The sequence below is a fragment of the Micromonospora phaseoli genome, assembly GCF_900109115.1.
Taxonomy (GTDB): Bacteria; Actinomycetota; Actinomycetes; order Mycobacteriales; family Micromonosporaceae; genus Micromonospora; species Micromonospora phaseoli.
On the sequence record NZ_FNYV01000014.1, the window covers coordinates 1 to 114,469 of the forward strand.

General features: G+C 72.4%; 105 protein-coding genes, 1 tRNA gene, 1 pseudogene and 1 riboswitch (1 of these 108 cut by a window edge). Of the genes and pseudogenes, 45 read left to right on the forward strand and 62 right to left on the reverse strand.

The features are described from left to right. Positions 1-329 (forward strand): alpha/beta fold hydrolase (locus BMY89_RS26105; RefSeq protein WP_232521556.1); only part of this gene is annotated, 329 nt, incomplete at its 5' end. 124 nt (positions 330-453) lie between these two features. Here the strand turns inward: BMY89_RS26105 and BMY89_RS26110 are convergent. From BMY89_RS26110 to BMY89_RS26125, 4 genes are all read right to left on the reverse strand, one after another. Continuing rightward, a complete protein-coding gene (locus BMY89_RS26110) occupies positions 454-1,434 on the reverse strand; it encodes an asparaginase (RefSeq protein WP_092382732.1) in 981 nt (326 codons plus the stop codon). Positions 1,435-1,508: 74 nt separating this feature from the next. Beyond that, positions 1,509-2,336: a beta-keto acid cleavage family enzyme gene (locus BMY89_RS26115; protein WP_092382733.1), complete on the reverse strand. Its 828-nt coding sequence runs from the start codon at positions 2,334-2,336 to the stop codon at positions 1,509-1,511. A gap of 86 nt (positions 2,337-2,422) precedes the next feature. Further along, complete coding sequence (gene ygfZ / locus BMY89_RS26120; RefSeq protein ID WP_092382734.1) at positions 2,423-3,535, reverse strand: CAF17-like 4Fe-4S cluster assembly/insertion protein YgfZ; 1,113 nt, start codon at positions 3,533-3,535, stop codon at positions 2,423-2,425. Then, complete coding sequence (locus BMY89_RS26125) at positions 3,532-3,960, reverse strand: Fur family transcriptional regulator (protein WP_092382735.1); 429 nt, start codon at positions 3,958-3,960, stop codon at positions 3,532-3,534. Before BMY89_RS26125 ends, ygfZ begins: the two co-directional genes overlap by 4 nt. Positions 3,961-4,026: 66 nt before the next feature. Between BMY89_RS26125 and BMY89_RS26130 the strand changes: the two genes are divergently transcribed. Then, positions 4,027-4,875, forward strand: a complete 849-nt coding sequence (locus BMY89_RS26130) for an aminotransferase class IV (RefSeq protein ID WP_092382736.1) — start codon at positions 4,027-4,029, stop codon at positions 4,873-4,875. Between the two features lie 18 nt (positions 4,876-4,893). Here the strand turns inward: BMY89_RS26130 and BMY89_RS26135 are convergent, their stop codons facing one another. Together BMY89_RS26135 and mtfM are read right to left on the reverse strand one after the other, a co-directional pair. Beyond that, positions 4,894-5,487, reverse strand: coding sequence for a heme-binding beta-barrel domain-containing protein (locus BMY89_RS26135; RefSeq protein WP_092382737.1), 594 nt, complete (start codon positions 5,485-5,487; stop codon positions 4,894-4,896). A 4-nt stretch (positions 5,488-5,491) separates the two neighbouring features. Beyond that, positions 5,492-5,596: a small membrane protein MtfM gene (gene mtfM, locus BMY89_RS31400; RefSeq protein ID WP_046570768.1), complete on the reverse strand. Its 105-nt coding sequence runs from the start codon at positions 5,594-5,596 to the stop codon at positions 5,492-5,494. A 23-nt stretch (positions 5,597-5,619) separates the two neighbouring features. Here mtfM and BMY89_RS26140 point away from each other — a divergent pair, with 23 nt between their 5' ends. The 3 genes from BMY89_RS26140 (at position 5,620) to BMY89_RS26150 (ending at position 8,481) form a co-directional block, all read left to right on the forward strand. Then, positions 5,620-5,982, forward strand: coding sequence for a DsrE family protein (locus BMY89_RS26140; RefSeq protein WP_092382738.1), 363 nt, complete (start codon positions 5,620-5,622; stop codon positions 5,980-5,982). Between the two features lie 70 nt (positions 5,983-6,052). Then, positions 6,053-6,433, forward strand: coding sequence for an SCP2 sterol-binding domain-containing protein (locus tag BMY89_RS26145; protein WP_092382739.1), 381 nt, complete (start codon positions 6,053-6,055; stop codon positions 6,431-6,433). Further along, positions 6,430-8,481, forward strand: coding sequence for an amylo-alpha-1,6-glucosidase (locus BMY89_RS26150; protein WP_092382851.1), 2,052 nt, complete (start codon positions 6,430-6,432; stop codon positions 8,479-8,481). Before BMY89_RS26145 ends, BMY89_RS26150 begins: the two co-directional genes overlap by 4 nt. A 9-nt stretch (positions 8,482-8,490) precedes the next feature. On the opposite strand, the gene BMY89_RS26155 is transcribed toward BMY89_RS26150, so the two are convergent. Together BMY89_RS26155 and BMY89_RS26160 are read right to left on the reverse strand one after the other, a co-directional pair. Next, positions 8,491-9,351 carry a hypothetical protein gene (locus BMY89_RS26155; protein WP_092382740.1) on the reverse strand — a complete coding sequence of 287 codons (861 nt, stop codon included), beginning with the start codon at positions 9,349-9,351 and terminating at the stop codon, positions 8,491-8,493. Between the two features lie 12 nt (positions 9,352-9,363). Further along, the gene (locus tag BMY89_RS26160) at positions 9,364-9,915 is read right to left on the reverse strand and encodes a winged helix-turn-helix domain-containing protein (protein ID WP_092382741.1); all 552 of its coding nucleotides are present in this window, start codon (positions 9,913-9,915) and stop codon (positions 9,364-9,366) included. 295 nt (positions 9,916-10,210) lie between these two features. Between BMY89_RS26160 and BMY89_RS26165 the strand changes: the two genes are divergently transcribed. After that, positions 10,211-14,581: a S8 family serine peptidase gene (locus BMY89_RS26165; protein ID WP_175510427.1), complete on the forward strand. Its 4,371-nt coding sequence runs from the start codon at positions 10,211-10,213 to the stop codon at positions 14,579-14,581. Positions 14,582-14,737: 156 nt separating this feature from the next. Here the strand turns inward: BMY89_RS26165 and BMY89_RS26170 are convergent, their stop codons facing one another. The 5 genes from BMY89_RS26170 to BMY89_RS26185 form a co-directional block, all read right to left on the reverse strand. After that, on the reverse strand, positions 14,738-15,061 hold the full coding sequence (locus tag BMY89_RS26170; protein WP_092382743.1) for a DUF1416 domain-containing protein: 324 nt from the start codon (positions 15,059-15,061) through the stop codon (positions 14,738-14,740). A 1-nt stretch (position 15,062) separates the two neighbouring features. Further along, complete coding sequence (locus BMY89_RS26175; RefSeq protein WP_092382744.1) at positions 15,063-15,911, reverse strand: sulfurtransferase; 849 nt, start codon at positions 15,909-15,911, stop codon at positions 15,063-15,065. 210 nt (positions 15,912-16,121) lie between these two features. Further along, a complete protein-coding gene (locus tag BMY89_RS31495) occupies positions 16,122-16,235 on the reverse strand; it encodes an Ms5788A family Cys-rich leader peptide (RefSeq protein WP_332455113.1) in 114 nt (37 codons plus the stop codon). 35 nt (positions 16,236-16,270) lie between these two features. Next, complete coding sequence (locus tag BMY89_RS26180) at positions 16,271-17,056, reverse strand: LmeA family phospholipid-binding protein (protein WP_092382745.1); 786 nt, start codon at positions 17,054-17,056, stop codon at positions 16,271-16,273. Between the two features lie 134 nt (positions 17,057-17,190). After that, positions 17,191-18,225 carry a hypothetical protein gene (locus BMY89_RS26185; RefSeq protein ID WP_092382746.1) on the reverse strand — a complete coding sequence of 345 codons (1,035 nt, stop codon included), beginning with the start codon at positions 18,223-18,225 and terminating at the stop codon, positions 17,191-17,193. A gap of 246 nt (positions 18,226-18,471) precedes the next feature. Here BMY89_RS26185 and BMY89_RS26190 point away from each other — a divergent pair, with 246 nt between their 5' ends. From BMY89_RS26190 to mshD, 3 genes are all read left to right on the forward strand, one after another. Continuing rightward, positions 18,472-19,215 (forward strand): winged helix-turn-helix transcriptional regulator, encoded by a 744-nt coding sequence (locus BMY89_RS26190; protein WP_198414133.1) that lies wholly within the window; start codon positions 18,472-18,474, stop codon positions 19,213-19,215. Positions 19,216-19,289: 74 nt separating this feature from the next. Next, entirely contained in the window at positions 19,290-20,156 is an 867-nt protein-coding gene (locus BMY89_RS26195; protein ID WP_092382747.1) for a polysaccharide deacetylase family protein, read from the forward strand. Positions 20,157-20,214: 58 nt separating this feature from the next. Then, complete coding sequence (gene mshD / locus BMY89_RS26200; protein ID WP_092382748.1) at positions 20,215-21,141, forward strand: mycothiol synthase; 927 nt, start codon at positions 20,215-20,217, stop codon at positions 21,139-21,141. Between the two features lie 24 nt (positions 21,142-21,165). Here mshD and BMY89_RS26205 read toward each other — a convergent pair whose 3' ends face one another. Then, positions 21,166-21,996, reverse strand: coding sequence for an NUDIX hydrolase (locus tag BMY89_RS26205; RefSeq protein ID WP_092382749.1), 831 nt, complete (start codon positions 21,994-21,996; stop codon positions 21,166-21,168). Between the two features lie 70 nt (positions 21,997-22,066). Between BMY89_RS26205 and BMY89_RS26210 the strand changes: the two genes are divergently transcribed. Continuing rightward, positions 22,067-23,035, forward strand: coding sequence for a Gfo/Idh/MocA family protein (locus BMY89_RS26210; protein WP_092382750.1), 969 nt, complete (start codon positions 22,067-22,069; stop codon positions 23,033-23,035). A gap of 143 nt (positions 23,036-23,178) precedes the next feature. Here the strand turns inward: BMY89_RS26210 and BMY89_RS26215 are convergent, their stop codons facing one another. The 4 genes from BMY89_RS26215 to BMY89_RS26230 form a co-directional block, all read right to left on the reverse strand. Beyond that, on the reverse strand, positions 23,179-24,183 hold the full coding sequence (locus tag BMY89_RS26215) for an inorganic phosphate transporter (protein WP_092382751.1): 1,005 nt from the start codon (positions 24,181-24,183) through the stop codon (positions 23,179-23,181). Between the two features lie 4 nt (positions 24,184-24,187). Further along, entirely contained in the window at positions 24,188-24,814 is a 627-nt protein-coding gene (locus BMY89_RS26220; protein ID WP_092382752.1) for a DUF47 domain-containing protein, read from the reverse strand. 130 nt (positions 24,815-24,944) lie between these two features. After that, positions 24,945-25,877 carry a PPK2 family polyphosphate kinase gene (locus BMY89_RS26225; RefSeq protein ID WP_092382753.1) on the reverse strand — a complete coding sequence of 311 codons (933 nt, stop codon included), beginning with the start codon at positions 25,875-25,877 and terminating at the stop codon, positions 24,945-24,947. Between the two features lie 79 nt (positions 25,878-25,956). Beyond that, a complete protein-coding gene (locus BMY89_RS26230; RefSeq protein ID WP_092382754.1) occupies positions 25,957-26,463 on the reverse strand; it encodes a DUF402 domain-containing protein in 507 nt (168 codons plus the stop codon). Between the two features lie 282 nt (positions 26,464-26,745). Between BMY89_RS26230 and BMY89_RS26235 the strand changes: the two genes are divergently transcribed. After that, positions 26,746-28,809, forward strand: coding sequence for an ATP-dependent DNA helicase (locus tag BMY89_RS26235; RefSeq protein WP_408631997.1), 2,064 nt, complete (start codon positions 26,746-26,748; stop codon positions 28,807-28,809). A gap of 62 nt (positions 28,810-28,871) precedes the next feature. On the opposite strand, the gene BMY89_RS26240 is transcribed toward BMY89_RS26235, so the two are convergent. Beyond that, positions 28,872-30,170 (reverse strand): AI-2E family transporter, encoded by a 1,299-nt coding sequence (locus BMY89_RS26240; RefSeq protein WP_092382853.1) that lies wholly within the window; start codon positions 30,168-30,170, stop codon positions 28,872-28,874. A gap of 162 nt (positions 30,171-30,332) precedes the next feature. Here BMY89_RS26240 and BMY89_RS26245 point away from each other — a divergent pair, with 162 nt between their 5' ends. Beyond that, positions 30,333-30,671: a GroES family chaperonin gene (locus tag BMY89_RS26245; protein ID WP_092382756.1), complete on the forward strand. Its 339-nt coding sequence runs from the start codon at positions 30,333-30,335 to the stop codon at positions 30,669-30,671. Between the two features lie 132 nt (positions 30,672-30,803). Then, positions 30,804-30,971, forward strand: coding sequence for a hypothetical protein (locus BMY89_RS30590; RefSeq protein ID WP_170147628.1), 168 nt, complete (start codon positions 30,804-30,806; stop codon positions 30,969-30,971). Between the two features lie 77 nt (positions 30,972-31,048). Here the strand turns inward: BMY89_RS30590 and BMY89_RS26250 are convergent, their stop codons facing one another. Next, the gene (locus BMY89_RS26250; protein ID WP_092382757.1) at positions 31,049-32,578 is read right to left on the reverse strand and encodes a PrsW family intramembrane metalloprotease; all 1,530 of its coding nucleotides are present in this window, start codon (positions 32,576-32,578) and stop codon (positions 31,049-31,051) included. Between the two features lie 14 nt (positions 32,579-32,592). After that, positions 32,593-33,807 carry an FUSC family protein gene (locus tag BMY89_RS26255; protein ID WP_232521557.1) on the reverse strand — a complete coding sequence of 405 codons (1,215 nt, stop codon included), beginning with the start codon at positions 33,805-33,807 and terminating at the stop codon, positions 32,593-32,595. 134 nt (positions 33,808-33,941) lie between these two features. Between BMY89_RS26255 and BMY89_RS26260 the strand changes: the two genes are divergently transcribed. Continuing rightward, positions 33,942-34,583, forward strand: coding sequence for an HD domain-containing protein (locus BMY89_RS26260; RefSeq protein ID WP_092382758.1), 642 nt, complete (start codon positions 33,942-33,944; stop codon positions 34,581-34,583). A 74-nt stretch (positions 34,584-34,657) separates the two neighbouring features. Here BMY89_RS26260 and BMY89_RS26265 read toward each other — a convergent pair whose 3' ends face one another. Then, complete coding sequence (locus tag BMY89_RS26265) at positions 34,658-34,987, reverse strand: DUF4031 domain-containing protein (RefSeq protein ID WP_092382855.1); 330 nt, start codon at positions 34,985-34,987, stop codon at positions 34,658-34,660. A 68-nt stretch (positions 34,988-35,055) separates the two neighbouring features. Here BMY89_RS26265 and BMY89_RS26270 point away from each other — a divergent pair, with 68 nt between their 5' ends. Continuing rightward, positions 35,056-36,456 (forward strand): FAD-binding oxidoreductase, encoded by a 1,401-nt coding sequence (locus tag BMY89_RS26270; protein WP_092382759.1) that lies wholly within the window; start codon positions 35,056-35,058, stop codon positions 36,454-36,456. An 83-nt stretch (positions 36,457-36,539) separates the two neighbouring features. On the opposite strand, the gene BMY89_RS26275 is transcribed toward BMY89_RS26270, so the two are convergent. Next, entirely contained in the window at positions 36,540-37,070 is a 531-nt protein-coding gene (locus BMY89_RS26275; RefSeq protein ID WP_092382760.1) for a hypothetical protein, read from the reverse strand. Between the two features lie 83 nt (positions 37,071-37,153). Then, positions 37,154-38,977: a glycerol-3-phosphate dehydrogenase/oxidase gene (locus tag BMY89_RS26280; RefSeq protein WP_092382761.1), complete on the reverse strand. Its 1,824-nt coding sequence runs from the start codon at positions 38,975-38,977 to the stop codon at positions 37,154-37,156. Positions 38,978-39,112: 135 nt separating this feature from the next. Here BMY89_RS26280 and BMY89_RS26285 point away from each other — a divergent pair, with 135 nt between their 5' ends. Next, complete coding sequence (locus BMY89_RS26285; protein WP_092382762.1) at positions 39,113-41,578, forward strand: S8 family serine peptidase; 2,466 nt, start codon at positions 39,113-39,115, stop codon at positions 41,576-41,578. Between the two features lie 62 nt (positions 41,579-41,640). Further along, complete coding sequence (locus BMY89_RS26290) at positions 41,641-42,576, forward strand: GNAT family N-acetyltransferase (RefSeq protein ID WP_092382763.1); 936 nt, start codon at positions 41,641-41,643, stop codon at positions 42,574-42,576. A 128-nt stretch (positions 42,577-42,704) separates the two neighbouring features. Here BMY89_RS26290 and groL read toward each other — a convergent pair whose 3' ends face one another. From groL to BMY89_RS26305, 3 genes are all read right to left on the reverse strand, one after another. After that, entirely contained in the window at positions 42,705-44,327 is a 1,623-nt protein-coding gene (gene groL, locus BMY89_RS26295) for a chaperonin GroEL (protein ID WP_092382764.1), read from the reverse strand. A gap of 275 nt (positions 44,328-44,602) precedes the next feature. Then, positions 44,603-45,631 carry a hypothetical protein gene (locus BMY89_RS26300; RefSeq protein ID WP_092382765.1) on the reverse strand — a complete coding sequence of 343 codons (1,029 nt, stop codon included), beginning with the start codon at positions 45,629-45,631 and terminating at the stop codon, positions 44,603-44,605. Positions 45,632-45,758: 127 nt separating this feature from the next. Continuing rightward, complete coding sequence (locus tag BMY89_RS26305; protein WP_092382766.1) at positions 45,759-45,962, reverse strand: cold-shock protein; 204 nt, start codon at positions 45,960-45,962, stop codon at positions 45,759-45,761. 213 nt (positions 45,963-46,175) lie between these two features. Between BMY89_RS26305 and BMY89_RS26310 the strand changes: the two genes are divergently transcribed. Continuing rightward, positions 46,176-46,718 carry a GNAT family N-acetyltransferase gene (locus BMY89_RS26310; protein ID WP_092382767.1) on the forward strand — a complete coding sequence of 181 codons (543 nt, stop codon included), beginning with the start codon at positions 46,176-46,178 and terminating at the stop codon, positions 46,716-46,718. 71 nt (positions 46,719-46,789) lie between these two features. Here BMY89_RS26310 and paaN read toward each other — a convergent pair whose 3' ends face one another. From paaN to BMY89_RS26335, 5 genes are all read right to left on the reverse strand, one after another. Beyond that, positions 46,790-48,463, reverse strand: coding sequence for a phenylacetic acid degradation protein PaaN (paaN, locus tag BMY89_RS26315; protein WP_175510428.1), 1,674 nt, complete (start codon positions 48,461-48,463; stop codon positions 46,790-46,792). Positions 48,464-48,515: 52 nt separating this feature from the next. Next, the gene (locus tag BMY89_RS26320) at positions 48,516-49,535 is read right to left on the reverse strand and encodes a GNAT family N-acetyltransferase (protein ID WP_092382769.1); all 1,020 of its coding nucleotides are present in this window, start codon (positions 49,533-49,535) and stop codon (positions 48,516-48,518) included. Between the two features lie 52 nt (positions 49,536-49,587). After that, positions 49,588-50,607, reverse strand: coding sequence for a GNAT family N-acetyltransferase (locus BMY89_RS26325; RefSeq protein WP_092382770.1), 1,020 nt, complete (start codon positions 50,605-50,607; stop codon positions 49,588-49,590). 248 nt (positions 50,608-50,855) lie between these two features. Continuing rightward, entirely contained in the window at positions 50,856-52,142 is a 1,287-nt protein-coding gene (thrC, locus tag BMY89_RS26330; RefSeq protein ID WP_092382771.1) for a threonine synthase, read from the reverse strand. A 10-nt stretch (positions 52,143-52,152) separates the two neighbouring features. After that, positions 52,153-52,288: riboswitch (SAM riboswitch) on the reverse strand. Positions 52,289-52,403: 115 nt separating this feature from the next. Continuing rightward, a complete protein-coding gene (locus tag BMY89_RS26335) occupies positions 52,404-52,853 on the reverse strand; it encodes a DoxX family protein (protein ID WP_092382772.1) in 450 nt (149 codons plus the stop codon). A 290-nt stretch (positions 52,854-53,143) separates the two neighbouring features. Here BMY89_RS26335 and BMY89_RS26340 point away from each other — a divergent pair, with 290 nt between their 5' ends. Then, positions 53,144-53,836 (forward strand): DUF4232 domain-containing protein, encoded by a 693-nt coding sequence (locus BMY89_RS26340; RefSeq protein ID WP_092382773.1) that lies wholly within the window; start codon positions 53,144-53,146, stop codon positions 53,834-53,836. 138 nt (positions 53,837-53,974) lie between these two features. Here the strand turns inward: BMY89_RS26340 and BMY89_RS26345 are convergent, their stop codons facing one another. After that, a complete protein-coding gene (locus BMY89_RS26345) occupies positions 53,975-54,874 on the reverse strand; it encodes an ABC transporter permease (RefSeq protein WP_092382774.1) in 900 nt (299 codons plus the stop codon). Then, positions 54,874-57,741: an alpha/beta fold hydrolase gene (locus BMY89_RS26350; protein WP_092382775.1), complete on the reverse strand. Its 2,868-nt coding sequence runs from the start codon at positions 57,739-57,741 to the stop codon at positions 54,874-54,876. The genes BMY89_RS26345 and BMY89_RS26350 overlap by 1 nt, the downstream gene beginning before the upstream one ends. 369 nt (positions 57,742-58,110) lie before the next feature. On the opposite strand from BMY89_RS26350, the gene BMY89_RS26355 reads away from it, so the two are divergent. The 7 genes from BMY89_RS26355 to BMY89_RS26385 are packed head-to-tail and all read left to right on the forward strand — an operon-like array spanning position 58,111 to position 66,441. After that, on the forward strand, positions 58,111-59,286 hold the full coding sequence (locus BMY89_RS26355) for a hypothetical protein (protein ID WP_092382776.1): 1,176 nt from the start codon (positions 58,111-58,113) through the stop codon (positions 59,284-59,286). After that, entirely contained in the window at positions 59,273-61,840 is a 2,568-nt protein-coding gene (locus BMY89_RS26360; protein ID WP_092382777.1) for a sensor histidine kinase, read from the forward strand. Before BMY89_RS26355 ends, BMY89_RS26360 begins: the two co-directional genes overlap by 14 nt. Beyond that, positions 61,837-62,307, forward strand: coding sequence for a roadblock/LC7 domain-containing protein (locus BMY89_RS26365; RefSeq protein WP_092382778.1), 471 nt, complete (start codon positions 61,837-61,839; stop codon positions 62,305-62,307). The genes BMY89_RS26360 and BMY89_RS26365 overlap by 4 nt, the downstream gene beginning before the upstream one ends. Continuing rightward, positions 62,304-62,786 carry a DUF742 domain-containing protein gene (locus BMY89_RS26370; RefSeq protein ID WP_092382779.1) on the forward strand — a complete coding sequence of 161 codons (483 nt, stop codon included), beginning with the start codon at positions 62,304-62,306 and terminating at the stop codon, positions 62,784-62,786. Before BMY89_RS26365 ends, BMY89_RS26370 begins: the two co-directional genes overlap by 4 nt. Further along, on the forward strand, positions 62,764-63,561 hold the full coding sequence (locus BMY89_RS26375; RefSeq protein ID WP_175510429.1) for a GTP-binding protein: 798 nt from the start codon (positions 62,764-62,766) through the stop codon (positions 63,559-63,561). Before BMY89_RS26370 ends, BMY89_RS26375 begins: the two co-directional genes overlap by 23 nt. Positions 63,562-63,602: 41 nt before the next feature. Continuing rightward, positions 63,603-64,118 (forward strand): hypothetical protein, encoded by a 516-nt coding sequence (locus tag BMY89_RS26380; RefSeq protein ID WP_092382780.1) that lies wholly within the window; start codon positions 63,603-63,605, stop codon positions 64,116-64,118. Positions 64,119-64,155: 37 nt separating this feature from the next. Then, complete coding sequence (locus tag BMY89_RS26385; protein WP_092382781.1) at positions 64,156-66,441, forward strand: AAA family ATPase; 2,286 nt, start codon at positions 64,156-64,158, stop codon at positions 66,439-66,441. A gap of 7 nt (positions 66,442-66,448) precedes the next feature. Here BMY89_RS26385 and BMY89_RS26390 read toward each other — a convergent pair whose 3' ends face one another. The 6 genes from BMY89_RS26390 to BMY89_RS26415 form a co-directional block, all read right to left on the reverse strand. Further along, positions 66,449-66,955, reverse strand: a complete 507-nt coding sequence (locus tag BMY89_RS26390) for a GNAT family N-acetyltransferase (protein WP_092382782.1) — start codon at positions 66,953-66,955, stop codon at positions 66,449-66,451. A 110-nt stretch (positions 66,956-67,065) separates the two neighbouring features. Then, on the reverse strand, positions 67,066-68,109 hold the full coding sequence (locus BMY89_RS26395) for a hypothetical protein (protein ID WP_170147629.1): 1,044 nt from the start codon (positions 68,107-68,109) through the stop codon (positions 67,066-67,068). 233 nt (positions 68,110-68,342) lie between these two features. After that, positions 68,343-68,771, reverse strand: coding sequence for a DUF3263 domain-containing protein (locus BMY89_RS26400; RefSeq protein WP_092382783.1), 429 nt, complete (start codon positions 68,769-68,771; stop codon positions 68,343-68,345). 132 nt (positions 68,772-68,903) lie between these two features. Then, complete coding sequence (locus BMY89_RS26405; protein WP_092382784.1) at positions 68,904-69,911, reverse strand: ABC transporter permease subunit; 1,008 nt, start codon at positions 69,909-69,911, stop codon at positions 68,904-68,906. Continuing rightward, positions 69,908-70,918, reverse strand: coding sequence for an ATP-binding cassette domain-containing protein (locus tag BMY89_RS26410; RefSeq protein ID WP_092382785.1), 1,011 nt, complete (start codon positions 70,916-70,918; stop codon positions 69,908-69,910). Before BMY89_RS26410 ends, BMY89_RS26405 begins: the two co-directional genes overlap by 4 nt. A 176-nt stretch (positions 70,919-71,094) precedes the next feature. Further along, complete coding sequence (locus BMY89_RS26415) at positions 71,095-71,880, reverse strand: DeoR/GlpR family DNA-binding transcription regulator (protein WP_092382786.1); 786 nt, start codon at positions 71,878-71,880, stop codon at positions 71,095-71,097. Between the two features lie 199 nt (positions 71,881-72,079). Between BMY89_RS26415 and BMY89_RS26420 the strand changes: the two genes are divergently transcribed. From BMY89_RS26420 to nagA, 3 genes are all read left to right on the forward strand, one after another. Beyond that, the gene (locus BMY89_RS26420) at positions 72,080-73,009 is read left to right on the forward strand and encodes an SIS domain-containing protein (RefSeq protein ID WP_092382787.1); all 930 of its coding nucleotides are present in this window, start codon (positions 72,080-72,082) and stop codon (positions 73,007-73,009) included. A gap of 144 nt (positions 73,010-73,153) precedes the next feature. Further along, on the forward strand, positions 73,154-74,104 hold the full coding sequence (locus BMY89_RS26425; RefSeq protein ID WP_408631998.1) for an ROK family protein: 951 nt from the start codon (positions 73,154-73,156) through the stop codon (positions 74,102-74,104). Continuing rightward, positions 74,101-75,210 carry an N-acetylglucosamine-6-phosphate deacetylase gene (nagA, locus tag BMY89_RS26430; protein WP_092382789.1) on the forward strand — a complete coding sequence of 370 codons (1,110 nt, stop codon included), beginning with the start codon at positions 74,101-74,103 and terminating at the stop codon, positions 75,208-75,210. The genes BMY89_RS26425 and nagA overlap by 4 nt, the downstream gene beginning before the upstream one ends. An 18-nt stretch (positions 75,211-75,228) precedes the next feature. Here the strand turns inward: nagA and BMY89_RS26435 are convergent, their stop codons facing one another. Beyond that, positions 75,229-76,440 (reverse strand): DUF4032 domain-containing protein, encoded by a 1,212-nt coding sequence (locus tag BMY89_RS26435; protein ID WP_092382790.1) that lies wholly within the window; start codon positions 76,438-76,440, stop codon positions 75,229-75,231. A gap of 113 nt (positions 76,441-76,553) precedes the next feature. Here BMY89_RS26435 and BMY89_RS26440 point away from each other — a divergent pair, with 113 nt between their 5' ends. From BMY89_RS26440 to BMY89_RS26465, 7 genes are all read left to right on the forward strand, one after another. Further along, positions 76,554-77,315, forward strand: a complete 762-nt coding sequence (locus BMY89_RS26440; RefSeq protein WP_092382858.1) for a phosphatase PAP2 family protein — start codon at positions 76,554-76,556, stop codon at positions 77,313-77,315. 9 nt (positions 77,316-77,324) lie between these two features. Further along, a complete protein-coding gene (locus tag BMY89_RS26445; protein WP_092382791.1) occupies positions 77,325-78,557 on the forward strand; it encodes an APC family permease in 1,233 nt (410 codons plus the stop codon). Between the two features lie 142 nt (positions 78,558-78,699). Beyond that, entirely contained in the window at positions 78,700-78,858 is a 159-nt protein-coding gene (locus tag BMY89_RS30070; RefSeq protein WP_111313802.1) for a lasso RiPP family leader peptide-containing protein, read from the forward strand. 28 nt (positions 78,859-78,886) lie between these two features. Continuing rightward, complete coding sequence (locus BMY89_RS26450; protein WP_092382792.1) at positions 78,887-79,501, forward strand: ABC transporter ATP-binding protein; 615 nt, start codon at positions 78,887-78,889, stop codon at positions 79,499-79,501. After that, on the forward strand, positions 79,498-80,370 hold the full coding sequence (locus BMY89_RS26455) for an ABC transporter permease (protein ID WP_092382793.1): 873 nt from the start codon (positions 79,498-79,500) through the stop codon (positions 80,368-80,370). Before BMY89_RS26450 ends, BMY89_RS26455 begins: the two co-directional genes overlap by 4 nt. Then, a complete protein-coding gene (locus BMY89_RS26460; RefSeq protein WP_092382794.1) occupies positions 80,363-81,499 on the forward strand; it encodes an asparagine synthase-related protein in 1,137 nt (378 codons plus the stop codon). The genes BMY89_RS26455 and BMY89_RS26460 overlap by 8 nt, the downstream gene beginning before the upstream one ends. Next, the gene (locus BMY89_RS26465; RefSeq protein WP_170147630.1) at positions 81,496-81,777 is read left to right on the forward strand and encodes a PqqD family protein; all 282 of its coding nucleotides are present in this window, start codon (positions 81,496-81,498) and stop codon (positions 81,775-81,777) included. The genes BMY89_RS26460 and BMY89_RS26465 overlap by 4 nt, the downstream gene beginning before the upstream one ends. A 33-nt stretch (positions 81,778-81,810) precedes the next feature. Here the strand turns inward: BMY89_RS26465 and BMY89_RS26470 are convergent, their stop codons facing one another. The 5 genes from BMY89_RS26470 to BMY89_RS26490 form a co-directional block, all read right to left on the reverse strand. Then, positions 81,811-82,230 carry a lasso peptide biosynthesis protein gene (locus BMY89_RS26470; protein ID WP_092382796.1) on the reverse strand — a complete coding sequence of 140 codons (420 nt, stop codon included), beginning with the start codon at positions 82,228-82,230 and terminating at the stop codon, positions 81,811-81,813. Beyond that, positions 82,223-83,149, reverse strand: coding sequence for a nucleotidyltransferase family protein (locus BMY89_RS26475; RefSeq protein ID WP_170147631.1), 927 nt, complete (start codon positions 83,147-83,149; stop codon positions 82,223-82,225). The genes BMY89_RS26470 and BMY89_RS26475 overlap by 8 nt, the downstream gene beginning before the upstream one ends. Next, entirely contained in the window at positions 83,146-83,979 is an 834-nt protein-coding gene (locus BMY89_RS26480; protein ID WP_092382798.1) for a hypothetical protein, read from the reverse strand. Before BMY89_RS26480 ends, BMY89_RS26475 begins: the two co-directional genes overlap by 4 nt. Positions 83,980-84,122: 143 nt before the next feature. Then, positions 84,123-86,888 (reverse strand): fibronectin type III domain-containing protein, encoded by a 2,766-nt coding sequence (locus BMY89_RS26485; protein ID WP_170147632.1) that lies wholly within the window; start codon positions 86,886-86,888, stop codon positions 84,123-84,125. A 235-nt stretch (positions 86,889-87,123) separates the two neighbouring features. Then, complete coding sequence (locus BMY89_RS26490) at positions 87,124-88,908, reverse strand: potassium channel family protein (RefSeq protein WP_092382800.1); 1,785 nt, start codon at positions 88,906-88,908, stop codon at positions 87,124-87,126. 102 nt (positions 88,909-89,010) lie between these two features. On the opposite strand from BMY89_RS26490, the gene BMY89_RS26495 reads away from it, so the two are divergent. Both BMY89_RS26495 and BMY89_RS26500 read left to right on the forward strand, forming a co-directional pair. Continuing rightward, the gene (locus BMY89_RS26495; protein ID WP_092382801.1) at positions 89,011-89,493 is read left to right on the forward strand and encodes an MSMEG_6728 family protein; all 483 of its coding nucleotides are present in this window, start codon (positions 89,011-89,013) and stop codon (positions 89,491-89,493) included. 122 nt (positions 89,494-89,615) lie between these two features. Continuing rightward, on the forward strand, positions 89,616-91,142 hold the full coding sequence (locus BMY89_RS26500; protein WP_092382802.1) for a hydroxysqualene dehydroxylase: 1,527 nt from the start codon (positions 89,616-89,618) through the stop codon (positions 91,140-91,142). 48 nt (positions 91,143-91,190) lie between these two features. On the opposite strand, the gene BMY89_RS26505 is transcribed toward BMY89_RS26500, so the two are convergent. Next, positions 91,191-91,808, reverse strand: coding sequence for a TetR/AcrR family transcriptional regulator (locus BMY89_RS26505; protein WP_092382803.1), 618 nt, complete (start codon positions 91,806-91,808; stop codon positions 91,191-91,193). A gap of 63 nt (positions 91,809-91,871) precedes the next feature. Between BMY89_RS26505 and BMY89_RS26510 the strand changes: the two genes are divergently transcribed. Next, entirely contained in the window at positions 91,872-92,453 is a 582-nt protein-coding gene (locus tag BMY89_RS26510; RefSeq protein ID WP_092382804.1) for a peroxiredoxin-like family protein, read from the forward strand. A 59-nt stretch (positions 92,454-92,512) separates the two neighbouring features. Here the strand turns inward: BMY89_RS26510 and BMY89_RS26515 are convergent, their stop codons facing one another. Next, complete coding sequence (locus BMY89_RS26515; protein ID WP_092382805.1) at positions 92,513-93,280, reverse strand: enoyl-CoA hydratase/isomerase family protein; 768 nt, start codon at positions 93,278-93,280, stop codon at positions 92,513-92,515. Next, the gene (locus BMY89_RS26520) at positions 93,277-93,702 is read right to left on the reverse strand and encodes an ASCH domain-containing protein (RefSeq protein WP_092382806.1); all 426 of its coding nucleotides are present in this window, start codon (positions 93,700-93,702) and stop codon (positions 93,277-93,279) included. Before BMY89_RS26520 ends, BMY89_RS26515 begins: the two co-directional genes overlap by 4 nt. Before the next feature lie 162 nt (positions 93,703-93,864). On the opposite strand from BMY89_RS26520, the gene BMY89_RS26525 reads away from it, so the two are divergent. Continuing rightward, entirely contained in the window at positions 93,865-94,893 is a 1,029-nt protein-coding gene (locus BMY89_RS26525; protein ID WP_092382859.1) for a glycosyltransferase family 2 protein, read from the forward strand. Next, positions 94,880-95,995 (forward strand): glycosyltransferase, encoded by a 1,116-nt coding sequence (locus BMY89_RS26530; RefSeq protein WP_092382807.1) that lies wholly within the window; start codon positions 94,880-94,882, stop codon positions 95,993-95,995. The genes BMY89_RS26525 and BMY89_RS26530 overlap by 14 nt, the downstream gene beginning before the upstream one ends. Before the next feature lies 1 nt (position 95,996). On the opposite strand, the gene BMY89_RS26535 is transcribed toward BMY89_RS26530, so the two are convergent. The 3 genes from BMY89_RS26535 to BMY89_RS26545 form a co-directional block, all read right to left on the reverse strand. Beyond that, a complete protein-coding gene (locus BMY89_RS26535; RefSeq protein WP_139218015.1) occupies positions 95,997-97,574 on the reverse strand; it encodes a hypothetical protein in 1,578 nt (525 codons plus the stop codon). Then, positions 97,571-98,497, reverse strand: coding sequence for a hypothetical protein (locus tag BMY89_RS26540; RefSeq protein WP_232521558.1), 927 nt, complete (start codon positions 98,495-98,497; stop codon positions 97,571-97,573). Before BMY89_RS26540 ends, BMY89_RS26535 begins: the two co-directional genes overlap by 4 nt. A 112-nt stretch (positions 98,498-98,609) precedes the next feature. Next, positions 98,610-98,683, reverse strand: a tRNA-Thr gene (locus tag BMY89_RS26545). A 317-nt stretch (positions 98,684-99,000) separates the two neighbouring features. On the opposite strand from BMY89_RS26545, the gene BMY89_RS26550 reads away from it, so the two are divergent. Continuing rightward, on the forward strand, positions 99,001-100,092 hold the full coding sequence (locus BMY89_RS26550; RefSeq protein WP_092382809.1) for an ABC transporter ATP-binding protein: 1,092 nt from the start codon (positions 99,001-99,003) through the stop codon (positions 100,090-100,092). 67 nt (positions 100,093-100,159) lie between these two features. Here the strand turns inward: BMY89_RS26550 and rlmB are convergent, their stop codons facing one another. Beyond that, a complete protein-coding gene (gene rlmB, locus BMY89_RS26555; protein WP_092382810.1) occupies positions 100,160-101,287 on the reverse strand; it encodes a 23S rRNA (guanosine(2251)-2'-O)-methyltransferase RlmB in 1,128 nt (375 codons plus the stop codon). Further along, complete coding sequence (cysS, locus tag BMY89_RS26560; RefSeq protein WP_092382811.1) at positions 101,287-102,702, reverse strand: cysteine--tRNA ligase; 1,416 nt, start codon at positions 102,700-102,702, stop codon at positions 101,287-101,289. Before cysS ends, rlmB begins: the two co-directional genes overlap by 1 nt. 77 nt (positions 102,703-102,779) lie before the next feature. On the opposite strand from cysS, the gene BMY89_RS26565 reads away from it, so the two are divergent. Both BMY89_RS26565 and BMY89_RS26570 read left to right on the forward strand, forming a co-directional pair. Then, positions 102,780-103,460 (forward strand): IclR family transcriptional regulator, encoded by a 681-nt coding sequence (locus BMY89_RS26565; RefSeq protein ID WP_232521559.1) that lies wholly within the window; start codon positions 102,780-102,782, stop codon positions 103,458-103,460. Positions 103,461-103,717: 257 nt separating this feature from the next. Further along, the gene (locus tag BMY89_RS26570; protein WP_092382813.1) at positions 103,718-104,743 is read left to right on the forward strand and encodes an endonuclease domain-containing protein; all 1,026 of its coding nucleotides are present in this window, start codon (positions 103,718-103,720) and stop codon (positions 104,741-104,743) included. 77 nt (positions 104,744-104,820) lie between these two features. Here BMY89_RS26570 and BMY89_RS26575 read toward each other — a convergent pair whose 3' ends face one another. Genes BMY89_RS26575 through BMY89_RS26585 form a run of 3 tightly spaced genes read right to left on the reverse strand, consistent with a single transcriptional unit; the run spans position 104,821 to position 108,270 of the window. Then, entirely contained in the window at positions 104,821-106,500 is a 1,680-nt protein-coding gene (locus BMY89_RS26575) for a S8 family serine peptidase (protein WP_092382860.1), read from the reverse strand. Between the two features lie 35 nt (positions 106,501-106,535). After that, positions 106,536-107,297, reverse strand: coding sequence for an HAD family hydrolase (locus tag BMY89_RS26580; RefSeq protein WP_092382814.1), 762 nt, complete (start codon positions 107,295-107,297; stop codon positions 106,536-106,538). 13 nt (positions 107,298-107,310) lie between these two features. Further along, positions 107,311-108,270, reverse strand: coding sequence for an EamA family transporter (locus tag BMY89_RS26585; RefSeq protein WP_092382815.1), 960 nt, complete (start codon positions 108,268-108,270; stop codon positions 107,311-107,313). An 86-nt stretch (positions 108,271-108,356) separates the two neighbouring features. Here BMY89_RS26585 and BMY89_RS26590 point away from each other — a divergent pair, with 86 nt between their 5' ends. Then, the gene (locus tag BMY89_RS26590; protein ID WP_170147638.1) at positions 108,357-108,902 is read left to right on the forward strand and encodes a CGNR zinc finger domain-containing protein; all 546 of its coding nucleotides are present in this window, start codon (positions 108,357-108,359) and stop codon (positions 108,900-108,902) included. Positions 108,903-108,919: 17 nt separating this feature from the next. Here BMY89_RS26590 and BMY89_RS26595 read toward each other — a convergent pair whose 3' ends face one another. The 5 genes and pseudogenes from BMY89_RS26595 to BMY89_RS26615 form a co-directional block, all read right to left on the reverse strand. Next, complete coding sequence (locus tag BMY89_RS26595; RefSeq protein WP_232521560.1) at positions 108,920-109,312, reverse strand: pyridoxamine 5'-phosphate oxidase family protein; 393 nt, start codon at positions 109,310-109,312, stop codon at positions 108,920-108,922. 106 nt (positions 109,313-109,418) lie between these two features. Beyond that, positions 109,419-109,571 (reverse strand): annotated as a pseudogene (locus BMY89_RS26600) (transcriptional regulator); the annotation flags it as partial. A 115-nt stretch (positions 109,572-109,686) separates the two neighbouring features. Beyond that, positions 109,687-111,087 (reverse strand): class II fumarate hydratase, encoded by a 1,401-nt coding sequence (locus BMY89_RS26605; protein WP_092382861.1) that lies wholly within the window; start codon positions 111,085-111,087, stop codon positions 109,687-109,689. Between the two features lie 54 nt (positions 111,088-111,141). Next, positions 111,142-114,123 (reverse strand): AfsR/SARP family transcriptional regulator, encoded by a 2,982-nt coding sequence (locus tag BMY89_RS26610; protein ID WP_092382818.1) that lies wholly within the window; start codon positions 114,121-114,123, stop codon positions 111,142-111,144. 226 nt (positions 114,124-114,349) lie between these two features. Beyond that, positions 114,350-114,469 carry the end of a fumarate hydratase gene (locus BMY89_RS26615; RefSeq protein WP_092382819.1) on the reverse strand. Its footprint extends 1,545 nt past the window's final position, so 120 of the gene's 1,665 nt are visible here — the last part of the coding sequence; the start codon falls outside the window, past its right edge; the stop codon is at positions 114,350-114,352.

The window sequence follows — 114,469 nt, forward strand, 5'->3', positions numbered from 1 at the left end:
AACGCGACCCGGCGGATGTCGACCCACAGCTGATCACCTTCGCCACCGAGATGGACGAACGTGCGCTCGCCGCCGAACTGGCACTCAGCGCGGTGGACGTCGCGGAGCTCGACCCGCCGGCCGTCGGTCGGCTCGGCGAGCTACGCATGCCCGTACTGGCCGGCGCGGGCGCCGCGGACCTACCCGACATCCGGCAGCTGGCCGACCGCATCGCGGCCGAGGCCCCGCAGGCGACCCGACTGCCCGACGTACCCGACGCCGCCCACCTGCTACCGCTGGAGCGTCCAGCCCCCGTCAACGCCGCCCTACTCGCCTTCCTGCCCCACTGACCCCCTCCCACCGGTCCGGCACCTCCGCCACGCCGCCACCTCCGCGCCGATCTAGGGCCAAGTGTCGTTAGTCGATCTCCAGCCACGACAAGAACCCCTAGATCGGCGCGGAGGTGGCGGACGGCTACCAGAGCGGGCGTACGGCGCCGACCGGTAGGCCGCCGCCGAAGAGCGGCAACTCCGCGAATTCCGCCAGCACCGGCGCGTCGACACCGAGCCGCCGCAGGGCGGAGACCAGCACCGGCATCCGGGCCCGACCCGCGCCGTCGTCGATCTTCAGGGCCACGGCACCGACGCCTGGCAGCGCCGCGGCGATGACACCCTCCGCGCCGACCTTCGCCAGCAGTCCGGGTACGCCACGCATCACCCGGGTGTCGTCGGCCTGCGTACCACCGACGACCTCCGGGTGGGCCCGCATCGCGTCGGCGACCGCGCTCGTCACCGGGTCGCCCTCGGCCCCGACCAGCCGCAGGTACGCGGCGGCCAACCCGGTCAACGACGCGGACAGCACCGGGGCGCCGCACCCGTCCACGCCGACCGCCACCGCCTCCTCGCCGGTGAACTCCTCGACCGTGTCGCGCAGCCACTGCTGGAGCGGGTGCTCCGGTCGCCAGTAGCCGTCCACCGGCCAGCCGGCGGACCGGCAGGTCAGCACCATGCCGGCGTGCTTGCCGGAACAGTTCATCTGGATCCGGGTCGGGCCACCGCCGGCCCGCAGCACCGCCACCCGCGCTTCCTCGCCGACCGGCAGGTCCGGCGGGCAGTGCAGGGCCTCCCCGTCGAGCCCGGCACCGGCGAGCAACCCGGCGACCCGGGCCAGATGAAACTCCTCCCCCGCGTGGCTGGCCGCGACGATGGCCAGGTCGGCGGGCTCGGTCAGCGGCAACCCGGCGCGAAGCATCCCGACGGCCTGCATCGGCTTGTTCGACGAACGGGGAAAGATGGGAGAGGTCACGTCACCCGCGGCGGCCAGCATCGCACCGGCGGCGTCGAGCACCACCACCGAACCGCGGTGCACGCCCTCCACGAAACCGGACCGGACCACCTCGGCGAGCGGTACGCCGCCCTCGTACGTCTTGTCCACGATGTGGACGGTACCGAGCAGCCGGACAGGCCAGACACCGGGGTGAGCAGGGACTCCACCTCGGGGTGTAGAGGGACGTGGGCCGGACCCGCGCCTTACACGCCGAGCAGCTCGCGGGCCTGCCCCGTGTTCAACGGTGGACGTTGGGCGAGCTGGGCGAAGCCGACCGCCCGGGCCACCAGTTGCATGTTCGACTCCACCGGACGGCCCTTGGCGTAGGTCACCGTGTCCTCCATCCCGACCCGCAGGTGACCGCCGGTGGAGAGGGCGGCGAGCAGCACCGGGATGGTGCTACGGCCGATGCCGGTCGCCGAGAAGGTGGTGCCCTCGGGCAGGTCCCGCAGCAGTTGCCGGGCCGCGACGAGCGTCGCCGTGGTGCCCGGCATACCCCCGGGCACCCCCATCACGAAGTCGACGTGCACGTGACCGCCGTGTGGCAGGCCGTACGTGCCCAGCAGGCGCTGCAACGCGGTCAGCTGGCCGAGGTCGAAGATCTCGTACTCCGGAACGATGCCCCGTTCCTGCATCCGGGTGTGCAGGTCGACGATGAACTCCCAGCGGTTGAGGAAGACGTCGTTGCCGAAGTTGACCGTACCCATCGTGCAGGAGGCCATGTCCGGCCCCGCGTCCAGCACGGCGAGACGGTCGGCCTCCGGGTCGGTGACCGCGCCTCCGGTGGAGAGCTGCACGATCAGGTCGGTGTTCTCCCGCAGCGCCGCCACGGTCGCCCGGAGCCGCCCCTGGTCGAGCGTGGGCCGCGCCTCGTCGTCCCGGACATGGACGTGGATCACGGAAGCGCCCAGCGCCTCGCACTCCTTGGCCGTGAGCACCAGCTCGTCGAGGGTCACCGGCAGCGCCGGCACCTCCGACTTGGCCGACTCCGCACCGGTGGGGGCAACCGTGATCAACGTCCCTGTCGTCATGCCGGCGATCCTAGAGCGCCCGGTCCGGCCACCGGTGTTAACGGGGGGCCCGTCCTCTACCTCAGGCGTTAACAGGGGGCCCTTCCTTACCTGGGGTCGATGGCGGCGGCGCTGTCGCCGACCCGGAGGGTGGCGTCGTCGGGCACCGAACGCTTGACCACGGCGAGCGCGATCTGGCCCAGTTCGTAGTGGTGCACGGCGGTGCCGACGAAGCCGACCGTCCGACCGTCCAGGGTGACCGGGGTACCGGCGGCCGGGAGCTGGTCGGTGGTGACGCCGTCGAGGTGCAGCAGGACCAGCCGGCGCGGCGGGCGGCCCATGTTGTGTACCCGGGCGACCGTCTCCTGTCCCCGGTAGCAGCCCTTGTCCAGGTGCACTGCCGCAGCGATCAGGTCCACCTCGGCGGGAATGGTCCGGTGGTCGGTGTCGACACCGACCCGGGCCCGACGGGCGGCCACCCGCATCGCCTCGTACGCCCACAATCCGACCGGTGGCACGCCGTTGGCGCGCAGCTGCGTGACCACCTGGTCCATCGCGGCCCGGGGTACCAGCAGGTCCACGCCCAGCGGGACGCGGCGGGCCCAGCCACCCACCGGCAGCGGCTGCACGTCGTAGCGGGCGGTCGGGCGCGACGGCACCTCACCCGACCGGAACTTGGGGCCGGGCAGCCCGACGACGTCGGGTTCGGCGAGCGCCGGCACGTCCAGCACGGCCACCGCCTCGGCCGCCTTCGGCCCGACCAGCGACAACAATGCGTGCTCGGCGGTGGCGTCGCGGGGGTCGACCTGGCTGAAGAAGCGCATCTTCTCCAGGTAGGTCAGCAGCCTCTCGGTTGCCCCCGGCTCGGTGTCCAGCCAGGTGGTGACGCCGTCCTCGGCGACCATGGCGTGCTGTTCGAGGTGGCCGTGCGGTGAGAGCACCAGCAGCTCGGTGCCCTGCCACGGGCTCAGCTCGGCCAGGTGCTGGGTGGTGAGGGTGTGCAGCCAGGAGATGCGCTCCGCGCCGGGCACCGCGACGACGCCCCGGTGCGAGCGGTCCACGAGACCGGCCTCGGTGTCCAGCTGACGCTGCTCGCGCATCGGGTCGCCGTAGTGCGCGGCCACGCCCCGCACCCCGGCGGCGGCGTGGGCCGGCTCCGGCTGGTCCCGGCTGGCCTCGTCGATGCTCTCCACGGCCACCGCGCCCGCGATGTCGATCATTTCTGGTCCCCGTCCCCGCAACGTTCACACACGCCGAAGAAGGAGACATGGCCGATGTCCACCCGGAAGCCCCGCTCGCCGGCCAGCTGGTCGGCCAGCGGGCGCAGCAGCTCGGGATCCATCTCGTCGATCGCGCCGCACTCCCGGCAGACCAGGTGTACGTGCTGGTCCTCACCAGCGGCGTGATAGGTCGGTGACCCGTGCGAGAGGTGGGTGTGGGTGACCAGGCCGAGCCGCTCCAGCAGCTCCAGCGTGCGATAGATGGTGGTGATGTTGACACCGGCGGCGACCTCGCGGACCGCCGTGTGTACCTGCTCAGGGGTGGCGTGCCCCAGGTCCAGCACCGCCTGGAGGATCAGCTGTCGCTGCGCCGTCAGCCGCAGGCCACGGGCGCGGAGCAGTTCCGCGAGGGAGGATTCGGACACCCTCCGATCATAGTTCGGAAATCCACGCGCCTACCGCGCGGCAGGAACGCACTATGCTCGGCCCTCATGGTGGCCTCGCGGATCGGCGTCCTGGGGCGGGGGCTGCTGCCGGCCGGCGAACCGGTGCTGCGCGGCGACGACCTCGGCGTACTGCGCGGCGACGGACTGTTCGAGACCATGCACCTCCGCGACGGACGCCCCTGGCTGTGCCGGGAACACCTGGCCCGGCTGCGGGCCGGCGCCGCGGCCGTGGAGCTGACCGTGCCGGCCGACGAGGCCCTGGTCGAGCTGCTCGACGAGGTCGCCGCCGGCTGGCCAGCCGAGGTGGAAGGTGCGCTGCGTCTGGTCTGCACCCGAGGGCCGGAAGGGGGCGGCCCGCCCACCGTCTACGCCACCCTGGCGGCGGTCCCCCCGGCGGCCCGACAGGCCCGACGCGACGGAGTGGGCGTGGCCACCCTGTCGTTGGGCGTGCCCGCCGAGGCCCGGCCGGAGCTGGACTGGCTCCCGGTGGGCATCAAATCCACGTCCTACGGGGCGAGCAGCGCGGCCCGGCGCTGGGCTGCCCGGGCGGGCGTGGACGACGTGCTGTGGGTCTCCTCTGACGGGTACGCCCTGGAGGGGCCGACCGCCAACCTGGTCTGGCTGGCCGGCGACACGCTGTGCACCGTGCCGGCCGGGCGCACCGGCATCCTGCCCGGCACCACCGTCGCCTGGCTGCTCGCCCATGCCGTCGAGGTCGGCTGGGCCGCCGCCGAACGCATGGTCACCACGACCGGGCTGCGCGACGCCGACGGCGTCTGGCTCACCTCGTCGGTACGCGGCCTGGTGCCGGTGCACACCCTCGACGGCGTGCCGCTGCGCCGCAACCCGCGCACCCGTGCGCTACAGGATCTGCTGGGCTTCCCGCATCCGTGACCTGCCCCGGTCGACGGGTCAGCCGGCGACCCGGGTCAGCCGGGCGGACAGGTGCGGAGACAGTGGTTGACCGACGGCAGCCATGTCCTGGGCGTAGAGCAGCGCCCCCTCGACGATGCCGAAGAGGCGGTGACCGGCGGTGACCTCCTTGGCGGTGGCGCTGCGCACCACGGCGTCGCTGACGAACTCCAGCTGGGTGCCCTTGCGCCGGCCGATGTGCAGCTCCATCACTCCCGTGGGGGTGGTGAACAGGGCTTCCAGTTCGTCGGTGGCCCGGTCGCCGTCCAGCACCGGCCGCCACCAGCCGACCTCCCGGCCCGCCGGCCGCACCGGCCGGCTCTGCTCGTCGAGGATCCACGCCCGCGACTCGTAGTGCAGGAACGGCCGGCCGTCGTGGCTGATCCGGATCTCCTGGGCGAAGTCGAAGTCCTCGATGGTGGGAAAGCCGCCCCGACCCCGGCCCCGCCACACCCCGATGTACGGCAGCAGGCCGTCCAGCGTGGGATGCAGCTTCGGGCCGACCCGCAGGTCGTGGCTCTCCTCGAAGGGATACGGCTCCACCGGCGGCGCGTTGAGCCAGGGCGGCGGCGCCAGCGGATTCTCGTCACTCACCGGATCACCATTTGCCTCTCGAGATGCGGACAGCCAGGTAGACCAGGCCACCGGCGAGGGCGCCCAGGCCGGCGACCAGCAGGCTGACGAACCCGATCTCGGTGACCATCCGGGTCATCCTATGCTGGCGACATGGCCCGTACTCTCGTCGTCAAGGCCACCGCTGGCGCCGACGCGCCGGAGCGGTGCGCCCAGGCCTTCACCGTGGCGGCCACCGCCGCCGCCGCCGGAGTGCCCGTATCACTCTGGCTGACCGGCGAATCGACCTGGTTCGCCCTGCCCGGCCGGGCACAGGACTTCGAGTTGCCGCACTCGGCGCCACTGGCCGAGCTGCTGCACGTGATCCTCACCACCGGCACCGTGACCGCCTGTACCCAGTGCGCCGCCCGCCGGGACATCGGCTCCGGCGACGTGCTCCCCGGCGTACGGATCGCCGGTGCTGCCGTCTTCGTCGAGGAGACGATGGCAGAAGGAGCCCAGGCGCTCGTCTACTGAGTCGCGGAACAGTGAACGGCAAGGCGGCGGAACCCGCCCGACAAGTCGGGCCAATGCCTACGATTCGGATGTGACCGAGGCGATCCAACAGTTCTTCGCGACCCTGCCGGCCCGCGCCCCGGAGGTCCTACGCGGCCCGGTCGGAGGAACCCTGCGGATCGACCTGTCCGACGGTCACCGCACCGAGCACTGGATCGTCCGGATGCGCCCAGGTACGGCCGAGGTCAGCCAGGGTCCGGAGCACGCCGACGCCGTCTGGTACTGCGGGGTGGACACGTTCGAGCGGCTGGTCACCGGCCGGACGCAAGCCATCGCGGCGTTGTTCCGCAACGAGAGCACCTACAGCGGGAACGTGGTCGTGTTCCTCGCCTTCCGACGCTTCCTGCCATCCCCACCCAGCACCCGGGACCCGCGCGAGGTGGCCCGTGAGCATGCCAGGTGGACGCGGTGAAGCAGCTGGTCAGCATTCTCGACGGCAACACCTTCGTGGTCAGCGACCGGCGCGGCGACATCGAACCGGCACTCGACTTCCCCACCGGCCTGTTCTCCTTCGACACCCGGTTCCTCTCCACCTGGCGGCTGCTGCTCGACGGCGAACGGCTGCACGCGCTCTCCATCGACGACACGGAGTCGTTCCGGACCCGCTACTTCCTGGTCCCCGGAGAGCCGAGCCACTACCTGGACGCCAAGGTCTCGGTGATCAGGAGCCGGGCGATCGGCGGCAGCCTGGAGGAGGAGCTGACCGTGCTCAACCACTCCGGGCAGGAGATGGCGTTCACCGTCCGGATGGAGATGGCCGCGGATTTCGCCGACCTCTTCGAGATCAAGGACACCCAGCGCAAGAACGGCCACAACACCGCCGCCCCCGGCGAGGACACGTTGCGGTTGAACTACCGGCGGGACGCGTTCCACCGCGAGACGGTGATCAACAGCAGCGCGCCCGCCCAGGTCGACCGGAAGGGGATGACCTTCCCTGTCCAGATCGGGCCACACGGCGAGTGGACCACCCGCCTGACGGTCACCACCATGATCTACGGTGCCCGTGGCGAGGACATCCGTACCCTGCTGCCGTACTCCGGCAACCGGACCGTCGCGGCCATCGAGGTCGAACACGCCGACTTCGTCGCCAGGGCGCCGAAGCTGGGCTGTGACTACCAGCCACTCGCCGGGGCCTACCAGCGCAGCCTCAGCGACCTGGCCGCGCTGCGGTACGAGTCGATCGCGCTCGGCGTCCGCCTGATGGCCGCCGGTCTGCCCTGGTTCATGACGCTGTTCGGCCGGGACAGCATCATCACCTCGCTCCAGGTGCTGCCGTTCCTGCCGGAGCTGATCCCGCCGACGTTGACCATGCTGGCCGGGCTTCAGGGTCACCGGTTGGACGACTTCCGCGACGAGGATCCGGGAAAGATCCTGCACGAGCTGCGCTACGGCGAGACCGCCGGCTTCGAGGAGCAGCCCCATTCGCCCTACTACGGCGCGGCCGACTCGACTCCGCTGTTCGTGGTCCTGCTCGACGAGTACGAGCGGTGGACCGGTGACGTCGAGATGGTCAAGAAGCTCGAGTTCCCCGTCCGGGCGGCCCTGGCCTGGATCGACACCTACGGCGACCTGCTTGGCACCGGATACCTCTGGTATCAGACCCGGAACCCGAAATCCGGCCTGGAGAACCAGTGCTGGAAGGACTCGTGGGACGCGATCTCCTACTCCGACGGCCGGCTACCGAGCTTCCCCCGGGCCACCTGCGAGTTGCAGGGCTACGCCTACGACGCCAAGCTGCGCGGCGCCCGGATGGCCCGCCTGTTCTGGAACGACCCGCAGTACGCCGAACAGTTGGAACGGGAGGCGGCCGAGCTCAAGGAGCGGTTCAACCGGGACTTCTGGCTGCCGGACAAGGAGTACTACGCGCTGGCCCTGGACTCCGACGGGACCCCGGTGGACGCGCTCAGCTCCAACATCGGACACCTGCTCTGGAGCGGCATCGTCGACGAGTCCCGAGCCAAGCGGATCGCCCAACACCTGCTCGGCCCCCGGCTCTTCTCCGGTTGGGGCGTCCGGACGCTCGCCGACGACCAGGGGCGCTACAACCCGATCGGCTACCACGTCGGCACCGTCTGGCCGTTCGACAACTCGATCATCGCCTGGGGATTGTGGAAGTACGGCTTCCGGGAGGAGGCGGGGCAGATCTGCGAGGCGGTGCTGGGGGCCTCCCGCTACTTCGAGGGCCGGCTGCCGGAGGTGTTCGCCGGCTACGAGCGCGACCTCACCGAGTACCCGGTGCAGTATCCGACGGCGTGCAGCCCGCAGGCCTGGTCGGCGGGAGCTCCGCTGTTGCTGCTGCGGGTCATCCTGGGGCTCGAACCGCAGGGCGAGCACCTGATCATCGACCCGTACGTGCCGTCCGGCATGGGTCGGGTGGAGCTGCTGGACATCCCCGGCCGGTGGGGCCGGGTGGACGCGCTGGGGCGCAGCCGCGAGGACCAGGCCAACCGGCAGGAGTGACGGGGAGGATCAGCCGGCGCAGCCGGTGGTCGCGGAGAGCAGGATCGGGTCCTGCTCCAGGTCGGCCAGCACCGCCACGCCGTCGCGTCGGTAGGCGTACAGCTCAGGGGTGGCCACCACCGGCGTGCCGACCGCCAGCGGCGCGAGCGCGGCCGGCGGCGACGTGCTGGCCGAGCCGGCGGCGGACCGGACGGTACGGGCGGCCCCGCCGTTGGGGCAGGGCGCGCTCACCACCGCTTGCCGGTCAGTGGCCGGGCTGCCGAGGGCACCCAACGCCTCGGCCAGTGCGCTGGCCTCCGGCCCATCGGGGCCGGTCGCGTCGCCCGGGTAACCGTCGCCGACCGGGCGGCACCCGGTGTCCACGGTCAACCGCAGCCGCCCGTCCGCCACCACCCGGCCCGCCACGGTGACGAACTCGCCCGCATCGGCGCGCAGCCGCGGACCGTCGGGGGTGAGCCGGACGCCGGCCCGCCACCGCGCCGGCAGCCGATCGGCGACCTGTTCCAGCAGGACCCGCTCCTCGCCCACCGGTACGGCCACCTCCACCGCGCGTACCAGCGTCGCGCCCTCGGCGAACGGGCTGATCCGGCAGCCCCGGTCGACCTCGGGCGGAGCCAGCGCAGGTACGCCCGCGTCGGAGGCCGCGACCAGTTCGCCGATCGCGCCGTCCACCAGCGGACCGGCCTGCGACAGGGTGCGTTGCTCACGGACGGTCGGCGGATCGTCCCGCGCCGAGACCCAGGTGAAGCCGGCGAGCAGCACCGTCCAGGCCACGGTCGCCACGATCAACCAACGCGGCCACCCGGAACCGGAAGCCGGTGGCCGGGGACCTGTCGGTGGGGCGTACCCCGTGTGGACCGTGCTGCTCACCCGGTCATGGTGTCACGCGTGCTCCGGCGTCCCGCCGGGACGCCCGTCCGGATGCCCGTCGGCTGCCTCCGGCGGCGCGGCCAGTCGGTAGCCGACGCCGCGGACGGTCTGCACCTGCGGCCCCCCGGGCAGCATCCGTAGCTTGCGGCGCAGCCGCTTGATCGCCGAGTGCAGGATCGCGGTGTCACCCAGATAGGCGCCACCCCAGACGGAGGCGAAGAGCCGCTCGTAGCTCCACAGCGTGATCGGCGCGCTGACCAACCGGGCGAGCAGGTCCCGCTCGGTACGCGTCAGCCCCAGTGGCACACCTCGCCAGGTGACCAGGTGCCCGGTTCCGTCGACCACCAACTCCCCCCAGCTGGCCGGCCGTTGCGCCGGACGCCCCGCCGGCTCACCGCCCGGAACACCGGCATCGACCGTCGGGGCCGGGAACATCGCCCGAAGCTGGGCGAGGTCGGCGCAGATCAACACCGGCCCCACCCCGTCGAGCCGCTGCACCACCCGCTGCCGGACGGTGGCGTCGGAGCTGACGCAGACCAGAATCGGGATCTCTCCACCGGACACGATGCCTCCCCGAGCGCACCGCACTGACCTGCGACTTCCCACCAATCGCCAAAGACGGTCACCGATGTCGCCTGGTTTTCAGCCTAACGGTCAGAATCGCGTCTCGTCACTGACCGAGTACTGACCGACGCCGTCCATTGATCACCGACTCTCGGGGCAAGAGCATGACTCTCAGCGGGCGGGCGCCACCACCACCGGCCACCCACATCGTCCCGACCGCTCCGCGACGTCGCAGCCCGGCGCGCGGATGTCCGGGCCCCGAACGGATCGGGACCGACGACGTGGGGGAGGAACATTGTTCACACGACCATCCAGCCGCTCGCCACGGTGGCGGGCGGTGGCGGTGCTGACCGCCGCTGTCCTGGGCCTGACCGCCCAGCCGGCGGTCGCCGCACCGGCCGCACAGCCGGCCACGCACCGGGCCACCGTCGACCCGCAACTGCTCGACCAGTTCGGTACCGCGTCCACCGCCACGTTCCTGGTCTACCTCGCCGAGACCGCACCGCTCGCGTCGGCCGGCAAGCTGCCCGAGCCCGACGCACGGGCCCGTGAGGTGCACCGGCTGCTCACCACCACGGCCACCCGCACCCAGCGCGACCTGCGGACGATGCTCGATGAGCGGAAGGTCCCGCACACCGCCTACTGGATCGCCAACGCGCTCCGGGTCGAGGGCGACAAGGCGCTGGTCGAGGAGATCGCCGGCCGGCCCGAGGTGGCCCGGATCGTGCCGAGCCGCAGCTACCCCCTGGTGCTGCCGACCGCCGCCGAGACGACCCGGGCACGCGCCGCCGCGATCGAGTGGGGACTGACCAACATCGGCGCACCCCAGGTGTGGGACGAATTCGGTGACCGGGGCGAAGGCGTCGTGGTGGCCAACATCGACAGCGGCGTGCGGTACGACCATGCCGCGCTGGTCGGTTCCTACCGTGGCAACCTCGGGGGCAGCTTCGACCACGCGTACAACTGGTTCGATCCGGCCGGCGTCTGCGCCGGCGTCGCGCCCTGCGACAACAACGACCACGGCACCCACACGATGGGCACCATGGTCGGCGACGACGGCGCCGGCAACCAGATCGGCGTCGCCCCGGGCGCGAAGTGGATCGCCGCCAAGGGTTGCGAGTCGAACAACTGCTCCGACGCCTCCCTGCTCGCCGCCGGCCAGTGGGTGCTCGCCCCCACCGACGCCAACGGCCAGAACCCACGGCCGGACCTGCGCCCCGACATCGTCAACAACTCCTGGGGCGGCGACGGGGACGACCCCTGGTACCAGCAGACCGTCGCCGCCTGGCGGGCCGCCGGCATGTTCCCGGTCTTCTCTTCCGGCAATGACGGCCCGGCCTGCGGCAGCGCCGGCTCGCCCGGCGACAACGCCAACGCGTACGCGGTCGGCGCGTACGACGTGAACAACAACATCGCCGGCTTCTCCGGCCGGGGCTCCGGCACCGACCTGATCAAGCCGAACATCGCCGCGCCCGGCAGCAGTGTCCGCTCCAGCGTCCGCAACGGGGGGTACGCCTCGTTCAGCGGCACCTCGATGGCGGCACCGCACGTGGCCGGCGCGGTGGCGCTGGTCTGGGCAGCGGCGCCGAGCCTGCGCGGGGACATCGCCGGCACGGAGGAGCTGCTGGACCGGACGGCCCGCGACGTCGACGCCACCACCTGCGGCGGCACCCCGGCCGACAACAACGTCTTCGGCGAAGGGCGGCTCGACGCGTACGCGGCGGTGCGGGACGCGCCCCGGGGCCCGGTCGGCCGGCTCACCGGCGTGGTCACCGACGCCGCCGACGGCGACCCGCTCGCCGGGGCGACCGTGACCGACGGTACCCGCAGCGCCAGCACCGGGGCCGACGGGCGGTACGCGCTGAGCGTGCCCGCCGGCGAGGCCACCCTGACGGCGAGCGCGTACGGCTACGCCGGCCAGTCGGCGACCGTCACGGTGCCCGAGGACGGCACCGTCACCCGGGACTTCGCCCTGGTGGAGACCCCGACGGTCACGGTGAAGGGCAAGATCACCGACGGCTCCGGGCATGGTTGGCCGCTGTACGCCAAGGTCGAGGTGTCCGGCCGGCCCGGCGATCCGGTCTTCACCGACCCGGTCACCGGCCGCTACTCCTTCGCCGTGCCGGGCAACACCTCGTACCAGCTCACCGTCACCGCCCGATACCCGGGCTACCGGACCGTCACCCGGGAGGTGGCGGTAGGCGGCGGCGACACCACGGCCAACGTGGCGGTACCCGTCGACGCGGCCTGCTCCGCCGCCGGCTACACCGGGCAGTTCGGCACGCCGCTGCTGACCCAGAGTTTCGACGGCACGAGCGCGCCGCCGGGCTGGACGGTGACGAACCGGACCACCTCCGGCGGGTGGGTCTTCAACGACCTCCGCAGCCGAGGGAACCTCACCGGCGGCTCCGGTGGCTTCGCCATCATCGACAGCGACGCCCTCGGCTCCGGCAACACCCAGGACACCGACCTGGTCGCCCCGCCGCTGGACCTGTCCGGGGCCGCCGCGCCGGTGCTGCGGTTCCGTAGCGACTGGCGGGCGGTCGGGATCACCGACACCGCCGACATCGACGTCTCCACCGACGCGGGCGCCACCTGGACCAACGTCTGGCACCAGACGGCCAGCCGGCGCGGTCCCCGGGTCGAGGAGGTGCCGTTGACCCCGGCCGCGAACGCCTCATCCGCGCTGGTCCGCTTCCGCTTCAAGGGCACCTTCGCCTGGTGGTGGCAGGTGGACGACGTCGAGGTGGTCAACCGTGACTGCTCGCCGGTGCCCGGCGGGCTGGTGGTCGGCACCACCACCGACCGCAACACCGACACCCCGCTGAACGGGGTGACGGTGGTCAGCGACGACCGGCCGGCGGACCGGGCGGTGTCGGCGGCCACGCCGGAGGACCCGGCCGAGCCGGACGGCTTCTACTGGCTCTTCTCCGGCCTGACCGGCGCTCACCCGTTCACCGCCAGCCGCACCCCGTACCAGCCGGCCACCAAGGACGTCGCGGTGGCAGCCGACGGGGTGAAGCGGGCCAACTTCGCGCTCGGTGCCGGGCGGCTGACCGTCAGCCCGACGACCATCGAGTCGCACCAGCCCTACGGCAGCACCCGCACCACCCGGGTGACCGTGCGCAACAGCGGCACCGCACCGGCCACCGTTGACCTGCTGGAACGCTCGGGCCAGTTCGAGCTGCTCAAGCAGGACGGCGCACCGCTGCGCGAGCAGAAGATGAAGGGGATCAGCAAGGAACGCACCGGCATCGCGTACGGCGGGGCGGCAGCGGACGCGGCCATCGCCGCCGACGACGCGTGGGCTCAGATCGCCCGGCTGCCCGCGTCGATCTACGACAACGCGGCAGCCTGGCTGGACGGCAAGGTCTACTCGGTCGGCGGTGGCGGTAGCACCGGCAACGAGCGCAAGGCCTGGGCGTACGACCCGGATGCCGACGCCTGGACGGCCCTGCCCGACCTGCCGACGGTCCGGTCGAAGCCGACCGCGGCGGCGATCGACGGCAAGCTCTACGTGATCGGCGGTTGGTCGAGCAGCGGCACCAACGCCACGGTCGACGTCTTCGACCCGGCCGCCGGAACGTGGAGCACCCTGCCGGGGGTGACCAACCCGACGCCGGTCGCCGCGGCCGGCGCGGCGGTGCTCGGCGGGAAGGTCTATCTGGTCGGCGGCTGCGCCGATTCGACCTGCACCGACACCGACCGGCTGGTGGTGTTCGACGCGGCGACGGGCGCGTTCAGCACCGGAGCCGCGTACCCGCACCCGGTGTCGTGGCTCTCCTGCGGTGGGATCGGCGCGGCGGTCTACTGCGCCGGCGGCTTGGGCAGCACCGAGTACACCGACGCCTACCGCTACGATCCGGCCTCCGACAGTTGGAGTCCACTGCCGGCGATGCCGCTGGATCTGTGGGGCTCCCAGTACACGGCGGCCGGCGGACTGCTGGTGCTGGCCGGCGGCGTGACCGCCGGGTCGACGGCGGTCACCAACCGCACCATCGGCTTCGACCCGGCCACCGGTGCGTGGCGTGACCTGCCCAACGCCCAGTTCGGCCGGTACCGGGGCGCCGCCGCCTGCGGTGCGTACAAGATCGGCGGTTCGCCCAGCTCCTTCGTGGGCTCGGCGGAGAGCGAGCGGCTCGGTGGCCTGGGGCTCTGCGCAGCCGAGGCGGATCTGCCATGGCTGGGTAGTTCACCGACCACCTTCACCCTCGCCCCGGGGGCGTCGCGGACGGTGACTGTCACTCTCACCGCCACCGCGGCGGCGGGGGTCGTCCAGCCGGGCCGGTACGCCGGCGAGCTGGCCATCGCCTCGGACAGCCCGTACCCGGTGACCCCGGTGTCGGTGGAGATGAACGTGTCTCCGCCGGCGAACTGGGGCAAGATCCAGGGCACCGTCACCGGCACCACCTGCGGCGGTGTGACGGTGGGCATTCCGGCGATCGTCCGGGTGAACCTGATCTCGGCCGGCACCGGCACCACGCTGACGGCCGAAGCCAACGGCAGGTACGCCTGGTGGCTGCCGAAGGGCCGCTACGAGGTGATCGTGGCCAAGGACGGCTGGGTGCCGCAGGTGCGGCGCCACCAGATCGAGGCGGGCATCGTCGGCACCCTCGACTTCGCCCTGGATCCGATCTCCACCTGCACCAGAGCAACCGGCATCTGACCCTCCAGAGCGAGTGGGGCGTCGGTCCTTCGTCGGACCGGCGCCCCACTTCACCGCTCGTCGCTTTCCGCTTGCCGGGTGGTCTTCGCCGGACACGGCTCGTGGCCCGGATCCCCCACAGAGGGACGCGGGCCACGAGGCCGATCAGGGCCTGGGTCAGTCGGTGACCGTGACGGTCGCCTCGGTGATGCCCCGGCCGGCGGTCACCGTGGTGTCCCCGTTGCCGTAGCGCGAGAGCGCCCGCAGCGTCCAGGTGCCCGGCGCGGCGAAGAACCGGAACTGGCCGGCCGGTGAGGTGACCACCTCGGCGGTGAACTCACCGGTCGAGTCGAGCAGCCGGACGTACGCGCCCGGCACCGCCTCGCCCTCCGTGGAGCGGACGACGCCGGTGATGACGGTCTCCTTCTCCAGGTCGAGACTGGCGGGCAGCGGGGCGGACTGGTCGGGGGCCGCGCAACCGGCGGCGGTGGGTGCCGTCATCTCAGGCCTCCCCCGGCTCATCGCCGAGCACCACCGGCACGCCGATCAGCGAGCCGTACTCGGTCCAGGATCCGTCGTAGTTCTTCACGTTGTCGTGGCCGAGCAGTTCCTGCAGCACGAACCAGGTGTGCGAGGAGCGCTCGCCGATCCGGCAGTAGGCGATGGTCTCCTTGCCGTCGTTCAGGCCGGCCTCGGCGTAGAGCTTGCGCAGCTCGTCGTCGGACTTGAAGGTGCCGTCCTCGTTGGCCGCCTTCGACCACGGGACGCTGATCGCGGTCGGGATGTGGCCGGCCCGCTGCGCCTGCTCCTGCGGCAGGTGGGCGGGGGCGAGCAGGCGACCGGCGTACTCGTCGGGGCTGCGCACGTCGACCAGGTTCTTGGTGCCGATCGCGGCGACCACCTCGTCGCGGAAGGCGCGGATCGAGGTGTCCTGCGGCTGGGCGACGTACTGGGTGGCGGGGCGGGACACCGCGTCGCGGACCAGCGGCCGGGCGTCCAGCTCCCACTTCTTGCGACCGCCGTCGAGCAGCTTGACGTCGCGGTGGCCGTAGAGCTTGAAGTACCAGTACGCGTACGCGGCGAACCAGTTGTTGTTGCCGCCGTAGAGGACGACGATGTCGTCGTTGCTGACGCCCCGCTCGGAGAGCAGCGCCTCGAACTGCTCCTTGTTGACGAAGTCCCGGCGGACCGGGTCCTGCAGGTCGGTCTTCCAGTCCAGCTTGATCGCGCCGGCGATGTGCCCGGTGTCGTAGGCCGAGGTGTCCTCGTCGACCTCGACGAAGACGACGCCCGGGGCGTCGAGGTTCTTCTCGGCCCAGTCGGCCGAGACGAGTGCGGTGTCGCGACTCATCAGATCACTCCCTGGTGAGGATGGTTGGTGAGCCTGCGCGGAGGTGGTTGTGTGGATGTGTCGCACCACGCGCGGGACCCATAGCTAGGAACGGATCACGGGTTTGTGCGACGGCGCCGCTGCCGGGCGATTTTGGTGGGGTGCACTGGGATGGAGGTACGCGAACCCCGAGTGCCGATGGCCGCTAGGCGGCCCGAGACAGCCCCGCCGTCAGATGACGGGGCGACACAGGCAGGTGGCCACGCGACACAGGTCGATCGCGCGCCGTTTGGTGAGGAGCGTCCCCATGAGCAGCGAGCCTACCAGCGATCCCAGCTTTCCCATCGGGCCGACCAGCATCCGGGACGCCGGCCCGGCGGTCAGCCCGCCGAGTTGATCGGTACGTCCCGTGCGTCGGCGGTCACTGTCAGCCCCTGCGGCTGCGGCCGGACCTCGCGCACGGTGAGCTGGAACGGCAACTCCGGCAGGGGTACGTCGACCGAGATGCTGCGGGCGAAATTGTTCACCAGGGTGCGGGCCAACGGCAGATTGGGCAGACCCTCGGCGTCCAGGTCGTCGAACTGCAACGCGACCTGCCCCTGCTCGCCGACGACGATGTCGGCGGTGCCGGTGACCGTCAACCGCTGGCCGAGGATGTCCACCGGGGCGGTGACGGCGAGCTGTCCGTCCCGCTCGCCGAGGGTCAGGCCCTCCCGGTCGAGCAGAGCGGTCAGGCTCTGGTAGCTGATGGTGCCGGTGCCGTTGACCGTCTCGGCCACGACGTCACCCTGGCCGGTGCGCAGGGTGTCCAGCGAGGCCCGCACGTTGCGGGCGTCCACGTCCAGGCTGGGCAGCGCGACCACGCCGCCCTGCACCGAACCCTGCACGTCCCGCAACCGGATCGAGATGCGCTCGTACCGGCCGTCTAGCACCTGGGTGAGAAACGGGAAGCCGCCCACCTCGACCTCGGGCGGCGAGGACTGCGCACCCTGCTGGGCCACCTGCTGACGAACCTCGTCGGCGATGGTCCGCTCGGCCACGTTGGCCGCCACCCGGTCGGCGATGGCGATCAGCCCGGCGAGGACGATGAGCAGGACGACGAACCCGATCAGCACCTTGCGTCCGCGTCGCCGCGGTCGCCGTCCGTACGTCTGCTCGTGCTCCACGCCGTCTCCTGTCTCGTCGTACCCGGGACGCCGCCCGGCGGCGAACTGTCTCGTCGTACCCGGACGCCGCCCAGCGGCGAACGGGTGGTACCCGCAGTCCCGATTTCTCAATCGCGCGCTGCCGGAGCAGCCGGTCAGAGCACCAGCCGGCACATCAGGTACGCGGCCGGCGCCGCCATCGCGAAGCCACCGAGCGGCCCCTGGACATGCCGCGCCGCCCAGACCGAAGGCTGCTCGCCCGCCATCATCCGGCCGGCCTCGGCGTAGCTGACGGCGAGATCGGCCAGCACGGCGACGACCGCCGCGGCCAGGCCCATCATCGCGGCCCGGGTGGGGGTGAACGGGGTGACCAGGTAACCGCCGAGGAGTGCGCTGACCAGCGTGCCGGCCATCGCGCCGACGACGACCCCGACCGCCCCTCGGGGCACCTGGGGCGCCAGTCGCGGCCAGGCGGCGATGGCGTCGGCCACCCGGGCGATGGTGAGGGCGACCCCGGCCGCGGTGAGACAGACGGCGATCGCCTGGGTCCCGGCGGGAATCCGATTCAGCACGATGAGCGTGGCGAGGGCCACCACCCCGAGCACGATGGTGGCGGTCGTCCGTAGCGAGTCGGTCACCCGCACCCGGTCCACCCGCCGGATCAGCTGGCCGAGCACCGCGGCGAGTACCCCGCCGATCGCCACGTAGAGCAGCGGTCCCAGGCGGGCGTCGACCGAACGGATCGCCACCGTGTCGGCCGCCAGCGCGGTCACCGCGCCGACACCGATCACCACCGCCAGGGCCGGCGGCCGGGTGGCCATCGTCCAGGCGAGCACGAACAACAGCTGCACGGTGAGCACCACGATGGTGAAGGGCACCCGATGTCCAGGTGCGGAGGCCTGTGCGCCGAGGACCAGACCGAGCCCGAGCAGCGCGGCGAAGCCGCCGATGGCGAGTGAGAGCTGCCGGCGTACCTCGACCGGCTCCGTCTGCGCCTCGTCGTCGGTGTCGGCGTCGAACCCGTCGTCGGCGCGGCGGGCCGCGCCGCCACGGCGCAGCCGTCGCGGTCCACCGGAGCGCCGCTCGTCGGTCTCCGTGGCCGGGCCGGTACGCGGCGCGGGGCCGCCCGCGGTGGGCGGGGCATCGGTCCACGGGTCGCGGCCGGTCTCGGGCGAGCTGGAGGCAAACACCTACCGATCGTGCCAGACCAATCGCAAATCGCGGGTGCCACGGTTTCCACGACGTTAAAACCTGAGCCGCGATCAGGGGCAGATAGGGCAAACAGGAAACCGCGTCGAGGCGCTAGGCGGGCAATCGGTTACGCTCAACCGCGAAACCCGCCCGTCAGCGACGCCGGGACCCACGGAAGTTCCCAGCGCTACACCCGCCAGGGTGCCGCTGGTCGCGCGCGGCCACAACGGGCCGCCGGGACGGAGGTGATCGTGGAGATCCTGCTGTTGGTGACTGCACGGGCAGGCGAACCATCCGCGGTGCTGCCGGCACTGGACCTGCTGCCGCACTCGGTCCGCACCGCACCACGTGACGTCCGCACGCTGGTCGCCGGACCGAGTCCGGACGCTGTGCTGGTCGACGCGCGCTCCGAGCTGAGCGAGGCCCGCGCCACCTGCCGGATGCTGCACGCGACCGGGCTCGGCGTACCACTCGTGGCGGTGGTCACCGAGGCCGGTCTGATCGCGCTCAACGCCGACTGGGGCGTCGACGACGTCATCCTCGCCTCCGCCGGCCCGGCCGAGGTGGAGGCCCGACTTCGGCTCGCGGTCGGCCGGCTGAGCAACGCTACTGCCGGCGCCGGCGGCTCGATCCGGGCCGGCGAGCTGATGATCGACCCGGACACCTACGCCGCGAAGCTCAAGGGCCGCCCGCTCGATCTCACCTACAAGGAGTTCGAGCTGCTGAAGTTTCTCGCCCAGCACCCGGGGCGGGTGTTCACCCGCGACCAGCTGCTGCGCGAGGTGTGGGGCTACGACTACTTCGGTGGCACCCGGACGGTGGACGTGCACGTGCGTCGCCTGCGGGCCAAGCTCGGCTCGGAGTACGAGTCGATGATCGGCACGGTTCGCCAGGTGGGTTACAAGTTCGTCGTACCCCCGTCGCGGACGCTGGCCGAGGCCACCGAGCACGCCCCGATGCCGGTGCGGGCACTTTCCGTCGAGGTCTAATTTCCCATATGCCCCTTTTGGGCAACTCGTCCGTCTTATGGTGACTGCCGAGTTGGCCAGCAGAAGGGGCAGCGGTGGGCGACAACCAGGCCGGGGCGGGACGCGCACTCGGGATCATCACGCTCGTGGTTTCGGCGGTACTCGGCTCGACGTACCTGCTCGGGCGGAGTCTGGTGCCCGACGGGCAGCGCACCGACTCCACGGTCACCGCGACCGGTGCCGACCATCCCGAGTACGCCGACCAGTCCGCGCCCGCCGACACCGATGTGGCGCAGGAACCCGGTGCCGAGACGCCCGCGCCACAAACCTCCGACGGACCGTCGGAGGACCCGAACATCGGCCCGATGGGCACCCGGGTGAGTACCGGCACCGCCGGGGTCGCGCTCACCTTCGACGACGGCCCCAACCCGGACTACACCCCGCAGGTTCTCGCGATCCTGCGGGAGTACCAGGTCACCGCCACGTTCTGCGTGGTCGGCAAGAACGCTCAGGCGTACCCGTGGCTGGTCCAGCAGATCGTGGCCGAGGGACACACACTCTGCAACCACAGCTGGGATCACGACGTCACCCTGGGCGCCCGGTCGACCGAATGGATCCGGGCCGACCTGCTACGGACCAGCGAGGCGATCCGCGCCGCGGCACCCGACGCGCCGATCGCCTGGTACCGGCAGCCCGGCGGCGCCTGGACCTACTCGGTCATCTCCGTCTCCCGCGACCTCGGCATGGCACCCCTGCACTGGAACCTGGACCCGTCCGACTGGCGTACGCCCGGCGCGAACCGGATCGCCTCGTCGGTGGTCAGCGGCGCACAGCCCGGGTCGATCGTCCTGTTGCACGACGCGGGCGGCGACCGGCAGGGCACGGTGAACGCCCTGTACCGCATCCTGGAGGAGCTGACCAGCAGGTTCGACCTCCAGGCGCTGCCGAGCCGGGGGCTGTGACGGGGCGCGGTGGCCGACTGCCCTCCGGCGTCCTGTCCGTCCCGGTTACGGTGGTGCGATGAGCAGCACCGAGGCGACCAGCGACCAGGTCAGCCGGGCCGACCGGCTCGGACCGGCAGAGATCGCCGAGGTGTTGGTGCTCGCCCGGACGGCGGGCGACGCCGACGGCGCTGACCCGTTCGACGAACACGTCCTGCTCCGACTGCGCGACGAGCACGCCCCGGCGACCCACCTGATCGCCCGCGGCGACGACGGCACCCTCACCGGCTACGCCCACCTCGACACGTCCGACCCGGGCACCGGCGTCGGGGTGGAACTGGTGGTGCATCCGGCGTACCGGCGCCGGGGCACCGGCCGGGCGCTGGCCCGCGGGGTGCTGGCGACCGCGACCGGTCCGCTGCGGGCCTGGGCGCACGGCGACCACCCATCGGCCGCCGCGCTCGCGGTGGATCTCGGCTTCGCCCGCGCGCGGGTCCTCTGGCAACTGCGCCGACCGCTCACCGCGCCGCTGGGCGAAGCGGGGCTGCCCGACGGGGTGACACTGCGGGCGTTCCGCCTCGGCACCGACGACGAGGCGTGGCTGACACTGAACGCGCGGGCCTTCGCCGACCACCCGGAACAAGGCCGGTGGACCGTCGATGACCTGCGCGTACGCCTCGGCGAACCGTGGTTCGACCCAGCCGGTTTCCTGCTCGCCGTCGACTCGGCGACCGGCCGGCTACTCGGCTACCACTGGACCAAGGTGCACGAACGACCCGGCTCGGCCCGGATCGGCGAGGTGTACGTGCTCGGGGTGGAGCCGTCCGCGCACGGCGGCGGGCTCGGCCGTGCGCTGACCACGGCGGGGCTGGCCTACCTACGCGACCGGCGCGGGCTGGACCGGGTGATGCTCTACGTGGACGAGTCGAACGCCGCGGCGCTGGCGCTCTACGAGCGGATCGGCTTCGCCCGCTGGTCCGCCCACGTCAACTATCAGCTCGGCTGAGCCGCCGCCGGGACCACCGCCAGATCAACGCAGGTAGAACCGGGGCTCGGCGTCATCGGACAGATCGAGGTGCGGGGTGATCGGAAAGGCCGCGTCGCGGGTGGCCGCCGTCCGCGCCACCTCCGCCAGGTCGACGCAGGCGGCCACCTCGCCGAGGGTGACCAGGGTCGGTGGCAGCATGGTCAGTTCACCGGCGGCGGCGCGCCGGCCCGCCTCGGCGGGCCGGACCCAGAGGGTGTGGTCGGCCTCGCCGGAGACGTCCCGGGTCCGCTGCCCCTCGGGCAGCAGAGCCACGAAGAAGTACGTGTCGAACCGGCGTGGCTCGAACTCCGGGGTCACCCACCGGCTCCACGGCAGCAGCAGGTCCGAGCGGAGGGTGAGCTTCCGCCGGGCCAGCAGGTCAGCGAAGCCGGTGCGTCGCTGCTCCAGGCCGATCCGGGCGGCCTCCCATCCGTCGTCGCTGACGTCGCCGACGACCTGGCCCGGATCCGGCCCGGCGAGCAGCACCCCGGCCTCCTCGAAGACCTCACGAGCCGCCGCACAGACGACGGCCTGCGCCGCCGCAGGGGCCAGTCCGAGGCGTACGCCCCAGTCGGCCGGCGTCGGCCCCGCCCAGTCCAGGTGGGCCGTGGAATCCGAGGGGTCCACCCCACCGCCCGGGAAGGCGTACATGCCGCCGAACGCCATCGCCGCGACCCGGCGGATCAGGTAGACCTCGAAACCCTCGCCGGCCGGTCGCAGCAGCAGCACCGTGGCCGCCACCCGGGGTACCGCCGGTGCCTCGCCGGAGGTCCGGAACCGTCGGGCGTGCTCGACCAACGTGGGCGGTGCCGGGTAGCCACGGTCGATCGTCATACGCCCGAGCCTAGTCCCGACCCGTGGATCCCCAGTACAGCCCGGTGGTGATCTTCGGTAGCGTCGCGCCATGACTCGTTGGGGCATCCTGGCCACCGGCCACATCGCCGCCCGCTTCGCCGAGGACCTCCGGCTGGTGCCGGGGGCCGAGTTGGTGGCGGTCGGCTCACGGACCGCCGAGAGCGCCGAGCGCTTCGCGCAGCGGCACGGCATACCCCGGGCGTACGCCTCGTGGACCGGCCTGGCCACGGACGCCGACGTGGACGTGATCTACGTCGCCACCCCGCACGCCGCCCACCACGAGGCGGCGCTGACCTGCCTGACCGCCGGTCGGCCGGTGCTGCTGGAGAAGCCGTTCACCCTCGACCTGGCCACCAGCACCGAGGTCATCGACGCCGCCCGTGCCGCCGGGGTCTTCCTCATGGAGGCGATGTGGATGCGGTGCAACCCACTCGTCCTGCGGGTCTGCGAGTTGATCGCCGACGGTGCGATCGGCGAGCTGACCAGCGTCCAGGCCAGCTTCGGCGTCGCCGGGCCGTTCCCACCCGAGCACCGGATGCGGGCCCGGGCGCTCGGCGGTGGCGCCCTGCTGGACCTGGGCGTCTACCCGGTGAGCCTGGCCCACCTGCTGCTCGGCGCGCCACAACACCTACGGGCGTGGGCGAAGCTGGGCCCGGAGGGGACGGACGAGAACACCGGCCTGATCTTCGGGTACGACTCGGGGGCAGTCGCCACGCTGAGTTGCGGCATGGTCGGGCAGACCGGTCTGACCGCGTCGATCACCGGCACCACCGGGCGGATCGACCTGCCCGAGCCGTTCTTCCGGCCCGGCGGGTTCACTCTGCACCGGGCCGGCGCGGAGCCGGAGATGATCACGGAGGAGCTGGTCGGTTCCGGCTACCAGTACGAGGCCATCGAGGTGCAGCGCTGCCTCGCGGAAGGGCTGACCGAGAGCCCCCTGGTGCCGCACGCCGCCACCCTGGAGATCATGGCCTTGCTGGACGAGATCCGCGCGCAGATCGGCGTCTCCTACAGCTGACCACCGCCGCCCGACCGCCCGGCACCCGCCGCCCGACCGCCCGGCACCCGCCGCCCGGCACCCGGCACCCGGCACCCGGCGGTAAGCGTTAATAGGGGCCCCTGTACAACGCCAGGCGTTAACAGGGGGCCCCTCCTTACACCTCAGCTGAAGATGGGGCGGACCAGGAAGTACATCAGGGCACCGATCGAGCCGGCAGCCGGGAAGGTCAGGATCCAGGCGCCGATGATGTTGCCGGCCACCCCCCAGCGCACGGCCGAGAGGCGCTTGGTGGCGCCGACACCCATGATCGCCGAGGTGATCGTGTGGGTGGTCGAGATCGGGGCGCCGAGAACCAGCGCGTTGAAGTAGAGGACGCCGCTGGCCACGGTCTCGGCCGCGAAGCCCTCCGGCGGGCGCAGGTCGATGATCTTCCGGCCGAGGGTCCGGATGATCCGCCAGCCACCGGCGTACGTACCGGCGGCCAGCACGGCCGCCGAGGTCCAGAACGCCCACTCCGGAATGTAGGTCGCGTCGTCCTGATATCCGCCGACGAAGAGGGCGAGGACCACGATGCCGATGGTCTTGGCCGCGTCCTGCATGCCGTGACCGACCGACATGGCCGCCGCCGAGACGGTCTGGGCCCAGCGGAAGCCCCGGTTCAACTTGCCCGGGTGTCCCTTCCGAAAGATCCACTGAACGGCGATCATCACGATGTAGCCGAGGACGAAGCCGACCATCGGCGAGAGGATCATCGGGATGATCACGTTCTCGCCGATGCCCGACCAGAGCACCGTCCCGGAGGCCGCGACGGTCGAGCCGACCAGGCCACCGATCAGGGCGTGCGAGGAGGACGAGGGCAGCCCGAAGTACCAGGTGATGATGTTCCAGGTGATCGCGCCGATCACACCGGCGAAGACGATGCCGAGGCTGGACACGCCGGTGGGCAGGGCCACCAGCCCGCTGCCGACGGTCTTGGCCACCTCGGCGCCGAAGTGGGCGCCGATGAAGTTGCCGACCGCCGCCATGGCCAGGGCTACCCGGGGTGTCAGCGCCCGGGTGGAGATGCTTGTCGCGATCGCGTTGGCGGCATCGTGGAAGCCGTTGGTGTAGTCGAACACCAGGGCCACCCCGATCACCGCCAGCACCGCGATGAGCTCGGGACTCACAGGATCAGGACTCCTTGACCGCGATGGTCTCGACGGTGTTGGCCACGTGCTCGAAGGCGTCGCAGGCGGCCTCCAACTCGTCGGCCACCTCCTTCATCTTCAGCACGGTCAACGCGTCGTACTCGCCGGAGAAGAGCCGGACCAGCAGCATCCGGTACGCCTGGTCACCGTCGTTCTCCAGCCGGTTGATCTCGATCCAGTAGTCCTCGAGGTCCTTCATCGACTTCAGCCGGGGCATCGCGTCGGCGGTCAGCTTCGCCTGCTGATCGAGGACGTGCACCAGCTCGTGCATCTCCCGGGGCAACGACGGCAGCTTGGTCAGCCCGTAGAGGTAGAGCAGGTTGCCCACCGCCTCCAGGTGGTCCATCACGTCGTCGAGCAGTGAACCGAGGCGGTAGATGTCCTCACGGTCGAACGGGGTGATGAAGGTAGAGTTGATCTTCTTGAACAGGTCGTGGGTGATCTGGTCGCTGTCGTGCTCCACCTCGGTGAGCCGCTCGCTGACCGACTGCACCTCGACGTCGGGCAGAGCCAGCTCGTTGAGCAGCTCCGTACCCCGGACCAAGTTCTGCGCGGCCCTGGTGAAGAGCTCGTAGAAAGCGCCCTCGTTGGGGCGAAATGAAAACCTCACAGCTCGGACCTCGTCGTGTCGGTGGAAGGGGTGGCAGCGCCGCTCCGGCGTCCTGCTGAGGGAATGCTAGGGAATCGTCAGATCGGCTGTCCGGCGGCCCACCCCTGGCCAAGTGCCATTCACCGCTCGTTCAACTTCTGTTCACCTTCAGCGGCCCCGCAGTCCCCAACAGCCGCTCTCGTTCCCGCCCGATGTCGAAGTCCGCTGGCGGATACCCCAGATCGAGAGTGTCGAACGTCTCACGCAGCAGGTGCGCCACCGCCCAGTCCCGGTACCACTTCCGGTCCGCCGGCACCACGTGCCACGGCGCGACGTCCGTGCCGCATCGGCCGAGCAGATCGGCGTACGCGGCCTGGTAGTCGTCCCAGCGGGCCCGGGCGTCGACGTCGGAGGGGTGGTACTTCCAGTGCCGGGTCGGGTCGTCGAGGCGGGCCAGCAGCCGCCGAGCCTGCTCGACCTTGGAGATGTGCAGGAAGACCTTGACCACGACCACCCCGGCGGCGGTCAACTCCCGCTCGAAGTCGTCGATCTCGGCGTACCTCGGTCGCCAGACGTGCTCCGGCGCCCGCTCCTGGACCCGGGGCACCAGCACGTCCTCGTAGTGCGAGCGGTTGAAGACACCCAGCTGACCCGGCGGGGGTAGGGCGCGGCGGATCCGCCAGAGGAAGTGGTGCCGCAGCTCCTCGGCGGTCGGCGGGCCGAACGCCCGGATGTGCACGCCCAGCGGGTTCATCGCGCCGACCACCCGCTTGATCGTGCCGTCCTTGCCGCCGCAGTCCATCGCCTGGAGCACCAGCAGCACCCGCCGCCCAGCGTCCGGGTCGACCTTCGCGCCGGCGAAGAGCATCTCCTGCTGGCGGGCCAGATCCCGGCCCACCAGCTCGACCTGCCGACGGGCCCAGCCCTTGCGCTCCGCCCCGGTCAGCTGCTCGTCGGGGAGCCCGGGCGTCGAGCGGGGATCGATCGCCCCGAGGTCCACTGATGCACCGGGCGCGGCCCGGAGCAGGTCACGTACCGCGCCACCGATGGGCGCCACCACGTCGAGTCCACCGTCATCCACCATCGGAGCATCATCACCCGCGGACCGCCGGCCCGCGCGACAGTGGCGGCGCCGGCCAGCCGCCGGGCCGCGCGAAAGTGGCTCAGACCACCAGGGCCAGCCACTTGCGGTACGACGTGGCGAACGGCTCGGTGCCGTCGCCGAGCGCGCCGAACAGCCACTCGGCCGCAGCCTCGGCCGCCGCCACCAGCTCGTCGGGATAGCCGAAGCGGGTCCGGTGCTCGGCGAACTCGTCCTCGTCGCGCAGCTCCACCAGGCCGGTCTCGCGGCGACGGACCACGTCCAGGTCAAGGTCGATCAGGTGCACGGTGTCGTCACCCTCCCACCGCGCCGGGCTGGCGATGTCGCAGTAGACCTCACTGGTGCGCGGGGGCGGGTTGAACATGCCGGTCCACCAGGCGTGGTGCGGCACCAACAGCACGAAGGGAATCTGCTCCACGGAGGGTCGGCCGTGATAGACCGAGCTGGTGCCGGCCGGTACGCCGAGCCAGACGCCGAGGTCGTCCTCGGCCAGGCGGCGGGCCGGGTAGTCGCGGTGGGCGCTGCCGTCGTACTTGCGGTAGACCACACGGACCACGTCGCTCGGCATGAGTCGCACCCTAGCCGATTCCGCCCACGCCTCGCCGTCGGGAAGTTACCGGACTCCGGAGGAGGTATTCCGTTCCGTGACGTCGCAACACGGCCCTTCGGTACGGACGGCGTCAGGGTCGGCGGGTACCGTGCCACGGTGACCCCGCCCCGCACCGCCACCGGCTCCGGCGCCACCCGTGACAAGGCCCGGCGGCGGGGCGACCGGCCGGGCGGCACCGAGCTGCTGGCCGCTGCGGTCGGCGCGGTGCCCGGCGGCGCGGCCCGCCCCGGCCAGCAGCAGATGACCGCGGCGATCGAGGAGTGCGTCGCCGCCCGCGAACACCTGCTGGTGCAGGCCGGCACCGGCACCGGCAAGTCCCTGGCGTACCTCGCCCCGGCGTTGACCGTCGACGGCACGGTGGTGGTCTCCACCGCCACCCTGGCGCTGCAGTCCCAGCTGATCGAGCACGACCTGCCCCGGCTGGCCGACGCCGTCGAGCCGGTGCTCGGGCGGCGGCCGACGTTCGCGGTGCTCAAGGGACGACACCACTACCTCTGCCTGGCCCGGCTGGAGAACTCCTCGGAGGACGAGCCGGAGGACACCCTCTTCGACGCCCCGGTCCAGCGTCCCGGGGGCGGCACCCGCTGGCTCGGGGAGGCCGGCCGGCTCGGCAAGCAGATCCAACGGCTGCGGGACTGGGCCCTGGACACCGACACCGGTGATCGCGACGAGTTGGACCCAGGCGTCGACGACCAGGCCTGGCGTCTGGTCTCCATGCCCGCCCGGGAGTGCGTCGGCGCGAACCGCTGCCCGTACGGCCAGGAGTGCTTCGCGGAGGCGTCCCGGGCCCGGGCGCGGGAGGCCGACATCGTGGTCACCAACCACAGCCTGCTCGCGGTCGACATGCTCGCCGGGCGACACATCGTCCCGCCGCACCGGCTACTCGTCGTCGACGAGGCGCACGAGCTGGCCGACCGGGTCTCCTCGGCGGCCCAGGCGGAGCTGACCCCGGAGCTGATCGACCGGTCCGCCCGCCGGGCCCGCCCGCTGCTGCGGCCGGAGGCGGCCGAGGCGCTGACCGCGTCCGGCGACGCCCTCGCGGTCGGGCTGGCCGAAGCGCCGGCCGGGCGGATCACCGACGGCCTGCCGGCCCCGTTGCGGGAGGCCTGCACACTGCTGGACGCCGCGACCCGCGCCGCCCTGGACAGCATCGGGGACATCAAGGCCGATGACCCGGATCCGGTACGCAAGCAGCAGGCCAAGGCCGTTCTCGACGAGCTTTCCACCACCGCGCAGCGATTGCTGGAGGAGGCGGAGCACGACGTGGCGTGGGTGGAGCGCAACGACACCAGCGGCCGGCGGGCGCTGGTGGTGGCGCCGCTCTCCGTCGCCGGCACCCTCGCCACCCACCTCTTCGACGAGCGGACCGTGGTGGCCACGTCGGCCACGCTCGCGCTGGGCGGCCGGTTCGACACGGTGGCCCGGGCCCTCGGCCTCGATGCGCCCCCGCCCACCCCGCCTACGCCGGCCGCCGCCGCCCTCGCTGACGCGACCCGGCGCCCCACCCGGGCGGGCGACCTGGCGACCCGGGCCGCCGGGACCGACCCGACCCGTTCGACGGGCGAAGCCCCGGCCACCCGGGCGACCGGCGATCGACCGGCGGGCGATGAGGGCGGGCTCGCCGACTCCGGCCTCGGGTGGCGGTCGTTGGATGTCGGATCGCCGTTCGACTACCCGCGCCAGGGAATCCTGTACGTGGCCGCGCACCTGCCCCGCCCCGGGGTTTCCGGGCTGCCCGACGCCGCCGGGGCGGAGCTGCTCAAGCTGGTCACCGCGCTGGGCGGCCGTACGCTCGGGCTCTTCTCCTCCCGGCGTGCCGCGCAGCAGGCTGCGGAGCTGGTCCGCGACCGAACGGATCTGCCGGTGCTGCTCCAGGGTGAGGAGTCGCTGCCGCTGCTGGTCCGGCGGTTTCGCGAGGAGCGGTCGAGCTGCCTCTTCGGCGTCATGTCGCTGTGGCAGGGGGTGGACGTGCCGGGCGACTCGTGCCAGCTGGTGGTGATCGACCGGCTGCCCTTCCCTCGGCCCGACGAGCCGCTCGCCGCGGCGCGGGCGGCGGCAGTGGACGCGCAGGGCGGCTCGGGTTTCGCCGCCGTCAGCGTGCCGATCGCGGCGGTACGCCTGGCCCAGGGGGTGGGCCGGTTGATTCGGGCCACCGGTGACCGGGGGGTGGTGGCGGTGCTCGACTCCCGGCTGGAGACGGCCCGGGGCTACGGCCCGTTCCTGCGCCGCTCGCTGCCCCCGTTCTGGTACACCACCCGTCCCGAGGTGGTTCAGGGCGCCCTGACCCGGCTCGCCACGGAGTGAGCCGCCGGCCGTAACGGGCCGGCGGCTCAGCACACTCGCTCAGGTCAGGCAGGGCTACCCGGTCAGGGTGCGCGGGAGGCGACGACGACGGCGTCGGGCGGGGTGTCCGGGACGCTGCGGGCGGCGAGCCGGCGTACCGCCGTGTTGAGCACCGCGATCAGCGGGACCGCGACCAGCGCGCCGGTGATCCCGGCGAGCACCACACCGGCGGCCAGACCGATGATCACCGCGAGCGGGTGGATGGCCACCGCCCTACCCATGATCAATGGCTGGAGGATGTGTCCCTCCACCTGCTGCACCCCGATCACCACGCCGAGGATGATCAACGCGGTAACCGGCCCACTGTCGACCAGCGCGACCAGTACCGCCACGCCACCCGAGAGCGTCGCACCGACGATCGGGATGAACGCGCCCAGGAAGACCAGGGCGGCCAGCGGGAAGGCGAACGGGATGTCGAAGATGACCAGGAAGGTGCCGATGCCGACGGCGTCGATGAAGGCGACCAGTACCGTCGCCCGGACGTAGGCGACCAGGGTCGCCCAGGAGGCCCGGCCGGCGTCGTCGACCTTCCACCGGGCGGCGACCGGCAGCAGCCGGACCAGGAACCGCCAGATCAGGTTGCCGTCACGCAGGAAGAAGAAGGTGGCGAAGAGCACCAGCACCGCGCCGGTCAGCACCTCGGCGAGGGTCGCCGCCGTGGACAGGGCGCCGCTGGTGAACCGCTCGGTGTTGTTGTTGACCCACTGCTGGGTCTCTTCCAGGTACCGGTCGAGGTCGTTGTCCGACAGGTGCAGCGGCCCGGTCTTGAGCCATTCCTGGATCTGCTGCAGACCCTGGGTGGACTTCGCGGTCAGCTCCGGGACGCCCTTGATGAACTCGTTGACCACCAGGGTCAGCGTGCCGATCACCGCGGCCAGTCCGGCGACCAGCACCACCGCGGTCGCCAGCGATCGCGGCAGGCGGGCCCGCAGCAGCCAGCCGACCGCGGGGGCCAGCAGCGCCGACAACAGCAGCGCCACGGCGACCGGGATGATCACGATGCTGATGGTGCCGACCAGTTTCAGTAACGCCCAGAAGACGATGCCGATGACGATGAGCCGCCACGACCAGGCGGCCGCGATCCGCAGCGCGTGTGGCACGTCGGCGTCATCGCGGCTGGAGGTGGAGTTGTGCAGGTCGGCCGGCGGCTCGGCGCCGACCACCGTCGCGGTCGGCGGCGCCGCCGGACCGGGTGCCGCCGGCGAGGCCACCTTGGCGGGTTCGGCGACGTCTGGTGGCGTCTCGCGGCCGGCGCGGACGGAGTCGCGCCCCGCCTCGTACGCGCGACGCAGGCGCCCGCGTATCCGCTCAAATCGGCTCAAGCGCACCTCCGGAAGATCGGCCCTGCGCACGGCGTCAGGTCGGACAGGATACGCCCGACCACTGCACGGTAGGGCTTGTCCACCACATTGCCCCGCCGGCCAGCGCGCCAACCCCGGCGACCACCGGCGGCGGGTCGGGAACGACACGGTAGCGTCTGCGGCGTGACAGCCGACCCGAATCTCGACTCCGGCCTGCCCATCCGGCTGCTGCACGACCGGGTGCTGGTGCGGATGGAGGGCAGCGACGGCGAGCGACGCTCCAGCGCCGGCATCGTGATCCCTGCCACCGCCGCCGTGGGCAAGCGCCTCGCCTGGGCCACCGCGGTGGGTGTCGGCCCGAACGTACGCTCCATCGTCTTCGGCGACCGGGTGCTCTTCGACCCCGACGATCGCTCCGAGGTCGAGTTGCACGGCCGCGGCTACGTGTTGCTGCGTGAGCGTGACGTGCACGCGGTGGCCGCCGAGCGGGTCGAGGAGAACGTCACCGGGCTCTACCTCTGAGCCCGGCACCGCTGAGCCCGCACCCCTGAGCACGTCGCGCCAGGCCGAAACGCCGGCGGGCGAATTCGAACGCGTCGTTTGCCGCGCTCCCCGGCGGGAAGCCAGCCGCACCACCGGCCCTGGGGAGGGGCGATGCCGGTATTCGTGAAGAAGGTACTGACCTGGGGAAGCCTCGCGTTCCTGATCTACTTCATGGCGTTCCGCCCGGACGGCGCCGCGCAGATGTTCAAGGCGATCGGGGCGGCCCTGATGATGATGGCTCAGGGGCTCGGCGACTTCCTCACCAGCCTGATGAGCTGACCTGGGCCGCCGTCCGGCCGGTCAGGATCGGCCGGTCAGGATCGGCCGGTCAGCGGTGACCGGTCAGCGGTGACCGGTCAGCGGTGACCGGGCGGCCAGGGTGCGGCGGGACGAGGACCGGGCGGGCCGTACCCGGGCGGGCCGTAGCCAGGTGGGCCGTACCCGGGCGGGCCGTAGCCAGCGGGCAACGGCGGCGGAGCCGGCGGACCGAGCACCACCGGGATCGGGACCACCGGCTCCTCCGGCGCCTCCACCGAACGCTGCGACCCGTCCGGGAAGCGCAGGTGGTAGCGGTGCCCGTCCCAGACTCCGACCGGGGACTGCGGGTCCCGGCCCACGAAGAACGACCGGTACGCCATGATCGAATCCAACAGCTCCTGTTCCTCCCGCGCCGTCCGTTCCCGGTCGGCGGGGCGACGGTCCAGTCCCCGCGTCGCACCGTCCCGCAGCAGGGCCAGTCGGGTCGCCGCGAACTGGTAGCCGCGCATCGCACGTAGGCCGGCGTCGCCAGCCACCCGCCGGGCCCACGCTCGGGCCGCGTGCCGCCGGCCGAGGCTGCTCAGCGCCGCCACCTCCGGCGGGGTGAGCCAGCCGGCCCGCACGTAGTCCGGCAGGGTCCGCTCGGTCAGTCGCCCCTCCCAGGCCCGCAGCCATATCGCCAGACCGACCATGCCGAAGAAGATCGGCACCATCACACCGACAATGCCGACGATCGAGATCAGCACCTCGCCGGTGGCCTGGGTCAGCGTCGGCAGCAGGTTCCACGCGCCGTGCAGCATCATCGCCAGCAGCAGACCGGCGACCGGGGCGAAGAACCGGACCCGCCGGTCGGCCGACCGCGCCGCGATACCCAGCCCGATACCGGCCATCGAGGTGAACAACGGATGAGCGAAGCCGAAGAGCAGGATCCGGCCGATGAAGATGGCGATGACCTGTTGCGCCCCGGTGGCCGGGCCGTACTGCTCGACGCCCGTGGCGTACCCGTACCCACCCAGGTAGAGGATGTTCTCCACCATTGCGAAGCCGATCGCGGAGAGCCCGCAGTAGACCAGGCCGTCGGTGATGCCGGACCACTCCCGCCGCCGGAAGATCAGCAGCAGGATCGGGCCGAGAGTCTTGGTCAACTCCTCGATGAACGGCGCGACCAGCACCGCGGTGAGCCCTACGGGCAGGCCCTCGCGCTCGAACCAGTTGGCCGCCGATTCGTTGACCAGCAGCGACGCGGCGGTAGAGACGAAGGCGCCCCAGGCGAAGCAGAAAACCAGATACTTCAGCGGCTCGGGTTCGTAACGGTCGAGCCAGAGGAAGCAGGCCACCAGCACCGGGACCGGCAGGACCGCGGCGGCGGTTCCGACCAGCAGCGCCTCCGGGCCGAGGCTGGTGCCCAGCGTGAAGAGCATGAAGATCGCGCACGCGGCGATCAGCAGGATCACCCCGACCAGCACCAGCGCCCGCCGCCAACTGAGCTGGCGACGTGGCATTCCTGGTACGCCGGAACCCGCGCCTGGTGCGGCGGGCACGGACGGCGACGGCGGCAGGGATCCGCCGGGCGGGGTGTCGACCATGCGGTCAGCGTAGTCACCCGTGGCCCGTCGAGCCGGGCGCATCCGCCCCGCCCGCCTCAGCCCACCGGTGGCGCGGTGGGCGGCTTGACGGCCGGTTCCGGCCCGGCCGGTACGCCCGGCCGGTCGAGTTCACCGAAAGACTGCCGCACCAGCCGATTCGCCTCCTCCTGGCTGATCCCCGAGGCCACCAGCAGGTCACTGGCGGTGGTACGCACCTGGGCGACCACCACACTCCCGGAGAAGCCGACTCCCTCGCCGTACGCCCGGCCGGCCTCGCTGACCGCGCGCAGCGACCGCTCACGGGCCTGCTCGGGCTCCTCACCCTGGGCGAACTCCTTCTTCAGCAGCCGTACCGACTCGGCAAGGTGGCAGACCGCAGCGGGCATCGGCTCCGGGACCGGCTCGGAATCCTCGACGAGGGTGACCGCCCGGCGGATCAACGTGCCGCTGTTGCGCATCGCCCGGTCGATCGGGTCGGCCGCCTCCGCGTAGTGGGTGAGTTCATTGCGCCGGTGCCAGCGCGCCGGGGAGAGCAGCGCGGTCTCCTTGGCCCCCTCGATCGCCTCGATGAGAGTGGTCAGCTCCTGCTTGTTGTTCCGCAACCGGTCCAGCGCCTGCTGGATCTTCTCCCGGTCCCGGTCCCGCAGCCCGTCGGCGGCGTCGTCGAGCTGCTCGGCGAGCAGGTCCAACGCCGGCCGGGCGGCCCGGTTGAGCACCCGGAGCGGGTTGAGCGGCAGCAGTAGCGCGGTGACCAGCAGCGCGATGCTGCCGCCGACGAGCGCGTCGATGAACCGGGGTATCTCCAGGTCCTCGACAGACGGGCTGAGCGTCACGATCAACACCGCGGTCGCCGCGGCCTGGATGACGATGGCGACGCTGCCCCCGGCGAAGACGGTCAACACGATGGCGGCGGTGACGACGAGCGCGAGCTGCCACGGCCCGGTGCCGAGGAAATAGACCAGCACGTCGCCGACGAACACCCCGACGCCCACGCCGAGGATCAGCTCGATGGTCCGACGGAACCGTTGACCGACGGAGACGGCCAGGGTGCCGACGGCGGAGATCGGGGCGAAGACCGGTTGCGGGTTGCCCAGCAACTCGTGCGCGGCCACCCAGGCCAGCCCGGCGGCGAGACCCGCCTGCGCGGCCAGGCCGAGCGACAGCCGTACCCGGTGCAGCCGGTCGCGCAGGGTGGCCTTGCCGCGGTCATGCAGCTGCGCCACGGTCCCGGCGATCCGGGCCGTGTCCACGTCCGACCGGCCTTCGCGCATTCCGTTTCGGCGTAGCAACGGAAATCGTCGGTTCCGGGCCTCCGCCATGGCGGCGACTACCCGCCGCACGTCGGGGCATTCCTCGCCGAGCGGCACATCCTTCCGGCTACGGCCGATGAGGCAGACTCAGTCCGGTGAGAGGGCTGATCGAACGGTGGCGAACGGCCGCCCTGGCGGCCGGGGCGACCAGGCCGACGGCGGTGGACACCGCCGGCCACGAACTCGTCGAGCGATGGCGGGAACCGCACCGGTACTACCACACGATCGGGCACCTGACCGCCGTGCTCGACGTCATCGACCGGTACGCCTCGGCGGCCCCACTTCCCGACCTGGTCCGACTCGCCGCCTGGTGCCACGACGCGGTGTACGACCCCCGGGCACCGGGTGACCGCAACGAACGCGACAGTGCGACGCTCGCCCGCACTCTGCTCACCCGGGCCGGGCTGCCCACGCCGGCGGTGGCCGAGGTGAGCCGGCTGGTCCTGCTCACCGCCGGTCACCTGGTGGACCCGGCGGACGCCGACGGCGCACTGCTCTGTGACGCCGATCTGGCTGTGCTGGCCACGCCGCCGCCGGAGTACGACCGGTACGCCGCCGCGATCCGCCGGGAGTACGCCCACGTACCCGAGCCGGACTACCGGGTCGGCCGGGCCAAGGTGCTCTCCGGACTGCTCGCCCTACCCACCCTGTACCGGCTCCCCGCTCCAACCACCGCCTGGACGGCCCCAGCCCGCACCAACCTCACCCGCGAACTCACCTCCCTAACCCGGCAGTAGCCCCCCACCCCCCCCACCCCCCACGCCCGCCCCGCCGCGCCGATCATGCAGTTGTGGCAGTCGTTCTGGGCGATTCACACCTCTTGTGAGGTGCCACAACTGCATGATCGACGAGGTGTGGGGCGGGGGTGGGGGTGGGGGTGGGGGGTTAGGTGTTTGGGGCGGCGCAGGCCCGAGTCGCGGAGCAGGCGGACCAGGTCGCGGCTGGGAAGCACGCGGGCACCGAGCCAGACCGCCATCTCGAAGCGCTCTGCGGGGATGTCGTAGTGGTCGCGGTCGAAGCCCCGTCGGGGCGCGCCCAGCGCCTCGGCGAAGGCGTGCAGTTCGGCGAGCGACACGTCACTGATCAGGTGCGACCAGAGCCGCCCCCGCGCCGGCCAGGCCGGCCGGTCCAGGTAGATCACGGCAGCCACCGTACCGGGCGGCGTCCCCAGGTTGATGATCACCGGCCGCCGGTCGTAGCCTCGGCCGCATGGCCACCTCCCCACTCCTCGACGACCTGCGTGCCGCCCTCGGGCCGGAGGCGGTCCTCACCGACCCGGATCTGCTCCGTGGGCACGAGCGGGACGAGGCCGACCTGTGCGCCGCCGGAACGCCACAGGTGGTGACCCGACCGCGCAGCACCGAGGAGGTGGTCGCGGTGATCCGGGCGGCCGGCCGGCACGGCGTACCGGTGGTGCCGCAAGGTGCCCGCACCGGCCTGGCGGGTGCGGCGAACGCCGTCGACGGTGCCGTGGTCATCAGCACCACGGCGATGGACGCGATCCTGGAGATCGATCCGGTGAGCCGCATCGCGGTGGTCCAGCCGGGGGTGGTCAACGCGGCACTCACCGCCGCGGTGGGCCGACAGGGCCTGTGGTACCCGCCGGACCCGGGCTCCTGGGAGTCGTCCACCATCGGCGGCAACGTCGCCACCAACGCGGGCGGCATGTGCTGCGTCAAGTACGGCGTCACCACCGAGTACGTGCTCGGCCTGGAGGCGGTGCTCGCCTCCGGCGAGGTGCTGCGCACCGGGCGGCGTACGGCCAAGGGGGTGGCCGGGTACGACCTGACCCGGCTCTTCGTCGGCTCCGAGGGCACCCTCGGAGTGATCACCGAGGTGACCGTGGCGCTGCGCCCGGCCCCGGCGGAGTCGCTGACCCTGGTGGCCGTCTTCGGTTCCACCGCCGAGGCCGGTGAGGCGGTCGCCCGGATCGCCGCCCAGGGCCTCTCCCCCAGCCTGCTCGAACTGCTCGACCGTACCCACCTGCTGGCGATCGAGGCGTACCGGCCGATGGGGCTGCGCACCGACGCCGAGGCGCTGCTGCTGGCCGCCGCGGACACCGGCGCACGGGCGGCGGCGGACCTGGCCGAGTTGGCCGCCGTCTGCGAGGCGGCCGGCGCCGAGGAGGTGTACGCGGCCACCGACGCGGTGGAGGCCGCCGCCCTGTTGCAGGCCCGACGGCTGGCCCACCCGGCCATGGAGAAGTACGCCGCCGACGCGTACCCGGGTGGCAACGGCGGCCTGATCATCGACGACCTGGCGGTGCCCCGGGGTGCGCTCGCCGCACTGCTCGACGGGGTCGCCCGGATCGCGACCGAGTGCGGGGTGCCGATCGGCGTCGTCGGTCACGCCGGTGACGGCAACATGCACCCCAACATCGTGGTTGACCGGGCCGACCCGGCCAGCCTGGAACGCGGCCGGCGAGCGTTCGACGAGATCATGCGGCTCGGTCTGGACCTCGGTGGCACCTGCACCGGCGAGCACGGCGTCGGAGTGCTGAAGCGAGACTGGCTGGCCCGGGAGATCGGCCCGGTAGGGGTACGCGTGCACCAGGCGATCAAGGCCGCGCTGGACCCGACCGGCCTGCTCAACCCCGGCAAGGTGCTCTGAGCCGCCCGGCGCCCGCCGGAGCGAGCTTCCCCGCCGCCCGGCGGCCCGACCTGGGCCGCCGCTCGCTGGCCCGACAGTCGACCTCAGCCGCTGACCAGCTCGGCGGGGGTGTTCTGGGTCAGGAGCAGCAGGATCTCCTCGGCCACCGGCGGTCGCTCCTCCCCGGGACAGTCCTGGGAAGTAATCAGACCGGTCGAGGTCAGCAGGCTGGAGGTGAGTGCGCCGATGCAGGTCACCCGGTAGCCGCGCACCTCGTCGGTCTCCTTGACCAGTGCCGGTTCGGCGAGCAGCGACTGCAGGCGGTCGCGCTGCTCATCGGTCAGCGCGCCGGTCGACGTGACCCCGTCGCCCGCGCAGTCGACGCACTCCCAACGGCCGTCCGGTTCCACGTTCAGGGTTCGCAGTGGGCCGTCCGTGCCGAGGTTCTGCAGCAGGCTGACCCGCCCCTTGCCGGCGGTCGCCGCACCGCCGGCACCGGGCGGAGCGTCGGCCGGTGGGCTCGCCGGCTGCTCCGGCTCGGCCTGACCACCGAACGGCGCGCAGCCACTGAGGACGACCGCAAGTAGGGCGGTGACGGACAGGGAGGCCAGCCGTGACTGGGAAAGCGCAATCACTTGCGGAACTTACCCCACCGTAGGTAGCGAGCGTAACCGTCCGGAAGGATATCCATGGGCAGCGATATCCAGAATGGATACCCTCAGCGGGCCAGACCGGCCGCTCCGTCGTCCGCGCCCCGGTCCGCGGCATAGCCCCGCACGTCCGGCGCACCCAGCCGCGCCGCGTCGGCGGTCGCGTCGTCCGGCATCAGCTGGGACTGCCGTTCGGCCTCGACCCGGGCCCGGTAGTGCGCCACCTCCCGAGCCCGCCGGGCAGCGTCCCAGCCCAGCACCGTACCCATCAACTCGGCCGTGTGTTCGGCCGAATCCAGGCCCCGGTGGGTCGTCTCGATCGAGATCCGGGTACGCCGGGTCAGCACGTCCTCCAGGTGCAGCGCACCCTCGGCCCGGGCGGCATAGGTCACCTCGGCCGCGAGGTACTCCGGCGCGCCGGCCAGCGGGGAGGCCAACAGCGGGTCCGCGTCGATCAGGGCGAGCAGGTCGAGCGTCAGGCTGCCGTAGCGCTCCAGCAGGTGCTCCACCACGCCCACCGGCACCCCGTGCCGGCGAGCCAGGTCAGCCCGGTCCCGCCACATGGCCGCGTACCCGTCCGCGCCGAGCAACGGCAGGTCGGCGGTGCGCGACGGCCGCTCACCGCCGAGCCGGCGCACCGCCCGGTCGACCACGTCAGCGGCCATCACCCGGTACGTCGTGTACTTCCCGCCGGCGACCAGCAGCAGTCCCAGCATCGGCTCGATGACGGCGTGTTCCCGGGAGAGCTTGGAGGTGGAGTCCGCCTCACCCGCCAGCAGCGGGCGCAGCCCGGCGTAGACGCCCTCGATGTCGGCGGTGGTCAGCGGCCGGTCCAGCACGGTGTTGACCTGCCGGAGGAGGTAGTCGATGTCGCTGGCGGAGGCCGCCGGGTGCGAACGGTCCAACCGCCAGTCCGTGTCCGTGGTGCCGATGATCCAGTGCCCGCCCCACGGGATGACGAACAGGACACTGCTGGCCGTACGCAGGATCAGCCCGGTCTCGCCGGTGATCGCCGAGCGGGGCACCACCAGGTGCACCCCCTTGGAGGCCCGGACCCGGATGCCGGGCCGCAGCCCGACGTCGTTGAGCATCCGGGACATGTCGTCGGTCCACACTCCGGTGGCGGCGATCACCGTGCGGGCGCGTACCTCGAACTCCGCGTCCGGGGAACCGGCCGGCGCCTCCAGGTCGCGGAGCCGGACCCCGGTGACCTCCCGCGCCTGCCGGATCAGCCCGACCGCCCGGGTGCTGCTCACCACCGTCGCCCCCAGGCTGGCGGCGGTGCGGGCCAGGGTGACCACCAGGCGGGCGTCGTCGACCTGCCCGTCGTGGTAACGGATCGCACCGGCCAGCCCGTCCGCACGCAGGCTGGGGAAGACCCGGCGGGCGCCCTCGCGGCTCAGGTGCCGGTGCAGCGGCATCCCCCGGCCGCCGCCGAATAGGCCGGCGATGGCGTCGTACCCGGCCACCCCGGCACCGTAGTAGGCGCGGCGGAACAGTCGGGCGGGCAGATCGCGCAGGCCCTGACCGGCGGGGAGCGGCACCAGGAACGGCACCGGGCGCACGAGGTGCGGCGCCAGTCGGGTGGCCAGCAGGCCCCGCTCGGTGAGTGCCTCGTGCACCAGGCCGAACTCCAGTTGCTCCAGGTAGCGCAGGCCGCCGTGGATCAGTTTGCTGGACCGGCTGGAGGTGCCGGCGGCGAAGTCGCGCGCCTCCACCAGGGCAACCTTCAGGCCCCGGGACGCGGCGTCGACGGCCGCTCCGGCACCGGTCACGCCACCACCGATGATCAGCACATCGAACCGCTCGGCCCGCAGCCGACGCAGGTCGGCGGCGCGGCGGGAGGGCGAGAGTTGCCCGGCGACCGAGCGGGAGACGTGGGGATCGCGCACCCGTCCACGTTAACCGCACCGGCCAACCCATGACATGCCACGCCCATCACAGCTGGTGCCCGGCGGGCTCTGGTCCGCGCCGGGTCGTGATGAGTGAACGCCTCCGGCCGACCACCGACCTCGTAGGGTGTGCGGATGCGGGCGGACCACTCCACATCCGGCAGTGCCGGCAGCCCTTGGGCGATCGTCGCGGCGGTGCTGGTCGGCTGCTGGGCAGTCGCGGTCGCGGTCGGGTCACAGACCGGCGGTTGGGCGGTCGACCAGGTGCTCCTGATCGGCGGCCTGGGCCGGCTGGTACCGCTCTGGCCGGTGATCTGCCTGCTCACCGTGCTGCTGGTCGGCACCGCGACCCTGCCGCTGGCCCTGATTCCCCGCTCGGCGACGGTCCGGGTCGCCGCCCGACGGTGGCTGGCCGGTGCGCTCGCGCTCGGCGCGCTCGGGCTGCTGCGCACGATCCCTGCGGTGCACCACGAGGCGTACCTCGCCGCGCTGGCCGCCACGGCCATGCTGCTCGCGGTGGTGACAGACCGGCTGCCGCGCCGCGCTCTCGATCCCGGCCGGCCCGTCGCAGGCCAGGAGGAACACGCGGAGGCTCCGCAGGAGCGCCGCGGCGTCCCGGACGAACGCGCCGCACGGCCCCGCGTACGTCCGTCGGTGGCCACCCTGCTCGGCGTGGCCGCGGGGCTTGCCCTGCTGCTGCCCTGGGTCTGGTTGGGCGCGCTCGGCGGGCTGCTGGAGACCGTCCTCGCCGGACTGGCCGCGGCGGCCGTCGGCGCGCTGGCCACGGCTCTGCTGGACGCCCGGTTCTGGGGCCGCTTCGAGGCCGGTGAACCGCCCCGGCCGGCCCGACTGGTGCTGGTGGGCGGCCTCGTCGCCGGGGTGGCGCTGCTGCTGGTGGGTGCCGGGGTCGGCCATTCCGGTGCCCAGTTGCCGCTGCTGTTTGCGCTACCGCCGGCCGGCTTCACGCTGGCCGCGCTGCATTCGCTGAGTCGCCGCACCGGTGGGACCATTGGCCGTGCGCCGACCGCCTCGCTGGTCGGGCTCGGGGTGTTCGGTCCGCTGGCCTTCACCGACCCTGAGGAGATCAGTCTGCTGCTGGTCGGCGCGCGGGACGTGCCGTTCTGGGTGGCGGTAGCCACCGGCGCCGGGCTCGCCGTCGGGGTCGTGCTGGCGGTCGCGTACGGCCTGCTGCTGGCCCGGCCGTCGGCCCGCCCGCCCCGCCGGACGGTCGCCGCGGCGACCGCGGTGGTGGTGCTGATCACGGTCGGGCTGGTCGGTGGCACCGTCGGCCAGCCGGGTCTGCACGGGGAGCGGCTCTTCGTGGTGCTGCGGGAACAGGCCGATCTGACCGGCCTGACCGGCGGGCCGGGCAAGGCCGGTCGAGACGCCCGCGCCACCGAGGTCTACCGGCGGCTGGTCGACACCGCCGAGCGCACCCAGGCCGACCTGCGGCGCGAACTACGCCGGCTGCGGCTGGAGCACACCGCCTACTACCTGGTCAACGCGGTCGAGGTGGATGGCGGACCGGCGGTGCGGGCCTGGTTGACCGGCCGGCCCGAGGTGGCCCGGGTGCTGGTCAGCCAGCGGCTGCGCCCATTGCCGGCACCCGCCGACGACGCCGGTGGCAGCGCTGTCGCCCCGACCGGTCCGCCGTGGAACATCGCGATGATCGGTGCTGACCGGGTCTGGTCCTCTCTCGGGGTCACCGGCGCCGGCGTGACGGTGGGCAGCTCCGACTCCGGCGTCGACGGGCGGCATCCGACCCTGGCCGAGGGCTTCCGGGGTGGCGACGATTCGTGGTTCGACCCCTGGAACGGCACCCGTACGCCGACGGACCGTAGCGGGCACGGCACCCACACCGCGGGCAGCGCGGTCGGGCGGGACGGCATCGGCGTGGCGCCCGGGGCGCAGTGGGTGGGCTGCGTCAACCTCGACCGTAATCTCGGCAACCCGGCGCACTACCTCGACTGCCTCCAGTTCATGCTGGCCCCCTTCCCGCCCGGAGGGGACCCGTTCACCCAGGGGCGGCCGGCCCGGGCACCGGAGATCCTGACCAACTCGTGGGGCTGCCCGCCGATCGAAGGGTGCGATCCACGGACGCTGCGGCCGGCCACGGAAGCGCTGGAGGCGGCCGGGATCCTCGTCGTCGCCGCGGCCGGCAACACCGGGCCGTTCTGCGGCTCGGTGCAGGACCCACCCGCGCCGTACCCGGACGTGCTGACCGTCGGCGCGGTGGACGACCAGCGCCGGGTCACCGCCTTCTCCTCCCGTGGCCCGGCCGCTGCCGGGGTGGCCAAGCCGGATCTGACGGCACCGGGGGCGGACATCCTCTCCGCGATGCCCGGCGGCGGGTACGCCGTACTCGACGGCACGTCCATGGCGACTCCGCAGGTGGCGGGTGTGGTGGCGTTGATGTGGTCGGCCGACCCGGGCCTCGTCGGTGACCTGGATCGGACCCGGCGGATCCTGCGCGAGACGGCCACCGCGGTCGAGGCCGACCCACGCTCCCGCGACCGGGCCGACGACTGTGGCGGCGTCGCGAACGTCGCCGGTGCTGGCCTGGTCGACGCGTACGCCGCTGTCTCAGCCGTCCGCCGCTGACCTTCGGCCGGACGGGCACCGGCACTGACATCGGCATCGGATGTGATCTAGGGTCGGCAGCCATGGATGCCGCGTTCGACATCGTCGAGTTGACCATCGAGCAGACGCCCGAGGTGGTGGCGCTCTGCCAGCGGGCGCTCGATCTACCCGAGGATGCGGCCGAGGCCGGGTCGCTGGTGGCGACGCTCTGGTCCCGGGCCGCCGCCGCGCGGCCGGTACGGGTCTTCGGCGCGTACCGGGAGGGGACGCTGGTCGGCGTGCTGATCAGCTCGATCTCCGCCGATGACGGCCGGGTCGGGCACGTGGATCTGCTGGCCGTGCAGCCCGGGCAGCGACGTCGGGGGGTCGGGCGGGCCCTGCTCGGGCGAGCCGAGCGGGCGCTCGCCGATCTCGGCGCGGCCGAGGTGCTGCTCGCCGGCAACCCGCCGCACTACGCCTGGCCGGGCATTGACGTGCGCTACACCCCGGCGATCTGCCTCGGGCTCGCTCTCGGGTACCGGCAGGACCGGACCGCCTGGAACATGACCGCCGACCTGTCGTACGACGGGTCGCCGGCGCTGCGGTCGACGGAGGCCGCCGAGTCCCGGCTGGCGGGGCAGGGAGTGACCGTACGCCGGGCGGAGTCGGCCGACCTGCCGGCGCTCGCCGCATTCGCCCGCAGCACGTTCGGCGGCTCGTGGGACGCCGAGTTGGCCGGCTCGCTCGACCGTCCGGAGGCCGGCTGCCACCTGGCCGAGCGCGACGGTGAGCTGCTCGGTTTCGCCGCCTACGGGTCGTCCCGGCCGAGTTGGTTCGGGCCGATGGGCACCGCGCCGGCCGCCGAGGGCTCCGGCATCGGCGGCGTGCTGCTGCGGCGCTGCCTACGTGACCAGCGGACCGCCGGCCTCGAGTCCGCCCAGATCGGTTGGGTCGGGCCGGTCCCGTTCTACTCAGGCAGCGCGGGCGCCCGGATCGAACGGGTCTTCTTCCTGTATCGCAGGACGCTCGACACCGCGTGAACGACAGGGGGCGGTCATCATCGACGCCCCTGCCGCGCGGAGCCGACGAAGCAGGCGCCCGCTGCCGAGATAGCGAAAGTGGGCGGACCGCTGACGCGGTCCGCCCACTTTCGGCGTTGGAGCTGGACTCAGAAGTCCATGTCCCCGCCACCCGGGCCAGCCGGGGCGGCCGGGGTCTTCTCCGGCTTGTCCGCCACGACGGCCTCGGTGGTGAGGAACAGCGCGGCGATCGACGCGGCGTTCTGCAGCGCCGAACGAGTCACCTTGGCCGGGTCGATGATGCCCGCGGCCAGCAGGTCGACGTACTCGCCGGACGCGGCGTTCAGGCCGTGACCCGAGTCGAGGTTGCGAACGCGCTCGACCACGACGCCGCCCTCAAGGCCGGCGTTGACGGCGATCTGCCGCAGCGGGGCGTCGAGCGCGATCTTGACGATCTGCGCACCGGTCGCCTCGTCACCGGTCAGGTCCAGCTTGTCGAAGGCGGTCTTGCCGGCCTGGACCAGCGCGACACCACCACCCGGGACGATGCCCTCTTCGACGGCGGCCTTGGCGTTGCGGACCGCGTCCTCGATGCGGTGCTTGCGCTCCTTGAGCTCGACCTCGGTGGCCGCGCCGACCTTGATCACCGCAACGCCGCCGGCCAGCTTGGCCAGCCGCTCCTGCAGCTTCTCCCGGTCGTAGTCGGAGTCGCTCTTGTCGATCTCGGCCCGGATCTGGTTGACCCGGCCCTGGATCTGCTCGGCGTCGCCGGCACCGTCGACGATGGTGGTCTCGTCCTTGGTCACCACGACCTTGCGGGCACGGCCCAGCATGTCGAGACCGGCGGCGTCCAGCTTGAGGCCGACCTCCTCGCTGATGACCTGGCCACCGGTGAGGATGGCGATGTCGGTCAGCATGGCCTTGCGGCGGTCACCGAAGCCCGGCGCCTTGACGGCGACCGACTTGAAGGTGCCCCGGACCTTGTTGACGACCAGGGTGGCCAGGGCCTCGCCCTCGAGGTCCTCGGCGATGATCAGCAGCGGCTTGCCGCCCTGCATGACCTTCTCCAGGATCGGGAGCAGGTCCTTGACCGACGAGATCTTGCTGTTCGCGATCAGGATGTACGGGTCGTCGAAGACGGCCTCCATACGCTCCGGGTCGGTCATGAAGTAGGCCGAGATGTAGCCCTTGTCGAAGCGCATGCCCTCGGTGAGCTCAAGCTCCAGACCGAAGGTGTTGCTCTCCTCGACGGTGATGACGCCTTCCTTGCCGACCTTGTCCATCGCCTCGGCGATGATCTCGCCGACGGTGTTGTCACCGGCGGAGATGGAGGCGGTGGAGGCGATCTGCTCCTTGGTCTCAACGTCCTTGGCGAGCTTCAGCAGCTCCTCCGAGACGCTGGCCACGGCGGCCTCGATGCCCCGCTTCAGGGCCATCGGGTTGGCACCGGCGGCCACGTTGCGCAGGCCCTCGCGAACGAGAGCCTGAGCCAGGACGGTCGCCGTCGTCGTGCCGTCACCGGCCACGTCGTCGGTCTTCTTGGCGACCTCCTTGACCAGCTCGGCGCCGATCTTCTCGTACGGGTCCTCGAGCTCGATCTCCTTGGCGATGCTCACACCATCGTTGGTGATGGTGGGGGCACCCCACTTCTTCTCGAGCACGACGTTGCGGCCCTTGGGGCCGAGCGTCACCTTTACGGCGTCGGCGAGCTGGTTCATGCCCCGCTCGAGGCCGCGGCGCGCCTCTTCGTCGAACGCGATCATCTTGGCCATACGGCGTTGTCCTCCTGGACACTCACGGGCCACCCGAGTGTGTGCCCCGGATGGGCCGTCTGGTGTACGCACCTTGGGACGTCGCCACCTGGCGACGGCGACGTCTCCTCGGCCGGGCCGGATAGCCCGCGACGACTGACCGCGTGCCCCACCCGTGGTTATGTCACGAGTGCGACCGCAGCCCCACCGTCCCGACCAACTGGCACTCACGCCATGCGAGTGCCAATGACTTGTTTAGCACTCTCCCCTGCCGAGTGCAAGCACGATCGCCCGGGTCAGCCGAGTTCGGCGGCTAGTTGCCCGGCGTTCACCGGGCCCTCGTGGGCGCGCTGCTCGGCGTACGTGACGACGAGTCCGACCAGTTGGGCGAGGTGCGCGGGCAACGCCAACAGCGCAGCCACCGAGATCGTCAGGACGACACCCACCGCCGTACCGGCCGAGGTCAGCGGGGTGCTGCCGAAGGGCATGATCGCCACCGACTCGATCACGCCCGCGACCAGCGAGACACCGATCGCCGCCGCGGCCACCAGCGCCACCCGGCCGAGCAGCAGCCCCAGCCGAGCGCGGAGCATCCGGTGCGAGCGACCGATCGGGTCCTGCCGCTCGAACAGGTAGACCGGGCCGGCCATGGCGAGCGCGAACCCCGCGTAGATGCCGGGCAGGAAGCAGAGACAGAACCCGATCGCGACGATCAACGTGAAGATCAGCATCCAGCCCCAGAGGCCGAGCGCCCGGCGCAGGCCGTAGCGCAGGGCGGCGCCGAAGCTGGCCGGCTCGCCGACCGCCTGCCGGGCGATCACCCAGGTACCGGCCGCCCAGCCGAGGCACTGCACCAGACCGAAGATCAGGCTTCCGCCCACCACGACGAGCAGCAGTACGGACAGGTCCGTCCAGAAGGTTGCGGGCAGCGTGGAGTCGCTGGCGATCTCGGCGTCCCAGCGGGCCGACGGGTCCACGGCCAGCGTCAGCACCGACAGCATCGCCAGCGGCAGCACCTGGGTGAGGACGAGAATCGGCAGCAGCAGTCGCCAGCTCCGGCTGGCCGCGCCCACGCAGCGCGCGAACCAGCCACCGAGCCCCGTTCCGGGCGGCGTGACCAGCGGGTCGGCCGGATTCAGCCCGTACCCGGCCGGCTGATACCAGCCGTACGGCGGCTGGCCGGGATACAGCACCTGACCGGGGTACGGCGCCTGACCGGGGTACGGCGCCTGACCGGGGTACGGCGCCTGACCCGGATGCGGCGCCGGATGCGGTGGCTGGTCGGGATGCGGTGGCTGGTCGGGATATGGCGGCTGGTCGGACATGAACTCTCCTCAGCGAGGGCTGGGCCAGTTCACGATCTTCCCTTGCGCGACAAGCGCACCGCAGCCCCCTCCGGCCACGATCACGTCACCCTGGCCGACGACCGGACGGCGGGGTGGGTGGACGCGCTCAGGCGAGGAGACGTACCTGCTCGGCCTGCGGACCCTTCTGACCCTGGGCGATCTCGAACTCCACCCGCTGACCGTCGTCCAGCGCCTTGTAGCCGTCCATCTCGATCGCGGAGAAGTGGACGAAGACGTCCTGCCCGCCGTCGACGGCAATGAAGCCGTAGCCCTTTTCGGCGTTGAACCACTTCACGGTGCCCTGTGCCACGGTGTTGTCCTCACTCTGCGCGGCGTTCCACTACCTCGGGTCGAGGGCGCGCCGACGACCCGAAAACCACCGGTTTCGCCAGATCGGCGACGACCACTGAAACGGGTGACCGAAATCGCACGGTACACGAGGAGTGACGGCCGCGCACGACCACAAATCGGGCACATTGCGACTGCTTCGCATCGTCGCACGTCATTGTGATAGGGATGCGGCATGACGAGCGTCATCGACGGCACCGACGTGCGGCGGGCCGACATCCGCCGGGTCGGGCTGGCGGATGCCGCCCGGATGCGCGCGCTGCGCCTGGAGATGCTCGCCGACGCGCCGCTGGCCTTCCTGGAGACGATCGCCGAGGCGGCAGCCCGCCCACACGCCGAGTACGCCGCGCGGATCGCCCAGGTCTCGACCGGCACCGAAAACGCGCAGTTCGTGGCGGACCCGGGCGGCCGGCTGGTCGGGCACGCCGGCGGGATCACCCACCCGGCGGAGCCGGCGGTAACGGTGCTCTACGCGGTCTACATCACCCCGCCCTGGCGGGGCACCGGCCTGCTCGCGGAGTTGGTGGATGCGGTCAGCGCCTGGTCGCGGGCCTGCGGGCGGCACGAGCTGATGCTGGAGGTGGTGGTGGGCAACGACCGCGCCTACCGGGCCTACCAGCGGTTGGGATTCGTCGACACCGGTGTCCGCGTGCCGCACCCGCACATCCCCGCCCTCCGCGAGCTCCAGATGCGCCGCCCCGCCTCCGCGCCGATCTAGGGATTTTGGTCGTCGCCGGAGATCGACTGACGACATTTGTCCCTAGATCGGCGCGGCAGAGCGGATACCACTTACCCGTGCCGGCGGGTCTGCACGATGCGGAACCGGTTGGCGACGAAGGCGCCGTCGGTCAGTGCCGCGTTCGCCGCCGCGTTGGCCCCGCTGCCGTGGAAGTCGGAGAAGGCCGCCGACTGGTTCACGAAGACGCCGCCGGTGAGGTTGCCCGACAGGTGCACACCGACCTCGATCGCGGCGTTCTCGGTGGCGTCCAGCACGGCGGAGTCGGTGGAGTAGACCGCGGCCGTCAACGCGCCCTTCTCCCCCACCGTCGAGCGGAGGATCTCCAGGCTGTGCGCGGTGGAGTCGGTGGCGATGGCGAAGGAGATCGGCCCGAACCACTCCTGCGAGTAGGTCGCGGTGTCGCTGGCGTCCAGCTTGACGACGGTCGGCGTACGCACGACCGCACCCGGGAAGGACGGGTGCTCGACGGTACGGGACTCCAGCACCGGGTCGCCGACCTTGGTGACCTCGGCCAGGCGCTCCAGCACGCCGTCGTTGACGATCGCGCCGGTCAGCTCGACGCCCCGGGCCGGGTCGGCGGTGAGCTTGTCGACTGCGGCGGCGATCCCGGCGGCCACCTCGTCGAAGCTCTTGCGCCCCTGGTCGGTGTCGATCCCGTCGCGGGGGATGAGGATGTTCTGCGAGGTGGTGCACATCTGGCCGCTGTAGAGCGTCAGCGTGAAGCCCAGGTTGCGGCACATGCCGGTGAAGTCGTCGGTGGAGTCGATCACCACCGTGTTGAGCCCGGCCTTCTCGGTGTAGACGGTCGCCTGCCGGGCGTTGGCCTCCAGCCAGTCGCCGTACTCGGTGGAGCCGGTGAAGTCGACGATCCGCACGGCCGGGTGCAGGGCGAGGGTCGAGGCCAGCTTCTCGCCGGGGGCCTCGGGGGCGAGCAGCACCAGGTTCGGGTCGAAGCCGGCCTCGGTGAGCACCTCGCGGGCGTAACGCACCGTGACGGCCAGCGGCAGCACGGCGCGCGGGTGCGGCTTTACCACCACCGGGTTGCCGGTGACGAGTGAGGCGAACAGGCCCGGGTACGAGTTCCAGGTCGGGAAGGTGTTACACCCGATGACCAGGGCGACGCCCCGGGGCACCACGTGGAAGGTCTTGGTCATCCGCAGTGGGTCGCCCTTGCCGGCGGGCTTCTCCCAGCCGGCGGTGCCCGGGTGCCGGGTCATCTCCGCGTACGCGTAGGCGAGCGCCTCCAGGGCCCGGTCGAGCGCGTGCGCTCCGCCGGCCTGGAAGGCCATCACGAACGCCTGGCCGCTGGTGAACTGCACCGCGTTGGCCAGCTCGAAGATGTTCTTGTGCAGCCGGTCGAGGATCTCCAGGCAGACACCGACCCGGGTCTGCGGGCCGGCGTCGCGCCAGGCGGGCAGCGCGGCGGACGCCGCGGCGACGAGCTGGTCGGCGGTGGCGTGCGGATAGCTCACATTCAGCTCGACGCCGAACGGGCTGGTCTCGGTGGTGACCCGGTCGCCGTCACCCGGCTGGTCGAGCGGGAAGTTCCCACCCAGGTACGCCTCGAAGGCGACCTTACCGTCGGCGGCGGCCGTCTCGCCGTACACCCGGGGGCTGGGTGATTCCGGGTAGGCGGACCAGTACCCCCGCTCCGTGATCGCGGTCAGCGCACGGTTCAGGGTCTCGGCGTGCCTGTCGTGAAGGGGGTGCGGGGTGTCCGTCATGCCCGCCATCATGCAACACAAAGCCCTCAGATCAGTAGGGGCGTGTCACAACTCAGATCGCCAGCTGCCAGTCCGTCCAGGCGTCGACCGGCCGGAAGCCGAGCTGCTCGTTGATAATGATCATGTGATCGTTGACCGCCGCGTTCCAGGTATCGATCGCGGTCAGCTCTGGTTCGTGCGCCAGGGCGAACCGCAGATTCTCGATCTTGACGAGCAGACCGAGGCGGTGACCTCGGTGCGGCGGGTCGACGATGGTGATCTCCTGCCAGGCGTGCCAGGGCGTTGACGGCCCCCTGTCGATCATCGTCCAGGCGACCAGCCGGCCGGTCTCCTCGTAGACCGCGCCCACGTGGTAACGCCGCCGGCCGCGCAACTCCTGGAACCGCTCGATCTCCCGGATCCGCGCCGCGTCCACGTTCTCCGCCTCGATAGCGAGGTCACCGGTCGGCGCGTCGGTGAGCAGTCGCCCCTCCAACCGGGCCACGTCGGCGACGTACTCCTCGGGGACCGGCCCCCGCCACCGCACCGTCCGGTAGCCGCCGGCCCGGGAGCGGGCGGCGTCGTGCAGCTCCGCCAGGGCCACGTGGTCGAGCCGGGTGGTGTCCAGCCGGCGACGCACCTCGGCCAGCGCGGCCTGCCCTCCGGCCGCCGCCGCGAAGGCCGCGCCGGGCGCCTCCCGCGCCGGCCCGCCGGGCAGCGCGCCGACTGTCTCCGCGATCAGCCGGATCCGGCCGTGGCCGGCAGCCACCTTCCGGGCGTACGCCAGCAGCGCCTGGCCCACCCCGTGCCGCCGATGGGCCGGGTCGACGATCAGCTCCACGGTGGCGTTGCCGGTGTTCTCCAGCTGCGGCAACCGCATCCGCAGGTACCCGGCCGCCGCGCCGTCCCGGCGGGCCAGCGCGTGGTGGATCACGTTGCCGAACGGCGGATGGGCGGCGACCAGGCCGAACTCGGCACGGTCGCCCACCGGCACGTCGGGCAGGTCGACGGCCTGCGCCGCCGAGACGATCCGGTACGCCGCGTCGAGCGCGGCCTCGTCGGCGGGTTCGTAGGGCGTGACGGCGATGGCCATGGGCGCGAGGATGCCCGCCGAACGGCGGCCGCCGCCATCGGTTTCTCACCCGTCACAGGTTGAGCTGCCAGTTGCTCCACCGGTCGATCGCCCGGAAACCGAGCTGCTCGTTGATCGTGATCATGTGATCGTTGCTGGCGGCGTTGAAGGTGTCGATCACCCGCACGGCGGGCTCGTGGCCGAGCAGGTGCCGCAGGTTTTCGATCTTGGAAAGCAGGCCGAGGCGGTGTCCCCGGTGCTCCGGGTCCACGATGGTGATCTGCTGGAACGCGTGCCAGCCCGCGGAGGCTCCGACGTCCAACAGCGTCCAGGCGACCAGCCGGCCGGACGCCTGGTGGCGTACGCCGACGTGGTAGAGCCGCCGGCCACGAGCCTCGAGCGCCAGGTCGGTGGCGCGCAGCCGCTCCGCGTCGACCTGCTCCGGCTCCCAGGCCAGGTCCCCCATCGGCGCGTCCGCCAGCAGCCGGCCGTCGAGGTACGCCACGTCGGCGGCGAACTCGTCCGGCGTGCGCCCACGCCAGAACAGCACCTCGTACCCGGCCGCCCGGGACCGGGCCCCGGCCAGCAGCGAGTCCAGTTTCACCTGGTCGAGGTCGGCGGTGTGCAGTCGCCGCCGCACGTCGGGCAGGGCGTCGACCGCGCCGACGGTGGCCGCGAACGCGATGGCCGGCGACGGGCGGTCAGGCTCGCCGGGCAGGTGCACCACGCTCATCGTGCTCAACACCTTCCGCCCCTGCTCGCGCAACACGGCCAGGCCGTGCTCGTGCAGCGCCCGACCCACACCTCGACGGCGGTACGCCGGATGCACGATCAGGTCGGCGGAGGCGTTCTCGGTGTTCTCCAGTTGCGGCAGTTCGAGCACGAGATAGCCGGCCGGCTCGCCGTCGAGGTGGGCCAGCAGGTTGATCGGCGCGATGCCCGGCATCGGGTGACAGACCCTCCCGGTGAACCGCTGCCGGCAGAGGGGCGGAAAATCGGGCAGATCGGCCGCGACGGACGCCGAGCCGATCCGCCAGGCCTGCTCGATCGCGGTCTCGTCGGCGGGCCCGAACGGGATGATGGTGATGCTCATGCTGGCAGCCTGCGCGGGAGACAGACGAGCGGGCCAGCGATTTTCACGCTGACCCGCTCGGACGTTGGTCGGGAGGGACGATCGCACAACGCCTCCGGCGCTGGGTCGTTATGACTTAAAGTCTACGGCGAAACGCCCTCCCGCACGGAGCATCTTGCGCCGTCCGGTTCCTGCCGTCAAGTCCCCGGCGGCGTGTTTTCCGCACTCCCTGCGAATTGCCAGTTACCCGGCGGATCGGTGCGGCCCCGTCAGCCGAGGAGGCCGGCGTCGCGGGCGGCCCGCAGCGAAGGCTTGATCCGGTGGGTCGGCCCGACCTCACCGGCGACCGCGTCGAGCGTCTTGAGGCCCTCGCCGGTGTTGAACACCACCGTCTCGGCGGTCGGGTCCAGCCGACCGGACTCGACCAACTTGCGCAGCACCGCCACCGTGACTCCGCCGGCGGTCTCCGCGAAGACCCCGGTGGTACGCGCCAGCAGCCGCACTCCGGCGCGGATCTCGTCGTCGTCGGCGTACTCCATCCAGCCATCGGTGCGGCGCACCGCTTCGAGGGCGTACAGACCGGCGGCCGGGTCGCCGATGTTGAGGGACTTCGCGATCCCGGTCGGCTTCACCGGGGTGATGGTGTCGCTGCCGGCGTGCAGGGCGGTGGCGATCGGGTTGCAGCCGGCCGACTGCGCCCCGAAGACCTTCCAGCCGCCGGCCGGTGCCTCGACCAGCCCGATCTCGACCAGCTCGGTGAACGCCTTGTCAATCTTGGTGAGCAGCTCACCGGAGGCCATCGGAATCACCACCTGGGCGGGGATGCGCCAGCCGAGCTGCTCGGCGACCTCGTACCCGAGAGTCTTGGAGCCCTCCGCGTAGTACGGCCGGACGTTGACGTTGACGAACGCGGTGTCCTCGAACTCGTCGGTCTCCACCAACTCGCCGCAGAGCCGGTTCACGTCGTCGTAGGAGCCGTCGATCGCGACCAGTTCGCCGCCGTAGACGGCGGTGGTGACGACCTTGCCCTGCTCCAGGTCGCTGGGGATGAACACCACCGACGGCACACCCACCCGGGCCGCGTGCGCCGCGACCGAGTTGGCCAGGTTGCCGGTGGAGGCGCAGGCGAACCGGGAGAAGCCCAGTGCCCGGGCCGCGGTCAGCGCCACCGAGACCACCCGGTCCTTGAACGAGTGGGTGGGGTTGGCGCTGTCGTCCTTGACCCACAGCGGGCCGGTGATGCCCACCTCCTCGGCGAGGCGGTCGGCGGCCACCAGCGGGGTGAAGCCGGGATCGACGGTCACCCGGGTGGCCGGGTCCTGGCCGGCGGGCAGCAGGGCGGCGTAGCGCCAGAGGTTGCGCGGACCTGCCTCGATCTGCTCCCGCGTCACGCGGGCGAGCGCGGCCGGGTCGTAGTCGACCTCCAGCGGGCCGAAGCACTCGTAACAGGCGTGCTGCGCGACCAGCGGGTAACGGGCCGAACAGGCACGACAGACCAGGGCACGGGCGGGGCTGGCGGCGGTGTCGATGCCGGACGGGGCAAGCGTCGACGTCATGTCGAGGGTCCTCTCATCTTCCCCCACATCGCACCTTGCGGCGGGGACGGAATTGGCACCTGCCCCGCGGAACGCTCAACGTCGAGCGCGCAGGGTGGTTGCCGGGGCGTCATCGGGCCGTATCCCTCAGCCCCTCTGGATGAGGTATGCAGTTGTGCCGTCGAGTCTAGGCAACTTCGCCGCGCTCGTCTCCCGCCAATCCCAGCCTGTGAGCGAGCTCAGCGGCACCGGCGCGTGCCCCGACGCCGCTGAGCGCCGCCGTCAGGCCGGCACGGATCGCCGTTCGTCCGAAGCGAGGGTGACCTCCGCCACACTGCGCGGTCGCCGCAGCGCGTCCAACGCCCAGTTGCCCGGGCCGAGCACCGCGATCAACAGGAACGACCAGCAGAAGAGCACGGACAACTCGCCGTGGTTGCGCAGCGGCAGCAGCGCCTCGGGTTGGTGCACCACGAAGTACGCGTAGGCCATCGAGCCCGACGCGAGCAGGGCCGCCGGCCGGGTGAAGAGCCCGACGAGGACCAGAGCCCCGCAGAGCGCCTGGATCAGGGCGGCCCACCAGCCGGGCCACTGGCCGAGCGGAACGGGTTCGCCGCTGCCGCGGTTACCGCCGAAAACGCCGAACAGCGACGCCAGCCCGTGGGTGAGAAAGAGCAGGCCGATCACCATGCGGAACAGGGACAGGGCCGGCCCGCCGAACCGGTCAGCACGCATTCCGGTACCTCCTTGCAGATGGGTGGTGGCACCAGAATGCTGAGTCCATTAATTGATGTCGATAATTTCCCTCTTGGTGGGAACGCTCCCAACCCCCTTCTACCGGGACGAAACTTACCAATCCGCCCACCTCCGAAGTCAACTCCGGCACCCGACTTCGACTCCGGCACCCGACGTCCCCCGCCCGGTCCGGTCCCGTCTTCGAACCTTGACGGGTATCCGCCGAATCCCCGGGCGTGCTCGGCCCCGGGTGGTGCCACCCGGGGTGCGGGCGATGCGATGATGCCCGCATGGGGGCAATGATCGTTTACCGCAACGGGACGCTGGCCAGACGACCGCTCGCGGTCGGGCTCGCCGGGATCACGCTGCTCGGTGGGTGCGCTGCTCCGGTCGCCGCGCCCGGCGGCTCGGTTAGCGCGCCGCCGGCACCGGCCGAGCCGTCCAGCACCTCCGACGCCACCCCACCGGTGGTGGGTGACCCGCTGGCTACCTGCCCCGACTCCGGGGTCCGGATCAGCTACCTCGGCGTAAACGCGGCCATGGGGTTGCGTGCCATGGGTTTGGAGCTCGTCAACTGCGGCGACCGGCCATACCGGCTGCACGGGTACCCGGCGCCACAGCTCCGGGACGCCGAGGGTCAGCCGATCGCGGTCCACGTGATCAACGGGGCGGAGGGGATCACCTCGGGCTTCGACGACCCGCCCCGGCCGCTGGTCCTGGCACCTGGCGAGGCGGCGGGCACCGCCCTGCTCTGGCGCAACCTGGTCGACAACCCGACCGTCGTCGCGACCAACGCCGAGCGCCTTGAGGTCGCCCCACTGCCGGGTCGCCCCGTCCAGGAGGTCGCCATGGAGGGCGGCATCGACCTGGGCAACACCGACCGCCTCGGGGTCAGTGCCTGGACGAAGCGGACGCCGACGACGCCGGAACCGAGCAGGCCGATGCCGAACCCGCCGCCCAGCACCGCGGTCCCGCTGCTCTGACCGGGGACGCCACGCCCTGCGGGTGACAGCACAGACGGTCCAGTTCGACAGGTCCCGACCACACGTGATGGTGGGACCCGGCCGCGTCGGGTCAGGCCGAAGCCCTCGGTCCGGCGATCGACCGAGATGGCAACGTCCTCAGCTGGTGATGTCCTTGCGGGTGAAGCGCCAGAAGGCCAGGCCCCAGAATCCGGTGGCGTAGCAGATCGCCGAGATGGTGCCCCGGACGATGTCGTCGGTCTGCACCGGTGTGGAGAGCAGCCCCAGCCACGCGGTGCTGTAGTGGGTGGGCAGGAAGGACCGGATCGCACCGAGCGCGGTGATCTGGTCCAGGATGCTGGAGAGGATCCACAGCAGCACCGCGCCGCCCACCGCACCCAGGGCCGCGTCCGTGATCACCGAGAGCAGGAACGCCAGGCCGGCGACCACCAGCAGGACGATCGCCAGGTAGCCGAGCACGGCGAGCAGCCGCAGCAGCCCCTCGCCCGGCTCCAACTGGGCGGCGACCGTGCTGCGCAGCGGCGACCAGCCGTAGCGCAGGGTGCCGATGGCCAGGGCGGTGCCGGCCAGCAGCACCAGGGCCAGCGCCGAGTAGGTGAGCGCGACCAGCAGCTTCACCGCGAGCAGCCGGGCCCGGGGTACCGGTATCGCCAGCAGGTAACGCAGGCTTCCCCAGCTCGCCTCGCTCGCCACCGTGTCACCACAGAAGAGCGCCACCACGACGACCAACAGGAACGAGGCCGACACGAAGATGGTGAAGAGGGTGAAGTTCAGTCCGCCGGAGGTGGCGAACTCGATCAGGCTGCCGAACTCGCCCCCGCCGTTGTCGTCGTCATCCGATTCGAACTGGAACGCGATCAGGATGATCAATGGCAGCAACACCATGAAACCGAGCGCCAGCTGGGTACGCCGCCGCGACGCCTGCCGGCGGAATTCCGCGCCGAACGGCAGCGTCCGCGACGGCCGGTAGCCGGCCGCCGCCCCCGAGGGCGCCACGTCGGCCGCGCTGCGCGTCGGCTCGACAGTCGATCCCGCCATCACCGGTCTCCACTTCCCCGAGAGTTCTCGCCCACCAGGGCAAGGAAGGCGTCCTCCAGGCGGCGCCGGGGCACCACCCGGTCCACTCCGATCCCGGCCCGGACCAGCTCGGCCACCACCTCGCTGCGGGCGGTTCCGTTGGTGTCCACCACCAGGTGCCCGTCGGCGTCGTCGAGCACGCGTACGCCATCGAGAGCGTCGAGCACCCCCCGGGCCGCCGACGGGTCGCTCACCTCGAACAGCACGCTCGGCGAGTCGCCGACGATCTCCTCGACCGGCCCGGAAGCCACGATCCGGCCCTTGTTGACCACCACGGCGTGGGTACAGGTCTGCTCCACCTCGGCGAGCAGATGGCTGGAGACCAGCACCGCCCGGCCGTCGGTGGCGTACCGCTGGAGCACCCGACGCATCTCGGCGATCTGCGGCGGGTCCAGCCCGTCGGTCGGCTCGTCGAGCACCAGCAGCTCCGGCAGGCCGAGCATCGCCTGGGCGATGGCCAGCCGCTGCCGCATGCCGTGGCTGTACTTGCCCACCCGCCGGTGCACCGACGAGCCCAGCCCGGCGATCTCCAACGCCTGCTCGAAGTGGGCGTCAGCCTCCGGCCGGCCGGTCGCCCGCCAGTACGCCTGCAGGTTCTTCAGGCCGGACAGGTGCGGCAGGAAACCCGGGCCCTCGACCAGCGAGCCGATCCGCGACAGCACGGGTGAGCCCGGCACCAGCCGGTGCCCGAAGACGTAGATCTCGCCCGCGGTCGGCTGGGTCAGTCCCATCAGCACCCGCAGGGTGGTGGTCTTGCCGGCGCCGTTGGGCCCGAGCAGACCGACCACCTGACCGGGGTGCACCTCGAAGTCCACCTCGGAGACCGCGACGAAGCCGTCGGCGTACTCCTTGCGCAGGTGGCGCACGGCCAGCGGGGTGTCCGCGTACTCCGGATGCACGGAGGTGTCCTGGCGGCGGTGCCGCAGCCGCAGCACGGCCACGAGCACGACGAGCCCGACCACGATCGTGGCGAGCAGCCCGACCAGCACCCAGCGCCAGAGCACCGCCTCGGTCGGGATGAGGTCGCTGTCGACCGTCGGCAGGCTCAGCGGTGTGTCGCCGATCGCGACCGTGTGCACGTTCGGCGCGATCGGGGTGGTGTACGCCTGGTCGGAGGTGGCGAGGACCAACCGGAGCCGGTGACCGGCCTCGACCCGGTGCACGATCGCCGGCAGGGTGACGGTGACCGGCTGGGCGGCGTCGATGCTCGCCGGCAGACCGGTCAGCCGGATCGGGGCGATCAGACCGCTGGGGAGGGTGGCGCCACCCTCCTGGTCGACGTCGTAGAGCTTGGCGAAGAGGACCACCTCGCCGACGGCCGACGCGGCGCGGATCTGCACGGTCGGCGATCCGACGATGTCGACGGCCGTGCCCAACGGCTCGGACTCGAACCGGGCATGCTGCCCGGGGATGTCACCGGCCACCCCGCTGAGCAGCGAACTCAACGAGCCGGCGAACGGCACGGACGAGATCGCGGCCGGGTTGCCGGCGGGCGGGTTCGCCACCCGCTGCACCGGCCCGGCCAGCGTCACCTCGCGCCGGGAGTCCCCGCCGAGGCCCGGGTAGTCGGCCGTGCGGTAGCCGGTCGCGACCAGCCCTCGGTCCATGGCGTCGAAGCCGGCGATCCGGGAGAAGGTGAAGGTGTCACCTGGCGCGTCGCCGTCACCCGCGACGTAGTGGTCGAGCCACTGGGCGGTCAGGAACTTCACCCGGTCGGAGTCGGTCAGTGGCCCCGCGCCGCCATCGTGGCCGCCGTTGAACCAGGCGACCCGGACCGGGGTGCCGTTCGCGGCGATGCCGCGGGCGTTGGCGTCGGCCTCGCCGAGCGGGAAGAGGGTGTCCGCCGCACCCTGCACCAGCAGGGTGGGCGCCTCGATCCGGCCCAGCACCCCGGCCGGGCTGGACCGGCGTAACAGATCGACGGCGTCCTGGTCGGCCCGGCCGGTGGCGGCGATCCGCAGGTACGCGGCGCAGACGTCGGCGGCGAACCGACCGCAGGCGGGATCCGCACCTCCGCCGCCGGTCGGGGCGCCAGGTGCGGTCCCCGGCCCCTGTCCCGGTGCCGGGCTGGGCGGTCCGGGGGCGGGAGCGCCCTCGGGTGCCTCCTCGGTGTTGCCGGAGATGCCGGCCGGGCCGGAGCCGACGCTGCCGCCCCCGCCGAAGAAGATGCCGGCCCAGCCGGACTTGAACACGCCCTCGGTCGGCTCGCCGCCGCTGCTCTCCGGCAGGAAGGAACGGGACAGGTCGTTCCAGGTGATCATCGGAACGATCGCGTCCACCCGCTGGTCCTGGGCGGCGAGCAGCAACGCCAGGGCCCCGCCGTAGGAGCCGCCGACCACGCCCACCCGGGGATCGCCGGCGGCGTCGGTACGGATCTCCGGACGATCCGCCAGCCAGTCGAGCAGTCGCTGCGCGTCACGGACCTCGTGGTCGGGGCTGTCCAGGTGGATCTGGCCACCGCTGCGGCCGAAGCCCCGGGCGGTCCAGGTCAGCACGGCGTACCCCCGGTCGGCCAGGTCCTCCGCGTCGGTGCGGACCGAGTTCTTGGTGCCGCCGAAACCGTGGGCGAGCAGCACCGCCGGAACCTTCCGACCGGACGAGGCGTCACGCGGGAGGTACAGAGTGGTGTCCAGGTCGACCGGTTCGGCACCGTCCGGTCCGGACCGGACGGTGAGCATCGCGGACTCGGTGCGGAAGCCCGGTCGGTCCGGCCAGACGGCCCAGACCGTGGCCGCCGCCAGCAGGGCGACGGCCACCGAGGCGGCGATGGCCCGGCGGCCGGTGGGCAGGGCACGACGGATCCGTGCGGCCGGGAACGGCGATCTCATTCGGCACACGGTACGGCTCGGAACCTGGGTACTCGCTGAGATCCGCCGTACGTCCGTTCTGGCCGCCCGATCGTCATCCCGGAAAGGTCAACCGAACACCATCCAGTGGGCGAACCTTTGAGATGACTTCGCATCATGGAAATTCATGCGTTTCATCGGAATCCATACTCAAGGGCACCTATCCCCTCCACCGGCCGCACCCAACGTAGTCAATTCGGTGACGTGGAGTCACTTCACTCGAAGTGACGCAAACCTGACCGTCGCAGACCAACCCCAAGCCATCCGCGTCGATTAGTTTTCCGGTCCGGCGCACGGGACCGGCTCGTCGACGCCGTCGGAGAACCCGCGCCATCGCCGGAGGAGACAACCATGACCGTTCCCGCTCCGCGGGTCCGTCGCCGGCCCCCGACACCGGGCCGGCTGTTGCCGCTGCTACTCGCCACCGCGCTGCTGCTGCCGGTGGCGTTCCTCGTCGTACAGTCCCACCGGCTCATCGACAGCGACCGAGAGGTCGTCGAGCGGGAACGACTCGGCGTCGAGTACCTCCGCGCCCTCGGCCCGGTGACCAATGCGCTGGTCGACGCACAGAGCGCCGCCGTGACCGGCCGGACGCTGCCCCGGGACACCCTCGACAAGGCGGTGGAGCAGGCCGCGGCGGTCGATGTCCGGGTCGGCGCCGAGTTGAACACCAGTGAGCGGTGGGCCGGGCTCCGCGCGAAGCTGGAGGCGCTGCCCGAACGTTCGCTGGCCGACCCCGAGGCCGCCTTCACCACCTACGGCGAGGTCACCGACCTGCTGCTGGCCCTGCACGGCAAGGTCCGGGAAACCTCCGGCCTGATCCGGGACTCCGGTGCCGACTCGTACTTCCTCCAGGACGGCGTCGGGGAGGAGATGCCCGAGGCGATGGTCAACGCCGGCCGGCTCACCGACCTGGCCGTACTGATCAACCGGCGGCCGGCCACCGACCGGATCCAGTCCCTCAGCCAGCTGGCCACCCTCCGCAGCGCCGCCGTCCAGCCCGCCAACGACCTGGCCAACAACCTTCGGGCGGTGGTGGACAGCACCGAGAGCGCCGACCTGGGCGCCAGCGTGCTCACCCCCTTCGACGCCTACCAGCGGGCCGTCGAGGCGATGGCGCTGTACGCCCAGCCGACCGACCGCGCCGGCACCGTCGACACGACCCGGCTCATCGCGGCCCGCAACGAGGCACAGACGGCCGCTCAGCTGCTCCAACCGGTTCTCCTCGACGAGATCGACCGGCTGCTGACGGAACGGATCGACCAGATGGACCGCGACGGCCTGCTGGTCCTCGGCGCGGGCAGCCTCGCCCTCCTGCTCCTGCTGGCCCTCGCGGCGAACATCTGGGTGTCCCGTCCGAGGGACACTTCCGCCGGGACCGAAGCGGACAGCGGCGAGCCCGTCGAAGCGCCTCGATCCACCGGCACGCGGTGGGAGCCCGTGACGACGCGCCCGGCGAGCGAGCTACAGCCGCTGGGACAGGCCCACGAGCCGGACCGGTGGAGGCCCTTCGATGCTGCTCGATAGCCTCCGGATCCGGGGCAAGCTGACCCTGCTGGTGATCATTCCCCTGCTCTGCATGCTGGGACTGACCCTCCCGGTGGTCTGGGAACGGACCGGCGTGGCCCAGCGGGCCGGCGAGATCGACAGCACCGTCCAGGTCGCCAGCCGGGTCGGCACCCTGCTTCAGCACCTCCAGCGGGAACGCATGCTCGCCATCGGTCTGCTTCTCGGGCAGGTCCAGCGCAGCGAACTGGTGCAGGAGATCGCCGAGGTGGACGACCGGGTGGTCGACCTGCGCATCGAGTTCGGCGACGAACTGCCCGCCGAGGTGGCCGGCGCCCTCGACGGTGTCAAACGGCTGGCCGAGGTCCGCACGGCGGTGCAGGCCGGACAGGCCCGCCCAGAGCAGGTCATCGGCGCGTACGGGCCGGTCCATGTCGCCCTGATCGACTCGTTGCGGCTGCCCTACGACGTGGACACCCGTACCCCGGCCGGCAAGCAGGTGCTGGCACTGGACGGCATCCTGCGCAAGAGCGAGGGGCTCAGTAGCGGCGGCGCCCTGATCGTGCTGATCGCCGCCTCCCCCGACCCGCAGCAGCTCGCCACCGCGTTCGTGGCCAACATGGCGACCCTGCAGGCGGACAGCAACAGAATGCTCGGCCTGCTCACCCCCGAGCAGCAGGAGCTGGTGAACATCGAGCAGACCGCGGTGGATGCTCGGACCAGTCCGGAATTCCTCGAGCAGAGCGCGCTGGACCCGGTGGCCGCGGTCGCCGGCAGGCCCCTGGAGGCGCTCTTCCCGACCGTCTCCTCACTGGTCACCCTCGGTCAGTTCGTGGAGAAGAAGCTGGTCGCCGACGTCACCGCCGAGGTGCGCGCGCAACGACAGGCGGCGCTGACCGCGGCGTACTGGGTGACGGCCCTGGTCGCGTCGACCCTGCTCGTCGTCGTGCTGCTCGCCCTGGCGATCGGTCGTACGGTCACCGGACCGCTGACCCGGCTCACCCGCTCCGCCGACCGGGTCGCCCGGGTGGCCGAGTCCGAGCTGGTCCGGGTCGCCGACGACGAGACCGACAACGCCCAGCCGGTTCGTCTCGACCCGGTCGACGTACGGGCCCGGGACGAGATCGGTGACCTGGCCCGCGCCTTCGAACGGGTGCAGAACACGGCCGCCCGGCTGGTGGAACGGCAGGCCGCCAGCCGCCGCAACGTCGCCCAGATGTTCGGCCACGTCGGTCGGCGTACCCAGAACCTGGTCGGTCGTCAGATCGCCCTGATCGACCGGCTGGAGCAGCAGGAGACCGAGCCGGGACGGCTGGAGAACCTGTACCGGCTCGACCACATCTCCAGCCGGCTACGACGCAACGCGGGCAACCTCGTGGTGCTCTCCGGTGCGGCCGGCGACGTCGCGCACGTCGCACCGGTTCCGCTGACCGACGTGGTCCGGCTGGCCCTCGGCGAGATCGAGGACTACACCCGGGTGGACCTGCAGATACCGACCGAGGTCGCGGCGGCGCCGGCGATCATCGGCGATCTGGTGCTGGCGCTCGCCGAGTTGATGGAGAACGCCACTGTCTTCTCGCCGCCGCACACGCGGGTCGTGGTCGGCGGCGAACTCAACGAGGACGGTGTGCAGCTGACCGTGGTCGACCACGGGATCGGCATGACGGAGGCACGGCTGACCGACGAGAACGCGCGGCTCACCCGACGGGAGCGACTCGACCTCGCCCCGACCGAGGTGCTCGGGCTGTTCGTGGTGGGCCGGTTGGCCCGCCGGCACGGCTGGCAGATCGCCCTCGTCGCGACCCCCGGCGGTGGCGTCACCGCCGTGCTGCGGATCCCCCGGTCGTCGCTGGTGGTCACGGCCCCCGAGCAGGCCGGTCTCCCGGCCGTCGCGGTCGGCCGGGCCGCCCCCGCGGCCACCCCGCCGGTCCGGTACCAGCCCGAGCCGGCAGTGGTACCCGGCGAGGGGGCGCTGGCGACGGCCGGCGCGGGCCGTTCGACGACCGACTCCTCGGCGGCGCCCGGCTTCGACCACAGGTTGCTCAGCCGCGCCACCGAGAGCATCGAGCTGGCCGAGTCCTGGGACGCCTTCGCCACCAGCCTGGAAGCCGCCCCGTCCACCGACGCGGAGCCGGCCACCGCCACCGGCTTCGAGCCGGTGTCGCAGGTGTCGACCGCCCCGCCCGCCCCGATGCCGGGCGTCCGGCAGCGGGTCCCGGGGGCCAGCCTGCCGAGGACGGCACCCCGGGTCGGTCCGGTGGACGCCACCGACGCCGACCCGGTCGCCGCCCGTACCGCCGTCGAGGAGTTCGAGTCGGGGGTACGCCGGGCCGAGCAGAGCCAGGCCGGCGGGCCCGAGCCGGTCGCGCCGCCCTCCCCGGCCGGCCTGTCACGGCTGTCCCGGCGGGTTCCGGGCGCGAACCTGATCGCTGCGCTACCCCAGCAACCGATCAGTCAGGACCCGGGCGACCCAGCCGAGGTCCGCGACCGCATCAACGCGTTCGAGACGGGCGTGGCCCGGGCTCTGCGCGATGTCCGTACCGACCGCAGCGACGAAGAAGGAACGCCACGGTGACCAGCCCCCACGTACACGAGAATCTCGACCACCCGAACCTTCCGGGCGGTGACCTCAGCCCTGAGGCGCGCACCTTCAACTGGCTCCTGGACTCCTTCACCACCGGCACGGCGGGAGTGCTGGAGGCGATCGCCGTGTCGTCGGACGGGCTGCTGATGGCCATGTCCGCGATCAAGGACCGGTCCAACGCGGAGCGTCTCGCCGCGGTCGTCTCCGGCATGACCAGCCTGGCTGGCGGTGCGGCCAGTTGGTACGCGCTGGGCGGGCTCAACCGGGTCGTGGTGGACATGGCCGAGGGTTACCTGCTGATCAGCGCGATCAGCAGTGGCTCGGTGCTCGGTGTGGTCGCCGACCGGTCGGCAAACCTGGGCACCGTCGCCTACGAGATGACCCTCTTCGCCGGACGGGCCGGTGGCGCGCTGACTCCGCGCCTCATCGCCGAACTCAAGAACTCCGTTCAGCAATGAATCCCGACGCCGCCGGTGCGGAGCAGGATCCGGTGGTCCGGATCCGGCCCTACCTGCGCGAGTGCTCCCCGGCCGGCTCCGCCGGGCCGGTGGGGGTACCGGCGGCGGTCGGATCGGAGCCCGAGGCGGCAGGGCCGGCCGGACCCCGCCCTTTTGTGCTCACCGCCGGCCGGGTGGCCGGAGCGGACCCCACGATCGGCCTGGAGACCCAGGTGACCGCCCGGTCGACCGCCGAACCGTGGAGTGCCACCGCCGCCCGGTTGGCCCCGGAACTCCAGGCGATCGTGGCACTCTGCGGCGAGCCGATCTCGATAGCCGAGATCTCCGCCAGGACCCGGTTGCACTTCGGCGTGACCCGGGTGCTGGTGGGCGACCTGCGGGCCGCCGGCCATCTGGACGTACACGTCACCGACGCCGACGAGGCCCTCGACCCCGACGTCATCCTGCGAGTGATTGATGGACTCCGTGCAATCTCCTGACTGGCCGGTCGCCCCGCAGGGCGCGCTCGCCGCCAACAGCGCCGCGGCCCGCTACGGCGGCCCCGCACCGACGACACCGCCGTCCATCGGACGGGCCACACCGCCGGCCCCACCGCCGGCCCATCCACCGGCCCCACCGCCGGCCCATCCACCGGCCCCACCGCCGTACCGGCCGCCGGCCACGACACCGACCGCGACCGGTACGCGGCGCGCCACGCCGCCGATCCCGGTCAAGATCCTGGTGGCGGGTGGTTTCGGGGTCGGCAAGACGACCACCGTGGGCTCGATCTCGGAGATCGCTCCGCTGACCACCGAGGCGGAGATGACCACGGCCGGGATCGGTATCGACGATCCGGGACAGCGCTCCGGCAAGACCACGACCACGGTGGCGATGGATTTCGGCTGCGTCACCATCGACCGGAGCCTGAAGCTCTACCTGTTCGGCACGCCGGGGCAGAGCCGCTTCGGCTTCATGTGGGACGACCTGGCTCGGGGGGCGCTCGGCGCACTGGTGGTGGTCGACAGCGCCCGGCTGGACGACTGCTACGCGGCGATCGACTTCTTCGAACGGGCCGGCCTGCCCTTCGTCATCGGGGTGAACGCCTTCGACGGGCGGCTGGCACACGATCTCGGCGCGATCCGGTGGGCCCTCGCGATCGGCGAACATGTGCCTCTGGTGCAGTTCGACGCCCGTGACCGACTATCGGTAAGGGACGCCCTGCTGGTCGTCCTGGATCGGGCACTGGAGCGGGCCACCCGGGAGAAACGGGCCTGAGCCGACCGGCTCGCGGCCTCTCGTGGGAAGGGGTGAGGCGGATGAGGGGCGGATTGGACGAGACCCTGGATCGGATGCGACGCCGCGAAGAGGCGCTGCGCCGACGGTCCACGGAACCGACCATCACGGGCGCAGATCAGCCCGGTCCGGAGCCGGGCTACGCACCCGGCTCCGACCTGAGCCGGGCCGAGCGTCGAAATGCGGAGATCGGTCGAGCCGGCGCCCACGAACCGGCCCACGAGGCACCGCCACGGCATGTGGTGGAGGATGTCGCCGAGGCGCTGCGCGAGGCCGTGGCGGCCCACCCGGGTGCGGCCGTCACCGCCCGCGTCGAGCACGACGGGCAGGCGTACGACCTGCGGGTGGCCTGGACCGACCAGGAGGTCACGGCCACCGCGCAGCCGGCCGCGCCGCCGCCGGCCTGGCCGCTGTCGGTGAACACCGTGCCCGGCTGGTCCACCGTCCAGGACGGGTTGAGTGCGGACCCGGCGGCCCGGCTGGCCGAGCTGATCCGTCGTGATCCGTCCCTGCTGGGCAGGGAGGAGCCTCCGGGCTGACCGGACGGAAGATGACCGGGCCGTCTAGGGTCGGGCGGTGGGCGAACCCGAGCTGACCTTGATCGCGAGTCTGCGGCCGGCCGCACTGGACGCCCGGCGGGGCATCGTCCGGGTGCATCCGGAGGCGCTGACCGCGCTCGCGCTGCGGCCGGGTGATCCGGTCCGGCTGAGCGGCCGACGGGTGACCGCCGGCATCGTCGCGGCGGCCGAGCCTACGGCGAGCGCCGGCCTGCTGCACGCCGATGACCTGATGCTGGGCAACCTCGGCGTACGCGACGGCGGGCAGGTGCGGTTGTCGCCCCTCCCGGTCACCGCAGCGCGGCGGGTGCTGCTCGCCGGGCCGGCGGAGATCGTCGCGGTGGTCTCCCCGGAGATGCTCCGGCTGGCGTTGCTCGGCAAGGTGGTCACCGCCGGGGACGACGTCTCGCTGCTTCCGCAGGACGTGCTGCCGGACGCCACGACCCGCACCCTGGTCGAGGCCGCCCGACGCAGCCTCTCCACGCGGGTCGGCTATGCCTGGACCAGCACCCTCCTGCGGGTCGTCACCGCCGAGCCCGACCCGGGCGCACTCGTCACCATGGACACCCTCGTCGGTTGGGAACACGGACCGGCCACCCACGGCGACGCCGGCACCCGGCCCGAACCAGGAACGCTGCGGGCCCCCGCCGCCACCCGCGCAGCGGACGCCCGAGCCGGCGCCGGGTCGAACGCCGGGAGCACCGAGCGGCCGGGCACCGACCCTGGCGAGGAGACCGCCCAGGACGTGCCGTCGGTCGACGAACTGCCCGGCCTGCGGTCCCAGGCCGAGGAGTTGACCGAGCTGCTCGACCTGGGCTTCCACCACCGGGAGGTGCTCGGCCGGTTGGGTACCACCGTGGCCCTCGGGGTGCTGGTCGGCGGGCCGGCCGGCTCGGGCAAGTCGGCGCTGGTCCGGGCGGTGGCCGCTCGGGTGCAGGCACGGGTGCACCAGATCTGGGCCCCCGAGATCGCCGCGCTCAGCAACTCCTCGGCCGCCGCACGGCTGCGTGCCGCGACGGCCGAGGTGCTGGCCGGCGGGCCGGCCGTGCTGCTGGTCACCGACGTGGAGGCGCTGGCCCCGGCGGACGCGCCGGGGCCGGTGACGACGGTGTTCCGCCAGTGCGCGGCGCAGATCGTCCGGGCCGGCGCGGCGGTGGTCTGCACCACCAGCCGATCGGAGGCGGTCGACCCGGCCCTGCGCGCCCCGGACATGCTCTCGCTGCGGATCGACGTGCCGTTGCCCGACGCCGCCCTGCGCCGCGAGCAGTTGACCGTGCTGACCCGCCCGGTGCCGCTCGCCGACGACGTACGGCTGGACGAGGTCGCCTCCCGTACTCCCGGTTTCGTCGCCGCGGATCTGGCCGCGCTGGTCCGCGAGGCCGGGGTACGCGCGGCCCTGCGGCAGAAGTCGGCGGAGAAACCGACGGTGCTGATGGCGGACTTCTCCGCCGCCCTGGAGGTGGTGCGGCCGACCACCATGGCCGCCTCCACCCTCGAACTGGCCCGGGTGACCCTGGACGACGTCGGTGACCTGGTGGAGGTCAAGCAGACGCTGACCGAGTCGGTGCTGTGGCCGCTGACCTACCCGGACACCTTCGCGCGGCTCGGCGTGCAACCGCCGCGCGGGGTGCTGCTCTACGGGCCTCCGGGCTGCGGCAAGACCTACCTGGTCACCGCGCTGGCCGGATCCGGTCGGGCGAACGTGCTGTCGGTCAAGGGCGCGGAGCTACTGTCGAAATGGGTCGGCGAGAGCGAACGCGCGGTACGCGAACTGTTCCGCCGTGCCCGGGAGGCCGCGCCGACGCTGATCTTCCTCGACGAGGTGGACGCCCTGGCCCCGGTACGCGGTCAGGCCACCGACGGTGGCACCACCGACCGGGTGGTCGCCGCGCTGCTGACCGAGTTGGACGGGGTCGAGGCGCTGCGCAACGTGGTGGTGGTCGGCGCAACGAACCGCCCCGACCTGGTCGACCCGGCGCTGCTGCGGCCCGGACGGCTGGAACGCCTGGTCTACGTGCCGCCGCCGGACACCGAGGCCCGGGCGGAGATCCTGCGGGCCGCCGCCCGGAACGTGCCGCTCGCCCCCGACGTCGACCTGGCCGCGCTGGGCGCGGAGTTGGACGGCTTCTCGGCCGCCGACTGCGCGGCCCTGGTCCGGGAGGCGGCGCTGGCCGCGATGCGCGAGTCGCTGACCGCCTCCACGGTCACTGCCGCGCACGTCGCCACCGCTCGGGCTCGGGTGCGGCCGTCGCTGGATCCGGCTCAGGTGGCCTGGCTGGCGGCGTACGCGGAGCAGCGCGGCTGAGCGACCCTCAGCACGGTGGTGCGACGTCCAGGGAGATCTCGGCGTACACCCGGTCGCCGTCGTCCCGCAGTTTCGCACCGCACCTTTCGAGTACGGAGAGGGCACCGCGATTCTCCGACGAGGTGTCCGCGGCCACAGTCCGGATGCCGGCCGCCGCCGCCAGGTTCAGCAGTTCGCGTAGCGCCGCCGGGCCGATGCCCTGGCCCCGGGCGGACTGGCCGAGCCACAACCCCACCTCGGCGACGTCGGGCTCGTCCCGCCGGCTCATCCGGATCATCCCGACCACCTCGCCACCGACCACGATCGCGTACATCGCGGTACGGGTGGCTGCGTCGAGGCCGCCGAAGCTGGCCCGGTGGAACTCCCGGAAGGCCTCCCGCCGCGCGTGTGACCAGCCGGCCGGGGCCGCCACGGGCGGCATCACGTCAGCCGGCTCAGCCTCCGCCACCGCTACCGAGAGCAACGGTTCGAGGTTCTGCTCGTCCACCGGCTCCAACCGGACCACACCCGTCACGTGCCGCAGTCTTCCGCGCCCGGCGGCCCACGTCCACCCGGTTCGCGACGACCGGCCCCTCCGGCGGGCGGGACCGGCCGGTCGGGCCGAATTCCCGTCGCCCCTCACGCTCAGTTCTCGTCCAGCCGGGTGAACTCGCAGTACACGGCTGACGCGTCGTCGGCCGGCTTGTGCCGGCGCAGCCGTTCGGGGTGGTCCCGCTCGGCGGCCCGCACCCGGTCGATGAGCACGCCCGGTCCGGCGATGGTCACCATGTCCAGCAGGCCGGTCCAGTCGAAGAGCCCGAACTCCTCGACTGCGGCGGACGCCCCGTCGGTGAGCAGCACCGCCCGGCGCAGCGCGTCCGGCCCGCGCAGCGGTAGCGTCCCGACGATCGCGTGGTAGGCGGCCTCGGGATCGGCGGCGGCGACCCAGTATCCGTTCGTACGGTTCATCTGCTCCCGTTGCCGGGTGACGGCGTGCCGGAACCGGTTGGCCCACTCCGCCGACCCCGCCGACTCCGGCGGGGCGGCGGCCGTGGTGATGGCCGTGGTGCCGGCCGTGGTGATGGCGGCGGTGATGGCCGTGGTGCCGGTGGTGCCGGTGGTGGCTCCCAGCCTGGCCATCGAGGCGGCCAGCCGGTCGTCGATGACCACGTCGACCCGGCCACCGGTGTCGAGCACCAGCGGGCTGTCGCAGAGCACGAGATAGTCGACCTGGTCACCGCCGTCGCGCAGCAGGCAGACGCTGCTCGCCGGGGTACCGGGATGGTCCAGGTCGCACTGCCCGCCGTGGTCGGCGCGGATCGCGAGAATCGCCGCGGCCAGGTTGCTCACCAGCGTCGCGGCCGGTCGGGCGGCCTCGGCCAGGCCCAGCCGGGCGGCGAGGTGCCGGACGTACCACTGCGGCCCGTGCACGCAACCGGTGTCGAAGCCCTCCGGCACGGTCGCGCCGTCCAGCACACCGACCAGCGGGCCGAAGCGGAACACCAGGTCCTCGTTGACGCCCCGGCCCGGCGGTGGAGCGGATGCGGAGCGTACCCGCATCATCGGTGCGGCCCCGACCGCAGCGCCCCGCCGACGTTCCTCGGAGAGCGCCTCGGGCAGCCCGGCATCTCCCGCTGGGTACGTCGCGTGCGCCGTCCGCCTCGGTTGCGCGGTGCCGCCTCCGGTCATCGCCGCCACCTCCGTGCCCCGGCTACCCACACCGCGGCTCAACATTCGCCCGTCGTGCGGAGCCGTATTCCGCCCGATGGTTCCGGCCGGTGGCTGCGGCCTGCCCGCACCACAACACATACCCACTCACCTGGCCAGCCGCCACGAGGCGGGCGGCCAGCGGCCAAAGGGCCAGCGGCCAGCGGGCCAGCGGGCCAGCGGCGAACGGCCAGCGCGAGATGCGGGAGTGACGCCTAGCGGCGACGGTTGCGGGCCCGGGAGGCGCGCAGCCGGATCAGCCGGCCGACCAGCACCGGATCGGCGGCCAGCGCCGCCGGATTGTCCAGCAGCGTGTTCAACACCTGGTAGTAGCGGGTCGCGGAGAGCCCGAAGCGGTCCCGGATGGCCTGTTCCTTGGCGCCGGCGTGCCGCCACCACTGCCGTTCGAAGGCGAGGATCGCCCGCTCCCGCTCACCGAGGCCGCCCGGGGTGGCGACTCCGGCAGGCCGGACGTGATCACCCGACGAGGTCTCCTCCGGCGCGGCCTCCTCGGCCGCGCGTTCCTGCGGGGCGGTGTCGCCGTACGCCGGATCCGACTCCACCTCGGGGGCGGACCTCGGTGGCGGCACGGTGACCGCGTCCGGGCCGGTCTGCGCGGCCGGGGTGGCGTCGGCGGGCTGCATGGGGCTCCTCACGGGGGCGGCCGGCACGGGCGACGCCAACCGGGCCTCCCAGCCTAACCAGGGCCTTCACCCGACGCACCCCGGCGCAACGTGGACCCGGTCGGCCGCCGGCCGGCCGGGTCCACGCAGCCCTCAGGTGATGTCCCGCCGGCGCATCGTCCAGAGCGCCGCACCAAGGAAAATCACGACTCCGACGCTGAACAGCACCGACGAGTGCTGCCAGGTGATGTCCAGGGTGGCCGGCAGGCATTCACCGGTGTACGTGGCTTCGCACGACCGCCAGTCCTGCAGCGTGATCGTCTTGGTCATCCAGGCCAGCGCGTACGTGGGCAGCAGCCACGCCTCGGCGAAGCGGACCCCGGCGAGCTCCAGCAGGATGCCGAGTCCGATCTGGCCGACCACCATGACCGCGATCGCACCGCCGAGCGCCATCGCGGTGTGCCGGCCGAGCGACGCCAGGGCGAAGCCCACCGTCGTCGCGACCAGCGCCAGCACGATGCCGCGCAACCCGGTGAGCAGGAACGACTGCCACGCACCGGAGGTCATCCCGTCAGTGGTCCCGCGCCAGTTGGCGATCAGCCACATGCTCCCGAACCAGGCGGCGGTGGCGGGCAGGGCCAGCGCGAGCAGCCCGGTGAGCAGGGCACCCAGCTTGGTCAGCAGGACCGTCAGCCGCTTGGGGCGCCAGAGCAGCAGGTTCATCATCCCGCCGGTGTTCCATTCGGCACCGACGAAGGAGGCACCGACCACGAAACCGACCATGCCCAGGATCGCGGCGAGCGGGATCAGCAGTTCACCGAAGGTCTTGCGGAACTCGAAGGTCGAGGGCAGGTACCACTGCGCCTCGAACGCCTCACGCGGCGGCGGGTTGATGCTCTCGCAGTCGGTGGTGTAGAACTCGCCGCCGGAGGTCTTGGCCCGCTCGCAGTTGGCGCGTTCCGCCTCGGCCCAGCGCACCTGCTCCTGGTACTGCTGCTCAGCGCTCCGCTCGGCCGCGGCCCACTGCTCGGGACCGACCTTCTGGTTGCTCAAGAACATGCCCACGGCCACCAGGACCAGCACCAGCAGGCCCCCCGCCGTCATCCAGCGGGCGAAGCGCCGCTTGGCGAGCCGGCGCAGCTCGGTACGGAAGAGACTCACGCGCCCCAACCTCCTCCGGCGGGCGCGGACGGTTCCGCCCCGTCGACTCGTACGGACTGGTCGACCTGCCGGTGCTGGCCGGGTACCGGCGCGGTGGCGGTCAGTTCGAGGAAGACGCTCTCCAGGTCGACCGCGATCGGCGCGAGTTCGCTGACGTAGAGGCCCTGCTCGGCCAGCAGTCGGGTGACCGTGGCCGGCTTGTCCACCCCGGCGAGCATCAGGTGGTCCGGGTTCGTGGTGACCCGTACCCCGGCGCGGGTCAGCGCGGTGGCGGCGACCGGAAGGTCGGCGACCGCCTCCAGGCGTACCCGGACCGCGCCGGACGAGTGCTGCGCCAGCACCTCCTCGACGGGGCCGAAGGCGACCCGCCGGCCCAGCGAGATGATGGTGACCGAGTCGCAGATCAGCTGGATCTCGCCGAGGATGTGGCTGGACAGCACCACCGTCATCCCGGATTCGGCGAGGTCGCGCATCAGCCCACGCATCTCCCGGATGCCGCCCGGGTCGAGACCGTTGGCCGGCTCGTCCAGGATCAACAGCCGCGGGTTCTTCAGCAGGGCGGACGCGACGGCGAGCCGCTGCTTCATGCCGAGCGAGTACGTCTTGACCCGCTCGCCGGCCCGGTCGCGCAGGCCGACCAACTCCAGCACCTCGTCGACCCGTTGCTGGGGCAGGTCGCCGGCGCTGGCCAGCAGCGACAGGGTGTCCCGCGCGCTGAAGTGCGGGAAGAACTGCGGGCTCTCCACGATCGCGCCGACCTGCCCGACGACCTGCGGCAGCATGTCGGGCACCTCGTGCCCGAGGATCGCCATCCGGCCGCCGTCGGGCCGGATCAGGCCGAGCAGCGTACGCAGCGTGGTGGTCTTGCCCGAGCCGTTGGGGCCGAGGAAGCCGTGCACCTGCCCCGCCTCGACCCGCATGTCGAAGCCGTCCAGGGCGTTGCGGGTGCCGCGGCGTCGACTTCGGTACGTCTTTCGTAGACCTTCAATTTCCAGGACAGCTGGCAAGCTGCACCTCCCCCGTTGGTGTGGGTGGACGACGACACCATACGCGGTATGCAGAGGAAGGCAATACCCGGTATGCAGCGCCACGCCGACCGACCTGCCGGAAGCACGCCGAACAAACCGTTAGTAGGGGGCCCCTCCTATACCGGAGGCGTTAACAAGGGGCCCTTCCTTGCACCTCAGGCGCAGATGACGTGGACGCCGGCGGCGCGGAACGCCTCGACCACCCCGGGTGCGGCGCCGGAGTCGGTGACCAGCGTCTCGACCCGGTCGACCGGGCAGATCCGGGCGAAGGCGTGACCACCCAACTTGGACGAGTCCGCGATGATCACCACTCGCTTGGCCCGGGCCACCATCAGGTTGTTCATCGCCGCCTCGCCCTCGTGGTGGGCGGCGGCACCGAGGTGCGGATCGATCGCGTCCACCCCGAGCAGCGCCACATCCAGGGTGACCTCCCGCAGCAACGCACCGCCCAGCGGACCGACCAGCTCGAAGGACTTCGGCCGGACCACCCCACCGGCCACCACGACCTTCATCCGGGAGCGGACCAGCAGTTCGTTGGCGATGTTCAGCGCGTTGGTGACCACTGTCAACTGAGCGCCCTCGGCGTTGGTGTTGAGGTCCGGCCGCACGGCCAACGCCCGGGCCACCTCGGTGCTGGTGGTGCCGCCGTTGAGACCGACCACCGTGCCCGGCGAGACGAGAGCCGCCGCGGCGGCACCGATGCGCTGCTTCTCGGCCGAGTGCTTGGCCGTCTTGTACCGCAGCGGCAGGTCGTACGAGACTCCGTTGGCTACCGCCCCGCCCCGGGTACGAGTGATCATCTGCTGCTGGGCGAGTTGGTCGAAGTCCCGGCGGATCGTGGCCTGGGAGACGTCCAGGCGCGCGGCGGCCTCCTCGACGGCGACCCGACCGGAGTCGGTCAGCATTTCGAGCAGGGCGTTCCATCTCGCGTAGCGGTCCACCCCGGAGCCTCCGTGCCTGCACGATCGGTGATTGGTTGCGTGCACACTAGTGCTCGAAACTACGATGAGGCAAAGCCCTCGGCTGCGCGATTACCCCTCCGGTTGCCTTCCCCGCCTAGTTTCGCGCAGAATGACGCGCGAAAGACGGGATTAACGAGCCGTATCGCGCATCGGTCCGCCCCTGCGAGGAGTGTTTCTCATGGCGTTCGTCCACGCGGAGATCGCGAGCCAGCCGGACTGCTGGCGCCAGGCTGCCGAACTCGCGCCGGAGATGCTCGACCGGCTGCCGCGCCCCGGCGAGCGGGTCGCCGTCGTCGGCTGCGGCACATCGTGGTTCATGGCAATGGCGTACGCCGCCCGTCGCGAGGCCGCCGGTCAGGGCGAGACCGACGCCTTCCAGGCCAGCGAATTCCCGATCAACCGCCGCTACGACCGCCTGCTGGCGATCAGCCGGTCCGGCACCACCACCGAGGTGCTGGACCTGCTCACCGCGCTACGCGGGCGGACGTCGACCACGGTGCTGGTCGGTGACCCCGACGCACCGGCGGCACAGGCCGCGGACGCCGCCGTCACCATGCCCTTCGCCGACGAACGTTCGGTGGTGCAGACCCGCTTCGCCACCACCGCACTGGCGCTGCTCCGCGCCCACCTCGGCGACAACATCACGGCCCTGGTCGCCGACGCGGAGGTCGCCGTCCGCGCCCCGCTGCCGATCGACCCGAGCCTGATCGAACAGGTCACCTTCCTCGGTCGCGGCTGGACCATCGGGCTCGCCCAGGAGGCCGCGCTGAAGTGCCGCGAGGCGGCCACCTTCTGGGCCGAGGCGTACCCGGCGATGGACTACCGGCACGGCCCCATCTCGGTGGCCGCCCCCGGCCGGCTGGTCTGGGCCTTCGGCGAGCTACCCGAGGGGCTACCCGAGGATGTCGCCGCCACCGGCGCGGCCTTCGCGCACAGCCGGACCCACGGCTACCACACGGTGCTCGGCCGGTGGGCGGCCGGACGCACCCCGGTCGACCCGATGGCCGACCTGATCCTGGCGCAGCGCTTCGCCGTCGCCCTCGCCACCAGTCGCGGGCTCGACCCGGATGCCCCCCGACACCTGAGCCGCTCCGTGGTGCTCACGTGAGTTCGTCGCCACGAGATCCTGGTACGAACCTGCCCTCAGTGGGGCGTTCCCGCACCAAAATCCGTTCGCGTCGAGGCGTCGGGTGATGCGGTGGGAATGAGTGGCGGGGAGGTTGCCGTCGCGCTGGACGTGGGTGGCACCGGGATGAAGTGCGCGCTGGTCGGCGCGGACGGTGCCGTGCGGCACTCCGAACGGCACCCCACCGACGCCGGGCGCGGTCCCGACGCAGTGGTCGAGACGATCCTGACGGTGGCCGACGGGCTGGCCGCCAAGGCGCGCGCGGACGGGCTCACTCCGACCGCGCTCGGCATCGTGGTGCCGGGCGTGGTGGACGAGGCGCGCGGGGTCGCGCTCTGGTCGGCGAACGTCGGCTTCCGCGACGTACCCCTGCGCGAGCTGGCGTCCCGGCGGCTCGGCCTGCCCACGGCGCTCGGCCACGACGTGCGCGCGGGTGGCCTCGCCGAGGCGCGGTTGGGCGCCGGCCGCAACGCCGGACACGTGCTCTTCGTGGCGATCGGCACCGGCATCGCCGCCGCGCACGTGGTGGCCGGCGCGGCCGCCACCGGGGCGCACGGCGCCGCCGGGGAACTCGGTCACATCCTGGTCCGCCCGGACGGGCCGGTCTGCGGTTGCGGGCGGCCGGGCTGCCTGGAGGCGATCGCGTCCGCCTCGGCCGTCGCCCACCGCTACGCCGAACTCGCCGCCACCGCCACCGGCACCGCCACCGGCACCGGCATCACGTCGGACGATGGGTCCGCCGCCAGACCGGATCCGGGGCGGACGATGGTGAGCGCCGCCGAGGTGGCCGCTCGGGCGGCGGCCGGTGAGCAGTTGGCCACCCGGGTCTGGCGGGAGGCAGTCGAGGCACTGGCCGACGGCCTCGCCACCGGCCAGGCCCTCTTCGACGTGGAAACCATCGTCCTGGGCGGCGGCCTCGCCCAGGCCGGCGCCGGGCTGTTCGACCCGCTGCGTGCCGCGCTGCGGGACCGACTGACCTTCCACCGGGAACCACGACTGGTCCCGGCCGCCCTCGGCGACGAGGCGGGCTGCCTCGGCGCCGCCCTGCTCGCTCTCGACCAACTGGAGAAGCGGTGACCATCCGGGTAAACGGCAAGGTGGTGACCCCGAGCGGGGTGATCTGGCAGGGCTGCGTCGAGGTCAAGGGCGATCGGATCAGCGCCGTCGCCGAGTACCCGTCGGCGCGGGACGGGCACTGGATCGTGCCCGGCTTCGTGGACATCCACACGCACGGCGGGGGCGGGCACACCTTCACCACCGGCGACGCCGGCCAGGCACGGGCCGCGGCCGCGTTCCACCTGGGGCACGGCACCACCAGCCTGCTGGCCAGCCTGGTCAGCGCACCGCTGGAACTGATGCGCTCGGCCACCACCGCCTTCGCGCCGCTGGTTCGCGACGGCGTGCTGGCCGGCATCCACTTCGAGGGGCCGTACCTCTCCGCCGCTCGCTGCGGCGCGCAGAACCCGGAGTTCCTTCGCGACCCGTCCGCCGAAGAGCTGACCGAGTTGATCAAGCTCGGTGACGGTGCGGTGCGGATGGTCACCATCGCCCCCGAGCGCGCGGGCGCGCTGGAGGCCATCGAACTGCTCACCCGGCACGGGGTGGTCGTGGCCGTCGGCCACACCGACGCGACGTACGAGCAGACCCGCGCCGCGCTGTCGGCCGGCGCGAGCGTCGGCACCCACCTGTTCAACGGGATGCGCCCGGTGCACCACCGGGAGCCCGGCCCGGTCGTGGCGTTGCTGTCCGCGCCCGGTGTGGTCTGCGAACTCGTCGCCGACGGGGTACACCTGCACGAGGGGACACTCACCTTCGCCACCTCGACCGCCGGACCGGAGCGCTGCGCGCTGATCACCGACGCGATGGCCGCCGCCGGCATGCCCGACGGCGAGTACGAGCTGGGCGGTCAGGAAGTGACCGTGGCCGACGGGGTGGCCCGGCTCTCCCGCGACGGCGCGATCGCCGGCAGCACGCTCACCATGGACGCGGCGCTGCGCAGCGCGGTGACCGCCGGCGTCGATGTCCCCGACGCGGTACGGATGGCGTCCACCACCCCGGCCCTGGCGGTCGGCATCGCTGATCAGGTCGGCGCCCTGCAGGTCGGGCTGCGCGCCGACCTGGTCGTGCTCGACGACGACCTGAACGTCGTCCGGGTGATGCGGGCCGGCGCCTGGGTGGAATGACCCGACAGCGGGCGCGGGTCAGCCCGGCGTCGGGATCTCCACGCCGAGGACGGCCTGCTCGTCCGGGCGGTGCACCAGCACGTCCGCCAGGAACGAGTGCACCGCGTGGCGCATCCCGACGTCCCGGCCGGCCTGCTCGGAGAGCAGCCACTTGTGCTCGATGATCTGCGCGAACAACTCCTGCGGCTCAAGCTTGCGTCGCAGTTGCGCGGGGACCGCCCGGACCACCGGCTCGAACACCTCGGTCAGCCAGCGGTGCGCGGCCTGCTGCTCGTCGATCAGGTCGCTCTCCGCCCGGTACGCGTCGAGGTCGTTGAGCAGCTTGCGGGCCTGGTTCTCTTCGGCGTCCAGGCCGGTGAGGCGAAGTAGCCGGCGATGGTGGTAGCCGGCGTCGACCACCTTCGGCCGGATCAGATAGCGGCCGTTGTCGATGGTCGACATGGCCACCTCGGCCACGTCGAACCCCATCTCGTTGAGCCGGCGGATGCGCCCCTCGATGTCGTGCCGGGCCTCCCGCTCGACCTGCTGCTCGTAGGTGATCTCGTGCCACAGCCGCTCGTACCGCTGCACCACCTCCTCGCAGACCACCTCGGGGTCGATCGAGTCGTGCAGCAGGCCGGCGGCCTGGAGATCCAGCGCCTCGCCGAAGATGTTGACCCGGGCGATCTCCAGGTCCTCGCCGCGCTGGCCGTTGGAGAGCATGCTCCGCAGCGCGCCGGTCTCGGCGTCGACCAGGTACGCGGCGAAGGCCCCCGCGTCCCGCCGGAACAGCGTGTTCGACAGCGAGCAGTCACCCCAGAAGAAGCCGGTCAGGTGCATCCGGACCAGCAGCGCGGCGAGTGCGTCGAGCAGCCGTCCCATCGTCTCGGGGCGCAGCGTGTGCGAGAACAGCGCCCGGTAGGGCAGGGAGAACTGCAGATGGCGGGTGATCAGCACGGGATCCAGCGGCTCACCGGCGTCGGACTCCCGGTCGGCCACGATCGCCACCGCCTTCACCGACGGGAAGTCGATCCGCTCCAGGGCGCGCAGCAGGTCGTACTCCCGCTCGGCGACCCGCTCGCCGGTCTCCTTGACCGCGTAGACGTGCCCGCCCAACTGGACGAAGCGCACCACGTGCCGAGAGATGCCCTGGGGCAGCGCGACCAGGTGTTCGGCCGGCCACTGCTCCAGCGGTGTCGACCAGGGGAGGTCGAGCAGCGCCGGGTCGACTAGGGCCGAGGTGATCCGCACGGCGTCAAGTCTGACGCTTTCCCCGCCGGAACGCTTCCCCGCGTGGCTGGGCCCACAGTCACCCCCGCACCGCGCGGGTCGGCGTCGGCACCGGGGCCGGTAGCGTGATCCGGGTGCGGGAAACGACACCGGTACGCCGGAGGATGCGCCTGGCACCGGTCCGCCCGGGCGGCTGGTGGTTCGACACACTGCTGCTGGCGGGGTTCGTCGCGCTGACCGGCGCCCTCGCCGCGGGCCACCTGCTCGGCCTCGACCTCGCCGTGAGCGAGTGGGCCTTCACGCACGACCCGACCCCGCTGTACTGGACCGCCCGGGTGTTCAACCTGCTCGGTCAGGGCGGCTGGCTGCTGCTGCCGGTCTCCGGCGCGCTCGCCGTGGCCGTGGCGTGGCGGCGGCACACCGTGCGGCCGTTGCTGCTGGTGGCGGGCGCCTTCCTGATCACCACCCTGACGATCGGTCCGCTCAAGCTCTGGACGGATCGGGCGGCGCCCACCGCGTCGGTGAAGGAGCCGTTCCTGGCACCCGAGGAGGCAGTGGAGATCTTCAACCAACTGCCGGTCGGCGCCTACTCGATGTCGTACCCGTCGGGGCACGTGGCCAACGCGATCGTCTGGTACGGCGTGATCGCCCTGCTGCTGGCCTGCCTGACCGCGGGGCGGCTGCCGGTCGGGCCCTACCGGCTGGTCCGGTACGCGCCGCCGGCGATCCTGCTGGTCACCACCACATACCTGAACTTTCACTGGCTCACCGACGGGCTGGCCGCCCTGCTGCTCGGGCTGCTGCTGGACCGGCTGCTGCACCGGGTGCCCTGGGACGACCTGCCGCTGCCCGGCCGGCTACGGCGGTGGGACCGGCCGTTCATCCAACACCCCTAGGGTGCTGCTGTGGATCGACTAGCGCGCCGGTTGGGCGTACCGGATGCCGTCGTCATCGGGCTGGGTTCGATGCTCGGCGCGGGCGTCTTCGTGGTCTTCGCCCCCGCCACGGCGGCGGCCGGCGGCAGCGGTCTGCTGGCCGCGCTGGTCCTGGCCGGGTTCATCGCGTTCTGCAACGCGACCAGTTCGGCCCGGCTGGCGGCCCGCTACCCGGAGTCCGGCGGCACGTACGTCTACGGCCGGGAACGGCTCGGCCCGTTCTCCGGCTTCCTGGCCGGCTGGGGTTTCGTGGTCGGCAAGACGGCGAGCTGCGCGGCGATGGCGCTGACCATCGGGGCGTACCTCTGGCCGGGGCAGGCCCGGCTCGTCGCGGTGCTGGCGGTGGTCGCGGTGACCGCGGTGAACCTGCGCGGCATCGGCAAGACCGCCGCCGCGACCCGGATCCTGGTGGTCCTGGTGCTCGCCGTGCTGGCCCTGGTCGCGGCCACCGGTGCCAGCCAGGTGCAGCTGGCCCGGCTCGCCGAGCCGCCGGACGGCGGGCGGGGCGTGCTCACCGCTGCCGGGCTGCTCTTCTTCGCCTTCGCCGGCTACGCCCGGGTCGCCACCCTCGGCGAGGAGGTACGCGATCCCCAGCGCACCATCCCCCGGGCGGTGCCGCTGGCGCTCGGCGTCGTGCTGACGATCTACCTGGCCCTGGCGGTGATCGCCGTCGGTGTGCTCGGTGCCGACCGGCTGGCCGCCTCCGCCGCGCCCCTGGCCGACGTGGTGACCGCCGCCGGACTGCCCGGCCTGGAGTGGGTGGTACGCGCCGGCGCGACGGTCGCGGTGACCGGCGTGCTGCTCTCCCTGCTCGCCGGGGTCGGCCGCACCACCCTGGCGATGGCCCGTCATCGGGACCTGCCCAACGCGCTGGCCGCGGTGCACCCCCGCTACCGGGTGCCGGCGCGGGCCGAACTCGCCGTGGCGGTCGCGGTGATCCTGGTGGTCGCCCTCGGTGACGTGCGGGGCGCGATCGGGTTCTCCAGCGTCACCGTGCTGGTGTACTACGCGATCACCAACGCGGCGGCACTGACGCTCGGCCGGGAACCGTCGCGGAAGCTACCGGTGCACGCCCTCGCCGTCGCGGGGCTGATCGGCTGCGTACTGCTCGCGGTCAACCTGCCGCTGTCCAGCGTGCTCGCCGGCTTCGGCGTGCTCGCCCTCGGCGCCGTCTGGTACGCCTTCCGGTCAGCCCGCCGCTAACGACCGCCGTCAGAGCCTGCTGGCCGGACACCCTACGCCACGCGAGACGGTAGAGGTCGGCTTTGGCCTGCTGGGTCCTGTCTGTAGCCGACGCTGCGGTGTAGCATGCTTATACCCGTTTTGTTCAATCAAAGGATGTTAGATGAGCATTATTCCCTCTCCCGTGTCGCCGCCCGAGATTCCGGAGGGCTACCAGCCGCCGCAGTTGTGGCGACTCGGCACGTTGGCCGAGCTGACCCAGGGCGGCTTCCCCGGGATCGCGGACGTCGACGGCCAGTCCGGTGTCGAGGGTTCGATCTGACCCTCCCGGTCGACCACTCGCCCCCGACATGCTGCGACTCGACGGTGCCGGGCGGGCCTTCGGGCGGCGCCCGGTCTTCTCGGGGCTCGACCTGGAGGTCCCGCCCGGCACCCGGTTGTTGCTCACCGGCGGCAACGGCACCGGCAAGACCACCCTGCTGCGCTGCCTGGCCGGCACCCTCGCACTGAGCAGCGGCCGGGCGACCATCGCGGGCCGACCAGCCGGAACACCGGCGGCCCGCCGCCTGGTCGGCATCGCTCTCGCCCCGGAGCAGACTCTCTGCGGCCGGCTCTCCGGGCACGACAATCTGATGCTGTTGGCCCGGATGCGGCTACCCGCCCGGGAAGCGGCGGCGGCGGTCGCCCGGGTCGAGGAGGAATTCGCCATCGCCGAGTACGCCCAGGTGCCTGCCCAGCGGTGCTCCGCCGGGATGCGGGCCCGGATCAGCGTCGCCCGCGCACTGCTCGGCGACCCGCCGGTGCTGCTACTCGACGAGCCCGGGCGGTCCCTGGACGCCGGGGCACGGGCGATGTTCTGGGCCGCCCTGGACCGCCGCCCAGGACTGACCTGCGTGCTCGCCTCGCACCTGGATTCCGACCGCGTTCGGTGCGACCGCACGCTTGCCATGCCGGTACGTCGATGAACAGCGACCTGCGCTCCGCGCCCGCCGCCGGTGCCGCCAGCGCCCGGTCCGACGGCGCACCGGTCTCCTGGCGGGCCGGCGGGCGCACGGTGCTGGCGCTGCTGCGCCGAGACCTGGCCGAGCGTCGCGGGGTGCGGCTGTCCTTCCTGCTGGACCTGCTGTTCGGGCTGCTCAACCTGCTGGTCTTCCTGTTCGTTTCCCGGGTGCTCATACCGGCCCCGGCCGTCGACTTCGCCCGCTCCGCCAGTTACTTCGACTTCGTCGCGGTGGGGATCGTCTTCCTGCTGGTGATCCAGGCGGCGACCGTGCAGGTGGTTGCCCGGGTGACGGCCGAGCAGCGGGACGGGATGCTGGAACTGCTGGCCGCGCAGCCGGTGCCGGGCTGGTCGCTGGCGCTTGGGCTGGTCGGCTACCCGTTCGCCTTCGCGCTGCTGCGCGCCGGGGTGTACCTCGGCCTGCTGGCCGGCATCTTCGGCCTGCACGTCGGTGACGCCCATTGGCCCGGCGTCTTGATCGTGCTGGCCCTCGCGGCGCTGTGCGCGCTGCCGTTCGGGATGGTGCTGATGGGGTTCGCGGTCGCGGTCGGGCACGGCGACCCGGTGGCCCGGCTGCTGGTGGTGGCCCTGTCGTTCCTGTCCGGCACGTACTTCCCGACCTCGGCGCTGCCCGACGTCCTGCACCCGGTGTGCGCCCTGCTGCCCACTCGCGTGGCGTTGGACGGGCTGCGGCACGCGCTCACCGGGGGCGGCTGGGCCGGGGCGGCGGCGGTGCTCGCCGGCACCGCCGCCGTACTGCTGCCCTTGTCCGCCTGGATCTTCGACCGCGCGCTGTGGATCGCCCGACGCAGAGGGGTGCTCACCCGTGACTGACCTCGTACCACTTCGCTCCACCGGCCTCGACGTGGCGTGCGGCATCATGCTCGGTCTGGAGCCCGCCACGCGCCCACCGGTCGCCTGGTCCGGCCCGGCACCGGCGCCGCTGGTCGCCCTGGAACGGGCGGTGCTGCCGGCGCTGCGCCGGCCGCCCTGCATGGTCAGCTTCTCCGGCGGGGTGGACTCCTCGCTGGTGCTGGCGATCGCCGCCCGGGTGGCGCGGCGGGAGGGGCTGCCGGACCCGGTGCCGGTCACCTGGCGCTTCACCGACGCACCCCGCGCCGAGGAGTCGCCCTGGCAGGACCGGGTGATCGCCGAGCTGAGGCTGGCCCGGCAGTGGCAGATCCTCCAGGCCGGCGACGATCTGGACCTGGTCGGCTCCGTCGCCCGGCGGGTGCTGACCCGGTACGGGCAGGTACACCCGTTCAACCGGCACGTGCACCTGCCGATCGTGGAGCTGGCTCGGGGCGGTGCGTTGCTCACCGGGCTCGGCGGGGACCAGGTCCTGGCCGGTTGGCGGCGGCGTCCCGGCTCGGTGCGGGCCCGACTCGGCCGGCTACGGGCCCGCCTGCGACACCGGGAGCCGGACCCGTTCCCCTGGCTGCGCCCGGAGGTGGCGCGGCAGGTGCGCCGCGCGTTCCGCGCCGAGCAGCGCGCTGAGCCGCGCCGCCTGGCCGGGCGGATCCCCTGGCACCTGCGCCGCCGCGACCTGACGATGAGCCGGGCCAGCCTGGCCATGCTCGCCACCGACAACGACGTGCTGGCGGTGACACCGCTGCTGGACGACGGCTTCGCCGCCGCTCTGACCGCCCACCACGGCGGGCTGCGGTCACCGTCCCGGCGGGAACTGCTCGCGATGGTCGCCGACGCCGCCCTGCCGTCGCTGATCGTCGCGCCCCGCCGCAAGGCCACCTTCAACGAGGTGTTCTTCCGGGCGGCGACCCGTGAGGTGGTACGCGCCTGGGACGGCGGCGGGATCGACGATTCGCTGGTGGACGTGGCGGCGCTGCGCCGGGAATGGTCGGGCTGGCCGGTCAACCCGCGTACGGCGGCGCTGGTGCAGCAGGTGTGGCTGGCCGATCGGCCGGCTCCGCTGCGGCGGAACACCCTGGAGGTGCCGAAGTGAACACCGACACCCCGCCCGTCTATCGGGTCAGAAGCGACCGGGTGGCCTGGCGGGCAGCCGGCGACGAGACGGTACTGCTGGACACCCGGCAGTCCGTCTACTTCGCGCTGGACCGCTCGGCCGCGCTGCTGTGGCCGCACCTGCTGGCCGGGGCCACTGACGCCGAGCTGACCGAGGTGCTGGCCGGCCAGGCCCAGGTCGGGCGGGAGCGGGCCGCCGCCGACGTGCGCGCCTTCCTGGCCGACCTGGAGGCCGCCGGCCTGGTCGACCGCCTCTGACGCTCGCCGCGACGGTGGCGGCGACGGTCGAGGTCAGCGGCGCGGTCGGGGCAGCCAGGAGGGCGGGACGGGGCGACGCAGAATCTCCGCCAGTTCGTCCCGGTGCGGATCCGGGTCGCCGTCGAGCCAGGCGTGGGCGTGGAACCCGGCACTCGGCGCGCTGACCGCGATCACCACGGTCCGCGCCACTCGCCGTCGGGCGAACCAGCGCTGCCGCACCAACGCGCTCTCCAGGCAGTTGCCGCCGCCCCGACGGAGTGCCCGCCGGACCAGGGTGTCGGTGCCGCCGGGCGGGGGCCCGGGGAGGCGTACCGCGTCCAGCCCGCCCTGGGCGAGCTGGCGGCGTACCCGCCGGCAGGCCAGCAGGGTCCACGCCACCAGGGCCACGCCGAGCGGCCCGTGCCGGCGGACCACCCGGGCCAGGGCGCGCAGCGCGCGTACGGGGTCAGTCATGGTGCCGCCGCCGCGCGGTCCGTAGCTCCCGCAGCGCGCGCGGCAGCCTCCGGAGGTGCCGGCCGATCCGCCGGACGTACGCCCGCAGCAGGCCCCACCGGCCGCGGCCGGCTCCCGCTTCGCCACGTCGCATGTACGCCGGTGACGGCAGCGCCAGCCGGGCGAGGAGCCGGAGACGGTCCCGCAGCCCGGACGACTCCGCCATCCGGGCCAGACCGACCGCGGTGGGGGTGGCCAGGCGGGCGGCGAGCCACGCCGGTGAAGGGTCGGGCGTGGACGACAGGCCCAGCCGGGCCGCGACCGCCGCGCCAGCCGGCAGCACCCGGAGCCCGACGGTGAACGCCGGCACGGCGTCGCAGCCCGCCGCGAGCTGGCCGGCCGTCTCCCACACAGACGGGCACAACACCGCCAGTGCGTGGGCCAGGTCCCGGGCGGGTTTGCCGGCGCCACCGGGGTAGGCGGCGTGCAGTGCGGCCAGCAGGGCTGTGCCGCCGTCGTCGGGCACCAGGGCCCGACCGCCGGCCAGGTCGAGGTGGTACGCCGCACCGCGCAGCGACCGCCACAGCTCGTCATGGTCGCCGACCCCGGCGAAGCCACGGTGCAGGTCCACGGTCAACGGCACCGGCCCGGGGGCGTACCAGGGCTGCTCGTGCCAGGGGGCGTGGATGTCGTACCGGTCGTGGGGTCGGGCCATCCGGTACCCGGCGCCGCGCAGGGCGTCCTGCGCGGCGGTGATGGTGTCCGGCGCGACGAGCAGGTCCACATCGGCGTAAAGACGCTCGGTGCCGAGCAGGCGGGCCAGGCCGGCCCCCTTGAGCAGCACGCTGTCGATGCCGTGGCGGCGCAGCAGGTCGCTGGTGGACACGGCCAGGGCATCGAGGGCGAGGCAGCGCAGGGCGAGGCCGGGGGCCGCGGTCACGGCAGCGCCCCGGCGGGCGTTAGTACGGCGTCGAGGAGCCGGTGGGTGGCGTCGATGGCCGCCCATTCCCGGGGACGGGCCAGGTCGTAGCCGGGCAGGCCGGCCAGCGTGAGCAGCGCGGCCGGGTCGGAGGGCAGTTCGGGTAGGGAGCGCCGGACGACGAGGCGGGCCAGCAGGTCGGCCGCGCCGACCGGGGTCAGCGCGGGTCCGTCGCCCCAGCGCAGGAAGATCCAGCCGCCGAGCGGCAGTCGGGGCGCGACGGCGGGCAGGGTGACCCGCAGCCGAGTGGCGTCGCGGACCGCTCGGGTGGGCAACCCGAGGCCGGGGACAGGTTCCCGCAGGTCGACGCAGCGTGGGCCGGCGAGCACGTCACCGCCGTCGCAGACCACGATGTCGTCGGCCAGCACCGGCACGTCGCGGGCGACCAGCGCCGCGAGCAGGGTGCTCTTGCCGGCGGTACGGCCACCGAGCACGACCCAGGCCCGTCCGGCGTGGACGAACGCCCCGGCGTGGAAGGTCTCCCGCCCCGCCCAGCGGTTGACGACGACGGCGACCGGGGCGAGGTACGGGTGGGCGAGCACGTCGGCGGTGAGCGGCGGCCCGTAGAAGGTGGCATCGCCGCTGTGCCGGTCCAGCGCCAGGGTGCGGCCGTCGGTGAGCCGCCGGACCAGCCGGTCGGCGTCCAGCGGCAGCGGTGGCGGCGGCGTGGCGTGGCGTTGGCGCACGATCACCGGGCGGCTGCCCGGCGGCGGGTACGCGGTGGTCGCGGACAGTTCGGCGACCTCGTCGAGGCCGCGGATGTGTAGCCCGTAGGCGGATCTGGCTGGCATCTCATCCTTCGCGCGGACCAGGGGCGCACGGGCGCACCGGACACGGTGGCGCCGGGACGGCGCCGGAGAGGAGTGCGCGGACGGCGCCGGGTGGAGGTGTGGCCCCCACCCGGCGCCTGGTCCGGCTCGGAAAGGTCAGCGGCTCAGCGCACGCTGCCCTGCAGGTTGGTCAGCTTGCGGCTCTTCGCCGCCCGCTGGCCGGCCTCCTTGGCCGCCTTCTCCTTGGCGGCGGTGACCGCCGCCGTGGCTGCCGCGCCCGGCGGGAGCACCGGCCCGCCGCCGATGGCCTCGACGTCCCAACCGGCCCAGAACCTGCCACCCTGGTCCACCTCGAAGGTGAGGGAGACGTAGATGGTCTTTCCGGGGGGCAGGCCGCCGAGCGGCAGCGGCACGGTCAGCGTGGTGGAGAGCCCACCGCCCGGCGGGTCCTGCGCCGGCGCGTCCATCCGGAGGTTCCGCACCGTCACCGTCTGGCCCCCGACGATGAACGTCGAGGTGGCGGTGTCCGGGTTGACCAACCGCAGCTGCGCCGGGTTGGGCGGGTCTGGCAGGCCCGGCCTGGGCGCGCCGTTGGGCTGGCTGAGCGTGGAGATGCGCAGCCGCAGCAGGGTTGCCGGCGTGACCCCACGGTTCGTGATGCCCCGCCGGACGATCAGCCGTCTCGGGCTGGCCGGGGTGGCGTCGAGGACCTGCTGGTTCGGGACCTCGTTGGCCGCCTTGCTCGGATCGAGCAGGGTGGTCTGGAGGAGGCTGCTCTGCTCGAACGGCCCGAACTGGCGCAACGGCGACGGTGAGCCGAGCGCGGACGGCACCCCGTTGATCGGGCCGAGGACGGTCGACACCAACCGGAAGTCGGTCACGTTGTCCGAGTTGTTCTGCGGGGTGCCGCGGACCCGCAGCCGCACCCAGGCGTTCGAGACCGTCGGCGGGCTGCTGAACGCCGGCAGTGGGGTGCCGGTGAAGTAGCCCGGGATGCTGCCGGCCGCGTCGGTGACGGTGCCGGCCGCGTCGGGCACCCGCAGCCGCAGGCCGGTACCGCCGGTGTTCGGCACCGGCCCGAGGGTGGGCACCACCAGGTCCGCCGGGATGGTCGGGATGGCGATGTCGTACCTCGCGGTGCCGATCAGGAAGCCGACCCGGGGGCCGATGGTGGTCTCGGTGTTCGGAATCTCGATTACGACGCCGCCGGGGGCCTCCACCTTGATCCCGGGCAGCTGCATCGGGATCGAGGTGTTGTTGTATAGCACCACGTACTGGTCGTACTGGGCGGGAATGTTGGCGACGCCGGACTGCCGGAACTGGTCGATGAGCAACTGTCCGGCCACGCCGTTGACCTGCACCGGCACGGTGTTGGAGGTGGCCTCGGCGTTGGTGTTGGTGGAGTCGTACTTCACGAACACCTCGTTGAGGCCGAACGCCGGCAGCTTCAGGGTGAAGCTCGCCCGGTTGAACGCGATGGTCTGGGTGCCGAGGTTGGCGGTGATTCCGGTGCGTTGCCGGTCGAAGATGGTCACCGTGCCTTCCGTCTCGCCCGGGCCCAGATCGGCGGTGAAGGTGACCGGGCTGTCGAAGTCGACCGAAGCGACGCTCGCGGTCAGCGCGACCACCGTCTGCGGCTGCACCACGATGCGGACCTGCTCGACGTCGCTGAGCCCGGCGCTGTCGGTGACCCGCAGGTCGATGCCGAAGGTGCCGACCGTGGTGGGTCGGCCGCTGATCTCACCGGTGTTCGGGTTGAGGGTCAGCCCGGGTGGCAGGACACCGCCGGCGACCGACCAGGTGTACGGAGCCACCCCGCCGACCACGACGGGCCGCAGCGAGTACGGCGCGCCGACCTCGCCCAGGGGGACGACGGGTATGACGATGTTCGGGGCCGGGGTGACCGCGATGGTGAGCAGCCGGCTACCGATGTCGCCGGTGCTGCCGACCACCCGCACCACGAAGGCGAAGCTGCCCGCCACGGTCGGGATGCCGGAGATGTTGCCGGTGCCCGGGTTCAGCACCAGCCCGGGTGGCAGGGCACCGTAGGTGATGGAGAAGGTCCACGGAGACCGACCCCGGGAGACGCCGACGGACTGGCTGTAGGCCACGCTGACCGCAGCGGCGGAGCCGGTCCAGAACACCCAGGGCGACTCGTTCGGGATCACCGGGTGCGACGGCGCAGACTCCGCCCCGAGCCCCTCGGCGGTCAGCGCGGCGATGGTGAAGGTGTAGGTGAGACCGGCGGTGAGGCCGCCCACGGTGGCGGTCAGCGGCGCGGCCGGCACCGTCTGCGACGGCTGCTTCACCGCGCCGAGGTACGGGAAAATGACGTAGTTGGTGATCGGCGAGCCGCCGTCGGAGACGGGCGGACGCCAACTGACCACCGCGGTGGTGACATCGGCGGTGGCCGCGATGATGCTCGGTGCGTCGGGCAGGGCGAGCAGCTTCGGCGGGGCGGAGCGCTTGCTGGCCGGGCCGATACCGGCGGCGTTGCGGGCCGCGACGGTGAAGCTCCAGTCGCCCTTCGCCGACGGCAGCTTCAGCGCCGCGCTGGTCTTGGTCGCGTCGACCGAAGCCGCCTTGGCCTTCTTACCGTTGCGGTACTGCGTCACCACGTATCCGCTGATCGGGCTGCCGTTGGCCTTCGGCGCCTTCCAGGTGACCACCGCCTTCGTACCCTTGCGAGCCGCCTTGGGCGCGGCGGGCGCGGACGGCCGGCGGAGCTTGACCGGCGCGGTGCCCCTGTCGTCGGTGTCGACGGGCGCCAGGTGCCGGGCCGGGGCCTGCGGTGCGGCGGCGCGTGCGGGTTGGACGGACAGGTCGGGCGCGCGTGCCGTGGCGGTGCTGGGCACCGCGAGCACCGTCGCGACCAGCAGGCCGGCGAGCGCCGACCCCACCAGCGCGCGGAGACGGGACGAAGGTGACATCGAACCTACCTTTCGGGGGTGGGTGATGCACAGGGCTCGGAAACGGCGACAGCGGGCCACGTCTTTTCGGCACGCCGCAGGACCCGGCGGGTGACCGGGAAACGCGAGAGGATGAATCCGAAATGGACTCATAAACATTGATTGGCACTACTTTTGGTATATCACATCTCCGCAGGTCACGGCCCTGTTGATCTCACCGTGAGCGATGGTCCGAAAGGCGACTGCGGACCTGTGTCTACGACCGACCGTCGCGCGGTGCCGGTGCCGTCGTCGAGTCCGGATCCGGCGGCGGTGGGGCGGTCTCGCGCAACAACGCGTTCAGGCCGGCGCGCCGAGCCACCACGGTCAACCGGTCGCCCGCGACGATCACCATGCGCGGGTCGGGTGACCAGTCGAAGCGCTGCCCGGACCGGGCGTGCGCGAGCAGGCGTACGCTGCCGGCCCGCCCGACGGTGGCGAGCGCGCGACCGTCCAGCGCCGAGCCGGACGCCACCGGAACCTCGGTGACCAGCAGCGCGTGCCGGCCCACCGGGATGGTGGCGATCACCGCCCGGTCCAGCAGTGCGGCGGCGAACGACGGCGCGGCCAGGTAGGAGACGCTGCGCGAGGTGCCGATGCCGAAGGCCCGCTGCACCCGTTCGGCGAAGTCACCGTCGAAGAGCCGCAGCACCACCCGGAGCTGGTCGTTGATGGCGCGGCCGTTCAGCGCGGCCCGCAGGTTGGCCCCGTCGTCGGTGGAGACCACCACCAGCGCCTGGCAGGTGGCGACCGAGGCGCCACGCAACGTCTCCTCCTGCCCCGCGTCGCCCACCACCAGCGGCACGCCGAGCCGCCGGGCCAGCCCCGCACCCAGCGCGTCCCGGTTCTTGTCGATGGCCACCACCTCGACGCCGAAGTCGTTGAGCTGGGCCATCACCCGCATGCCGATGTTGCCGAGCCCGACCACCACGACGTGCCCGGAGCGCTCGGGCAAGCTCCGCCCGGTGTGCAGAGCCAGCCGGGCGTTGACCACGCCGTCGACGACCACCGCCGTGATCAGTGGGATCAGCGCCAGCCCGGCGAGGTTGAGCACCACCTGCATGACCTGCTCGGCGGCCGACTTCGCGGTGTCCGGGTCCTGCCCGGTGAGGGTGGTGACCAGCGTCAGGTAGAGCGCGTCGGCCCAGCCGACGTGCGCCGCGTTGGCGTACAGCGCGCCCAGCGCGGCGACCAAGGCGAGCAACAGGATCACCGCGATCCCGATCTTGCGGGTGGCGAAGCTGCGGACCGCCTGCAGCAGCATCGCCACCGGGCGGCGCCGACGACGGGCGCGGGCCAGCCGGCGCGCGGCCAGCTCGGTGCCGGCGGGTCGGCCGGCGGCCTCGGCGAGCACCACGTCGGCGTCCCGGTCGTCGGCGGGCAGCACCAGGTCCTGCTGGGGGTCGCGGGTGTCGGCCACCCCGCAGACGACCTCGTTCGGGCGTACGTCGTCGCGACGGGCCACGTAGAGGGTGCGTCCGCCGTGCCGGAAGTGCGTCGGCGCGACTTCGCCCAGCGCGGCGGCCACGAAGGCCGGGGCTGCCATCGACGTGTCCGAGAGCACCGCCGAGTCGGGAAAGATCTGTCGTACCCCGTTGGCCAGGCCGGTGTTGAACATCCGCACCACCAGCCGCAGCCGAGGTTCGACCTCCTGAGCGCAGAGCGCGGCGTGCATGTTGCCCACATCGTCCTGATGGAGCAGAGCCAGCCCGTCCGCCCCGGCCAGCCCGGCCCGACGGAAGGCGACCTCGTCCAACCGGTCGGCCCGGATAACCTCGATGCCGGGCAGATCCCGACCGTCCGGCCCAGGAGAACGACGACGATCGGGCACGATCAGGGTGATCCGCACCCTGCCCGCCTGCGGCTCGCCCACGAGCAACGTCCGCACCAGCCAGTAGGCGAGCGGATCCTGCCCACAGATCACGTAGTGCGCCCTGGTCTCCCCGTTGACCCGCAACCGGCGGCTGGCCCGCCGGGCCCGGTCGAGCAGCGGCTCCGCCATGCCCGCATGGTAGTCAGCCGGTCGTAGTCCGCGCAGCCCGTCATGATCGTCGCTGCCGTGTCGCCCCGGCATGTCCCGGTCGATGGCGGGTAGGGCAGCGGCATGCAGACCTTCCTGCCGTACCCGGACTTCCTGGCCAGCGCCGATGTGCTGGACCAGCGCCGGCTGGGCAAGCAGCGGGTGGAGGCGATCCAGGTGCTGCGTGGGCTGACCCGTCCCGGGTACGGCTGGCGCAACCACCCGGCGGTGCGGATGTGGGCCGGGTACGAGGAGGCCCTGACCCGCTACGGGCTGGACATCTGCGCGGTCTGGTGCGCGGCCGGCCGGGCCGACACCTGCGCGACGACGCTCACCGCCGACCTCGCCGCCGCCTGCCGCATCCTGCGGGTTCGCAGCCAGCCGGAGCTCGCCGCCGCCGGGGAACTGCCGCCGTGGCTCGGCCGCCCGGAGCTGCACCTGAGCCACCGCTCGTCGCTGCTACGCAAGGATCCGGCGCACTACCGCCCGGTCTTCGGCGACGAAACCCCGGACGATCTGGAGTACGTCTGGCCCTCCTCCGACCGCCCCAACGCCTGCCTGCCGTGAAAGGAAGGGCCCCCTATTAACGCCTCGTGAGGTACTCGGGCCCCTTATTAACAGAACTGTTAATAAGGGGCCCTTCCTTGCGCCTCAGGCAGACTGGGGACGGTCGATCGGGAGGTGCACAGATGGCGCTGTCGCAGTTGGTCGGGCGACTCATCGGCGTACGCCGGCACGAGGTGGACCCCGGCGGTGGTGGCGCTTCCCGGGTGCCGGGCCCGGTCACCGCGGTGGTCGTCGGCGGCGGCATCGCGGGCATGTCCGCGGCGGTGGTGCTCGCCGAGCGCGGCGTCGAGGTGACGGTGCTGGAGGCCGCGCCGACCCTGGGCGGTCGGCTCGGTGCGTGGCCGGAAACGCTCGCGGACGGCACCGGCCAGGTCAACGAGCACGGCTTCCACGCCTTCTTCCGGCAGTACTACAACTGGCGCAACATCCTGCGTCGGATCGACCCGGCGCTGCGCTTCCTCCGGGCTGTCCCGGGCTATCCGGTGCTGAGCGCGCAGTGGCCGACCGAGGAGTTCGGGAAGCTGCCACCCGCGCCACCGGCGAACCTGCTCGCCCTGCTCGCCCGCAGCCCCAGCCTGCGCCTGCGCGACCTGCGCGGGATGGACCGGGACGCCGCCCTGCCGCTGCTGACCTACGACCCGGTACGCACCTACGCCGAATTCGACCACACCACCGCCGACGAACTGCTCACCTCGTTGCGGCTGCCGGACCGGGCCCGGGCGATGCTCTTCGAGGTCTTCTCCCACTCGTTCTTCAACCACGAGGCGGAGATGTCGGCCGCCGAGATGATCGCCCAGTTCCACTTCTACCTGCTCGGCAACCCGCAGGGGCTGGCCTTCGACTGTCCCGACGAGGACTACGCCACGGCGATCTGGGCGCCCCTGACCCGACACGTCGAGCGCCACGGCGGCCGGGTCCGTACCGGTGTCACGGCGACCGAACTGCACCGCGACTCCGCCGGCTGGCGGGTACACACCCCCGAGGGGACGTACCAGGCCGGGCATGTCGTGCTCGCCGTCGACCCACCGGCGCTCGCCGCGCTGGTCAAGGCCTCCCCGTCACTGGCCGAGGAGGCACCGGCGCTGGCGGCGGCGATGCCCGGGTACGGCCGGCCCGGGCCCCCGTACGCGGTCGCCCGCTACTGGTGCGACGGGGACGTCGATCCCGGTCGGGCCGTCTTCAACGGAGTCTCCCGACAGGCCACCCTGGACTCGGTGACGCTGTACCACCGGCTGGAGCACGAGTCCCGACGCTGGGCGCAACGCACCGGCGGCTCGGTGATCGAGCTGCACGCGTACGCCTGCGAGGCGGACGTGCCGGCCGGGGAGCTTGCCGAGCGGATGCGCGCCGAACTGACCCAGCTCTGGCCGGAGACGGACCGGCTGGTGGTGCGGGAGCTGCGTGCCCGGGTGGAGGCGAAGGCACCGGCCTTCGCGCCGGGCAGCCACGCCGGGCGACCCGGGGTACGCACCGGCGCCGACCGGCTCTACCTGGCCGGCGACGGCATCCGCACCGACTTCCCCAGCGCGCTGATGGAACGCGCGGCGGCCACCGGCATCATCGCGGCGAACCACATCCTGCGGGCCGAGGGCGGTGCGGCTGAGCCGATCCACTCGGTCCGTCCCCGTGGCCTGCTCGCCCGCCCCTGACGACCCCACCCCCTCCGGAGGGCTGCACCGCCGCCATGCGGGGCGGCACTAGGGCGCGGTCAGGCCGCGTAGGAGCAGGGCCAGGCCGCCGTCGAACTCGGCGTCCGGCCCGACCTGGCGCGCCGAGCGCGCCGTCTCGGCGAGGTACGGGAACCGGTCGGACGGCAGCTCGGCCAGCGCGGCGGTGCCGGGGCCGGTCAGCGGACCGAGGTGCTCCAACTGGATCGCGCCGAGGAGGTAGCTGAGCAGCCCGCGCAGGGCGACCACCCGGCGTTCGCCGGCCAGCCCGCCCTCGGTGAGCAGCCCGAGCACCGCCTCCGACCAGCGCAGTACGGCGTGCGAGCGGTGCCGGTGCACGGGCACCAGGGAGGCGACCGCCGGGTGGGCCGCCACGACGGTACGCATCCGCTGGACCAGGATCGTGATCCGTTCGACCCAGGGCAGCCGGGGGTCGGGCGGGGTGACGTCGATCCCGCCGAGTACCCGCTCCACGATCAGACGCTCCAGCTCTTCGCGGTCGTCGACATAGCGGTAGAGAGCCATCGCGCTCATCGACAACTCGGCGGCGACGGCACGCATGGTGAAGCCGGCGAGCCCGTCCCGATCGATCACGGCCAGGGCCGCCGAGGCGATCCGGTCGGGAGTCAGCGAGCGGGGCCGAGGCATAACGCTTGACACCCTAGTGCAGGCTGTAAGCGTACGTTGTAAACCTACGTGGAGGAGCCCTCGATGCGTACCGCCCGCCCCCAGCCGGTCGTGACCACCCGCCGGCTCGACCCGGTCAACACCGGGCCGGTCGACCTGCCCGACCCCGAGCGACTCGTGCACCTCCAGTTCAGGCGCTTCGCCGGCTGCCCGGTCTGCAACCTTCACCTGCGTACCGTGGTCCGCCGGCACGCGGAGATCGAGGCGGCCGGCGTACGCGAGGTCGTGCTGTTCCACTCACCCGCCGAGGAGCTGCGCGAGCACGTCACCGACCTGCCGTTCGCGGTGGTCGCGGACCCGGACAAGCGGCTCTACCGGGAGTTCGGGGTCGAGGCGGGGCGTCGGGCGCTGTTGCACCCCCGGGCATGGCTGCCGATCCTCCGCGCGGTGCTCACCGGGGTGTGGCACGTGCTGCGCGGCCGGGAACGGCTACCGGCCACCACGCCGCACGGCGGGCGCCTCGGCCTACCGGCCGACTTCCTGGTGGCCTCCGACGGCCGGATCGTCAGCCACCGGTACGGCCAGCACGTCTACGACCAGTGGTCGGTCGACGAAGTGCTGGCCAAGGCCGAGGCCCATCGCCGGGCAACGACCGGCCAACCCTGACCCGCGACGCCTCGGCGACAGTCCACGCCTCGCCCCCACCACCCTGTCCGGGCGAACTCTCACCTCCCGGCGGGCGGCGTCCACCGGAATCGCGGTGGGCGGCGCTCGTGGAAGGCGGCGACCCCCTCCCGCGCCTCGCCGCTGGCCCGCACCTGCCCGTGCCACCAGGCGACCCGGTCGTCGTCTGCCCGGCCGTCCACGATCTCCTTGGCGGCGACGACGCTTAGCTGCGAACGTTCGGCGATCGCGCCGGTGAGCCCCGCGATCCGGGCCGCCAGGTCGGCACCGGGCAGCAGCTCGTCGGCCAAGCCGATCCGCAGCGCCCGGTCGGCATCGACCAGCTCTCCGGTGAAGAGCAGATGCTTGGCCGCCGCCGGGCCGACCAGTCGGACCAGCCGGCGGGTGGTCGGCGTCGGGTAGACCAGGCCGAGCCGGGCCGGCGGTACGCCGAACCGCGCGTCGTCGGCGGCGATCCGCAGGTCGCAGGCGACGGCGAGTTGGCAGCCGCCGCCGACGCAGGCACCCCGTACGGCGGCGACCGTCGGCTTGACGAAGTTGGCCAGCCGTTCCTCGGCCGCGACCGCGATGCTCCCGTCGCCGGCCGCCAGCAGCTCGTCCAGATCACCCAGGTCGGCACCGGCGCAGAAAGTGCCGTCCGCGCCGGTGAGCACCAGGACGCGTACCGCCGGGTCGGCCTCCAGACCGTCGAGCAGCACCGGCAGCTGCCGCCACATGGCCGGGGTCATCGCGTTGCGCCGGCCCGGATTGCGGATCACCACAGTGGCCACCGCGCCCGCCACCTCGACGGCCAGTTCGGCGTCCGTCACGGCACCCGTCCCCCGTCCCGCACCACGCGGAAGCGCTCGACGACGGCCAGCGTGCCATCGTCGACGGTGAAGTCAGGGTCACCCAGATAGGCCCGGTACTCCGGACCGTGCCAGAACCTCTCGTGCCCGGCCCGCCAGCCGGCGACCGTCTCGAAGCCCTCACCCTCGTCCCGGGCATGGGCCAGGTCGACGTCACCGAGCCGCACCACCCGGACCTCGGTCAGCTCGATCACCGCGACCGGCCGGTCGTCGGAGTCCACCACGACCGAGCGGTCGCCGACCTCCGGCAGCGGCTCACCATCGCGTTCGTACTCGATCATCAGTCCGGTGGTCGAGGTCTTCGCGCCGGAGAGGATCGCGGCGACGAGTTGATCCCGCAGAGGTCCGGGGAACGCGAACTCGGCCTTCGGCAGTTCAGCCATGGCCGGGAGCCTAACCCGCCCCGTCGGCCCGGGATCGCCTGCCGCGACCCGGCGACCGCCGCTGTACGCCTGGTCGCCGCCCGGCATTCACCGGCGGGCCGCCCGTGGCCCATAGCGTCACCCTGCGCGCACGTCGTACCCGGCCCGAGTGAGCAGGTGGTCATGCCAATCGCACCCGAGGTCAGCGTGGTTGTCCCCACCTTCGCCCGGCCGACGTTGGTGACCCGCGCGGTCCGCAGCGTCCTCGCGCAGACGGTGGCCGACATCGAGGTCATCGTCGTGATCGACGGTCCGGACGAGGAGACCGGCAAGGCCCTCGCCGAGATCGGCGACCCCCGGCTGCGGGTGCTGGAGCTGCCCGGCAAGGGTGGCGCGCCCAACGCCCGCAACGTGGGCGTACGCGCGGCGACGGCCCGGTGGACCGCCCTGCTCGACGACGACGACGAGTGGCTGCCCAGCAAGCTGGCCGTCCAGCTGGAACTGGCCCGCCGCACCTCGGTACCCAACCCGATCATCGCCAGCCGGCTGATCAACAAGACGCCCCGGGCGGAGTTCGTGATGCCCCGCCGGCTGCCGGAGCCGGGCGAGCCGATCTGCGAGTACCTCACCCTGCGGCGCGGGCTGTTCCACGGCGACGGCTTCATCCAGACCTCGACCATCATGGCGCCGACCGAGCTGCTGCGCCGGGTGCCGTTCACCGTCGGTCTGCGCCGGCAGCAGGAGCTCGACTGGACCGTACGCGCGGCCAGCCAGCCCGACGTCGACCTGCTCATCGCCGCCGAGCCGCTCGTACTCTGGCACCAGGACGAGAACCGCCCACGGATCAGCCTCAGTTCGCCCTGGCAGGCGCAGCTGGAGTGGCTGCGGGGAATCCGACCGCTGATCACCCCCCGGGCGTACGCGGCGATCACCATGAGCATCATCAGCTCGATGGCCGCGCCGACCCGTAGCCTCCGGGTATTCCGGCTGCTGCTCGCCGAGGCCCGCCGGCACGGCCGGCCGAGCGCCCTCGACTACCTCACGTTCCTGCAGATCTGGCTGATCCCCCCGCAGCTGCGACACCAGGTACGCGACCGGATCCTCGGCCGTGGCCGTCGCCGCGGCGGCGACCGTCGCCGGGCCGCTGACGGCGAGACCGTGGCCGAGGACCGGGTCGGGACGGCGGAGATCGGGGCAGATGTCCGGCGATAGGGTCGCCGTGATCTGGCGCAGCTGCCTACTGCCCGGGTCGGAGACGTTCATCCGCAACCAGGGCGACGCACTGTCCACCTGGCGCCCGGTCTACCTGGGAGCCGTCCGGGTGACCTCGGCGCTCTCCCGGAACAGCGACGTCGTGCTCTGCCCGGACACCACGCGTGGTCGCCGCGAGTGGCTGCGACTACGGCTGACCGGCGGCTCGCCCCGGCTGCGCCGGATGCTGGGTCGGCTGCGACCCGAGGTGGTGCACGCCCACTTCGGCGGGGACGGTTGGCTGGTCAGCCGGGCCGCCACCCAGCTCGGCATCCCGCTGATCGTCACCCTGCACGGCCTCGACGTCACCCGGCAGGCGGCCGTACCGGGGCCACGCGGGGCCCGGCACCGGCGAAACCTACGGACCATGTTCGACCGGGCCGCGCTGATCCTGGCCGTCTCCGAGGCGATCCGGGAGCGGGCAGTGGAGTTGGGGGCGGACCCGGCGAAGGTCCGCGTACACCACACCGGGGTCCCCGTGCCGCCGCAGCCGGCGACCGGACCGAAGCAGTGGGACGTCGTCTTCGTCGGCCGCTTCGTCGAGAAGAAGGGCGCCGACGACCTCGTCGAGGCGCTCGGAATGCTGCCGGACCTGCGCCCCCGGGCCCTGCTCGTCGGCACCGGGCCGCTGCGCGAGCGGGTACGCGCCCGCGCCGAGCAACTGGGCGTGGACGCGACCTTTCCCGGCACCCTGCCGCCGAGCGAGGTGATGCGGCACATCACCGAGGCGCGGCTGCTCGCGGCACCGTCGCGGACCGCGTCCGACGGCGACACCGAGGGGCTGCCCACCACGATCCTGGAGGCGTTCAGCCTCGGCGTGCCGGTCGTCTCGACGTACCACAGCGGCATCCCTGAGGCGGTCACCCACGAGGCGAACGGCCTGCTCTGCGCGGAGGGTGACCGCGCGGCCCTGGCCGCCAACCTCCGCCGCCTCCTCACCGACGACCTGCTACGCGCCCGCCTCGGCCGGGCGGCCCGTCACCGCGTCGAGACCGACTTCGACCTGCACCAGCAGACCCGCCACCTCGAATCCCTCTACAACTCCCTCCCCACCCTCCGCTGACTCAGGGGGTGGGGCGGCGGACGGCGGAGCGGGCGGTGCGGACGGCGGCGAGCAGCAGGCGGCCGGCTCGTGCGGTGGGGGTGCCGTGCAGCAGCGAGACGATCCGGCGCAGCCGCTTCAGCTCGTCGTCGCGTTCGGTCAGGGTGCGCTCGTACCATCGCTGGAGGGCGCGTGCCTCGGTCAGCTCGCGAGCCAGCCGGTCCCGGTCCACCGTCAACTCCCGCCAGCCCCGGACACGGCCGTCGTCGCCATCGCCGACGAGCGGGCCCGGCCGCTGTCCGGCCGTGACGGCCAGCGTCGCGGCCAACTCTCCGGCCGGCCACAGGTCGGCGAGCCCCGCGTCGACCAGCCGGGACGCCAGCCGCCGCAACGCCGCCACCGGCTCGGTCGCGGCGGCCAGGCCGTGCCAGTCGCCGGTCGGCGTGACCACCAGACGGTCCGCCGGCACGCCGGCCTCCACACCGGACTGCCAGGCGGTGAGCAGCGCACGCACCGCGGGCAGGTCCCGCCGCAACGACGCGGCAACCACCAGATCCTCGACGGTACGCCCCGACGGAACCGCCCCGCCGTCGGCGAACCGCCACCCGCCGGCCTGGTCAGGGTGAACCTGCCGCACCCTTCCCTCCTGCACGAGCACCGCCGCGGCCGGCGTTGCGCCAGCGGCAGGTGCCCAGGTGTCGTGACCGACCGGGACGGTCCCGTGGTCCGGCCGCCGTTCGGCCAGCAGGACCCAGCCGGGCGCGAGCTCCAGAGCGGCCCCGTTCCGGATCGCCGCGCCGGCCAGCCGTTCCGGGTCCGCCAGCCCCGGCAGGACGGGTTCCGGGTCCACCGGCCCCGGCAGCACGGGTTCCGGGTCCACCGGTCCCAGCCGGGCGGGCTCCACAACGGCCAGCGCGGCCTGGAGGAATCCGGTCAGGTCGGCGTCGGCCAGCAACTCCGTGCCGAGCAGCGCGACGGGTGCCCGGGGTGACGGGAAGGCCGCCCAGGTGCCACCGATCCGCAGCCCCGCCGCCGCCAACCGATCCCGCAGGCGGGCCAGCCCCGCCGGGCGGGTGTCGTCGTACTCGCCGAGCGCCGCCCAGTCGGAGTCGGTGCTGCCCGCCGGCAACGCGAGTAACCGGTGCAGCCCGATGTGGTTCTCGACCCCGAGCAGCAACCGGCCGCCCGGCCGCAGCACCGAGACGAGCAGTTCGAACGCCTCACCCCAGGTCAGCTCCGCGCCCTCGACCGAGTTGAGCCGCGCCAGACCGTCCAGGGCCACCACGGTGTCGTACGCCGGACCGGTGGTGAGTCGCTCCGGACCGCCGCAGCACACCCGGACTCCCGGCCGGTCCGCGTACCGTGCGGCCAACGCCTCGGCGTCCGGCAGTCCCCGCACCAGCACGGTCAGGTCCGCCGGTGGCAGCGTGTCCAGCAGCTCGGGGTGGTGCGGCCCGACCACGAGCGTGCGGCCGTACGCGCCGGTGAGCAGCGCGGCCAGCCCTGTCCCGCGTACCGGGCCGGGGCCGTGCGCGCCGTCGAGGTCCGACCACGCGTGCATCTCGTCACCGAGCAGCCGCACCGGCGTCCCCGGGCTCATCGGGCCACTCCCATCCCGGGTCGCTCACCGGCCGCGACCGGCGGCGTGGCCTGTTCGAATGCCGCGCCGTCACGCGCCGCGCCGTTGGCGGGTCCGGCCGCGTCGGCACCGGGCTCGGGCCAGCGGAGCAGCCGGCGCAGCTCGACCGGCGGAAGCAGACGATCGGCGCCCAGCTCGGTAACCGCGAGTTCACGTGCGACGTCGCGGTCGATCCGCGGACCGTGCAGCTGCGCCCACTGCCGGCGGATCCGTGGCTGGCCGCCCCAGACCGGGGCCTCCCCGGCCAGCTGCATCGGGTCGCCGTACACGGCCGGTTCGCAGCCGGCCAGGATGCCGTAGTAGATCGCACTGCACAGCCGGTTCGAGGCGACCCGCCGGTGCCCACGCAGCTCGGCCAGCTGTCGGTGCAGGAACCCAGGGTCGAGGTCGCGCCACCGGCCGCCCCGGTAGCCGTGGCAGACCACCCGGAAGCCGGCCCGCTCGTAGTGCTGCCGCACCCGCGTCGACCGGTACTCCTGCCAGTAGAGGCAGACCGTCACCGGGCCCGCCTCGACGGACCGGATCTCGTCGATCAGCCGGCCGTGGTCGCCCACCACCCGCTGCCCCTCCCAGCCGTGGAACGGGTACCAGATGGTGCCCTCCCGCCGCTGCGGGCCGTCCGGCTCCATTGCCAGCAGGTACGCCCACGGCGCGCCGACCACGTACGTCTGCCGACGCCCGAGCGACCAGGCCCGCCGCCGGGTTCGTTCGGACCAGAGAAACAGTGGTACCCCCGGCACGAACTCGTGGTCGGGGGCCATTCCGTCGCCGATGTTCCAGCCGTGCTGGAGGTACCCGTGGATGCGCGGCGGGTCCCGGTCGTCGAGCCCGCAGTAGCGGGCCAGCACGTGGGAGTGCCCGTAATAGTGGTTGGCGTGGTGCACGCGGCGGGCGTCCCTGCTCGTGGTGGCGGATGGAGGCGGAGCGTAACGAGCCCGCCTGAACACCCGGCCACATCGAGGTGTCAGCCCGGTGCGCCGTGCGTGATACAGATTGAGCCCCCGGCCGGGATCGAACCGGCGACATCCCGCTTACAAGGCGGGTGCTCTGGCCAGCTGAGCTACAGGGGCGTTGTGTCGTGGCCAGCATAGCGACCGGCGTCCGCTTTTCCTGCTCCGCAGGGGTCCCGAGCATGGGAAACGTCAACATCCCGACGCGTGGGCGTCGATTCGTGGCTGACCATGCCCGAGTGACCGGAATGCGAATGCTGCGGAAGTATCGGCCGTCGCCGCGCCTTGGCATCGCGGCGAAAGCCGTTTACCGTGCAGTGACACGGACGACACGGGCTTGCCCCGACGGCCGTGGCGCCGGCACGGGATACCTGCCGGTCGCTCCTTCACTCGGATCGTCCGGCACGTTCCTGCCGGTGAAAGGAAGCAGCCCCCTCATGGCTACGGTCACCTACGCGAAGGCGTCCCGGATTTATCCGGGCACCGAACGCCCCGCGGTCAACCAGCTCGACCTCCAGATCGGCGACGGCGAGTTCCTCGTCCTCGTGGGCCCCTCCGGTTGTGGTAAGTCCACCAGCCTGCGCATGCTCGCCGGCCTGGAGGACGTCGACGACGGCGCGATCTACATCGACGACCGGGACGTCACCCACCTGCCGCCGAAGGCTCGCGACATCGCGATGGTCTTCCAGAACTACGCCCTCTACCCGCACATGTCGGTGTACGAGAACATGGCGTTCGCGCTGAAGCTGCGCAAGACCCCGAAGGCCGAGATCGACCGGCGGGTCAAGGAGGCGGCGGCGCTGCTCCAGCTGGAGGAGTACCTGAGCCGCAAGCCCAAGGCGCTCTCCGGCGGTCAGCGCCAGCGGGTCGCGATGGGCCGGGCCATCGTCCGGGAGCCCCAGGTCTTCCTGATGGACGAGCCGCTGTCGAACCTCGACGCCAAGCTCCGGGTCCAGACCCGTACCCAGATCGCCTCGCTGCAGGCCAAGCTCGGCATCACCACCGTCTACGTGACCCACGACCAGGTCGAGGCCATGACCATGGGCCACCGGGTGGCGGTCATGCTCGACGGCGTGCTCCAGCAGGTGGACACCCCGCGGACGCTCTACGACGCCCCGGCCAACGTCTTCGTCGCCGGTTTCATCGGCTCGCCTGCCATGAACATCAAGACCGTGCAGCTCTCCGAGCAGGGCGCGGCGTTCGCCGAGATGCTCATCCCGCTGACCCGGGAGCAGACCGAGGCGGCCCGCACCGAGGGCGGCGACGGCAAGGTGACCGTCGGCTTCCGTCCGGAGGACTGCGACATCGTCAGCCCGACCGAGGGCGGCATGCCGGTCGTGGTCGAGCTGGTCGAGGACCTCGGCTCCGACGCCAACGTCTACGGCCACGCCGCCCTGGACGGCGCCTCCGAGCGGTTCGTGGTGCGTACCGACCGGCGGACCATGCCGAGCATGGGCGACACGATCTTCGTGAAGCCGCGTGTCGGCCAGAACCACTTCTTCCACGCCACCACCGGTCAGCGCATCTGACGTAGCGACGCGAAAGGGGTGGCCCGCAGCGAGCGGGCCGCCCCTTTCCGCGTACCGTGTCCGGTTCTCAGCTCTCGACGGCCCGGCGGCGAGCCACCTCGGCCAGGGTGACCGCGGCGGCCACGCTCGCGTTCAGCGACTCCAGCTCGGAGATCATCGGGATGCTGACGGTCAGGTCGCAGGTCTGCCCGACGAGCCGGGACAGCCCCCGCCCCTCCGAGCCGACCACCACGACCAGCGGGCCGACCGCGGCCTCCAGGTCGTACAGGTCCGTCTCGCCGTCGGCGTCCAGACCGACCACCACGAAGCCCGCGTCCCGGCAGGCCTTCAGCGACCGGGTCAGGTTGGTGACCTGGGCCACCGGTACCCGGGCCGCCGCGCCGGCGCTGGTGCGCCAGGCGGTCGCGGTGATCCCGGCCGCCCGCCGCTCCGGCACGAAGACGCCCTGCGCGCCGAACGCGGCGGCCGAGCGGATCACCGCGCCGAGGTTACGCGGGTCGGTGACCCCGTCCAGCGCCACCAGCAGCGGCGCCGGCTGCTCCAGCGCCGCGGCCATCAGATCCTCGAACGGCTCGTACGCGAACGGCGGCACCTGGAGGCCGACCCCCTGGTGCAGCACACCTCCGGTCATCCGGTCCAACTCGGCCCGACTGACCTCCAGGATCGCGATGCCCCGGTCGGCCGCGGTACGGATGGTCTCCTTCACCCGGTCGTCGACGTCGATGCCCTGGGCGGTGTAGAGCGCCGTCGCCGGCACTGCGGTGCGCAGTGCCTCCAACACCGGGTTGCGGCCGACCAGCAGTTCCGGGGTGTCCTTCGCGGGGTTGGACTTGCGTCCCGGCGCGACCCGGGGACCACTGCCACCCCGGCCGGCGGGCTGCCTGCCGCGGGTGGGGCTCGCGGTGGGCGTACCCCGACCACCGCCCCGGCCCCAGGTGGTGTCCTTGCTGCCCGGCTTGCCGATCTTCGGCGCCCGGCCCTCCTCGGCTGCCGCCCGGCGCTCCTTGTCCTGCTTCCACGCGGTGCGCTGCGGCAGCTTCTCGGTGCCCGAGTAGCCCTTGTGCCAGGGGCGCTCGTCGGCCGGCAGGGTCCGGCCACGGCCGGCGAGGGAGTCCTTGTTCTTACCGCCGGACCCCTTGGGTGCGCTCGCCTTCGACGTCACCCGCCGGCCACGGCGCTGCGAATTGCCGGCCATCAGTCATGTTCTCCAATACTCCAACGCGGGCCCTGGGGGGTGTCCTCGACAACCACTCCGGCCCGCTTGAGTTGATCCCGCAGCACATCGGCCGCCGCCCAGTCCTTGCGGAGCCGGGCCTGCGCGCGCTGTTCCAGGGCCAGGGCGACCAGGGAGTCCACCACACCACGGAGGTCACTCGCCCGGGCCCCACCGGTCCACGCCGGGTCGAGGGGGTCGACCCCGAGGATATCCAGCATCGCGCGGACTCCGGCGAGCGTGGTGCGCACGGTCACATCGTCCCCGCCGGCCAACGCGTTGTTGCCGTCCCGGAGCACCTCGTGCAGCGCGGCCAGCGCGGCCGAGGTGTTCAGGTCGTCGTCCATCGCCGCGGCGAACCCGGCCGGCACCTCGCCGAACTGGCCGACGCCCACCCGTTCCACGGCCCGCTGCACGAAACCCTCGATCCGCCGGTACGCCACGGCCGCCTCGCGCAGCGCCTCCTCCGAGTAGTCGATCCGTGAGCGGTAGTGCGCGGCGACGTAGTAGTAGCGCAGCTCGACGGGGCGTACCCCGAGCGAGGCGACGTAGTCGAGGTCGAGAGCGTTGCCCAGTGATTTGCCCATCTTCGTCCCACCGATGCTGAGCAGGCCGTGGTGTACCCAGTACCGGGCGAAGGGCAGACCGGCGGCCTGGGACTGGGCCAGTTCGTTCTCGTGGTGGGGGAAGGTCAGGTCGAGCCCGCCGCCGTGGATGTCGAACTCGGCGCCGAGATACCGCCAGCACATCGCCGAGCACTCGATGTGCCAGCCGGGCCGCCCCCGCCCCCACGGCGACGGCCAGAAGGCATCCGCCGGCTCGCCCGGTTTGGCGCCCTTCCAGAGCGCGAAGTCGCGCTGGTCACGCTTACCACGCTCCGGGGCTTCACAGGCGGACTGCATGTCCTCGGGCGACTGGTTGGACAACTCCCCGTACGCCGGCCACGAACCCACGTCGAAGTACACGTCGCCGGAGTCGTCGGTGGCCGGGTACGCGTGACCACGGTCGATCAACTGCGCGATCAGTTCGAGCATCTCGGGGATGTGCCCGGTGGCCCGCGGCTCGTAGGTCGGCGGCAGCACGTTCAACGCCCGGTACGCCCCGGCTAGGTTCAGCTCGTTGGCGTACGCGATCGACCAGAAGGGCCGCTCCTGCTCCTGCGCCTTGACCAGGATCTTGTCGTCGATGTCGGTCACGTTGCGGATGAAGGTGACCTGGAGACCGGCGGCCGACAGCCAGCGACGTAACACGTCGTAGTTGACGCCGGAACGAAGATGACCGATGTGCGGCGGTGCCTGAAGAGTGAGGCCACACAGGTAGACCCCCACCTTGCCGGCTTCCCGCGGGACAAAGTCCCGCACCGATCTGGTGGCGGTGTCATACAGGCGTAGCGTCACCGTACAAGGGTAACTGTCCGTCGTTTTCCCGGGCGGCCGGAGCCGGGCGGGCGCAGGCAGGTCGTACGCTGCTGGTCGTGAGCACCCCCGCAGTGCCCGGGATCGACCCGCCGCCACCCCTGCAGCCGGGTGGCGAGGCGTCACAGACCCTGGACCGGGGACTACGGCTGCTGCACCTGGTCGCGGACGCCCCGGGCGGACTGACCGTGACCGAGGCGGCGAACCGGCTGGGCATCGGTCGGGCCGCGGTCTACCGGCTGGTCGGGCCGCTGGCCGGGCACGGGATGCTACGCCGCGACGCGGGCGGCCGGCTACGCCTCGGCGCCGGGGTGCTGCACCTGGCTCGGCGGGCCCAGCCGCTGCTCGCCGAAGGTGCGCTGCCCGCGCTACGACGACTCGCCGAGCAGGCCGGGGCCACCGCCCACCTCACCGTCGTGGAGGGGGGCGAGGGGGTCGCGCTGGCGGTGGTCGAGCCGAGTTGGACGTCGTTTCACGTGGCGTACCGGACCGGGGCCCGGCATCCGCTCGAACGCGGTGCGGCCGGGCGGGCCATCGTCGCCGGTCGGTCGGGCCAGACCGGCCCGGTGAGCACCGTCGGCGAACTGCAACCCGGCGCGTACGGGGTGGCCGCCCCGGTGCTCGGGGTGCCCGGCCTGGAGGCGAGCGTCGGGGTGATCGCGTTGGCCCCGCTGGACGCCGAGGCGGTCGGCGCGCAGGTGCTCGCCGCCGCCACCGCGATCGCCACCGCGCTGTCCTGAGTCCCCGACTCAGGCCGCAGTCCCCCGCCTCGCGCCACTCATCGCCCGACGTCGGCCGGTGATCCACTCCGGTCCGCTGAAATGGCGGCATACGGGTACACGTGAAGCCACCACCTCGGCGAGATGGAGTGGATCAACACCGGCGATACCACACCAGGAATTGGGTGGTGCGGTTATCCACAGGACGGCCGTCCCCGGGTCACGGCGGTTATCCACAGGGGTGTCGCGGGCCAGCCGGGCAGGCGCAAGGTGAGGTCATGCCTCCTCGTCCGCTCCGACCCGCCGCCCTGGCCTGGCAGGTGTTCCGCGGTTCCACCGCGATCCACGACCGCCTGCTCACCCGGCACCAGCTTCGCGGCGCGTCGTGGGTCCGCCTGATGCACGACGTCTATGCCGACTCCCGGCTCGACCGCGATCACGCGCTGGTGTGCCGGGCGGCAGCCCTGCGCCTACCGTCCGGTGTGGTGGTCGCGGGGCCGTCGGCGGCCTACCTGCACGGTGTCGAGCACGCCGCGACGTTCTCCGACGACGTGCACGTCCTCGCGCCCGGATGGCTCCGGCTCGGCTCACAACGCGGCATCCGGGTGCACACCACCGGCCCGCACCTACCTCCGTCAACGGGCGTCGTCCGGCAAGCGACCACAGTGCGGCACGGGACGCAGGCTTGGCCTTCGCGGCTACCGGCAGGGCAATTCGGTGGCCGGCCAGCGTGGCAGCCCGACAGCCAGCCGGATCCGGATGGCGCCGTGAAACATCTTCCGTCCCGATCGGATCCGGCCTCCAGCGCCTGGGAATGCGCAGTGTGGTTGTCGCCGGTCCACGCGGTGAGGATCATCGACACCCTGCTCCGGCAGGGGCTGGTGAGCTGCGCCGGGCTCGACGCCATCGCGGTGGCGAACGCGGATCGGCCCGGCGGCCGGCGGGCCCGGTGGGTCTTCGGCCTCGCCGACCCTGGTGCGCAGTCGCCACCGGAGTCGCAGCTACGGGTCCGGCTGGTCCTGTCCGGGCTGCCCCGGCCGGTGACCCAACACCCGGTGCGGCTGCCCAGCGGGCTGATCCTGCATCCAGACCTGGCCTGGCCCGACTACCAGGTAGCCGTCGAGTACGACGGCCAGTGGCACGTCGATCCCGACCAGATCCACCTGGACCGGCAGCGTCTCAACCAGTTCGTCGGGGCTGGGTGGCGGGTGCTGCACGTGACCAGCCGGCGACTGCACCACGACTTCCCCAGGTTGCTGCGCGAGGTCCGCACGGCACTCACCAACGCGGGATGGCGGCCGTGATCGTCCCCATAACGCCGGAATGGCGGTTACCCAGACGCGCGGTAACCGCCATTCCGCCGAGATCGTGCCGATCAAGCTCAGGGCCGGGTGGTCACCGCCGCGTACGCGTCGATGATGCCGTGCCCGTAGAAGCCGTTGAAGTTGACCGGGCCGTCGCAGTAGGCGTTGAACTCGACCGGCCGACCCTCGTTGACGTAGCTCTGCAGCCGCGGCTCCGGGCAGGCGTGCGCGGTTGCCGTCCGAAGCAGGTGCCGCTCGACCGAGTCCGGCGCGAGGCCGTAACCGCCCCGGCCCTGCGGCTTGCCGTGCCGGCTCACGATGAGCGCGGCCACGCCGGAGGCGTGCGGTGCCGCCATCGAGGTGCCCTGCAGGTACGTGAAGTAGCCGCACTCGCCGTTCTTCTTGCACTCCTTGAACACGAACGTCTCGGCGCCCGCCACGATGTTGCCGTCCTCGTCGACCGCCCCCTCCTCCTGGAGGACCTTCTTCGGGTACGTCGAGAGGATCATGTTGGCGTCGGTGCGGAACGTGTCGGTGCCGAAGCCATCCCGGAACCAGCCGCCCGGTGCGGCGACGGCGGTCTGCTCGGTGCCGTAGTTGGAGTAGTCGGCCTTCTTACCGGACGGGCCGACGGAGGAGACGCTGATGACGTGCGGCCCCTCGGTGGGCAGATCCCAGCAGCTGTCGTTGTCGATCTCACGCGGGTACGGCGCGACATCACCGTAGTTGGGGCTGGAGGTGTCGGTGCGCGGGTCGCCCAGGTCCTCGTAGTTGTTGCCGAGCGCACCGACCAGGGTGACGCCACGGTCGTGGGCGAAGGTCAGCGCCCGCTTCATAGCCCGGATGGTGGCCCGCTGCGCCGCCTGCGCCTCCGGCGAGTCCGCCGGGTTCGCGGTGCAGTTGTAGAGCCACGGGTCGACGTAGAAGGACATGTTGACCACGTCCAGGCCGGACCGGCCGGCGTGCAGCAGGGCGTTGACCACCGGGTTCAGGAAGAAGTAGCCCGAGTCCTGGCCGCCCTTGAGGTTGACCAGCGACACCCCCGGAGCCACGCCGGAGAGGCCGTACCCGTTCGCCGCGGCACCGACGGTGCCGGCGACGTGCGTGCCGTGCCCACCGTCGTCCGTGCCGGCCGGGTCGAGGCAGCTCGCGACCTCACACTCCCCGTCGATCTCGGGGATGTCGGGTGCGAAGTTGCGCGACAACGCCCAGTTGAAGTTCGGGGCGATGTCGGGGTGGCTCGCGTCCACACCGGTGTCCAGCACGCCGACGGTCACCCGGCGGTCGCCGGGCTCGACCTTGCGCGCCTTGTCGGCCCGGATCATCTCCAGGCCCCAGAGCTTGTCGTCCAGCGGGTCCATCTTGGCCGGCTTCTTGCCCGACTTCCGGGCGGCACCCTTGGCGGCGGCCGCGGCCAGCAGGTGTTCCTGCTCGACCCGGTCCAGCTTGGGCTTGCGTCCGATCGCCCGCTGCTCGGCGGCACCGATCAGCGCCCCGGCGGCGGTCGCCTTCGCCGCGAAGTCGGTCCGGTCGCTGGTCACCTGGTACACGCCGACCTCGTCGGTGCGGGACACCACGGTCCCGCCGGCCGACCGGATCGCGGCGACGGCCGCGTCGCCGGAGACCCCGTCCTCGGCGACGACGGTGAAGGTTCGGACGGCCGTCGGCTCGGCGCTGGCAGGCACCGCCATCCCCGTCACCGTGAGTGCCAGTACCGCCGCGGTCGCGACGGCACCGACGGTGAAGCGCTTGCTCACCACATCGAATCCTCTCGTTGAGGTACGTGGCGTCATCAGACATCAACCCGGGGAGTTTCGCCAGACCGCCGCCGGATCTGCGGGGGAAGATCCCCTTCGCCGGGCAGACCGGCCCGGACAGTCGGCAGCTCGGCCAGGACGGCAGGCAGGTCGGCCAGCGTGCGCACCGACGCGTCCGGCGTCACACCTGCGGGCAACTGTTCGTTGCGGCGGTTGAGCCAGACCGCGCGCAGCCCGGCCCGTTGCGCACCGACCACGTCGTGCACCGGGTTGTCGCCGACGTGCACCACCTGTTCCGGCGGCACACCGGCCGCCGAGCACACCGCGGCGTAGAACTCCGGGGCAGGCTTCTTGGGCAGGCCGTCATCGTGCGCGTACACCTCGAAGGCGAACTCGCCGGCGAGCCCGCAGCGTTCCGTGCGGCTGTTGCCGTTGGTGGCGAAGCCAATCGTCCAGCGCTGGCGCAGCGCGGCGAGCGCCGGTAGTACGTCGGCGAACGGCCTGGTCAGCGCGAACCGCCGGGCGAAGAAGATCGTGGCCGCCTCGTCCAGGTGGGCGACGAGCCCGGCCCGGTCCAGCGAGCGCGCCAGCGCCGCCCGCCGGATCTCGGTGACCGGCGCCTGCGCCAGGGCACCGAAGACCGCGTCCCAGTCTGATTCCAGGTCCGCCAGGCAAACCTCGGCCGCCGCCGGGGTCAGCCGCCGCATCTGCGCCAGTACGGCCTCCAGCCCGCCGGTGACGGCCGGACGCAGGTCGATCAGGGTCTCGTCGGCATCGAACACCACCGTGGTCAGCACGACGCCCAGCGTGTCACGTGAGGGCCGGCTCCGCCGCCTTCGGCCGCTCCGGTTCGACAGGTGCCCGCAGTTCGTCGAGGCGCACCAGCGCCACCCCCGCGACGATCAGGGCCCCACCGAGCAGTTGCACGATCGTCGGCAGCTCACCGAGCACCAGCCAGGCGATCAGCACCGCGAACAGCACCTCGCTCAGCCCGACGAAGGAGGCCAGCCGGGAACCGAGAGCGCGCACCGCGGCGATCCCCGCGAGGTACGCGACGACCGCGGCCACCAGTGCGAGCCCGGCGATCGGTACCAGCCAACTGGTCTGCTGCCCGGCGAACTGCACGGTGTCGAAGGTTGCCCGCAGTGGCAGCGCCCCGGCCAGACCGAGCAGCAGCAGCGCGCCGGCGCCGGCGGCCATCCCGCCGCTGGCCATCACCACCGACGGCAGCGCGGAGTCGACGCGGCCGGCGAGCACGAAATAGCCGGCCAGCCCGACTGCCGCGCCCAGGCCCCAGAGCACGCCGACCGGGTCGAGCCGGCCGGTTCCGGTCAGGTCGAGCACGAAGACCAGGCCGGCGAGGGCGACCACCGAGCCGGCAACGGTCAGCCGGCGGGGACGCTGTCCCTGTACGAGCCAGGTCCAGCCGACAACGAGGATGACGCCCAGATACTCCAGCAGCAACGCCAGACCGACCGGCAGGTAGCGCACAGCGTTGAAGAAGCAGGCCTGGGCCACCGCGACCCCGAGCAGCCCGAAGACGCCGATCGACGTGATGTTTCGGCGCAGCACGGACCACCGGCCCCGCAGGACGAGCACCGCGGGCACCGCCAGCACCAGGGCGGCGATGCCGACCCGGGCGATGACGACCGCCTCGGCCGACCAGCCGTCGTCGATCAGGGAGCGGGCGAAGGTGCCCGAGGTGGCGAAGGTGACTGCGGAGAGCAGGGCCAGTGCGAGGCCGGCACCGGCGGCGGACGGTTGACGCATCGGGCTCTCCTTGGCACAGCTCGCCCGCCATGGGCAAAGTAGGGTTATGTCGATGACGCTAGACCGGGGCCATGACAGGAGTCAAGTTGCTGTTCGCCCATGACACTGAATGTTCGCTGATCGCCGCCGCCGCGCTGGTGAACACCGACAGCCCGGACGGCGAGGGGCTGCCCGACGTCGCCGCCCTGGACGCCTTCTACGTCACCCATTCCTACAGCGGACGGCACGAACACAGCGACGCCGAACTGCGGGCGGTACGCGCCCTGCGTCCTCGGCTGCGCCGGATCTGGTACGCCGACATCGACGAGATCGTGTCGATCGTCAACGGGCTGCTCCGCGAACACCGCGCGCTGCCCCAGCTCATCACGCACGACGACGAGCCGTACCACCTGCACGCCGTCCCCCGGGACGCCCCCCTGGCCGCCAGGATGGCGGTCGAGGCGGCGATGGCGATTGCGGACGTGGTGCGCGGCGGTGAGCTGCGCCGGCTGCGCAGCTGTGAGCATCCCGACTGCGACAACGTGCTGGTCGACCTGTCGAAGAACCGCTCCCGCCGGTTCTGCGAAGCGGGCTGCGGCAACCGGGCCGCGGTCAGCGCCTACCGCGCCCGCAAGGCCGCCGCCCGCTCCTGACCCACCCGGCAGGTCGGTCAGCGGGCGCGACCGGCCATCAGCCAGCGGGTCACCGCGACCCGGAGCAGGACGTAGCGGCCGTCCGGGCCGTCCACCGTGACATCCCAACCGTCGTACCGGCGGCGTAGCCCCTCAACCACCTCGGGCGGGAAGGGCTGGCGGATGATGCTCGCCGTCCCCTCCGCCACGACGGGCGCGTCGCCGTCGGGCAGCGCCAGCGACACTCGGGGATCGGCGGCGATGTTGCGGACCTTCCGGTTGCGCTCGCCGGTGCCGATCCACCATTCACCGTCGAGATACAGGAACCAGACCGGCGTCAGGTGCGGTGAGCCGTCCGGCCGCAGCGTGCAGAGCCAGACGACGCTTTCCCGCGCCAGCCGTTCCAGGACCTCCGCGCCAGGCAGGCTCACCTCAGCGCGGCGGTGCCGCGACAAAGACCTGCCAGGTGTACGGGTCGAAGCTCAGCACCGGCCCATCCGGATCCCTGCTGCCCGCACCCCGACCGCCCCCGAAAGATCAGCTCCACGACTCCGCGATCTCCTTCAACGGCTCAATCGACTTCTGCGGCGGTAGCGCTGCGCCGAGCGTAGCCTCCCAGACTCGTTGCAGCATCGACAGATCCGGCGGTCGATCCAGCTCCCGGCCGCCGACCTGCCCGCCGAGGTATGCCCACGCCGGCGTTGATCCACACCGTTTCGGCGCAACGGCGGCGTTGACGCGGGTCGATACCGCCATCGCGCCGATCTGGCGTGCACACGGCGCTGATCTGGCGTCGACGTACCACTCAGGGGTGGGTCATGCGGAGCAGATCGAGCGACTCCTCCAACTGGGTCTCGGTGAGTTTGCCGGAGTCGACGTGGCCCCGGGAGATCACCACCTCCCTGATGGGGATCTGCTTCTCCAGCGCCTCCTTGGCGATCGAGGCGGCCTCGTCGTACCCGAGATAGCGGTTGAGCGGGGTGACGATCGAGGGCGAGCCCTCGGCGTACGACAGGCAGACCTCGGCGTCCGCGACCAGGCCGACCACGCAGCGGTCGGCGAGCAGCCGGCTCGACGCGGCGATCAGCCGGATCGACTCCAGGATGTTGCGGCCCATCACCGGCAGCATCACGTTCAGCTCGAAGTCGCCCTGTGAGCCGGCGAAGGCCACGGCCGCGTCGTTGCCGATGACCTGCGCGCAGACCTGCCGGACGGCCTCGCAGACCACCGGGTTGACCTTGCCGGGCATGATCGACGAGCCCGGCTGGAGGTCGGGGATACGCAGCTCGCGCAGCCCGGCGCGCGGTCCGGAACCCATCCAGCGGATGTCGTTCGCGATCTTGTACAGCCCGACCGCGACGGTACGCAGCTGACCCGAGGTCTCCACCAGGGCGTCCCGGGCGCCCTGCGCCTCGAAGTGGTTGCGCGCCTCGGCCAGCGGCAGCCCGGTCGAGTCACGCAGCTTCTCGATGACGCGGGCGGCGAAACCGAGCGGGGTGTTGATGCCGGTGCCCACCGCCGTACCGCCGAGCGGCAACTCGGCGAGTCGAGGCAGCACCCCTTCCAACCGCTCGATGCCGTACCGGACCTGGGCGGCGTAGCCTCCGAACTCCTGCCCGAGGGTCACCGGCGTGGCGTCCATCAGGTGGGTACGCCCGGCCTTGACCACGGTCTCGAACTCGTCGGCCTTGCCCTGCAACGCGCTGGCCAGGTGGGCCAGCGCCGGGAGCAGATCCCGCGCGACCGCCTCGGTGGCGGCGAGGTGGATCGAGGACGGAAAGACGTCGTTACTGGACTGCGAGGCGTTGACGTCGTCGTTGGGGTGCACGCTGCTGCCCAACTCCCGGCCGGCGAGCGTGGCGATCACCTCGTTGGTGTTCATGTTGGACGACGTGCCGGAGCCGGTCTGGAACACGTCGACCGGGAACTGGTCGTCGTACCCGCCGTCGGCCACGTGCGCGGCTGCGGCGGCGATGGCCGCGGCCACGTTCGCATCGATCACGCCCAGGTCGCCGTTGACCTCGGCCGCCGCGCCCTTGATCTGGGCCAGCGCCCGGATCTGGGCCGGTTCGATACCCCGACCCGAGATCGGGAAATTCTGCACCGCCCGTTGCGTCTGGGCCCGCCACAGCGCCTCGGCGGGCACCTCCACCTCGCCCATCGAGTCGCGTTCGATCCGGTAGCCCGTCGTCTCCGTAGTCGTCACGAACACCATCCTGCCGCGTCCCGCGCGGACGTGCAGATGATCGCGCCGAGCCGCTCAGCTCAGCTCGGCGAGCAGCCGCTGGACCTCGTACCGCTCCGGCAGGTCGAGTTGGCGGAACAGGGCGAGCGCCCGGACCCAGTGCGCGCGGGCCGCGGCCGGCTCGGTGGTACGCAGGCAGCGGGCGATGCCGTCCAGCGCCTGAGCCTGTTCGTACCGGTTGTTGATCTTCGTGGCATCGTGCAGCACCCGCCGGAACAGGTCCAGCGCACTCGGTGCGTCGCCCTGTTCGAGGATCGCTCGCGCCAGCAGATTCCGCGACGTGCACATGCCGACGCGGTCCCCTGACTCGATGATCACGAGGAGGGCTTCCCGGTGACACGCCGCGGCCTTGTCGGGCCGCCCGGCCTCCCGCTCCATCAGCCCGATCTCGTTGAGCACCTCGCCGTAGCCGAACAGGTTGCCGGTTTTCCGCTTGAGGCGCAGCGCCACGTTCAGCAGCCGTCGAGCCGGCCCGGTGTGCCCCATCCGGCGCCTGATCATGCCGACGTGGCCGAGCGCATGCCCCAGCTGGCGCTCGTCCCCGTTCTGGCGGGCCAGCAGGAGATGCGTCCGGCTGGTCCGCAGGGCCTCGTCGTGACGTCCCCAGATGAGCAGGGCGAACGACAGGTTGTTGAGCCAGTTCGCCAGGACGTCCGGCACGTCCAGCTTCGGCACCAGCGCACCGGCCGCCTCGAAATGCTCCTTGCCATTCCGATAGTCGCCCTGGGCGGTGTAGCACGAGCCCAGATTCGCCAGCGTCATGTGCAGCTTGAGCGTTCGCCCCAGCCGGCGATAGATGTCCACCGCCATCTCCATCAGCCGGATCGCCTCCGAGTACTGGGCGAGACGGTGATGGCCCGAGGCCAGATAGTTCAGGGTGTTCGCCACAGCTTCGTCGTCGCCGAGCTTCTCGGCGGCACGTAGGGCCACGGTGTGCGTCTCGATCAATTCGTCGAGGTGGCCACCGTCGTAGTTGGCGCGCCAGCAGACCCGGGCGAGCTGCCAGCAGCCGGTCAGGAAACCCTCGGCCTCGGCGAGCCCGACCAGCGCCGTCAACGCCGCGTGGTTCTCCTCGAACCACGCCCGACCCTGGCTGGCCGAGGCGGCCACCAGATCGGGCCGGTTCGGACCAGGTAACCGGAAGGTGGCGCGGTTGAACGGCAGCTCGATGTCCCGGGCGATCGCTGCGGCGACATGCAGGTGGTGGTCGAGCAGGCGCTCCAGCGCCGCGTGTCGGTCGGCAGCCCGGTCCGGAGCCGTGAGCAGGCGTCGGGCGTACTCCCGGACGAGGTCGTGCAGGCGGAACCGGCCGGCGCCGGGCTCCTCGACCAGGTGCGCGTCGACCAGCTCGTCCAGCAGATCCTGGGTGGCCTCCAACGGCAGGTCGACCAACGCGGCGGCGACCCGGCTGTCGAAACGGACGCCGGGGTGCAGCCCGAGCAGCCGGAAGAGCCGCTGCGCGGCCGGGGAGACCTGCGCGTACGACAGGGCGAACGCGTCGCCGACCGAGCGGTTTCCGGCGACCAGCTCCGCCAGCGGGTCGCGGGCACCGGCCAGCCGATCGACGAGGTCGGCGATCCGCCATCCCGGACGGTGGGCCAACCGGGCACCAGCGAGCCGGATGGCCAGCGGCAGAAAGCCGCAGCGGCGAGCCACCTCGGCCGCGGCCTCCGGTTCGGACACCACCCGGTCCGCGCCCGCCACCCGACCCAGCAGCTCGATCGCCTCGTCCAGGTCGAGGACCGGCAGCGAACAGGGGCGGCCCTCGTCGACTCCCACCAGACGGCGTCGGCTGGTGATGAGCGTGAGGCAGGCGCCCCCGGGAGGCAGCAACGGCATCACCTGGTCGGCGCCGGCGGCGTTGTCCAGCAGCACGAGGGCACGCCGCCCGGAGAGTTCGGTACGCCACAGCGCGAGCCGGTCGTCCAGGTCGACCGGAATCCGCTCGGCCGGCACACCGAGCTGCCGCAGCAGCGTCGCCGTGGCGGCGGCCGGGGTCAGCGGGGTCCGCTCGCTGTAGCCGTGCAGGTCGATGAAGAGCTGCGCGTCCGGGTACCGGTGGCCCAGCCGGTCGGCCAGGTGCACGGCGAGAGTGGTCTTGCCGCTGCCCGCCATCCCGTCGATCAGATGGATCCGGGCGCCGCCCTCCTCGATCTCGTTGAGCAGGCGGGTCAGGGTGTCCTGCCGTCCGGTGAAGTCGCTGATCGCCCGGGGCAGGCCACGCACAGCGACGGTGGTCGTCCGCTGCGATCCGGCCATCGCCAGGTCGCCGGCGAGCACCCGCTGGTGCAGCTCCTGCAACGCCGCGCCGGGCTCGATGCCCAGCTCCTCCGCGTAGAGTCGGCGCCCCTCCCGGTAGACGGCGAGCGCGTCGGCCTGGCGACCGACCGCGGAGAGGGCGAGCATCAGGTGGCCGCGCAGCCGCTCACGGAGCGGATGCCGCTCCACCGCCTCGGTGAGTTCGTCGAGCAGGTCGGCCGCGTGGCCGAGCCGCAACTCGACGTCCACGCACTCCTCGAGCGCGGTCAGGCGCTGCTCGTCGAGGGCCTGCGCCCGGCGGCGCACGCTCCGGCTCGCGATGCCGCCCAGCGCCGGACCCCGCCAGAGCGTCAGCGCGGCGCGGAAGTGTCGACGGGCGTCCACCAGCTGCCCGCCGGCCAGCGCCGCCCGCCCGGCGTCCACCTCGCGCCCGAACGTCTCGGCGTCGACCTCACCGGCCGCCGTACGGATGAGGTAACCGCCCGGGTCGGTGACGATGAGTTCCGGCGGCAGCCCCAGCGCGGCGAGGCGCTGCCGCAGGCGGGACACGCAGGTCTGCAACTGGGCCCGGGCGGTGGCCGGTGGCCGGTCCTCCCACACCGCGTCGACCAGTTCGTCGACCGGCACGATCCGGCCGGCCCGTAGCAGCAGCATGGCGAGGACGATCCGGTCCCGGCCCGCGGTGACGGTGGCCTCGCCGCCGCCGACTCGCAAGGTTCCCAGGATCCCGAACCGCATTCTTGCGCCCCCGTGTGCAATTGCCCGGCCTTCAGCAGGGTAGCCCGGCCGCCACCGGCCGTCGCGGTTCGGCGATAGCGATGTGAGAGCGGATCGACAGGGCCGGGGTCGACACTCGACCGGGTTGCCGGTGACGGCATTCGACGGGGGCGGTGCGCCCGTTCGGGCAGCGCCCGGACGGGCGCACCGATGTCGACACCGCCGGACGGTGTCAGCCGGATCCGGGCTAGCGCCGACCGATGGTGAGCACCGGCTTGGTGACCTCGGCGAAGAAGTCGTTGCCCTTGTCGTCGACGACGATGAAGGCCGGAAAGTCCTCCACCTCGATCTTCCAGACGGCCTCCAT

Coding starts and splice junctions, on each gene's coding strand:
- BMY89_RS26115 (WP_092382733.1), bottom strand. CDS start 2,336: ATGACGACAGGGACGTTGATCACGGTTGCCCCCACCGGTGCGGAGTCG.
- ygfZ (WP_092382734.1), bottom strand. CDS start 3,535: ATGATCGACATCGCGGGCGCGGTGGCCGTGGAGAGCATCGACGAGGCC.
- BMY89_RS26130 (WP_092382736.1), top strand. CDS start 4,027: ATGGTGGCCTCGCGGATCGGCGTCCTGGGGCGGGGGCTGCTGCCGGCC.
- mtfM (WP_046570768.1), bottom strand. CDS start 5,596: ATGGTCACCGAGATCGGGTTCGTCAGCCTGCTGGTCGCCGGCCTGGGC.
- BMY89_RS26140 (WP_092382738.1), top strand. CDS start 5,620: ATGGCCCGTACTCTCGTCGTCAAGGCCACCGCTGGCGCCGACGCGCCG.
- BMY89_RS26170 (WP_092382743.1), bottom strand. CDS start 15,061: ATGACGGCACCCACCGCCGCCGGTTGCGCGGCCCCCGACCAGTCCGCC.
- BMY89_RS26175 (WP_092382744.1), bottom strand. CDS start 15,911: ATGAGTCGCGACACCGCACTCGTCTCGGCCGACTGGGCCGAGAAGAAC.
- BMY89_RS31495 (WP_332455113.1), bottom strand. CDS start 16,235: ATGGGAAAGCTGGGATCGCTGGTAGGCTCGCTGCTCATGGGGACGCTC.
- mshD (WP_092382748.1), top strand. CDS start 20,215: ATGAGCAGCACCGAGGCGACCAGCGACCAGGTCAGCCGGGCCGACCGG.
- BMY89_RS26205 (WP_092382749.1), bottom strand. CDS start 21,996: ATGACGATCGACCGTGGCTACCCGGCACCGCCCACGTTGGTCGAGCAC.
- BMY89_RS26210 (WP_092382750.1), top strand. CDS start 22,067: ATGACTCGTTGGGGCATCCTGGCCACCGGCCACATCGCCGCCCGCTTC.
- BMY89_RS26225 (WP_092382753.1), bottom strand. CDS start 25,877: ATGGTGGATGACGGTGGACTCGACGTGGTGGCGCCCATCGGTGGCGCG.
- BMY89_RS26230 (WP_092382754.1), bottom strand. CDS start 26,463: ATGCCGAGCGACGTGGTCCGTGTGGTCTACCGCAAGTACGACGGCAGC.
- BMY89_RS26235 (WP_408631997.1), top strand. CDS start 26,746: ATGACCGCGGCGATCGAGGAGTGCGTCGCCGCCCGCGAACACCTGCTG.
- BMY89_RS30590 (WP_170147628.1), top strand. CDS start 30,804: ATGCCGGTATTCGTGAAGAAGGTACTGACCTGGGGAAGCCTCGCGTTC.
- BMY89_RS26250 (WP_092382757.1), bottom strand. CDS start 32,578: ATGCGCCCGGCTCGACGGGCCACGGGTGACTACGCTGACCGCATGGTC.
- BMY89_RS26255 (WP_232521557.1), bottom strand. CDS start 33,807: ATGCGCGAAGGCCGGTCGGACGTGGACACGGCCCGGATCGCCGGGACC.
- BMY89_RS26270 (WP_092382759.1), top strand. CDS start 35,056: ATGGCCACCTCCCCACTCCTCGACGACCTGCGTGCCGCCCTCGGGCCG.
- BMY89_RS26285 (WP_092382762.1), top strand. CDS start 39,113: ATGCGGGCGGACCACTCCACATCCGGCAGTGCCGGCAGCCCTTGGGCG.
- BMY89_RS26290 (WP_092382763.1), top strand. CDS start 41,641: ATGGATGCCGCGTTCGACATCGTCGAGTTGACCATCGAGCAGACGCCC.
- groL (WP_092382764.1), bottom strand. CDS start 44,327: ATGGCCAAGATGATCGCGTTCGACGAAGAGGCGCGCCGCGGCCTCGAG.
- BMY89_RS26300 (WP_092382765.1), bottom strand. CDS start 45,631: ATGTCCGACCAGCCGCCATATCCCGACCAGCCACCGCATCCCGACCAG.
- BMY89_RS26310 (WP_092382767.1), top strand. CDS start 46,176: ATGACGAGCGTCATCGACGGCACCGACGTGCGGCGGGCCGACATCCGC.
- paaN (WP_175510428.1), bottom strand. CDS start 48,463: ATGACGGACACCCCGCACCCCCTTCACGACAGGCACGCCGAGACCCTG.
- BMY89_RS26320 (WP_092382769.1), bottom strand. CDS start 49,535: ATGGCCATCGCCGTCACGCCCTACGAACCCGCCGACGAGGCCGCGCTC.
- BMY89_RS26325 (WP_092382770.1), bottom strand. CDS start 50,607: ATGAGCATCACCATCATCCCGTTCGGGCCCGCCGACGAGACCGCGATC.
- thrC (WP_092382771.1), bottom strand. CDS start 52,142: ATGACGTCGACGCTTGCCCCGTCCGGCATCGACACCGCCGCCAGCCCC.
- BMY89_RS26335 (WP_092382772.1), bottom strand. CDS start 52,853: ATGCGTGCTGACCGGTTCGGCGGGCCGGCCCTGTCCCTGTTCCGCATG.
- BMY89_RS26340 (WP_092382773.1), top strand. CDS start 53,144: ATGGGGGCAATGATCGTTTACCGCAACGGGACGCTGGCCAGACGACCG.
- BMY89_RS26345 (WP_092382774.1), bottom strand. CDS start 54,874: ATGGCGGGATCGACTGTCGAGCCGACGCGCAGCGCGGCCGACGTGGCG.
- BMY89_RS26350 (WP_092382775.1), bottom strand. CDS start 57,741: ATGAGATCGCCGTTCCCGGCCGCACGGATCCGTCGTGCCCTGCCCACC.
- BMY89_RS26355 (WP_092382776.1), top strand. CDS start 58,111: ATGACCGTTCCCGCTCCGCGGGTCCGTCGCCGGCCCCCGACACCGGGC.
- BMY89_RS26360 (WP_092382777.1), top strand. CDS start 59,273: ATGCTGCTCGATAGCCTCCGGATCCGGGGCAAGCTGACCCTGCTGGTG.
- BMY89_RS26370 (WP_092382779.1), top strand. CDS start 62,304: ATGAATCCCGACGCCGCCGGTGCGGAGCAGGATCCGGTGGTCCGGATC.
- BMY89_RS26375 (WP_175510429.1), top strand. CDS start 62,764: ATGGACTCCGTGCAATCTCCTGACTGGCCGGTCGCCCCGCAGGGCGCG.
- BMY89_RS26380 (WP_092382780.1), top strand. CDS start 63,603: ATGAGGGGCGGATTGGACGAGACCCTGGATCGGATGCGACGCCGCGAA.
- BMY89_RS26395 (WP_170147629.1), bottom strand. CDS start 68,109: ATGACCGGAGGCGGCACCGCGCAACCGAGGCGGACGGCGCACGCGACG.
- BMY89_RS26400 (WP_092382783.1), bottom strand. CDS start 68,771: ATGCAGCCCGCCGACGCCACCCCGGCCGCGCAGACCGGCCCGGACGCG.
- BMY89_RS26420 (WP_092382787.1), top strand. CDS start 72,080: ATGGCGTTCGTCCACGCGGAGATCGCGAGCCAGCCGGACTGCTGGCGC.
- BMY89_RS26425 (WP_408631998.1), top strand. CDS start 73,154: ATGAAGTGCGCGCTGGTCGGCGCGGACGGTGCCGTGCGGCACTCCGAA.
- BMY89_RS30070 (WP_111313802.1), top strand. CDS start 78,700: ATGAGCATTATTCCCTCTCCCGTGTCGCCGCCCGAGATTCCGGAGGGC.
- BMY89_RS26450 (WP_092382792.1), top strand. CDS start 78,887: ATGCTGCGACTCGACGGTGCCGGGCGGGCCTTCGGGCGGCGCCCGGTC.
- BMY89_RS26455 (WP_092382793.1), top strand. CDS start 79,498: ATGAACAGCGACCTGCGCTCCGCGCCCGCCGCCGGTGCCGCCAGCGCC.
- BMY89_RS26470 (WP_092382796.1), bottom strand. CDS start 82,230: ATGACTGACCCCGTACGCGCGCTGCGCGCCCTGGCCCGGGTGGTCCGC.
- BMY89_RS26480 (WP_092382798.1), bottom strand. CDS start 83,979: ATGCCAGCCAGATCCGCCTACGGGCTACACATCCGCGGCCTCGACGAG.
- BMY89_RS26485 (WP_170147632.1), bottom strand. CDS start 86,888: ATGTCACCTTCGTCCCGTCTCCGCGCGCTGGTGGGGTCGGCGCTCGCC.
- BMY89_RS26490 (WP_092382800.1), bottom strand. CDS start 88,908: ATGGCGGAGCCGCTGCTCGACCGGGCCCGGCGGGCCAGCCGCCGGTTG.
- BMY89_RS26495 (WP_092382801.1), top strand. CDS start 89,011: ATGCAGACCTTCCTGCCGTACCCGGACTTCCTGGCCAGCGCCGATGTG.
- BMY89_RS26500 (WP_092382802.1), top strand. CDS start 89,616: ATGGCGCTGTCGCAGTTGGTCGGGCGACTCATCGGCGTACGCCGGCAC.
- BMY89_RS26505 (WP_092382803.1), bottom strand. CDS start 91,808: ATGCCTCGGCCCCGCTCGCTGACTCCCGACCGGATCGCCTCGGCGGCC.
- BMY89_RS26510 (WP_092382804.1), top strand. CDS start 91,872: ATGCGTACCGCCCGCCCCCAGCCGGTCGTGACCACCCGCCGGCTCGAC.
- BMY89_RS26520 (WP_092382806.1), bottom strand. CDS start 93,702: ATGGCTGAACTGCCGAAGGCCGAGTTCGCGTTCCCCGGACCTCTGCGG.
- BMY89_RS26525 (WP_092382859.1), top strand. CDS start 93,865: ATGCCAATCGCACCCGAGGTCAGCGTGGTTGTCCCCACCTTCGCCCGG.
- BMY89_RS26530 (WP_092382807.1), top strand. CDS start 94,880: ATGTCCGGCGATAGGGTCGCCGTGATCTGGCGCAGCTGCCTACTGCCC.
- BMY89_RS26535 (WP_139218015.1), bottom strand. CDS start 97,574: ATGAGCCCGGGGACGCCGGTGCGGCTGCTCGGTGACGAGATGCACGCG.
- BMY89_RS26550 (WP_092382809.1), top strand. CDS start 99,001: ATGGCTACGGTCACCTACGCGAAGGCGTCCCGGATTTATCCGGGCACC.
- rlmB (WP_092382810.1), bottom strand. CDS start 101,287: ATGGCCGGCAATTCGCAGCGCCGTGGCCGGCGGGTGACGTCGAAGGCG.
- BMY89_RS26570 (WP_092382813.1), top strand. CDS start 103,718: ATGCCTCCTCGTCCGCTCCGACCCGCCGCCCTGGCCTGGCAGGTGTTC.
- BMY89_RS26585 (WP_092382815.1), bottom strand. CDS start 108,270: ATGCGTCAACCGTCCGCCGCCGGTGCCGGCCTCGCACTGGCCCTGCTC.
- BMY89_RS26610 (WP_092382818.1), bottom strand. CDS start 114,123: ATGCGGTTCGGGATCCTGGGAACCTTGCGAGTCGGCGGCGGCGAGGCC.